Annotated in this window: 106 protein-coding genes (1 of these 106 only partly in view); 60 read left to right on the top strand and 46 right to left on the bottom strand. The window is 73.7% G+C overall.

Features of this window, described 5'->3' with window-relative positions; translation table 11 throughout:
• The 15 genes from RY076_RS17070 to RY076_RS17140 form a co-directional block, all read left to right on the top strand.
• A partial coding sequence (locus RY076_RS17070) for an HNH endonuclease signature motif containing protein (protein ID WP_323100204.1) occupies positions 1-440 on the top strand: 440 nt, incomplete at its 5' end.
• Between the two features lie 122 nt (positions 441-562).
• On the top strand, positions 563-1,624 hold the full coding sequence (locus tag RY076_RS17075) for an ABC transporter ATP-binding protein (RefSeq protein ID WP_323100205.1): 1,062 nt from the start codon (positions 563-565) through the stop codon (positions 1,622-1,624).
• On the top strand, positions 1,621-2,367 hold the full coding sequence (locus RY076_RS17080) for an ABC transporter permease (protein WP_323100206.1): 747 nt from the start codon (positions 1,621-1,623) through the stop codon (positions 2,365-2,367). Before RY076_RS17075 ends, RY076_RS17080 begins: the two co-directional genes overlap by 4 nt.
• On the top strand, positions 2,364-3,509 hold the full coding sequence (locus tag RY076_RS17085) for a sensor histidine kinase (RefSeq protein ID WP_323100208.1): 1,146 nt from the start codon (positions 2,364-2,366) through the stop codon (positions 3,507-3,509). Before RY076_RS17080 ends, RY076_RS17085 begins: the two co-directional genes overlap by 4 nt.
• Positions 3,506-4,120 carry a response regulator transcription factor gene (locus tag RY076_RS17090; protein ID WP_323100209.1) on the top strand — a complete coding sequence of 205 codons (615 nt, stop codon included), beginning with the start codon at positions 3,506-3,508 and terminating at the stop codon, positions 4,118-4,120. The genes RY076_RS17085 and RY076_RS17090 overlap by 4 nt, the downstream gene beginning before the upstream one ends.
• A 211-nt stretch (positions 4,121-4,331) precedes the next feature.
• Positions 4,332-6,059: a phospholipase C gene (locus RY076_RS17095; protein WP_323100211.1), complete on the top strand. Its 1,728-nt coding sequence runs from the start codon at positions 4,332-4,334 to the stop codon at positions 6,057-6,059.
• Positions 6,060-6,233: 174 nt separating this feature from the next.
• On the top strand, positions 6,234-6,614 hold the full coding sequence (locus RY076_RS17100; RefSeq protein ID WP_323100212.1) for a DUF805 domain-containing protein: 381 nt from the start codon (positions 6,234-6,236) through the stop codon (positions 6,612-6,614).
• A 193-nt stretch (positions 6,615-6,807) separates the two neighbouring features.
• Positions 6,808-7,230 carry a YciI family protein gene (locus tag RY076_RS17105; RefSeq protein WP_323100213.1) on the top strand — a complete coding sequence of 141 codons (423 nt, stop codon included), beginning with the start codon at positions 6,808-6,810 and terminating at the stop codon, positions 7,228-7,230.
• A gap of 74 nt (positions 7,231-7,304) precedes the next feature.
• On the top strand, positions 7,305-8,534 hold the full coding sequence (locus tag RY076_RS17110) for an ATP-grasp domain-containing protein (protein WP_323100215.1): 1,230 nt from the start codon (positions 7,305-7,307) through the stop codon (positions 8,532-8,534).
• 6 nt (positions 8,535-8,540) lie between these two features.
• The gene (locus tag RY076_RS17115) at positions 8,541-9,482 is read left to right on the top strand and encodes a type 1 glutamine amidotransferase family protein (protein WP_323100216.1); all 942 of its coding nucleotides are present in this window, start codon (positions 8,541-8,543) and stop codon (positions 9,480-9,482) included.
• On the top strand, positions 9,479-10,630 hold the full coding sequence (locus RY076_RS17120; protein WP_323100218.1) for an alpha/beta hydrolase: 1,152 nt from the start codon (positions 9,479-9,481) through the stop codon (positions 10,628-10,630). Before RY076_RS17115 ends, RY076_RS17120 begins: the two co-directional genes overlap by 4 nt.
• Before the next feature lie 37 nt (positions 10,631-10,667).
• Positions 10,668-11,393: an esterase family protein gene (locus RY076_RS17125; protein ID WP_323100219.1), complete on the top strand. Its 726-nt coding sequence runs from the start codon at positions 10,668-10,670 to the stop codon at positions 11,391-11,393.
• Positions 11,394-11,415: 22 nt separating this feature from the next.
• A complete protein-coding gene (locus tag RY076_RS17130) occupies positions 11,416-12,171 on the top strand; it encodes a glutamine amidotransferase (protein WP_323100221.1) in 756 nt (251 codons plus the stop codon).
• A 138-nt stretch (positions 12,172-12,309) separates the two neighbouring features.
• Positions 12,310-13,017 carry a hypothetical protein gene (locus tag RY076_RS17135; RefSeq protein ID WP_323100222.1) on the top strand — a complete coding sequence of 236 codons (708 nt, stop codon included), beginning with the start codon at positions 12,310-12,312 and terminating at the stop codon, positions 13,015-13,017.
• A gap of 36 nt (positions 13,018-13,053) precedes the next feature.
• Positions 13,054-13,395: a DUF2200 domain-containing protein gene (locus RY076_RS17140; RefSeq protein ID WP_323100223.1), complete on the top strand. Its 342-nt coding sequence runs from the start codon at positions 13,054-13,056 to the stop codon at positions 13,393-13,395.
• 294 nt (positions 13,396-13,689) lie between these two features.
• On the opposite strand, the gene RY076_RS17145 is transcribed toward RY076_RS17140, so the two are convergent.
• The gene (locus RY076_RS17145; RefSeq protein ID WP_323100224.1) at positions 13,690-14,208 is read right to left on the bottom strand and encodes a putative immunity protein; all 519 of its coding nucleotides are present in this window, start codon (positions 14,206-14,208) and stop codon (positions 13,690-13,692) included.
• Positions 14,209-14,511: 303 nt separating this feature from the next.
• On the opposite strand from RY076_RS17145, the gene RY076_RS17150 reads away from it, so the two are divergent.
• From RY076_RS17150 to RY076_RS17195, 10 genes are all read left to right on the top strand, one after another.
• A complete protein-coding gene (locus tag RY076_RS17150) occupies positions 14,512-15,801 on the top strand; it encodes an ABC transporter substrate-binding protein (protein WP_323100225.1) in 1,290 nt (429 codons plus the stop codon).
• A gap of 2 nt (positions 15,802-15,803) precedes the next feature.
• Positions 15,804-16,814 (top strand): carbohydrate ABC transporter permease, encoded by a 1,011-nt coding sequence (locus RY076_RS17155; protein WP_323100226.1) that lies wholly within the window; start codon positions 15,804-15,806, stop codon positions 16,812-16,814.
• On the top strand, positions 16,807-17,673 hold the full coding sequence (locus tag RY076_RS17160) for a carbohydrate ABC transporter permease (RefSeq protein WP_323100228.1): 867 nt from the start codon (positions 16,807-16,809) through the stop codon (positions 17,671-17,673). The genes RY076_RS17155 and RY076_RS17160 overlap by 8 nt, the downstream gene beginning before the upstream one ends.
• Before the next feature lie 34 nt (positions 17,674-17,707).
• Entirely contained in the window at positions 17,708-18,943 is a 1,236-nt protein-coding gene (locus tag RY076_RS17165; RefSeq protein ID WP_323100229.1) for a Gfo/Idh/MocA family protein, read from the top strand.
• Between the two features lie 104 nt (positions 18,944-19,047).
• Positions 19,048-19,461: a hypothetical protein gene (locus RY076_RS17170; RefSeq protein ID WP_323100230.1), complete on the top strand. Its 414-nt coding sequence runs from the start codon at positions 19,048-19,050 to the stop codon at positions 19,459-19,461.
• A 129-nt stretch (positions 19,462-19,590) separates the two neighbouring features.
• Positions 19,591-21,561, top strand: a complete 1,971-nt coding sequence (locus tag RY076_RS17175; protein ID WP_323100232.1) for an ABC transporter substrate-binding protein — start codon at positions 19,591-19,593, stop codon at positions 21,559-21,561.
• A gap of 46 nt (positions 21,562-21,607) precedes the next feature.
• The gene (locus tag RY076_RS17180; RefSeq protein ID WP_323100234.1) at positions 21,608-22,291 is read left to right on the top strand and encodes a nucleotidyltransferase family protein; all 684 of its coding nucleotides are present in this window, start codon (positions 21,608-21,610) and stop codon (positions 22,289-22,291) included.
• A 45-nt stretch (positions 22,292-22,336) separates the two neighbouring features.
• Positions 22,337-23,239 carry an AAA family ATPase gene (locus RY076_RS17185; protein ID WP_323100235.1) on the top strand — a complete coding sequence of 301 codons (903 nt, stop codon included), beginning with the start codon at positions 22,337-22,339 and terminating at the stop codon, positions 23,237-23,239.
• Complete coding sequence (locus RY076_RS17190) at positions 23,236-24,369, top strand: vWA domain-containing protein (protein ID WP_323100237.1); 1,134 nt, start codon at positions 23,236-23,238, stop codon at positions 24,367-24,369. Before RY076_RS17185 ends, RY076_RS17190 begins: the two co-directional genes overlap by 4 nt.
• Complete coding sequence (locus tag RY076_RS17195; RefSeq protein ID WP_323100239.1) at positions 24,362-25,543, top strand: XdhC family protein; 1,182 nt, start codon at positions 24,362-24,364, stop codon at positions 25,541-25,543. Before RY076_RS17190 ends, RY076_RS17195 begins: the two co-directional genes overlap by 8 nt.
• A 4-nt stretch (positions 25,544-25,547) precedes the next feature.
• Here RY076_RS17195 and RY076_RS17200 read toward each other — a convergent pair whose 3' ends face one another.
• Positions 25,548-26,051: a PaaI family thioesterase gene (locus RY076_RS17200; RefSeq protein WP_323100241.1), complete on the bottom strand. Its 504-nt coding sequence runs from the start codon at positions 26,049-26,051 to the stop codon at positions 25,548-25,550.
• A gap of 84 nt (positions 26,052-26,135) precedes the next feature.
• Between RY076_RS17200 and RY076_RS17205 the strand changes: the two genes are divergently transcribed.
• Positions 26,136-26,891: a FadR/GntR family transcriptional regulator gene (locus RY076_RS17205; protein WP_323100243.1), complete on the top strand. Its 756-nt coding sequence runs from the start codon at positions 26,136-26,138 to the stop codon at positions 26,889-26,891.
• Positions 26,891-27,730 (top strand): sterol desaturase family protein, encoded by an 840-nt coding sequence (locus RY076_RS17210; RefSeq protein ID WP_323100244.1) that lies wholly within the window; start codon positions 26,891-26,893, stop codon positions 27,728-27,730. The genes RY076_RS17205 and RY076_RS17210 overlap by 1 nt, the downstream gene beginning before the upstream one ends.
• Before the next feature lie 7 nt (positions 27,731-27,737).
• Here RY076_RS17210 and mgrA read toward each other — a convergent pair whose 3' ends face one another.
• Positions 27,738-28,781 (bottom strand): L-glyceraldehyde 3-phosphate reductase, encoded by a 1,044-nt coding sequence (mgrA, locus tag RY076_RS17215; protein ID WP_323100246.1) that lies wholly within the window; start codon positions 28,779-28,781, stop codon positions 27,738-27,740.
• Positions 28,782-28,964: 183 nt separating this feature from the next.
• Between mgrA and RY076_RS17220 the strand changes: the two genes are divergently transcribed.
• From RY076_RS17220 to RY076_RS17240, 5 genes are all read left to right on the top strand, one after another.
• On the top strand, positions 28,965-29,447 hold the full coding sequence (locus RY076_RS17220) for a (2Fe-2S)-binding protein (RefSeq protein ID WP_323100248.1): 483 nt from the start codon (positions 28,965-28,967) through the stop codon (positions 29,445-29,447).
• On the top strand, positions 29,444-31,930 hold the full coding sequence (locus RY076_RS17225; RefSeq protein WP_323100250.1) for a xanthine dehydrogenase family protein molybdopterin-binding subunit: 2,487 nt from the start codon (positions 29,444-29,446) through the stop codon (positions 31,928-31,930). The genes RY076_RS17220 and RY076_RS17225 overlap by 4 nt, the downstream gene beginning before the upstream one ends.
• Entirely contained in the window at positions 31,927-32,784 is an 858-nt protein-coding gene (locus RY076_RS17230) for an FAD binding domain-containing protein (protein ID WP_323100252.1), read from the top strand. The genes RY076_RS17225 and RY076_RS17230 overlap by 4 nt, the downstream gene beginning before the upstream one ends.
• A 7-nt stretch (positions 32,785-32,791) precedes the next feature.
• The gene (locus RY076_RS17235; RefSeq protein WP_323100253.1) at positions 32,792-33,568 is read left to right on the top strand and encodes an SRPBCC family protein; all 777 of its coding nucleotides are present in this window, start codon (positions 32,792-32,794) and stop codon (positions 33,566-33,568) included.
• 351 nt (positions 33,569-33,919) lie between these two features.
• On the top strand, positions 33,920-34,576 hold the full coding sequence (locus tag RY076_RS17240; RefSeq protein WP_323100255.1) for an SDR family oxidoreductase: 657 nt from the start codon (positions 33,920-33,922) through the stop codon (positions 34,574-34,576).
• 9 nt (positions 34,577-34,585) lie between these two features.
• Here RY076_RS17240 and RY076_RS17245 read toward each other — a convergent pair whose 3' ends face one another.
• The 3 genes from RY076_RS17245 to RY076_RS17255 form a co-directional block, all read right to left on the bottom strand.
• Positions 34,586-35,209, bottom strand: a complete 624-nt coding sequence (locus RY076_RS17245) for a class F sortase (protein WP_323100257.1) — start codon at positions 35,207-35,209, stop codon at positions 34,586-34,588.
• A 74-nt stretch (positions 35,210-35,283) separates the two neighbouring features.
• A complete protein-coding gene (locus tag RY076_RS17250; RefSeq protein ID WP_323100259.1) occupies positions 35,284-36,006 on the bottom strand; it encodes a hypothetical protein in 723 nt (240 codons plus the stop codon).
• A 295-nt stretch (positions 36,007-36,301) separates the two neighbouring features.
• A complete protein-coding gene (locus RY076_RS17255) occupies positions 36,302-37,291 on the bottom strand; it encodes an ornithine cyclodeaminase family protein (RefSeq protein ID WP_323100260.1) in 990 nt (329 codons plus the stop codon).
• Positions 37,292-37,404: 113 nt separating this feature from the next.
• Here RY076_RS17255 and RY076_RS17260 point away from each other — a divergent pair, with 113 nt between their 5' ends.
• Entirely contained in the window at positions 37,405-38,778 is a 1,374-nt protein-coding gene (locus tag RY076_RS17260; RefSeq protein WP_323100262.1) for an L-serine ammonia-lyase, read from the top strand.
• On the opposite strand, the gene RY076_RS17265 is transcribed toward RY076_RS17260, so the two are convergent.
• From RY076_RS17265 to RY076_RS17275, 3 genes are all read right to left on the bottom strand, one after another.
• Positions 38,765-39,232, bottom strand: a complete 468-nt coding sequence (locus RY076_RS17265) for a DUF3237 domain-containing protein (RefSeq protein ID WP_323100263.1) — start codon at positions 39,230-39,232, stop codon at positions 38,765-38,767. The two genes, RY076_RS17260 and RY076_RS17265, sit on opposite strands and share 14 nt — an antisense overlap.
• An 86-nt stretch (positions 39,233-39,318) precedes the next feature.
• The gene (locus tag RY076_RS17270; RefSeq protein ID WP_323100265.1) at positions 39,319-39,699 is read right to left on the bottom strand and encodes a VOC family protein; all 381 of its coding nucleotides are present in this window, start codon (positions 39,697-39,699) and stop codon (positions 39,319-39,321) included.
• 9 nt (positions 39,700-39,708) lie between these two features.
• Positions 39,709-41,052, bottom strand: coding sequence for a glycoside hydrolase family 1 protein (locus tag RY076_RS17275; protein ID WP_323100267.1), 1,344 nt, complete (start codon positions 41,050-41,052; stop codon positions 39,709-39,711).
• Between the two features lie 60 nt (positions 41,053-41,112).
• Here RY076_RS17275 and RY076_RS17280 point away from each other — a divergent pair, with 60 nt between their 5' ends.
• Both RY076_RS17280 and RY076_RS17285 read left to right on the top strand, forming a co-directional pair.
• Positions 41,113-42,327, top strand: a complete 1,215-nt coding sequence (locus RY076_RS17280; protein WP_323100269.1) for a molybdopterin molybdotransferase MoeA — start codon at positions 41,113-41,115, stop codon at positions 42,325-42,327.
• A complete protein-coding gene (locus tag RY076_RS17285; RefSeq protein WP_323100270.1) occupies positions 42,324-43,958 on the top strand; it encodes an ABC-F family ATP-binding cassette domain-containing protein in 1,635 nt (544 codons plus the stop codon). The genes RY076_RS17280 and RY076_RS17285 overlap by 4 nt, the downstream gene beginning before the upstream one ends.
• A 4-nt stretch (positions 43,959-43,962) precedes the next feature.
• Here the strand turns inward: RY076_RS17285 and RY076_RS17290 are convergent, their stop codons facing one another.
• Positions 43,963-44,301, bottom strand: coding sequence for a YciI family protein (locus RY076_RS17290; protein WP_323100272.1), 339 nt, complete (start codon positions 44,299-44,301; stop codon positions 43,963-43,965).
• A gap of 60 nt (positions 44,302-44,361) precedes the next feature.
• Positions 44,362-45,216, bottom strand: a complete 855-nt coding sequence (fdhD, locus tag RY076_RS17295) for a formate dehydrogenase accessory sulfurtransferase FdhD (protein WP_323100274.1) — start codon at positions 45,214-45,216, stop codon at positions 44,362-44,364.
• Between the two features lie 310 nt (positions 45,217-45,526).
• On the opposite strand from fdhD, the gene RY076_RS17300 reads away from it, so the two are divergent.
• Positions 45,527-47,581, top strand: a complete 2,055-nt coding sequence (locus tag RY076_RS17300; RefSeq protein ID WP_323100276.1) for a M4 family metallopeptidase — start codon at positions 45,527-45,529, stop codon at positions 47,579-47,581.
• Between the two features lie 105 nt (positions 47,582-47,686).
• Here RY076_RS17300 and RY076_RS17305 read toward each other — a convergent pair whose 3' ends face one another.
• On the bottom strand, positions 47,687-48,304 hold the full coding sequence (locus tag RY076_RS17305; RefSeq protein WP_323100277.1) for a hypothetical protein: 618 nt from the start codon (positions 48,302-48,304) through the stop codon (positions 47,687-47,689).
• Between the two features lie 189 nt (positions 48,305-48,493).
• On the opposite strand from RY076_RS17305, the gene RY076_RS17310 reads away from it, so the two are divergent.
• Positions 48,494-50,509 (top strand): N-acetylmuramoyl-L-alanine amidase, encoded by a 2,016-nt coding sequence (locus RY076_RS17310; protein ID WP_323100279.1) that lies wholly within the window; start codon positions 48,494-48,496, stop codon positions 50,507-50,509.
• Positions 50,510-50,570: 61 nt separating this feature from the next.
• Here the strand turns inward: RY076_RS17310 and RY076_RS17315 are convergent, their stop codons facing one another.
• The 3 genes from RY076_RS17315 to RY076_RS17325 all read right to left on the bottom strand — a co-directional run bounded on the left by RY076_RS17315 (position 50,571) and on the right by RY076_RS17325 (position 54,372).
• Positions 50,571-52,508, bottom strand: coding sequence for a penicillin-binding transpeptidase domain-containing protein (locus RY076_RS17315; protein ID WP_323100280.1), 1,938 nt, complete (start codon positions 52,506-52,508; stop codon positions 50,571-50,573).
• Between the two features lie 42 nt (positions 52,509-52,550).
• Entirely contained in the window at positions 52,551-53,615 is a 1,065-nt protein-coding gene (locus RY076_RS17320; protein ID WP_323100282.1) for a hypothetical protein, read from the bottom strand.
• 73 nt (positions 53,616-53,688) lie between these two features.
• Positions 53,689-54,372 (bottom strand): N-acetyltransferase, encoded by a 684-nt coding sequence (locus RY076_RS17325; RefSeq protein ID WP_323100283.1) that lies wholly within the window; start codon positions 54,370-54,372, stop codon positions 53,689-53,691.
• A 75-nt stretch (positions 54,373-54,447) separates the two neighbouring features.
• Between RY076_RS17325 and RY076_RS17330 the strand changes: the two genes are divergently transcribed.
• The 3 genes from RY076_RS17330 (at position 54,448) to RY076_RS17340 (ending at position 57,318) form a co-directional block, all read left to right on the top strand.
• Positions 54,448-55,569: an App1 family protein gene (locus tag RY076_RS17330; RefSeq protein WP_323100284.1), complete on the top strand. Its 1,122-nt coding sequence runs from the start codon at positions 54,448-54,450 to the stop codon at positions 55,567-55,569.
• A gap of 4 nt (positions 55,570-55,573) precedes the next feature.
• Complete coding sequence (locus tag RY076_RS17335) at positions 55,574-56,434, top strand: Fpg/Nei family DNA glycosylase (protein WP_323100285.1); 861 nt, start codon at positions 55,574-55,576, stop codon at positions 56,432-56,434.
• Positions 56,435-56,526: 92 nt separating this feature from the next.
• Positions 56,527-57,318, top strand: coding sequence for a hypothetical protein (locus tag RY076_RS17340; protein ID WP_323100287.1), 792 nt, complete (start codon positions 56,527-56,529; stop codon positions 57,316-57,318).
• Between the two features lie 18 nt (positions 57,319-57,336).
• On the opposite strand, the gene RY076_RS17345 is transcribed toward RY076_RS17340, so the two are convergent.
• The 4 genes from RY076_RS17345 to RY076_RS17360 are packed head-to-tail and all read right to left on the bottom strand — an operon-like array spanning position 57,337 to position 59,642.
• Positions 57,337-57,921 (bottom strand): CD225/dispanin family protein, encoded by a 585-nt coding sequence (locus RY076_RS17345; RefSeq protein ID WP_323100289.1) that lies wholly within the window; start codon positions 57,919-57,921, stop codon positions 57,337-57,339.
• An 18-nt stretch (positions 57,922-57,939) separates the two neighbouring features.
• Positions 57,940-58,260, bottom strand: coding sequence for a rhodanese-like domain-containing protein (locus RY076_RS17350; RefSeq protein ID WP_323100291.1), 321 nt, complete (start codon positions 58,258-58,260; stop codon positions 57,940-57,942).
• Positions 58,261-58,309: 49 nt separating this feature from the next.
• The gene (locus RY076_RS17355) at positions 58,310-59,290 is read right to left on the bottom strand and encodes a DUF1648 domain-containing protein (RefSeq protein WP_323100293.1); all 981 of its coding nucleotides are present in this window, start codon (positions 59,288-59,290) and stop codon (positions 58,310-58,312) included.
• Between the two features lies 1 nt (position 59,291).
• Positions 59,292-59,642: a GntR family transcriptional regulator gene (locus tag RY076_RS17360; protein WP_323100294.1), complete on the bottom strand. Its 351-nt coding sequence runs from the start codon at positions 59,640-59,642 to the stop codon at positions 59,292-59,294.
• A 54-nt stretch (positions 59,643-59,696) separates the two neighbouring features.
• On the opposite strand from RY076_RS17360, the gene pdxY reads away from it, so the two are divergent.
• Both pdxY and RY076_RS17370 read left to right on the top strand, forming a co-directional pair.
• Positions 59,697-60,545: a pyridoxal kinase PdxY gene (pdxY, locus tag RY076_RS17365; protein ID WP_323100296.1), complete on the top strand. Its 849-nt coding sequence runs from the start codon at positions 59,697-59,699 to the stop codon at positions 60,543-60,545.
• Positions 60,546-60,761: 216 nt separating this feature from the next.
• Positions 60,762-61,982 carry an ATP-binding protein gene (locus RY076_RS17370; RefSeq protein WP_323100298.1) on the top strand — a complete coding sequence of 407 codons (1,221 nt, stop codon included), beginning with the start codon at positions 60,762-60,764 and terminating at the stop codon, positions 61,980-61,982.
• Here the strand turns inward: RY076_RS17370 and RY076_RS17375 are convergent.
• The 4 genes from RY076_RS17375 to RY076_RS17390 form a co-directional block, all read right to left on the bottom strand.
• On the bottom strand, positions 61,939-63,060 hold the full coding sequence (locus RY076_RS17375) for a hypothetical protein (RefSeq protein WP_323100300.1): 1,122 nt from the start codon (positions 63,058-63,060) through the stop codon (positions 61,939-61,941). The genes RY076_RS17370 and RY076_RS17375 overlap by 44 nt on opposite strands.
• Positions 63,053-63,556 (bottom strand): RNA polymerase sigma factor, encoded by a 504-nt coding sequence (locus RY076_RS17380; RefSeq protein ID WP_323100301.1) that lies wholly within the window; start codon positions 63,554-63,556, stop codon positions 63,053-63,055. Before RY076_RS17380 ends, RY076_RS17375 begins: the two co-directional genes overlap by 8 nt.
• 103 nt (positions 63,557-63,659) lie before the next feature.
• Entirely contained in the window at positions 63,660-64,562 is a 903-nt protein-coding gene (locus RY076_RS17385; RefSeq protein WP_323100302.1) for a hypothetical protein, read from the bottom strand.
• A complete protein-coding gene (locus RY076_RS17390) occupies positions 64,559-66,010 on the bottom strand; it encodes a phenylacetate--CoA ligase family protein (protein WP_323100304.1) in 1,452 nt (483 codons plus the stop codon). Before RY076_RS17390 ends, RY076_RS17385 begins: the two co-directional genes overlap by 4 nt.
• A 459-nt stretch (positions 66,011-66,469) precedes the next feature.
• Between RY076_RS17390 and RY076_RS17395 the strand changes: the two genes are divergently transcribed.
• The 3 genes from RY076_RS17395 to RY076_RS17405 all read left to right on the top strand — a co-directional run bounded on the left by RY076_RS17395 (position 66,470) and on the right by RY076_RS17405 (position 71,133).
• A complete protein-coding gene (locus tag RY076_RS17395; protein ID WP_323100305.1) occupies positions 66,470-69,412 on the top strand; it encodes an AfsR/SARP family transcriptional regulator in 2,943 nt (980 codons plus the stop codon).
• A 130-nt stretch (positions 69,413-69,542) separates the two neighbouring features.
• On the top strand, positions 69,543-70,412 hold the full coding sequence (locus RY076_RS17400) for a peptidase inhibitor family I36 protein (RefSeq protein WP_323100307.1): 870 nt from the start codon (positions 69,543-69,545) through the stop codon (positions 70,410-70,412).
• A gap of 250 nt (positions 70,413-70,662) precedes the next feature.
• Positions 70,663-71,133 (top strand): hypothetical protein, encoded by a 471-nt coding sequence (locus tag RY076_RS17405; protein ID WP_323100309.1) that lies wholly within the window; start codon positions 70,663-70,665, stop codon positions 71,131-71,133.
• A gap of 25 nt (positions 71,134-71,158) precedes the next feature.
• Here the strand turns inward: RY076_RS17405 and RY076_RS17410 are convergent, their stop codons facing one another.
• The 3 genes from RY076_RS17410 to RY076_RS17420 form a co-directional block, all read right to left on the bottom strand.
• Positions 71,159-71,899 (bottom strand): metal-dependent hydrolase, encoded by a 741-nt coding sequence (locus tag RY076_RS17410; protein ID WP_323100311.1) that lies wholly within the window; start codon positions 71,897-71,899, stop codon positions 71,159-71,161.
• A gap of 115 nt (positions 71,900-72,014) precedes the next feature.
• Positions 72,015-73,541, bottom strand: coding sequence for an acyl-CoA synthetase (locus RY076_RS17415; protein WP_323100312.1), 1,527 nt, complete (start codon positions 73,539-73,541; stop codon positions 72,015-72,017).
• On the bottom strand, positions 73,538-74,380 hold the full coding sequence (locus RY076_RS17420) for an enoyl-CoA hydratase/isomerase family protein (RefSeq protein WP_323100313.1): 843 nt from the start codon (positions 74,378-74,380) through the stop codon (positions 73,538-73,540). The genes RY076_RS17415 and RY076_RS17420 overlap by 4 nt, the downstream gene beginning before the upstream one ends.
• A 136-nt stretch (positions 74,381-74,516) precedes the next feature.
• On the opposite strand from RY076_RS17420, the gene RY076_RS17425 reads away from it, so the two are divergent.
• Positions 74,517-75,551 carry a YdcF family protein gene (locus tag RY076_RS17425; protein WP_323100314.1) on the top strand — a complete coding sequence of 345 codons (1,035 nt, stop codon included), beginning with the start codon at positions 74,517-74,519 and terminating at the stop codon, positions 75,549-75,551.
• Between the two features lie 140 nt (positions 75,552-75,691).
• Positions 75,692-76,765, top strand: coding sequence for an alkene reductase (locus tag RY076_RS17430; RefSeq protein WP_323100315.1), 1,074 nt, complete (start codon positions 75,692-75,694; stop codon positions 76,763-76,765).
• A gap of 13 nt (positions 76,766-76,778) precedes the next feature.
• Here RY076_RS17430 and RY076_RS17435 read toward each other — a convergent pair whose 3' ends face one another.
• Both RY076_RS17435 and RY076_RS17440 read right to left on the bottom strand, forming a co-directional pair.
• The gene (locus RY076_RS17435; protein ID WP_323100316.1) at positions 76,779-77,315 is read right to left on the bottom strand and encodes a hypothetical protein; all 537 of its coding nucleotides are present in this window, start codon (positions 77,313-77,315) and stop codon (positions 76,779-76,781) included.
• 60 nt (positions 77,316-77,375) lie between these two features.
• Positions 77,376-82,943: an ATP-binding protein gene (locus RY076_RS17440; protein ID WP_323100317.1), complete on the bottom strand. Its 5,568-nt coding sequence runs from the start codon at positions 82,941-82,943 to the stop codon at positions 77,376-77,378.
• A gap of 155 nt (positions 82,944-83,098) precedes the next feature.
• Between RY076_RS17440 and RY076_RS17445 the strand changes: the two genes are divergently transcribed.
• Entirely contained in the window at positions 83,099-85,561 is a 2,463-nt protein-coding gene (locus tag RY076_RS17445; RefSeq protein WP_323100318.1) for an ATP-binding protein, read from the top strand.
• Here the strand turns inward: RY076_RS17445 and RY076_RS17450 are convergent.
• Both RY076_RS17450 and RY076_RS17455 read right to left on the bottom strand, forming a co-directional pair.
• A complete protein-coding gene (locus RY076_RS17450; RefSeq protein WP_323100319.1) occupies positions 85,539-86,216 on the bottom strand; it encodes a hemerythrin domain-containing protein in 678 nt (225 codons plus the stop codon). The two genes, RY076_RS17445 and RY076_RS17450, sit on opposite strands and share 23 nt — an antisense overlap.
• 152 nt (positions 86,217-86,368) lie before the next feature.
• Entirely contained in the window at positions 86,369-87,265 is an 897-nt protein-coding gene (locus RY076_RS17455; protein ID WP_323100508.1) for an aminoglycoside phosphotransferase family protein, read from the bottom strand.
• Positions 87,266-87,376: 111 nt separating this feature from the next.
• On the opposite strand from RY076_RS17455, the gene RY076_RS17460 reads away from it, so the two are divergent.
• Both RY076_RS17460 and RY076_RS17465 read left to right on the top strand, forming a co-directional pair.
• Entirely contained in the window at positions 87,377-87,790 is a 414-nt protein-coding gene (locus tag RY076_RS17460) for a hypothetical protein (protein ID WP_323100320.1), read from the top strand.
• Between the two features lie 52 nt (positions 87,791-87,842).
• Positions 87,843-88,466: a thymidine kinase gene (locus RY076_RS17465; protein WP_323100321.1), complete on the top strand. Its 624-nt coding sequence runs from the start codon at positions 87,843-87,845 to the stop codon at positions 88,464-88,466.
• A gap of 6 nt (positions 88,467-88,472) precedes the next feature.
• Here the strand turns inward: RY076_RS17465 and RY076_RS17470 are convergent, their stop codons facing one another.
• Entirely contained in the window at positions 88,473-89,060 is a 588-nt protein-coding gene (locus tag RY076_RS17470; protein WP_323100322.1) for a CGNR zinc finger domain-containing protein, read from the bottom strand.
• A gap of 74 nt (positions 89,061-89,134) precedes the next feature.
• On the opposite strand from RY076_RS17470, the gene RY076_RS17475 reads away from it, so the two are divergent.
• Positions 89,135-90,403, top strand: a complete 1,269-nt coding sequence (locus RY076_RS17475) for an MFS transporter (protein WP_323100324.1) — start codon at positions 89,135-89,137, stop codon at positions 90,401-90,403.
• A gap of 67 nt (positions 90,404-90,470) precedes the next feature.
• On the opposite strand, the gene pyrE is transcribed toward RY076_RS17475, so the two are convergent.
• Positions 90,471-91,019 carry an orotate phosphoribosyltransferase gene (pyrE, locus tag RY076_RS17480; protein WP_323100326.1) on the bottom strand — a complete coding sequence of 183 codons (549 nt, stop codon included), beginning with the start codon at positions 91,017-91,019 and terminating at the stop codon, positions 90,471-90,473.
• A gap of 104 nt (positions 91,020-91,123) precedes the next feature.
• Here pyrE and RY076_RS17485 point away from each other — a divergent pair, with 104 nt between their 5' ends.
• From RY076_RS17485 to RY076_RS17515, 7 genes are all read left to right on the top strand, one after another.
• The gene (locus RY076_RS17485) at positions 91,124-92,155 is read left to right on the top strand and encodes an alpha/beta hydrolase (RefSeq protein ID WP_323100328.1); all 1,032 of its coding nucleotides are present in this window, start codon (positions 91,124-91,126) and stop codon (positions 92,153-92,155) included.
• Between the two features lie 54 nt (positions 92,156-92,209).
• Entirely contained in the window at positions 92,210-94,279 is a 2,070-nt protein-coding gene (locus tag RY076_RS17490; RefSeq protein ID WP_323100330.1) for a S8 family serine peptidase, read from the top strand.
• A gap of 85 nt (positions 94,280-94,364) precedes the next feature.
• Positions 94,365-95,456 carry a hypothetical protein gene (locus RY076_RS17495; RefSeq protein ID WP_323100332.1) on the top strand — a complete coding sequence of 364 codons (1,092 nt, stop codon included), beginning with the start codon at positions 94,365-94,367 and terminating at the stop codon, positions 95,454-95,456.
• A gap of 58 nt (positions 95,457-95,514) precedes the next feature.
• Positions 95,515-96,420 (top strand): hypothetical protein, encoded by a 906-nt coding sequence (locus tag RY076_RS17500; protein ID WP_323100333.1) that lies wholly within the window; start codon positions 95,515-95,517, stop codon positions 96,418-96,420.
• A gap of 14 nt (positions 96,421-96,434) precedes the next feature.
• On the top strand, positions 96,435-96,842 hold the full coding sequence (locus tag RY076_RS17505; protein WP_323100334.1) for a hypothetical protein: 408 nt from the start codon (positions 96,435-96,437) through the stop codon (positions 96,840-96,842).
• Between the two features lie 38 nt (positions 96,843-96,880).
• Positions 96,881-97,828: a DUF4332 domain-containing protein gene (locus RY076_RS17510; protein WP_323100335.1), complete on the top strand. Its 948-nt coding sequence runs from the start codon at positions 96,881-96,883 to the stop codon at positions 97,826-97,828.
• 21 nt (positions 97,829-97,849) lie between these two features.
• Positions 97,850-98,269: a RidA family protein gene (locus RY076_RS17515; protein WP_323100336.1), complete on the top strand. Its 420-nt coding sequence runs from the start codon at positions 97,850-97,852 to the stop codon at positions 98,267-98,269.
• Positions 98,270-98,428: 159 nt separating this feature from the next.
• Here RY076_RS17515 and RY076_RS17520 read toward each other — a convergent pair whose 3' ends face one another.
• The 8 genes from RY076_RS17520 to RY076_RS17555 form a co-directional block, all read right to left on the bottom strand.
• Positions 98,429-99,625, bottom strand: a complete 1,197-nt coding sequence (locus RY076_RS17520) for a VWA domain-containing protein (protein ID WP_323100337.1) — start codon at positions 99,623-99,625, stop codon at positions 98,429-98,431.
• Positions 99,622-101,886 carry a DUF5682 family protein gene (locus tag RY076_RS17525; protein WP_323100339.1) on the bottom strand — a complete coding sequence of 755 codons (2,265 nt, stop codon included), beginning with the start codon at positions 101,884-101,886 and terminating at the stop codon, positions 99,622-99,624. Before RY076_RS17525 ends, RY076_RS17520 begins: the two co-directional genes overlap by 4 nt.
• Before the next feature lie 15 nt (positions 101,887-101,901).
• Positions 101,902-103,005 (bottom strand): ATP-binding protein, encoded by a 1,104-nt coding sequence (locus RY076_RS17530; protein WP_323100341.1) that lies wholly within the window; start codon positions 103,003-103,005, stop codon positions 101,902-101,904.
• Entirely contained in the window at positions 103,002-104,519 is a 1,518-nt protein-coding gene (locus RY076_RS17535; RefSeq protein WP_323100343.1) for a DUF5691 domain-containing protein, read from the bottom strand. The genes RY076_RS17530 and RY076_RS17535 overlap by 4 nt, the downstream gene beginning before the upstream one ends.
• The gene (locus RY076_RS17540) at positions 104,516-105,823 is read right to left on the bottom strand and encodes an SWIM zinc finger family protein (protein WP_323100344.1); all 1,308 of its coding nucleotides are present in this window, start codon (positions 105,821-105,823) and stop codon (positions 104,516-104,518) included. The genes RY076_RS17535 and RY076_RS17540 overlap by 4 nt, the downstream gene beginning before the upstream one ends.
• A gap of 62 nt (positions 105,824-105,885) precedes the next feature.
• The gene (locus RY076_RS17545; protein WP_323100345.1) at positions 105,886-106,413 is read right to left on the bottom strand and encodes a glycine cleavage system transcriptional repressor; all 528 of its coding nucleotides are present in this window, start codon (positions 106,411-106,413) and stop codon (positions 105,886-105,888) included.
• Positions 106,414-106,422: 9 nt separating this feature from the next.
• Positions 106,423-107,463, bottom strand: coding sequence for a succinylglutamate desuccinylase/aspartoacylase family protein (locus tag RY076_RS17550; protein ID WP_323100347.1), 1,041 nt, complete (start codon positions 107,461-107,463; stop codon positions 106,423-106,425).
• Positions 107,463-107,939 carry an ATP-dependent zinc protease family protein gene (locus RY076_RS17555; RefSeq protein ID WP_323100349.1) on the bottom strand — a complete coding sequence of 159 codons (477 nt, stop codon included), beginning with the start codon at positions 107,937-107,939 and terminating at the stop codon, positions 107,463-107,465. The genes RY076_RS17550 and RY076_RS17555 overlap by 1 nt, the downstream gene beginning before the upstream one ends.
• Before the next feature lie 25 nt (positions 107,940-107,964).
• Between RY076_RS17555 and RY076_RS17560 the strand changes: the two genes are divergently transcribed.
• Positions 107,965-109,206: a RimK family alpha-L-glutamate ligase gene (locus tag RY076_RS17560; RefSeq protein WP_323100351.1), complete on the top strand. Its 1,242-nt coding sequence runs from the start codon at positions 107,965-107,967 to the stop codon at positions 109,204-109,206.
• Here RY076_RS17560 and RY076_RS17565 read toward each other — a convergent pair.
• Complete coding sequence (locus RY076_RS17565; RefSeq protein WP_323100353.1) at positions 109,148-110,392, bottom strand: MFS transporter; 1,245 nt, start codon at positions 110,390-110,392, stop codon at positions 109,148-109,150. The genes RY076_RS17560 and RY076_RS17565 overlap by 59 nt on opposite strands.
• 71 nt (positions 110,393-110,463) lie before the next feature.
• On the opposite strand from RY076_RS17565, the gene RY076_RS17570 reads away from it, so the two are divergent.
• A complete protein-coding gene (locus RY076_RS17570; RefSeq protein ID WP_323100355.1) occupies positions 110,464-111,381 on the top strand; it encodes a LysR family transcriptional regulator in 918 nt (305 codons plus the stop codon).
• Here the strand turns inward: RY076_RS17570 and RY076_RS17575 are convergent.
• From RY076_RS17575 to RY076_RS17595, 5 genes are all read right to left on the bottom strand, one after another.
• Positions 111,365-111,580 (bottom strand): hypothetical protein, encoded by a 216-nt coding sequence (locus RY076_RS17575; RefSeq protein WP_323100358.1) that lies wholly within the window; start codon positions 111,578-111,580, stop codon positions 111,365-111,367. The genes RY076_RS17570 and RY076_RS17575 overlap by 17 nt on opposite strands.
• Before the next feature lie 41 nt (positions 111,581-111,621).
• Positions 111,622-112,302, bottom strand: coding sequence for a cobalamin B12-binding domain-containing protein (locus tag RY076_RS17580; protein ID WP_323100359.1), 681 nt, complete (start codon positions 112,300-112,302; stop codon positions 111,622-111,624).
• Positions 112,303-112,522: 220 nt separating this feature from the next.
• Positions 112,523-112,843, bottom strand: coding sequence for a DUF2853 family protein (locus RY076_RS17585; protein ID WP_323100360.1), 321 nt, complete (start codon positions 112,841-112,843; stop codon positions 112,523-112,525).
• An 88-nt stretch (positions 112,844-112,931) separates the two neighbouring features.
• Positions 112,932-113,960 carry a peptidoglycan-binding protein gene (locus RY076_RS17590; RefSeq protein WP_323100362.1) on the bottom strand — a complete coding sequence of 343 codons (1,029 nt, stop codon included), beginning with the start codon at positions 113,958-113,960 and terminating at the stop codon, positions 112,932-112,934.
• A gap of 90 nt (positions 113,961-114,050) precedes the next feature.
• A protein-coding gene (locus RY076_RS17595; protein ID WP_323100363.1) for an ArsR/SmtB family transcription factor crosses the window boundary here: on the bottom strand, positions 114,051-114,384 show its end. It continues 656 nt past the right edge of the window; only the last 334 of its 990 coding nucleotides appear in the window; its start codon lies beyond the right edge, outside the window — the gene reads right to left on this strand; the stop codon is at positions 114,051-114,053.

Here is a 114,384-nt window from a genome sequence, read left to right on the forward strand (position 1 = left end):
ACCGCGTCGTCCCGCACCGCACCCGGGTCCTCGTCCTGGACCGGGACCGCGGCTGCCGGTTCCCCGGCTGCCCCACCAGCTCGGCCGACTACCTCGAGGTCCACCACCTGACGCACTGGCGCGACGGCGGCCTCACCGACCTCGACAACCTGGCCTGCCTGTGCACCTTCCACCACGACAGCCACCACCGAGGCGAGTACGCCATCACCGGCGACCCCACCACAGCGGACGGGCTCCGGTTCGACACCCGACAGGGCTGGCCCATCGGCCCACCGACCAGATCACCTAAGCCATCGCCCGACACACCCATCGGGCCGCCGCCACGGCCCCGCCGACCACGACCACGCCTCGGCCGCAGCTACCCCGCCCCGACCGGCGGCACCCTGCACCTGCACCTCGTCGACCTGACTCCGTCACGCGCAGCGCCCCGACGGGAGTGAGCGCTCCGCGCTCGCAGGTCATGCGCAGCAGACGGGGCCCCGACGAGGAGATGACAGGTGTCACGGCGAGGTCATGACCTTCGCCGGTGACGCGTCGGGCCCCGGGGGGCCACGCTGGTGCCATGACCAGGGACACCACCCCCGCCCAGAGCGGGACCGCCGTGCCGAGCGGCACCGGCACCGGCGCGAACGTCGACAGGCCGGCGACCACCGCCCCCGCGATCCTCCTGCGCGACCTCGTCCGCACCTTCCACCCGCTCCGCGGCTCGGCCGACACCGAGGTCCGCGCCGTCGACGGCGTCGACCTGCGGGTCGAGCAGGGCGAGATCGTCGCCTTCCTCGGCCCGAACGGCGCCGGCAAGACCACGGCCCTCGACATGGTCCTCGGCCTCACCGAGCCGACGAGCGGCACCGTCGAGGTCTTCGGCCGCCGCCCGCGCGCGGCTGTCATCGAGGGTCAGGTGTCGGCGGTCCTGCAGACGGGTGGCCTGCTGCGCGACCTCACGGTGCGCGAGACCGTCCGCATGATTGCGTCCACCTACCGCAGTCACGCCCCCGTCGACGACGTCATCGCCCGTGCCGGTCTCGCCAAGCTCGCCGACCGACGCGTCTCCAAGTGCTCAGGCGGGGAGCAGCAGCGCCTGCGCTTCGCCCTCGCGCTGCTGCCCGACCCGCGCCTGCTCATCCTCGACGAGCCGACCGCCGGCATGGACGTCACGGCCCGGCGCGACTTCTGGGACACGATGCACGCCGATGCAGACTCCGGCCGCACCGTCGTCTTCGCGACGCACTACCTCGAGGAGGCCGACGCCTTCGCCGACCGGATCGTCCTCATCGCGCAGGGCCGCATCGTCGCCGACGGCACCACCGCCGAGATCCGCGCCCAGGCCACCGGGCGCACCGTGTCGGCCGAGCTTCCCGCGTCGACGCTGGCGGCTTCGGTCCAGCGCCTCCGGGCCCTCGACGGCGTCCGCTCGGTGGAGGAGCGCGGCTCGCGCGTCGTCGTGTCGGCCGCCGACTCCGACGCCGTGGCCCGCCTGCTGCTCGTCGAGCTCGGCGGCCGCGAGCTCGAGATCCGCAGCGCCGGGCTCGAGGAGGCCTTCATGGCCCTGACCGGCGACACTGGTGCCGACGGCGCCGCCACCCCGACCCAGAACGACCGTCCGCAGGAGCTCGTCCGATGAACGCCACCTTCACCCTGCTCGAGATGCGCCGCATCACGCGGGACTGGTCCGCGATGTTCTTCACCGCCGGCCTGCCCGCGTTCTTCTACCTCATCTTCGGCGCGACGGTCGACGCCAAGGGCCAGGACATCGGCAACGGCAACGTCGCGATGTACGTCATGATCTCGATGGCGGCCTACGGCGCCGTCACCGCGACGACGAGCATCGGCGGCAACGCCGCGGTCGAGCGCGTCCAGGGCTGGGGCCGGCAGCTCGGCCTGACGCCGCTCGCCGACTCGTCGTACATCGCCATGAAGGCGGTCATCGCCATGACCGTCGCCGCCGTGCCCGTCGTCATCACCTACGTGCTCGGTGCCGCCACCGGGGCCCGTGGCTCGGCCAGCGCCTGGATCGTGAGCGCCCTGCTCACGCTCGCCGGCTCGGCCGTGTTCGCCCTCTACGGGCTCGTCATCGGCACGGCGTTCCGGTCCGAGGCGTCGGTCGGAGCCGCCGCCGGCACGCTCGTCATCTTTGCCTTCCTCGGCAACCTCTTCATCCCCCTGTCGGGGGCGCTGCTCACCTTCGCGAAGTTCACGCCGCTCTACGGCTACGCGGCGCTGGCCCGGTACCCGCTGACCGAGGGGTACCTGCCCGACGGCACGCAGGACCCGCTGTGGCTGCCGATCGCCAACGTCCTCGTGTGGGCGCTCGTCTTCGGTGGGCTCGCCACCTGGTTCGTCCGCCGCGGGCGGGAGCGTCAGTGACGCCGTTCCGGGCGTCCCGGCGCCGCGTCCCGGCCACCCGGTCCGACCTCCCGTCGGGCCGGGTGGCCGAGTCGAACCCGTGGGAAAGGTGGGGGTGGATCGTCCAGTCGGTCTGGCTCGTCTTCCTCGTCTTCCCCGTCGTCGCGATCCTCACCGGCCACCTGCCCGCCTGGCAGGTCGTCGTCGGCCTCGTCGTCACCGCCGCGTTCGGCGCCGTCTACGCACGGGGGGCCGCGCACCTCAACGCCCTCGAGAGGGAGTGCACGCCGTCCTACCGCTGGGGCGTGCTCTACGTCGGCGCGCTCGTGGCCTGCATGGCGGTCATGGGGCTGATCATCGGCTTCGAGGCCATCAGCTACCTGCCGTTCGTCGTGTCGTTCGGCATGTTCGCGCTGCCTCGTCCGGTGTCGCTCGCCCTCGCGGTGCTCGCGGTGGTCTCGTCCGCTGTGCTCGCGGCGGTCACGGACGGCGACGAGGGTGCGTGGGTGGTCGTGGCGATCGTGTTCGCCGTCGCTGTCATGACCGGCGGCGTCCGGCTCATGAGCGACCGCGGCCGCGCCTACGACACGATGTCGCGGGAGCTCGCCCTCGTCGCCGAGCGCGAGCGGGTCGCCCGCGACGTCCACGACGTGCTCGGCCACTCGCTCACCGTCGTCACGGTCAAGGCCGAGCTGGCCGAGCGGCTCGTCGACCTCGACCCCGAGCGTGCCAAGCGCGAGCTCGCCGAGATCCAGGTGCTGAGCCGCCAGGCGCTGGCCGAGATCCGTGAGACCGTCGGCGGACTTCGCCAGGCCCGGCTGGACAACGAGCTCGCCTCGGCGAGAACGGCGCTCGCCGGCGCAGGCATCCAGGCACTCGTGCCCGAAGACCCTGCTGCCGTCGACCCCCGGCACCGCACCGTCCTCGCGTGGGTGCTGCGCGAGGCCATGACGAACGTCGTGCGGCACAGCGACGCCGACGCGTGCTGGGTCGAGCTCGACTCGAACCGGCTCACCGTCCGCGACGACGGCCGCGGTCTCGAGGACCGTCCCGAGGGCAACGGCATCCGCGGCATCCGTGAGAGGGTCGAGGCCGCCGGGGGCCGGCTCTCGCTCGCCACCGGACCGGAAGGACACGGGACCGTGCTGGAGGTGACGCTGTGAGCGACCCGATCAAGGTGCTGCTCGCCGACGACCAGGCCCTCGTGCGTGGGGCGCTCGCCGCGCTGCTCGCCCTCGAGAGCGACCTCGAGGTCGTCGCCGAGGTCGGCCGCGGCGACGAGGTCGTCGACGCCGCGCGCACGTCGGGCGCGCAGGTGTGCCTGCTCGACATCGAGATGCCCGGCCAGGACGGCATCGCCGCCGCGGCCGCCGTGCGCGACTCCCTCCCCGGCGTCCGGACGCTCGTCGTCACGACCTTCGGGCGTCCGGGCTATCTGCGTCGCGCCCTCGAGGCGGGCGCGTCGGGCTTCGTCGTCAAGGACACCCCCGCGCGCCAGCTCGCCGAGGCCGTCCGACGCGTCCACGCCGGGCTGCGCGTCGTCGACCCGTCGCTGGCCACCGAGTCGCTCGTCGACGGTGCGAACCCGCTGACCGAGCGCGAGCGCGAGGTGCTCACCGTCGCGCTCCGGGGCGGCACCGTGGCTGTGATCGCCGGGCACGTCCACCTGTCGCCGGGCACCGTGCGCAACCACCTCTCCTCGGCCATCGGCAAGACCGGCACGTCGACGCGCGCCGAGGCCGCCCGGGTCGCCCAGGAGCGCGGCTGGCTCTGACGAGTCTGGGCGCCCGCTCCACGACTCATGGGTCGTGGCTGGGAGAACGGCAAAGGACCGACGCGTCCGTGGGAAACACTTCGCAAACTCCGTGGCGCCGGACCTCGCGAGGCCCTGTGGGGGCAGGGGGCGTGGCTAGCGTGCGTGACGCGTCCGGGCTCGCCGACCGGATCGCCTTCGGCACCACCTCTGTCGTCCAAGGAGATCCACCATGTCCCGACCCTCACGCCTGGCCCTGGCCGGCGGTGCGGTGAGCGCCCTCGCGGTGTCCGCCCTCGCCCTCGGCAGCGTCTCGGCCGCCGGCGCCGCCACCGCGACCGACACGGCGACCGCCCCTGCGTCCCACGGCACCCGCACCTCGACGCCGATCAAGCACGTCGTCGTCATCTTCGGCGAGAACGTCTCGTTCGACCACTACTTCGGCACGTACCCGCAGGCCGCCAACCGCGCCGGCGAGACGCTCCAGGGCACCACGACGCCGGCGCCCGCCTTCCACGCGGCCCCGAACACCCCGCGGAACGTCGCGACCCTCGCCCACGACGGCCTGCTCGCCCCGAACAACCCGAACGCCGAGCAGCCGACGCGCCTCACTCCGGGCCAGGCGGTGACCTGCGACCAGGACCACACGTACACCAACGAGCAGAAGGCGTTCGACGGTGGCGCCATGGACCGGTTCGTCGAGTACGTCAGCAAGGACACGTGCAAGCCAGGCCGCTACGCCACCCCCGGCCTGACGATGGACTACTACGACGGCAACACCGTCACCGCGATGTGGAACTACGCGCAGAAGTACGCGATGAGCGACAACTCCTACAGCACGACCTTCGGGCCGAGCTCGCCCGGCGCGATCAACCTCGTGTCCGGCCAGACCCACGGCGTGCGGGAGTTCACCGCCGCCAGCGACCCGGCCCACCCGACGCCCGTCGTGCCCACCTCGAGCGACTACACGGTCCGCGTCCCCGACGCGAACGGCGTCGGCACCATGACCAACGACCCCGACCCGGTCTACGACGACTGCTCCAACAGCAGCCACACGACGTCGAACACCCTCGCCGGCATGCAGGACTCGAACAAGAACGTCGGCGACCTGCTCAACACCAAGGGCGTCTCGTGGGGCTGGTTCCAGGGCGGCTTCCGCCCGACGACGGCCGCGGACCCGGCCGCGGGCACCCCGGCCGTGTGCCTCGCCACGCACACCAACGTCGCCGGCGTCAGCTCGACCGACTACAACCCGCACCACGAGCCGTTCCAGTACTACGCGTCGACGGCCAACCCGCACCACGTCGCCCCGGCCTCGACGGCCGAGATCGGCCACGCGGGCCCGGCCAACCACCAGTACGACCTCAGCGACTTCGACAAGGTCGTCGGCACCGACCAGCTGCCGGCCGTCACCTTCCTCAAGGCCGCGAACTACCAGGACGGCCACGCCGACTACTCCGACCCGGTCGACGAGCAGCGCTTCGTCGTCAAGGAGATCAATGCGATCCAGCAGTCGCCGAACTGGAAGGACACCGCGATCGTCCTGGCCTACGACGACTCCGACGGTTGGTACGACCACCGCGCCGCCACGCTGACCAACGCCTCGAACAGCCCCGACGACGCCGCCCTCTGCACCGCCGCGGCGGCGTCGGGCGTGCCCGTCGAGGGCGGCTACCAGGACCGCTGCGGCCCCGGCCCGCGCCAGCCGCTGCTCGTCGTCTCGCCGTACGCCCGTACGAACTTCGTCGACCACACCCCGACCGACCAGGCCTCGATCCTGAAGTTCATCGAGGACAACTGGGGCACCGGACTCGTCGGTGACCACTCGGCCGACGCGCGCGCCGGCTCGCTCGAGCACCTCTTCCACTTCGCCACCGCGAAGGCCCCGAAGGTCCTGCTCGACGCGTCGGACGGCACCGTCGCGTCCGTCGAGCCGGTGCACGGCTCGTCCCACCGCTGACGCCGCAGCCGTTCATACACACCGCCCGAATCTCCTGCGCCAACCACCGGACACGCCGTCGTGACCCATTCGTGTCCGGTGGGTTCGGCGCGCAACCTCCCGCGGGGGGTCCCCCGACCGCTACAGTCCGCTCGCGCGATCCCGCGTCCCACCTGAAACCACAGGGAGCCTCACATGGAGTGGTACACGAAGGTCCTGCAGAACTACGTCGGCTTCTCGGGGCGCGCGCGGCGCACCGAGTTCTGGATGTTCGCGCTGTTCAACGCCATCATCGCGGGTGTCCTCAACGTGCTCTGGCGCGTGACGGACGTCGGCGTCTTCTACTGGCTGTACGTGCTCTACGCGGTCGCGGTCTTCCTGCCGAGCCTCGCGGTCGGCGTGCGTCGCCTGCACGACACCAACCGCAGTGGCTGGTGGATCCTCATCGGCCTCATCCCGATCGTCGGGGCGATCGTCCTCATCGTCTTCTACGCGACCGAGGGCAACCGCGGCGCCAACCAGTACGGCGAGGACCCCAAGGCCATCGAGTCCGGCGCCGCTCCGGCGACCGCCTGACGCCTCACCGCGCGAACGCCCGACGCCGTCCACCTCCGGGTGGGCGGCGTCGTCGCTCGTCCGGGGTCCTTCGGGATCCGAACGGCCTGTCGTGTCGAAAGGCGTCGCCACCGGTCGACGTCGTGGTGGAGGCTGGGACCGACTCGGCCCGACCGCACCGACCGCACCGACCGCACCGACCAGAGGAGAACCCATGCGCTACCTACTCATCCACCGCCTCGACGAGAGCCGGCCCGAGGCGTGGAACCCGAGCCCCGAGTTCATCGACGCGATGGGCGCGTTCATGACCGAGTGCGCCGAGTCCGGCATCCTGCTCGCCGCCGAGGGGGTCCACCGCAGCGACGAGGGCGCGATGGTCACCAAGCGGTCCGGCGGGAGCCCGTCGGTCACCGACGGCCCGTTCACCGAGGCGCGCGAGGTCGTCGGCGGGTTCGCCGTCATCGACGTGGCCTCCAAGGACGAGGCCGTCCAGCTCGGCACGCGCTTCGCCGACCTCTTCCCCGAGGTGTCCGTCGAGGTGCGCCGCGTCATGGAGTTCGAGGACCTGCCCGAGGACATCCAGGAGCAGCAGGGCTCGCACGTCATCGACGCCGCGCAGGGCCACCGCGACGCCTGACGCGCCGACCCGCGGCGCCGACCCGTGGCGTCGATCCGTGGCGCCCCTCCGCCCGGCCCGCTAGCGTCGGGCTCGTGAACATCATCTTCGTGGAGCCGTCGTTCCCGGCCAACCAGCGTCGCTTCGTGCAGGCGCTGGCCGCCGTCGGGGCGAACGTCTACGGCATCGGCGAGTCGGAGGAGGGGCACCTGGGCGACGACCTCCTCGGTGCCCTGCGCGGGTACTACCGCGTCGGCTCGGTCACCGACGTCGGGCAGATGGTCGACGCCGTGCGCTTCTTCCAGGACAAGGTCTGGATCGACGCGCTCGAGGCCGTCGTCGAGGCGCACACGATGCCCGCCGCGCAGGTGCGCGAGGCGTGCGGCATCCCCGGCACGAGCGTCCGCACGACGTGGCTGTGCCGCGACAAGCCGTCGATGAAGGATGCGCTGCGCGAGGCCGGCGTGCCGACCGCGGCGAGCGCGGCCGTCGACTCCGCCGCCGAGGCAAGGGATTTCGCCGAGCGGGTCGGGTACCCGCTCATCGTCAAGCCGCGCGCCGGCGCGGGCGCGCAGGGCACGACCCGCGTCGACGACGACCGCGAGCTCGAGGCGGCCCTCGGCGCGTTCGGTGCCGAGGGTGCCGGGTCGATCGCCATCGAGGAGTTCGTCGAGGGGCACGAGGGCTTCTACGACACCATCACCGTCGGCGGGGAGGTCGTGCACGACTGGGCCACGCATTACTACCCCAACGTGCTCGAGGCGATGCGGCACCGCTGGATCTCGCCGGAGTTCGTCACCACCAACCGCATCGACGAGCCCGGCAACGCCTTCTACGCCGAGGTGCGCGAGCTCGGCCGACGCGTCATCAAGGCCCTCGGCATCGAGACCTCCGCCACCCACATGGAGTGGTTCTACGGGCCGAAGGGCCTGCGCTTCAGCGAGATCGGCTGCCGCCCACCCGGCGTCGGCGCCTGGGACCTCTACTCCGCGGCCAACGAGGTCGACGTCTACCGCGAGTGGGCCCACGTCATCACCCACGGCGGGCCCGAGCAGCCGATGCGGCGCACGTACTCGGCCGGCATCGTGGCGCTGCGACCCGACCACGACGGCGTCATCCAGGGCTACTCCGGCATCGACGAGATCCAGGCCCGCTACGGCGAGTGGGTCATCGACGGCCACTTCCCCCCGCAGGGCACCGGCACCCAGCCGGTCGAGGCCGGCTACATGGCCAACGCGTGGGTGCGGGTGCGCCACCCCGACTACGACACCGCCCGCGCCATGCTCGACGACGTCGGGCGCACCATCCGCGTCCACGCGGGCTGAGGGCTCGTGCCGGAGACCATCCTCCTCGGACCCCAGCGCTTCACCACGACGGTGCAGCCGGTCGTGCGCTCCCTCGACGTGCCCGGACGCGTCGCGTTCACCAACGCCGGCTGGGAGGAGCGCGAGTCCGACGACGGCGAGCTGAACGGCCTGCTCGACGAGCGGGGAGTCAACCTGCGCCTGCACCACCGGATGATCGACGTGCTGACCAAGGACGAGCGCGTCGCCGCGGCTGCCCTCGCCTTCCGTGACCGCCAGGACGAGCTGCGCACCTTCTACGGCCTGCGGCTGCAGAGCGCCGTCGACGCGGTGCACGCCGTCGCCCACCGCACCTCGCTGCACGGCGTCGGGCCGATGGCCGTCGACGCCGCGATCGAGGCCGTGCGCGAGGTCGACCGCTGGTACGAGGCCGAGCTCGCCGAGCTCTACGCGTCGACGTTCGCCCGCAGCCCACGCGAGGAGAGCGGGCTCATCGGCTGGCACCGCGGCGAGATCAACGCCGTCCTCGACGAGTGCGGGGCGCTCGTCGTCGCCGGCGGCAACGTGCGGACGCTGCTGCGCACCCTGCGCCTCTTCGACGTGACCCCCCGGCCCGAGCAGCACGTCGTCGCCTGGTCGGCCGGCGCCATGGTCCTCACCGACCTCGTCGTGCTCTTCCACGACCACACGCCGCACGGCGTCACGGCCGCAGAGGTCCACGACACCGGGCTCGGACGCGTCCCGGGCGTCCTCGTGCTCCCGCACGCGCGGCGTCGGCTGCGCCTCGAGGACCACGAGCGGATGGCGGTGCTCGCGCGAAGGTTCCCCGTGCACCGGCTCGTCCTGCTCGACGACGGCGCCGTCGTGCGACTGGAGGCCGGTTCCGCCGTCGATGAGGCCGGCCCGCTGCCACAGGGCACCCGCTACCTCGACGCCACCGGCCACGTCGCCGTCGAGGGGGCCGCATGAGCCCCCCGACGCGCCTCGCCATCAACGGTCTGCGCGACCGGCTGCCGCTCGACGGGCCGGCCATCGACCGGTTCATCGCCCGGTGGGGCTGCCCCATCGTCGAGGGCGAGCGCGCCACCTTCCTCTACCGCGGCGACGTCGACGAGGCGTGGATCCGCCACCGGGTCGTCGGGCTGCCGGACCCCTTGCCGCTCAAGCGGATCGGCGAGTCGGACCTCTGGGCCGTCACCACCGTGCTGCCCGAGGGCTCACGCGTCGAGTACCAGGTGGAGATCCGCAAGGGCGAGCACTACGAGCGCTTCAACGACCCCCTCAACCAGCGCCTCGCCCACAGCCCGATGGGGTCGTCGTCGGTGTGCGCGGCCGTCGGCTACCGGGTGCCCGACTGGGTGGCCTTCGACCCCGAGGCGCGCCCGGGCACCCTCGTCGAGGAGGTCGTGCGCAGCCGGGCCCTGCGCCGCGAGCAGCCCGTGCAGATCTACCTGCCGGCGCGGTTCAACCGGGCCCAGCGCTACCCGCTGCTCATCGTCCACGACGGCACCGACTACCTGCAGTACGCGGCGATGAAGACCGTCCTCGACAACCTCATCCACCGCCTCGACGTCGACCCGCTCGTCGTCGCGTTCGTGCCGCCGCGCGACCGGCTCAAGGAGTACCCGAACCACGCCCCGCACGCCCGGTTCGTAGCCCGCGAGCTGGTGCCGCTGCTCACCGACCGCCTGCCACTGCTCGACGCGCCCGAAGCCCGCTGCCTCATGGGGTCCTCGTTCGGCGGCATCGCGTCGCTGTCGACGGCGGTGCGCTACCCGGGCGTCTTCGGCTCGCTCGTGCTGCAGTCGGCGTCCCTCGTCTTCACCGACATCGGCTTCGACCACGGCGGCGGGCCGGCGTTCGACCCGGTCGTGAAGTTCGTCAACCGCTACCGCGCCAAGCCGACCGCGGTCGTCGACCGCATCCACATGTCGTGCGGCGTCTACGAGCCCCTCATCACGCCCAACCGGTCGATGGTCCCGGTGTTCCGCCACACCGGCATGCGGGTGCGCTACACCGAGGCCCGCGACGGCCACAACTGGGAGAACTGGCGCGACCGCCTCGGCGACGCGCTCACGTGGGTCTTCCCGGGGCCGCAGAAGTACGTGTACGAGTGACCGACCAGTGACCGACGCGAGCTGAGGAGCTTGACCCATGAAGGTGACAGACCGCTGGTACTCCGACCGGCTCGAGCAGGACATCACGGTGGCCCGCTGGGGCACGTGGGGCACCCCGGTGCTGCTCTTCCCGACCGCCGGGGGTGACGCCGAGGAGGTCGAGCGCCACAAGCTCGTCGCCCACCTCATGCCGCTCGTCGACGCCGGTCGCGCCAAGCTCTACTCCTGCGACAGCGTCGCCGGGAAGGCGATGGCCGAGCGTCAGGGCTCGACCGAGTACCGGATGGCCCTGTTCAACGCCTTCCACGACGCCGTCGCCTCCGAGATCATCCCGGCGATCCACTCCGACAGCGGCGGCCCGATGCGCGTCGTCGTCGCCGGGGCGTCGATCGGGGCCTTCAACGCGCTCGCCGTCGCGTGCCGCTACCCGCACCTCGTCGACGCCGCGGTCTGCATGAGCGGCACGTACTCCATCGAGAAGTTCATCGGCGGGCCCTTCACCGAGGACCTCTACTACAGCTCGCCGCTGCACTTCCTGCCCGGCCTCGAGGGCCCGTCCCTCGAGATGCTGCGGCACCGGATGATCGTGCTGGCCTCAGGCAGCGGCCAGTGGGAGGACGTCGGCGAGGCCTGGGCAGTGGCGGACGTCCTCGGCGCCAAGGGGATCCCGAACCGCGTCGACGACTGGGGCCCTGCCTACGACCACGACTGGCCGACGTGGTGGGCCATGCTGCCGGCCTACCTCGACGACCTGCTGCCCTGACGCCGTGGCCACTCAGTCCTCCGTGACCGACACCCCGCCCGACGCGTCCGGCCTGCCGTTCCTGCTGCTCACCTCGCGGCTCGACGACGGGCTCGCGGCGCGGGAGCGCGAGGCCTTCGTCCGCCTCACCGGGCTGCCCGACCGACGCGTCGCCCACGTGCGGATGGAGCAGGGCCCGTTCACCCCGCTCGACGCGTCGGCGTACGCGGGCGTCGTCCTCGGCGGCAGCCCGTACACCGTCACCGACCCCGAGGCGCAGAAGGCGCCGGAGCAGCGACGCGTCGAGGCCGAGCTCACCGTGTTCCTGCGCGGTCTCGTCGACGACGGGGTCCCCTACCTCGGCCTCTGCTACGGCATCGGGGCCACGGGCCTGGCCCTCGGCGGCGTCGTCGACCGCACGTACGGCGAGCCGGTCGGCACGACCACCGTGAAGGTCACCGGCGCCGGACGCGACGACCCGCTCTTCGCCGACCTGCCCGAGGTGTTCACGGCCTTCGTCGGCCACAAGGAGGCGTGCAGCGAGCTGCCGCCCGGCGCCGTGCTGCTCGCGACGAGCGACCCGTGCCCGGTGCAGGCCTACCGCGTCGGCGAGCGGGCGTGGGTCACCCAGTTCCACCCCGAGCTCGAGCTCGACACGCTCGTCGAGCGCATCCACGCCTACGCGAACCACGGCTACTTCCGACCCGAGGAGAAGGACGACCTCATCGCGTCGGTGCAGGCCGCCGACGTCGAGGCCGCCCACGACGTCCTCCGCGCCTTCGTGCGCACCTTCGGCTGACGCGTCGCGCCCGGCGACGCGGCAGCGGGCCGACGACGTCGCCTGGGTCCGACGACCTGTCGCCCGAACGAGGCCGTTGCACGAACCTGCAGCCCGAATCGCCGCCCCGGCGCGGCGGGGTGCCCTAGGTTCGGCCCCATGTCGGCGCCGACGCCCGTGCCCACCCGTGACGCCTACGGCGGGATCGTCGACGGCCTCGGCCGGGCCGCCCTCGTCGTCGCGGCGGTCGTCGTGGCCGTCGCGGTGGGGCTCCTGGGCACCCATCCCACCCCGCTCTCGGAGCTGCGCACGGCCATCGCGTCGGGGCAGGTCCACGACCTCCGCGTCGCCGGCACCCTGCCCGAGGGGGCGTCGGGCTTCGCCACTGCGTACGTGCGCTGGTCAGCCGGCGGGTTCGACCGGCTCACGACGGTGCGCCAGGTGAGCAGCCCCGACCAGGGGGAAGGGGCAAGGTCCGACGTCGTGGTCGGCAGCATCGAGCAGCACCTGCGCGAGGTCCAGGGCGCCGGCGTCCTGCGCATCGTGCACGACGAGTCGGCGCGGCCGACCGGCGGCTCGATGGTCGGGATCGAGCTGCCGTCGTGGGTCGTGGGCGGCGCACTGCTCGTCTGGGTGCTCTCGCTGCTCCTGCTCGTCATGGGCCCGGAGCCCTCGCGGGCCACCCGTTGGGGGTGGTTCTGGCTCCTCGTCAGCACCTTCGCTCCGCTGACCACCGTCCTGTTCCTCGTGCTCGGCGAGCCGGCGCAGCGCCGGTCGGGCGAGCCGGGCCGGCGTCGGCGGTTCGGCGGTGGCAGGGCCTTCGTCCTCATGCTGCTCGTCGGCGGATTCGTCTGGTCCCAGCGGTAGGACCCGCGCCCTGCCGCCCCTCGTTACCCTCGAGGCATGAGCCGGATCTTCACCACGAGCGTCGCGTCGGTGTACCCCCTCTACGTCGCCAAGGCCGAGCGCAAGGGGCGCAGCCAGGCCGAGGTCGACGAGGTCATCGAGTGGCTGACCGGCTTCGACGACGCCCGGCTGCGCGAGCACCTCGACGCCGGCACGACCTTCGAGGACTTCTTCGCCGACGCCCACCTCAACCCCAACGCCTCGCTCATCACGGGCAGTGTCTGCGGCGTCCGCGTCCAGGACGTCGAGGACCCGCTCATGCAGAAGATCCGCTACCTCGACAAGCTCGTGGACGAGCTGGCCAAGGGCAAGGCCATGGAGAAGGTCCTCCGCGCCTGACGTGACCGGGCGGAGCAGGTCGAGCGGGCGGAGGCGCTCGGGTGGGCGGAGGCGCCCCGCCCGACCGAGCCCATGCACCCGCCCGACCCTCCCTCTCCCTCTCATCGAGTGAGCACTGAGTCCCAGGGGTCTCAGGGGTCCCAGGGCTCACGTGACGGGTGGGGCTGGTGTGACGGGGTGCTCACTCGATTGGGAGGGGGAGGGGCCGGGCCGCACGGCGAGGGGACGTCCGGCGCGGCTCGTGGCGGTCCGTCGGGGGCGCCTGACGCGGGCGCCTGAGGTGATCGTCGACGCTCAGTCGTCGAAGGTGTTCCAGCAGATCGGGCTGCGCAGGCGCTGGTCGTCGAGGACGAGCTCGCGGACGGCGCCCGGCAGCTGCGCGCGCTGCCAGTCGCGCTCGCGCAGGCGTGCCGCTTCCGCCTCGCCGGCGGGTGCCGACGACGACGCCGCCCGGATCGCGTAGGCGGCGGCGCCCAGCTCGTGCGCGGCGACGTGCGCGACGGCGACGGCCTGCCCTGCAGACAGGGCCGCGAACCGGGCCGGGTCCGGCAGTCCCCGCCCGGCAGCGTTCGCCGCGAAGGCCGCGTTGTGCGCGACGCGCATCGGCACCTCGCCGCGGATCCACCGGCGGCTGATGTCGAACGCCTCCCGGACGCGCGGGTCGCCGGTGCCGGCGGCGTCGAACAGGGGCAGCACGTGCTCGGCGCACACGAGCGCCCACTCGGCGAGCAGCCGGTGGTCCTCGTCGGTCAGGGTGCCGCCGCGGCGGATCGTGACGAACCGGGGGTCGCGCGGCATCGGCAGGATCGGCACCCGCCCATTCTCGCCCCGTGGGCCGTCCAGATGGCGGGACGGCGTCTCGCGGGTCGGACAAGAGGGGCGGATCGGGCTGCGCCGCAGCCGATTCCGCAGCTGCCGCCGCACGCCCTGATGCGTCGGGGGCATGCCTCAGGAACCCGTGGCACCGGCCCGGCCGGCGGCGCCGGACTCGCCCTCGAGCCGGTCGCCACGGATTGACACGTGATCGAATGTGCTCGATTGTAGTCCCGCCCAAGCACAAACGAGCGAATCGGCTTGGGTTGCCCGACGAAGTGCACCCCGTCCGAGGAGACGCCCATGCGCATCCCGCGCCGAACGTCCACGCTGGCCGCCACGGCCCTGCTCCCCCTGGCCGCCCTGGCCCTGACCGCCTGCGGCAGCACCGGCGGCTCCGGCTCGTCCGGCCCCGAGAACGGGCCGGTCACCCTCTCGTACGGCATCTGGGACAAGAACCAGGCGCCCGCGATGCAGAAGATCGCCGACGAGTTCCACGCCGCCAACCCGAACGTCACCGTCAAGCTCCAGGTGACGCCGTTCAAGCAGTACTTCACGACGCTGCAGACCGCGGCCGCCGGTGGCGGCGCCCCCGACGTCTTCTGGATGAACGGCCCGAACGTCAAGCTCTACGCCTCCAACCAGCAGCTGCTGCCCCTCGACCAGACGATCAGCACGGGCAAGCTCGACCTCGCCAAGTACCCCAAGGCGCTCGTCGACCTCTACTCCTACGGCGGCAAGACGTACGGCATCCCGAAGGACTTCGACACCGTCGGCGTCTGGTACAACAAGGCGCTCTTCGACGCCAAGAAGCTGCCCTACCCCAAGGACGACTGGACCTGGGCCGACTTCCAGTCCGCCGCCCGCGCCCTGACCGACAAGGGCAAGGGCGTCTGGGGCGCCGCCGCCCCCGTCGAGGACCAGTCCGGCTTCTACGACACGATCCCCTCGGCCGGCGGCCAGGTCATCGACGCGGCCGGCACCAAGAGCGGCTTCGGCTCGCCCGAGGCGCTGCAGGGCATCGAGTTCTGGACCTCCCTCGTCAAGGACGGCGCCTCCCCGACCGTCCAGCAGATGACCGACACGAGCCCCGGCGACCTCTTCAAGGCCGGCAAGGTCGCGATGTACTGGAACGGCTCGTGGGCCGCCGTCGAGTACAACGACGTGCCCGAGCTCAAGCAGACCGTCAACGTCGCGCCGGTGCCGAAGGGTCCCAAGGGCCAGATCTCGGTCATCCACGGCCTCGGCAACGTGATCTACGCCAAGACCAAGCACCAGGACGCCGCCCAGAAGTTCGTCGCCTTCCTCGGCGGCGAGCGCGCCGCGCAGATCCAGGCCGAGGCCGGCGCCGTCATCCCCGCCTACGAGGGCACCCAGCAGGCGTGGGTCAAGGCGATGCCGCAGTTCAACCTCAAGGCCTACCTCGACGAGGTGCCGAACGCCGTGCCGTACCCGGCCTCGAAGAACACGAAGGTCTGGACGACGCTGCAGACCGACATCCTCACGACGGTGTGGAACGGGCAGGTCGACGCCGCCACCGGCCTCAAGGACCTCGCCACGCAGATGGACGCGGCGCTCGCCAAGGAGCAGTGACCGTGGCCTCCGGTACGGCCACCGCCACGAGCGGCGCCACCGCCGTCCGGACCGAGTCGGGGAGCCGGGCCACGAGCCCGGCCCCCGGCCCCCGGGCCTCCCGCCACCCGGCGCGGACGCGTCGGCCGGCGTCGGCGAAGCGGCGCAACGACGTCTTCTGGGCGGCGGTCTTCATCACCCCGACGCTGCTCGGCCTGCTCGTCTTCTACCTCTGGCCGGTCGTGCGGACGCCGCTCATCTCCTTCACCGAGACCGGCCCGTTCGGCGGCTCCCAGTGGGTCGGGCTCGACAACTACACGAAGCTCTTCGGCGACGCGCGCCTCTGGGAGACCCTCCTCAACACGCTGAAGTTCACTGTCGTCGCCCTGCTCGGCATCCCGATCGCGCTCGTCGTCGCGGCGCTGCTGTCGACCGAGGGGCTGCGCGGCGTCAAGGTGTACCGCGTCCTCTACTTCCTGCCGGTCGTGACGATGCCGGCGGCGGTCGGTCTCATCTGGCGCACCCTCTACAACGGCGACGTCGGCGTCATCAACGCCATGCTGCACGTCGTCGGCATCCAGGGCACCAACTGGCTGTCCAACCCCGACACCGCGCTGTACGCCATCGCCGGCGTCGGCATCTGGCTCGGCCTCGGCACGCAGATCGTCATCTTCCTCGCCGCGATCCAGGGCGTGCCGAAGGAGCTGTACGAGGCGGCCGCGCTCGACGGCGCCGGACGCATCCGGCAGTTCTGGTCGATCACGCTGCCGACGATCAGCCCGAGCGTCTTCTTCATCTCGGTGCTCGCCGTCATCGGCGCCCTGCAGACCTTCGACCTCATCTTCGTCATGAGCGGCCCGACCAACCCGGCCTACCCGGAGACCGAGACGATCGTCGCGCAGTTCTACCAGCGCGGCTTCGTCGAGAACCAGCAGGGCTACGCCGCGGCGATCGCCCTCGTCATCCTCGTGATCATCGTCGCCGTGACCGCGCTGCAGTTCCGCCTCCAGAAGAAGTGGGTGCACTATGTCTGACGTCGCAACCCGTGTGCCCGCGTCCAGAGCACCGGGAAAGCCGCTGCGGCCCAAGCACATCGGCGTCCACGTCGTGCTCATCCTCGGGGCCGTCGTCATGGTCGGGCCGTTCTTCTGGGAGGTCATGACCTCGCTGAAGACCCTCGGCGAGACGATGACCGTGCCGCCGACGATCCTCCCGAAGCACCCGCAGTGGTCGAACTACGGCAAGGTCTTCGACACCCTGCCGTTCACGCAGATGTTCTGGAACAGCACCCTGCAGACCCTGGGCCGTGTCGCCGGCCAGCTCGTGCTGTGCTCGATGGCCGGCTATGCCTTCGCCCGCTTCGAGTTCCGCGGCCGCGGCCTGCTCTTCGGCCTGTTCCTGTCGGTCCTCATGGTGCCGAGCCAGCTGTTCCTGCTGCCGCAGTACGAGATCATCGCCGGCCTCGGCTGGCTCAACTCGATCCAGGCGCTCGTCGTGCCGGGCCTCTTCAGCGCGTTCGGCACCTTCCTGCTGCGCCAGTTCTTCCTCACCCTGCCCCGCGAGCTCGAGGAGGCCGCGCGCCTCGACGGCGCCAACCACTGGCAGATCTTCACCCGCGTCATGCTGCCGCTGGCGCGCCCGGGCCTCGTGGCCCTCGCCGTGCTCGACGTGCTGTGGAGCTGGAACGACCTCATGTGGCCCCTTGTCGTCAACAACGACCCGACGAAGATGCCGCTGTCGGTCGGGCTCGCCTCTCTCATCGGCCAGTTCACCGTCGACACGACGACGCTCATGGCGGGGTCGGTCCTCGCGACGCTGCCCGTGCTCGTCCTCTTCATCGCCCTGCAGCGCCAGTTCATCCAGGGCATCGCGTTCAGCGGCTCCAAGGGCTGAGACCCTCGTACCAGACCCGTGAAAGGTGACCCCCATGACCACGACGACCCCCTCCCCGGCGCCCACGTCGAGCGACCCGACGCCCACCGCCGACCTTCGCCTGGCCATCATCGGCTTCGGCCTGCGCGCCAGCCTGGCGACGTACGCGCACCGCCCCGGCGAGGGCAGCCGCGTCACCGTCGTGTGCGACGCCGCCGAGCGCGGCCGCCGCGACGCCGCCGAGCGCGTCGAGGGCGTCCGCCTCGTCGACAGCGTCGACGAGCTGCTGAGCCCCGAGGTGCGGGCCGAGATCGACGCCGTGCTCGTCCTGACGCCGGACCATCTCCACGCCGACCACGCCGTGCGCACCCTCGAGGCCGGGCTGCCGACCTTCGTCGAGAAGCCGCTGGCCACGACGGTCGAGGACGCCGACCGCATCCTCGCCGCGGCGGCGCGCACCCGCACCCGGCTCTACGTCGGGCACAACATGCGCCACATGCCGGTCGTCCGGGCCATGCGCGCGGTCATCGAGGCGGGCACCATCGGCGAGGTCAAGGCGGTCTGGTGCCGCCACTTCGTCTCGGCCGGCGGCGACTACTACTTCAAGGACTGGCACGCCGACCGCACTCACACCACGGGCCTGCTCCTGCAGAAGGGCGCCCACGACATCGACGTCATCCACTGGCTCGCCGGCGCCTACACGCGTCGGGTGGCGGCTGTCGGTGACCTCGCGGTCTACGGCGAGATCACCGACCACCGCGACAACTCGGACCGCCGGATGGCCGACTGGTACTCGCTCGACAACTGGCCGCCCACCGAGCAGCGCGAGCTGCACCCGGTCGTCGACGTCGAGGACATCTCGATGGCCAACCTCGTGCTCGACGGCGGCGTCCTCGCCAGCTACCAGCAGTGCCACTTCACGCCGGACTACTGGCGCAACTACACGGTCATCGGCACCAAGGGCCGGCTCGAGAACTTCGGCGACGGCCCGGGCGCCGTCGTCAAGGTGTGGACCCGCCGCACCGACAGCTACCGCGAGGACGCCGACGAGGTGCTCGAGATCCCCCCGGCCGACACCACCGGCCACGGCGGCGCCGACCCGCTCCTCATGGCCGAGTTCGTCCGGTTCGCCCGCGAGGGCGGCCCGACGATGACCTCGCCCGTGGCGGCCCGCGAGGCCGTCGCGGCCGCCGTGTGCGCCACGTCGTCGCTGCGCTCGGGCGGGGGAGCCGTCGACGTGCCACCGCTCGAGCCCGACGTCGCCGCCTGGTTCGCCGCCGGTCAGGCGTGAGCCCCCGGCGTCGGGGAACGGGCCGTATCAGGAGGTCCGGCGCGGGGCTCTGACCCGGGAGGCCCGTTCGAGGGGCGGGCCCGGCCCCCGAGGATGTGCCCACCATGAGCGTCACCGACGTCTTCCCACTCATCAAGGTCCCCGACGCGTGGCCCGTGCCGGTCGTCGCGACGCTCGCGATGGTGTGCCTGGCCGGCCTCGACCTCGCCGGGGCCGTCCTCGCCAAGGAGTGGGCGAGCAACGGGAGCGTCCGCGCCCTCGTCCTCGGCGCCGGCGCGTTCCTCGTCCTCTTCTGGGTGTACGCGTCGTCGCTGCGCTACGCCGAGCTCGCGCTCGTGACGATGGGCTGGGTCGTCATGCTCCAGGTGGGGCTCGTGCTCGTCGACCGCTGGCGCTACGGCGTCGAGCTGCCCGTGGGCAAGTGGGTGGCCATCGTCGTCGTGCTCGTCGCGCAGGCCTACCTGGTGCTCGCGCCGAGTGCTGAGTCAGGAGGCGTCGCTGCGGGCGGGGCCGGATAGACTCGCTCGCACGGCCCCGGAGCGTCGTCAGGCAGGCGCGACCTCCGGCAGGCACACCGACCCGTCCGTGCCGGCGCCCGCGCGCAGGTTCTCGGGCGCGTCGGCCCTCGATCAGCGAAGGAACCCCCCGTGCGTCGACGTGTCGCCCGCCAGGTGGCGATCGCTGCCGTCGGGGCGGCGACCCTCCTCGTGTCCGCCTGCACCGACGCGTCGCCCGGCGGCGGCGCGAGCGCCACGACCGGGGGGACGCCCGTCGCAGCAGCCACGACGCCCGCACCGGCCCCGACGCCGCGGGCGCCGCTCGTGGTCGACACCGTCTTCGACCACGCGACGCTCGACCCATCGCGCCAGTTCGACCGCAGCGGCCTGCTGGTGTCCAAGGCGGTCTACCAGACGCTCACCGACCTCGACGCCACCGACCCGACGAAGGTCGTGCCCGGAATCGCCGAGTACACCCTCTCGCCGGAGGGCAAGTGGCTGACGATGCGCCTGCGCAAGGGCCTCGTGTTCTCCGACGGCACTCCGGTGACCACCGAGGACGTCATCTTCACGCTCCAGCGCGCGCAGGGCCTCGGCGGCACGGCAGCGGCCGTGCTCGGCACCGTCAACATCGTCAAGGTCGACGACCGCACGTTCACCCTCAGCTCGCCCCGCTCGAACTTCGCGCTGCCGTCCGTCCTGGCCAACCCGGCCTTCGGCATCCTCAACTCGGCGGCCGTCAAGGCCAACGGCGGCACGATCGGCCCCGGCGACACCGCGGCCCGGTACCTGTCGACGCACTCGGCGGGCTCGGGCCCCTACATGTTGACCGGCGCGACGTCGACCCACGTCACCCTCGCCGCCAACCCGGCCTGGACCGGAGCGGCGCCCGCGTTCGGCGAGGTCGTGCTGCGCGACGTCGCGCCCAAGGACCAGGTCGGCGACGTGCGCGCCGGCCGCGCCGACGTCGCCCTCGACCTCTCGCCCGCGCAGGCGGCCGCCCTCGCCGCGAGCGCCGCCGCGGAGAGAGCCGCGTCGGGCACGGCGTCGGGCACGGCGTCGGGCACGGCCACGGCGCCGTCGGGCAACGGCAGCACCGCGCCACCCTCCGGAACGTCCGGCACGTCGTCCGGCACGTCGTCCGGCACGTCGACCGGCAGCTCGACCGCGTCGGGCACGCCCACCCCCGGCGGGCCGGGCTCGGTCGCCGTCACGGCGTCGAACTCCTCGACGCTCGCCTTCCTCTCGCTGTCGCGCAACCCGCAGGTCAACCGCTGGACCGCGAACAGCGCCTTCGTCGAGGCGGTCCGCAAGGGCCTCGACGTCGAGGCGCTCGCCCGCGCCGCCGGCGACGCCCGCCCGGCCGCGGGCCTCGTGCCCTCGGGCATCGTCGGCTCGCTCGAGGACGGCGCCGTCCCGACGTCGCCACCGACCCCGACGCGCAGCGGCACCCCGAGCGCGACCGGCACTCCGTCCCCGACGCGCTCGACGACGCCGGGCCGGGCGGGCGCGTCGGGCACCGGCACCCCCGTCCCCGGGGCCACCGGCACGTTCCCGCCGCCGACCGCCGTGCCCACGGCGGCGCCACGTGACCTCGCCGGGGCCCGGGCAGCCCTGAAGCGCTCCGGGTACCGGGGCGAGCCGGTCCGCCTCACCTACGCGGTCGACGTGCCGATCTCCGGCATCCAGCGCAGCACCATCGCGAACGCCGTGCGGGGCCAGCTGGCCGCGGTCGGCATCCGTGTCGCCCTCGACCCGCAGCCGTCGTCGACGGCCCTGGCCGCCTACCGGTCCGGGCGCAGCGCCTTCAGCCTGTGGAGCTGGAGCCCCGACTACCCGGACCCCGAGAACTACCTTGCCTTCGCGCCCGGAGAGCTCGTCGGCCAGCGCGCCGGCTGGCAGCGCGGCCAGGACGCCCTCGTCGACGACCTGACCGAGGCCGCCCGCGCGTCGGTCGGCGACGACCGTTCGGGCGCGTACGCCGCGTGGCAGGTGGCGATGAACGAGCGCGGCCCGTTCGTGCCGCTCCTGCAGCCGATGACGCACGTCGCCACCGGCCCCCGCGTGCACCGCGTCCCTGCCAACCCGGTGTGGACCGTCGACCTCGCGGCCATCTCCTGACGCGTCCGCACCCGCGGGGGCGGCCGCGTCCCGTAGCGTCGGCGCCATGAGCACCGTCCCGCACGTGCGCGGGCTGCTCCTCGCGGCCGGAGCCGGCCGCCGGATGGGCGGCCCCAAGGCGCTCGTGCGCCGCTCGCCCGACGAGCCGACGTTCGTCGAGCGCGGCGTCGAGGTGCTCCACGCCGGAGGCTGCCGCGGCGTCACCGTCGTCGTCGGGGCGGCGGCCGAGGAGGTCGCCGCGATCGTCGACCGGCTCGGGCACGACGTCGACGTCGTGCGCTGCCCGGACTGGCACGAAGGGATGGGTGCCTCGCTCCGCGCCGGGCTGGGCGCCCTCGCCCGCACGGCCCACGAGGGCGACGCCGGCATCGACGCCGTGCTCGTCAGCCTCGTCGACCTGCCCGACCTGACGCCCGAGGTCGTGGCCCGCGTCCTCGCGACGACCGGGGGATCCGACGCCGGGACGGGCGCCGCGACGGGAGCGGCGACGGACGCCGGGGCCGCCGCGGGGGGCCGCCGGTCGGTCCTGCGTCGGGCGTCCTACCGCGGCACGCCGGGCCACCCGGCCCTCATCGGCCGTGACCACTGGGACCGCGTCATCGCGACGGCCACGGGCGACAACGGCGCCCGCGACCACTTCCGCACCCACGCCCACGAGCTCGTCGAGTGCGGCGACCTCGCGACGGGCCGCGACGTCGACACCCCGGCCGAGCTCGACGGTCGACACTGAGGCCTCGCGCTTCCGCGACGGCCCGTCATGCGTGATGCTCGGGGCATGGAGACCGCCTTCACCAGCCCCGCCGACGTCACGTCGGCCCTCGCGCGCACCGGCTACCTCGCCGACGAGGCGCTCTCCACCATCACCTTCCTCGCCAGCCGCCTCTCGCGCCCGGTCCTGCTCGAGGGCGAGCCGGGCACCGGCAAGACGGCCCTGGCCGAGGCGCTCGCCGAGGCTCTCGACCTGCGTCTGATCCGGCTGCAGTGCTACGAGGGGATCGATGCCACGCAGGCCCTCTATGACTGGGACTTCCCGCGGCAGATCCTGCACCTGCGGGCCGTCGAGGCCGTGGCCGGTGAGATCGGTGGGGCCGGCGCCGACCGTGACGCGCGCGCCCTCGAGGAGGAGCTCTTCGACGAGCGGTTCCTCCTCGCGCGGCCCGTCCTCGAGGCCCTACGCGCCGCGCCGTGCGTGCTGCTCGTCGACGAGATCGACCGCGCGGACGACGAGTTCGAGGCGTTCCTGCTCGAGGTGCTGTCGACGTGGCAGGTCACGATCCCCGAGCTCGGCACGATCAGCGCCGCCATCCCGCCGCTCGTCGTGCTCACCTCGAACCGCACCCGCGAGCTGCACGACGCCCTCAAGCGTCGCTGCCTCTACCACTGGATCGACCACCCCGGCCTGGCCCGCGAGCTCGAGATCGTCAGGTCGCGGTTGCCCGAGGTGCCCGAGGCGCTGGCCGAGCAGGTCGTCACGGCGGTCCAGCGGCTGCGCTCCACCGGCGAGCTCATCAAGCCGCCGGGCGTCGCCGAGACCCTCGACTGGGCGCGGGCCCTCGAGGCCGTCGGCGCGACGCGTCTCGACACCGAGGTCGCCGCCGCCACTTTGGGCGCCGCCCTGAAGTACCGCGAGGACTCCGAGCGCGTCCGCGCCGCCCTGGACAAGCTGCTCACGGCATGACCCTGGCGCCCGACCTGCCGACCGGGGTGCCCACCGAGGCGCCGCCGGAGGCGTGGCTGCTCGGCTTCGCCCGCGCCCTGCGCGCTGCCGGCCTGTCGGTCACGGCCGACCGCGAGCGCACCTTCCTCGTCGCGGCCGCCACGGTCGGCGTCGGGGAGCGGTCGGGCGTCTACTGGGCCGGCCGTGCCACCCTCACCTCGGTCCCGGCCGACTTCCCGGTCTACGACGAGGTGTTCGAGCGCTGGTTCGGCACCGAGGAGGTCCGCCGCGGCTCACGCGTCGACCTCGTACGGCCGCCGGTGCGCCAGGCCCCGCTCGGTGGCGAGGCCGAGGGGGAGGACGCGTCGGCCGGCGACACCATCGAGGCCCGCGCCAGCGCCACCGAGGTGCTCCGGCACCGCGACCTCGCCGCGCTGAGCGCCGCCGAGCGCGCCGCCGCCGCCCGCCTCTTCGCCTCCCTCGACCCGCGGTCGCCTCGGCGACGGGCCCGACGGCACGTGCGGTCCCGCTCCGGCGCGGTCGACGGCCCCGCGACGCTGCGCGAGCAGCTGCGCCGGATGGGTGAACCGGGGCGAATTCGATACCGGCGCAAGGGAGTCCGCGCACGACGCGTCGTCTTCCTCGTCGACGTCTCCGGCTCGATGAGCCCGTACGCGGACAGCCTGCTGCGTCTAGCGCACGCCTACGTCCGGCACTGTGACCACGTCGAGGTCTTCACCATGGGCACGCGCCTGACCCACGTGACGCGGGCGCTGCACGAGCGCGACCCCGACCGGGCGCTCGCCGCCGCCGGGCGCGTCGTGCCCGACTGGTCCGGCGGCACCCGGCTCGGCGACTCCATCGGCGCCTTCCTCGACCGCTGGGGCCGCCGCGGGATGGCGCGCGGCGCCGTCGTCGTGGTGTTCAGCGACGGCTGGGAGCGCGACGGGCCCGAGGTGCTCGGCGAGCAGATGCGTCGCCTCGCCGGGCTCGCCCACCGGGTCGTGTGGGCCAACCCGCACCGCGGCAAGGTGGGCTACGAGCCGGTGCAGCAGGGAATCGTGGCCGCGCTGCCGTACGTTGACGACTTCGTGGCGGGTCACTCGCTCGCCGCGTTCGAGGAGCTGATCGAGGTGGTGGCCCGTGCGTGAGGTGCTCTCGGACCTGATGCGTTGGTGGTCGGCCGGCGAGACCGTCGGGGTCGGCACCGTCGTCGGCACGTGGCGCTCCGCCCCCCGCCAGGCGGGCGCGTCGATGCTCGTGGGCCCCGGTGGCGAGGCCGTCGGCTCGGTGTCGGGCGGCTGCGTCGAGGGCGCGGTGTACGAGCTCGGCCAGGAGGTCGTCGCCTCCGGCGCGCCCGTGCTCCAGCGCTACGGCGTCAGCGACGACGACGCGTTCGCCGTCGGCCTGACGTGCGGCGGCATCCTCGACGTCTTCGTCGAGAAGGTCTCGCGCGACACCTTCCCCGAGCTCGGCGAGGTCGCCGCGGACATCGACGCCGGCCGCCCCGTCGCCGTCGCCACCGTCATCGCCCACCCCGACCCGTCGTGGGTCGGGCGCCGCCTCGTCGTGCGTCCTGAGGAGGGCGACGAGGAGGACGTGGCCGCGTCCACGCTCGGCAGCGCGCGCGCCGACGACGCCGTCCGCGACGACGCGCGCGGCATGCTCGCCCAGGGCACGACGGGCACGCTGACCTACGGCCCCGACGGGGAGCGTCGGGGCGAGGGCCTGCGGGTCTTCGTCGCCGCGCACGCGCCGAAGCCGCGGATGCTCGTCTTCGGCGCCATCGACTTCGCCGCCGCCGTGGCCCGGGTCGGCGGGTTCCTCGGCTACCGCGTCACCGTCTGCGACGCGCGTCCCGTGTTCGCGACCGCCTCGCGCTTTCCCGGCGCCGACGAGGTCGTCGTCACGTGGCCGCACGACTACCTCACGGCGGAGGTCGAAGCCGGACGCGTCGACTCCCGCACCGTCATCGCCGTGCTGACCCACGACCCGAAGTTCGACGTGCCTTTGCTCGAGGTGGCCCTGCGCCTGCCCGAGGTCGCCTACATCGGGGCGATGGGCTCGCGGCGCACCCACGAGGACCGGCTGGCGCGGCTGCGCGAGGCCGGCCTCACCGAGGATGAGCTGGCCCGGATGAGCTCACCGATCGGCCTCGACCTCGGGGCGCGCACGCCCGAGGAGACGGCGGTGTCGATCGCCGCCGAGATCATCGCCCTGCGCTGGGGCGGCGGTGGTGAACGCCTCGGCGGCCTCGCCGGCCCGATCCACCACCACCATCCGGCACACGACACCGAGCCCGACGCCCTGACGCCGACGCCCTGACGCGTCAGGAGGGGCGGGGGCGCCAGCGCTTCCACAGGGCGGTCGCCTGCGCGCGCACCTTGCCGTCGAACCGGAGCTGCACCTCGACGGTCATCTGCGGCTCGGACGCATCGACGACGGTGGCGAACAGCTCGACCTCGTCGTGCAGAGGGGCCGGGCGCAGGTAGCGCACGTCGAGCCCGGCCGTCACATAGGACAGGTCCGCGCCGGGCAGCGGCGGCCAGCCGCCGCGCTCGGCCTCGAGCATGACAGCGGCGGCGCTGTGGCAGTCGAGGACCGTGCCGATGATGCCGCCGTTGAGGTAGCCGAGCCCGTTGTCGTGCTCGGGCCACGGCGTGAACGACGCGGTGACCCCGTCCGGGGCGGTGTCGCCGAGCGGGTAGCTGCGCAGGCGCAGGCCGCGCTCGTTGGCCTGGCCGCACCCGAAGCACGGGAGGTCGGGGTAGAGCCGCTCCTGGATGCTCAGGGCGCTGGGAGCGCTGGGGTCGCTGACGTCGGTGTCGGGCACGGCGCCAACCTATCGGGCGGCCTTGGTCACATAATTGGTCCAACCTCTTGATGAGTGGACCAATGGTCGGGCAGGCTGGCCCGCATGATTCAGCGTGGATTCACACCGGTCGCCCGGCGCTCGGTCTCCGACGAGGTCTTCGCCGAGCTGCGCGACGCCGTCCTGACGCGTCGCTTCGTCCCCGGCGACTCCCTCCCGCCCGAGCGCGAGCTCGCCGCCTCGTTCGCCGTCAACCGGCACGCCGTGCGCGAGGCCCTCCAGCGCCTCCAGGCCGCCGGCTTCGTCCGCGTCGTCCACGGCGGCGGCACCCGCGTGCTCGACGTGCGCAGCAGCGCCGGCCTCGACCTGCTCGCCCACCTGGCCAGGTCGGCCGACGCGCTCGACCCGGTGGTCCTGCGCGACGGCCTCGAGATGCGTCGGTGCATCGGTGTCGACGCCGCCCGGCTCGCCGCCGAGCGGGCCACCCCGGAGGCGCGCGAGCGCGTCGTCGCCGCGGCAGCCGCCTACGACGACACGACCGACCCCGACGCCGACCGCGCCTTCTGGCTCGAGGTCGTCGAGGCGTCGGGCAACCTGGCGTTCCGCCTCGCGCTCAACTCCCTGCTCCACGCCATCGACGCCCGTCCCGAGGCGATGGACGCACTGCTCGCCGCCGACCGCGCCGACCTGCTCCCGCACGGCCCGCTCGCCGCAGCCGTCGCGGCGGGCGAGGCCGAGGAGGCCGCCCGGCTGGCCGACGCCATCCTGTGCCAGGCGCTCGACGTGTGGGCCGTGCTCGACGCGAGCGGCGGCCTCACCGGAACCGGGCCCGGGACCGACACCGGCGCCAAGGGGGCGTGATGGTCGACCTCATCCTCGCAGCGGTCCCGTTCTTCGTCCTCTTCATCGTCGTCGAGGTCGCCTCACTGTGGTTCGCGCCGGACGACGACGAGGTCGGCTACGAGGTGCGCGACACCTTCACGAGCCTCGCGATGGGGCTGGGCAGCGTCGGCGTCGGCGTGCTCTACAAGGCGGTCCAGCTCGTCGTCTACGCCGCCCTCTACGAGCTGAGCCCGCTGCGCCTCGACACCGCGCTGTGGTGGACGTGGATCGTCATCTTCCTCGCCGAGGACCTCGCCTACTACTGGTACCACCGCGCCCACCACGAGGTGCGGATCCTCTGGGCCAGCCACGTCGTGCACCACTCGAGCCAGCGCTACAACCTCTCGACCGCGCTGCGCCAGACGTGGACGCCGTTCGGCGGGGTGCCGTTCTGGGCGCCGTTGGCCCTGCTCGGCGTGCCGCCGTGGGCGATCTTCCTCCAGCAGTCGATCTCGCTGCTCTACCAGTTCTTCCTGCACACCGAGCGCGTCGGAACCCTCTGGCGCCCGGTGGAGCTGGTCATGAACACGCCCTCGCACCACCGCGTCCACCACGGCACGAACAACGCCTACCTCGACCGCAACTACGGCGGCATCCTCATCGTCTGGGACCGGCTGTTCCGCTCCTTCGAGCCCGAGGGCGACCGCGTCGTCTACGGCCTGACGACCCAGCTGCGCACGTACAACCCGCTCGTCGTCGCGACGCACGAGTACGCGTCGATCTGGGGCGACGTGCGCGCCGCGGCGTCGTGGCGCGACCGCGTCGGGTACCTGCTGCGCGGCCCCGGCTGGCACCCCGGAGGTGCCAGCCTGGGCTGACCGGGGGTCAGTGGGCGCTGGAGCGCTTCCAGAGGTTGATGCCGCCCTCGACGGCGTGCTTGTCGATCTTGGCCAGCTCCTCGTCGGAGAAGGCGAGGTTGTCGAGGCAGCCGAGGCTGTTCTCCAGCTGGCCGACCGACGACGCGCCGATGAGCACCGACGTGACGCGCTCGTCGCGCAGGATCCACGCGAGCGCCATCTGAGCGAGGGACTGGCCGCGCGCCTTGGCCATACGGTTCAGGGCCCGGATGTGCTTGAGGTTCTGCTCGCTCAGCAGCTTCGGCGAGAGCGACTTGCCCTGGGAGGCGCGCGAACCCGCGGGCACGCCCTTGAGGTACTTGTCGGTGAGCATGCCCTGGGCGAGCGGGCTGAACGCGATGCAGCCGACACCCTCCTCGCCGAGGACGTCGAGCAGGTCCTCCTCGACCCAGCGGTTGAGCATCGAGTAGCTCGGCTGGTGGATGAGCAGCGGCGTGCCCATCGAGCGGAGGATCTCGACGGCCTCCTTGGTCCGCGGGCCCGAGTAGCTCGAGATGCCGACGTAGAGCGCCTTGCCCGAGCGGACCGCGGTGTCGAGCGCGCCCATCGTCTCCTCGAGCGGCGTCGTGTCGTCGAAGCGGTGGCTGTAGAAGACGTCGACGTAGTCGAGGCCCATCCGCTGCAGCGACTGGTCGAGCGAGGCGAGGACGTACTTGCGGCTGCCGCCGCCCTGGCCGTACGGGCCCGGCCACATGTCGTAGCCGGCCTTGCTGCTGATGATCAGCTCGTCGCGGTAGCGCGTGAAGTCCTGGGCGAAGATCGTGCCGAAGTTGCGTTCGGCGCTGCCGTAGGGCGGGCCGTAGTTGTTCGCGAGGTCGAAGTGCGTGACGCCGAGGTCGAAGGCCCGACGCAGCGTCGCGCGCTGGTTGTCGAGCGGCACGTCGTCACCGAAGTTGTGCCACAGGCCGAGGGACACGGCCGGCAGGTCGAGGCCGGAGCGACCGGTCCGGCGGTAGGTCATCGAGTCGTAGCGCGAGCGGAGCGCCTGGTAGTCGTCGGCGTGGAGCGTCATGCCCGACAGTCTGCCGGGAGCGGGCGCCGCCGACGAGTGCGGGTCGCGCAGGTCGGAGAGCAGAACGGGTCGAGGAGCTCGGGTCGCGGCCGCCTCATCCGCAGAAACTCTTGTGCGCAGGCCACTTCTGACAAAGACTCACCGTGGGGAAGTCAACTGCAGCGCGGCAGGAGGACACATCGAATGACCCGAATCACCGTGAACGTCGACGGGGTCAGCTACTCCGACGACGTCGAGCCCAGGACCTTGCTGGTCCAGTACCTGCGCGAGACGCTCGGCAAGACCGGGACCGTCGTCGGGTGCGACACGAGCAACTGCGGTGCGTGCACCGTCCACCTCGACGGCACGAGCGTCAAGTCGTGCAACGTCCTCGCCGTCCAGGCGGACGGACACGAGGTCACCACGATCGAGGGCCTCGCCACCGACGGCGAGCTCCACCCCGTCCAGAAGGCCTTCCACGAGTGCCACGCACTCCAGTGCGGCTACTGCACGCCGGGCATGATCATGCAGGCCTGCGACGTGCTGAAGGAGAACCCGGACCCGAGCGAGGAACAGATCCGCGAGGGCCTCGAGGGCAACCTCTGCCGGTGCACCGGCTACCACAACATCGTCAAGGCCGTGCAGCAGGCGGCCAAGGACCTCAGCTCGCAGGCGGTGACGTCATGACCGTCACCGAGGACCGGCCCGCCGAGGCCGGCGGCGAGATCGGCAGGGCCCGACGCCGCAAGGAGGACCAGCGCCTCATCACCGGCCGCACCCGCTGGACCGACAACATCCAGCTGCCGGGCATGCTGCACCTCGCGATGGTGCGCAGCCCGTTCGCGCACGCCCGGATCACCTCCATCGACACGGCCGCGGCCAAGGCCGCTCCGGGCGTCATCGCCGTCGTCACCGGCGCCGACGTCGCGGGCAAGCAGGGCCTCGTCGCGACGGCGTGGCCGCTCAACGCCGAGCAGAAGACGCCCGAGCACCTGCCGATCGTCGTCGAGCACGTCGCGTGCGCCGGCGAGATCGTCGCCGTCGTCGTCGCGCGCACCGCGGCCGCCGCCCGTGACGCCGTCGAGCTCGTGGACGTCGACTACGACGAGCTGCCCGCGGTCCTCGACCTCAAGGAGGCCGCCACCGACGCCGTGCTGGCCCACCCCGACCTCGGCACGAACACGAGCGCCGTCTGGACGCTCGACTCGGCGGCCCAGGGCTCGGGGACCGACGTCGAGGACGAGATCGCCAAGGCCCGCGAGGGTGGCATCGTCCTGGAGCGCGAGTACCGCCAGCAGCGGCTCATCCCCGCCTTCATGGAGCCCCGCTCGACGGTGTGCGACCCGACCGGCGAGCAGATGACGGTGTGGACCAGCTCGCAGGTGCCGCACGTGCTGCGGTTCCTCGTCGCGGCCACCACCGGCATCCCCGAGTCGAAGGTGCGCATCATCGCGCCCGACGTCGGCGGCGGGTTCGGGGGCAAGCTGCAGACGACGCCCGAGGAGTTCGCCACCATCGCCGTGGCGCGGCTCGTCGGCAAGCCGTGCAAGTACACCGAGACCCGCTCCGAGTCGCTCCTGTCGGGCCACCACGGCCGCGACCAGTGGCAGAAGCTGACCCTCGCCGCCGAGAAGGACGGCACGGTCACCGGGCTCAAGGTCGAGCTGCTCGCCGACCTCGGCGCGTACGTCGGCGTCGTCGGCGGCGGCGTGCCGGTGCTCGGCGCCTGGATGTTCAACTCGATCTACAAGTTCGCCGCCTACCACTTCTCCGTCCGCACCCTGCTGACGAACAAGACGTGGGTCGACGCGTACCGCGGGGCCGGGCGCCCCGAGGCGACGTTCGCGATCGAGCGGCTCATGGACGAGCTCGCCGTCGAGGTCGGGGTGGACCCGCTCGCGATCCGTGAGAAGAACTGGATCACGCACGACGAGTTCCCGTTCACGACCGTGGCGGGCATGACCTACGACTCCGGCAACTACGAGGCCGCAACGGCCAAGGCCAAGGAGCTGTTCGACTACGACGGTCTGCGTGCCGAGCAGCAGCGCCGCCGCGAGTCGAACGACCCGCTGCAGCTCGGCATCGGCATCTCGACGTTCACCGAGATGTGCGGCCTGGCACCCTCGCGCATCCTCGGCGCCCTCAACTACGGCGCCGGCGGCTGGGAGTCGGCGAGCATCCGGATGCTCGCCACCGGCAAGGTCGAGGTCGTCACCGGCACGTCGCCGCACGGCCAGGGCCACGAGACGGCGTGGAGCCAGATCGTCGCCGACCGGCTCGGCGTCCCGTTCGAGGACGTCGAAGTGCTCCACGGCGACACCCAGAGCGCCCCCAAGGGCATGGACACCTACGGCTCGCGCTCGCTCGTCGTCGGGGCCGAGGCCGTCGTCCGGGCCGCCGACAAGGTCATCGAGAAGGCCAAGCCCATCGCGGCGCACCTGCTCGAGGCGAGCGTCGACGACATCGAGTTCACCGGCGGACGGTTCGGGGTCAAGGGCACCGACAAGGGCGTCGGGATGGCCGACGTCGCGCTCGCGTCGTGGACCGGGCACAACCTGCCCGACGGCGTCGAGCCGAGCATCGACGCCGACGCGACCTTCGACCCCGAGAACTTCTCGTTCCCGCACGGCACCCACCTGTGCGCGATGGAGGTCGACACCGAGACCGGGGCCACGACGATGCGCAAGTACGTCTGCGTCGACGACATCGGCACCATCATCAACCCGCTCATCGTCGAGGGGCAGGTGCACGGCGGCCTCGTCCAGGGCATCGCGCAGGCCCTCTGGGAGGGCGCCGAGTACGACGACCAGGGCACCCTCGTCACGGGCTCCTTCGTCGACTACACGCTGCCCACGTCGGCCGACACGATCAGCTTCGTCACCGACCACACGACGTCGCCGTCGACCTACACCAAGCTCGGCACCAAGGGCGTCGGCGAGGCCGGCGCGATCGCCTCGACGCCGGCCGTCGTCAACGCGATCATCGACGCGGTGCGCCACCTCGGCGTCGACGACATCGTCATGCCGTGCACCCCCGAGCGCGTCTGGAAGGCCATCCAGGCGGGGGCGCCCGTCACGACCGAGGGCGAGCGCGGCGCGCAGCCACACTTCGACGAGGGAGCGCCGAACGCCGACCCGGCAGCCGGCCTCGGTGAAGGGAGCGGACAGTGATCCCCGCCGAGTTCGACTATGTGGCGCCGGAATCCGTCGCCGATGCCATCGCGGCACTCGCCGAGCACGGCGATGAGGCGAAGGTCCTCGCCGGTGGCCAGTCGCTGCTGCCGATCCTGCGGATGCGGCTCAACGCCCCCGGCGTCATCGTCGACCTCGGCCGCATCGCCGAGCTGCGCGGCGTCTCCGAGGACGGCGACCACGTCGTCATCGGTGCCATGACGCCGTACGCCGAGGTGCTCGCGTCCGACCTGGTGTCGACGCACGCGTCCCTGCTGTCCAAGGCCATCGCCACGGTGGCCGACCCGCAGGTCCGCCACCGCGGCACGGTCGGCGGCGCCCTCGTGCACGCCGACCCGGCGGGCGACGTCGGGGCGCCGGCGCTCGCGCTCGGGGCCCAGCTCGTCATCGCCGGGGCCGGCGGGGCCACCCGCACCGTCGCGGCCGACGACTTCTTCGAGGACCTCTTCACGACCGCGGTCGGCGAGGGCGAGCTGCTGACGCAGATCCGCATCCCGAAGCACACCGGGTGGGGCGCGCACTACGAGAAGTTCGTGCGGGTCAGCCACCAGTGGTCGATCGTCGGGGTCGCGGCGGCGGTGCGCACCGACGGCGGATCGATCGCTGAGGCCCGCGTCGGCCTGACGAACATGGGCTCGACGCCCTTGCGCGCCAAGGCAGTCGAGGAGGCGCTGGTCGGCAAGCAGGCCACTGACGAGGCGGTCCGCGCGGCCGTCGCCTCCGTGGCCGAAGGCACCAACCCGCCCTCCGACCTCAACGGCGACGCCGACTACCGCCGACACCTCGCCACGGTGCTGACGCGGCGCGCGGTCCTCGCCGCGGCGGGAGCGTGATCGCCGGATGGAGCTGACGCACTCCTTCACCGTGCCGACCTCGGTCGACGATGCGTGGGCCCTGTTCATGGACCTCGAGCGCGTCGGCGGCTGCTTCCCGGGGGCGACCGTGACGGAGGTGACCGCAGACGGCTTCTCCGGCACGGTCAAGGTCAAGCTCGGCCCGATCGCGCTCGTCTACGCCGGGTCGGGCTCGTTCGTCGAGCGTGACGACGCCGCGCACCGGGCCGTCATCGCCGCCAAGGGCAAGGACAAGCGGGGCAACGGCACCGCCGGCGCGACCGTCACGATCGGGCTCGCGCCCGACGGCGACGGCACCCGGGCCGACGTGACGACCGACCTCGCCGTCACGGGGAAGCCGGCGCAGTTCGGCCGCGGCGTCATGCAGGACGTCTCGGACAAGCTGCTCCAGGCCTTCGTCGCGTGCATCGAGAAGCAGCTCGGCGAATCCGTCGCGGGCGCAGGGGAACCCGCTCCCGAGCCTGCCGGTTCCGAGCCCGCAGCCACCGAGCCGGGCGGTGCCGGCGCACCCACCGCGGAGGCCGGCGCAGCGGCAGGGGCGACGCCCGTCGCCGCGCCCGGCGCGCCGACCAAGGACGCGACGGCGCCGGCAGCGGCACCCCGCCCGACGCGTCCGGCGTCGGTGGCTCCGCCCGAGGACGACGCGCTCGACCTTGGCACGGCGGTCCTTCCGGTGCTCGTGCAGCGCTACGCGCCCTACGCCGGGGCGGCCCTCGTCGGGCTCGTCCTGGGCTGGTTGCTCGGTCGTCGCCGCGGAGGCTGACGCGACGACCACGGCCGACCGCCCCGAACCGTGGGCGGGCCGGCGAGAGGGCCCATCCGCATCCGGTGGATGGGCCCTCTGCCGTCTCCCGGGAAGTTTCGACCGGGGCCGGCTGCCGTCCAGCGCAGGCCCCTCAACGTGCGCAGCGGACGACCACGTCCTGCCATCGTCGACCGATCGCCGGCGCCGTGGGGCCGGGTTGCGAGAAGTCGTCGTCGGCGCAACAGCCGGGCGACACCGGGGAAGAGAGACGGGCGTGCCGGACGTTGCCGACGAGGACAGCCCGAACGGAAACGAACCGGACCGACCGGGTCCACGAGACCGGGCCGGACCGGACGAAGGAGAGCACACATGGCACGCGTCGTCGTCATCGGAGCCCACGGGAAGGTCGCCCTGCTCGCGGCGCCCCTGCTGCGTGAGGCCGGCCACGAGGTCACCGGAGTCATCCGCAACCCGGCCCACGCCGCCGACGTCGAGGCCTCCGGTGCGACGCCGCTCGTCGCCGACGTCGAGACGCTCGACACCGACGGCCTGCGCGACGTCCTCGCCGGGCAGGACGTGGTCGTCTGGTCGGCGGGCGCCGGCGGCGGCAACCCGGCGCGCACCTACGCTGTCGACCGCGACGCCGCGGCCCGGGCCGTCGACGCGTCCGTCCCGGCGGGCGTCCGGCGGTTCGTCATGGTGTCCTACTTCGGCGCCGGTCCCGGGCACGGGGTGCCCGAGGGTGACCCGTTCTTCGCCTATGCCGACGCCAAGACGGCGGCCGACGCGCACCTGGCCGCGTCCGACCTCGACTGGACGATCCTGCGTCCGAGCCGTCTCACCGACGACCCGGCCACCGGACGCGTCGAGGCCGGCCCCGACGCCCGCCCCGGCTCCGTACCGCGCGCCGACGTCGGCCGTGTCATCGCCTCCGTCGTCGACCACCCGGACACCACGGCGCGGCGGGTCATCGCCTTCAACGGCGGCCCGACGCCGGTCGACGAGGTCGTCGCCGCCCAGGGGTGAGGGCGCGACTCAGCGCCCGACCGGCACCGCGACGAGGACGCTGATGTCCTCGTAGTTGCGCGTCGCGGCGTTCCAGCTGCCGCCGCACGTGGCGAGGAAGAGACGCTCGGGGCCGTGCCGGTCGTAGAGGTGCTCGGAGCCGATGATCCGCGGGTAGTCCCGCGCGGAGTCGACGGCAGCCCACACCCGTGCGACGCGGTAGGCGCACACCGACCCGTCGGGCTGGACGGTCTGCACGACCTGCCCGGCGCGGGCGCGCGTCGCGAAGTCCTCGCCGAACACGGCCGAGCCGTCGCGGTAGGTGTGGCCGTCGAGCAGCACCGTGCCCTCGCCGTCGCCCGGGCGCGGTCCGTCGGCGAACCAGCCGACCCGGCTCGTGTCCGCGGGGTTGCCGAGGCGGCGGCGCCCCTGCGCGTCCGGCGGGTGCTCGGTGTCGAGACCGATCCGCTCGACGGCCGCGTCGACGCCGAGGGCGGGGTACACGACGCGCCGGGGCGGCCCGGCCGTGCACGCGGCCCCGTGGGCGCTCGGCACCGGCGGCCGCGGCCGCGCCTGCGCCTCGTGGGCGGCCGCGCCGGCCTGCGCGAGGGGCCGGTCCACGAGCACCCAACCGCCTGCGCAGACGAGGGCCACCGCGAGCAGCGGAAGGACTGCCCGCGAGGCCCGCGCGCCGGAGCGCGCGGGCCTCGGGCGGTGCCTGCCGGCGATCAGTCGACCTCGGCGGTGCGACGGCGACGGCGACGCGCGACCTCGGCCCCGGCGAGCGCCCCGGCGGCGGCGATGAGGCCCACGCCGACGAGCACGTCAGCGGTGCGCGACTCCTCGGTGACCTCGCCCATGCCACCGGTGTGCGGCGCAGCGTCACCGAGCGCCGGGACCGCCTCGAGCGCGACGGTCGCCTGGGGGTCGGCGACCGCCGCTCCGTCGAGCGCGACCGGCGCCTCCGGGGAGCCCGCGACGGTGCCTGCAGCGTCGACCGTCGGGGTGGGCGTCGCGGGCGCGGCGGAGGTCGCCGGGGCCGAGGGCGTCGCCGTCGCGGTCGCGGCTGACCCGGCCGGTTGCCCGGCGGCCGCGCGACCGCTGGTGGCGCCGGCCTCGGCCGGGCACGCCGTGGTGGGTGCCTCGTCGTCGAGCGAGACGACGACCGAGCGGAACTGCCCGTCGGAGAAGGAGTCTCCGAGCTGCGGCTCGACGCCGCGGTCGTTCGTCAGGGCCGCCTCGTCGACGTGGATCGGGTTCTTGCCGCCCTTGAGGACCTCGTCCTCGCCGGGCTGGTGGACGTACTTGCAGACCCACACCTTGTGCGGGTCTCCGGGTGTTGCGGCGGCGGAACCCGCAGCGAGGACGCAGGCGCCCGTCGCGGCGAACGAGGCGGCGACGAGCAGGGCGGCGACGCGCGATGGCGTGGCGGCATGGATGGTTCGGGTCATCAGACAGTGCGCTCCCGTGGAGGGGCGGCGCATGGCCGGGTCAGGTCACGAGCCGCGAGTGGTGGAGGGTCATGTAACGCAGAGGAACTCGGTGACCGTGAGGGGAGTCGGTGAACCGTGCGCGAGGCGCCAGCGCCTCGGCCGTGGGAGAACATACCGGACGGGAGGGGATTGCGCCGTTCGAGCGACCTCGCGTGACGGACGCCATGACCACGCGCGAATTGCGGTGTGGGGGAACGGGCCTCAGTGACGGGCCCCAGCGACGGGCCCCAGTGGCGGGCCCCAGTCACGGGCCTCAGTGACGGGCAGCGTGCTCGGCGACGACGAGGTCCTGCCACGCCATCCCGACGCTCTTGAAGACGTTGGGCCGGTCGGTGGCCCGCTCGACGCGCCCGAGGACGAGGTCGGCGAGGGTGTGCACGGCGTCCCAGGGCAGGTGCCCCTGCGCGGCGGCCAGGACGACGTCGCCGGCCTCGCGCCGTGCCGTCGCGATGTCCTCGACGACCACGAGCGAGCGTCCGAGCAGGGCCCCGGGCAGCTCGCGGCGATGCGGCTCGTGCGACCCGATCGCGACGACGCACGCGCCCGCGGACACCCACCCGTCCTCGAGCACCGGCGTCGGGGCGCTGGTGGCGGTGACGACGAGCTGCGAGCCACGGACCGCGTCGGCCACGGCCTCGACGTCGGCGACGCCGTCGGTCGGCTCGCCCGCCGCCCAGCCGCCGGTGTGCAGACCCAGCGTCCGTACGCCGGGTGCGATCCCGGAGATGCGGGCGGCCGTGGCCCGGGCCGCCTCGGCCCGCCGGCCGACGACGGTGATCGTGTCCGGCTCGCGGATGGCGAGGATCGCCTCTGCGTGGCCGACGGCCTGGGGGCCGCTGCCGACGATGACGACCGAGTGCACGTCGTCGGGGGCGAGCGCGTCGGCCGCCACGGCCGAGACCGCGGGGGTGCGCAGCGCCGTGATCGCCGTGCCGTCGAGCAGCACCGACGGGCTCAGGGTGGCGGCGTCCATGAGCACGTAGACGGCCTGGATGCGTTCGAGCCCGCGCTCGGGGTTGCCCGGCGCCACCGACAGCACCTTGACGCCGGCGGCCCCGGCGGAGGTGGCCGGCATGACGAGGAGCTGGCCGTCGCCCGCCGTGGGCGCCAGGCGGGGCAGGTCGCTCGCGGGGTCGAAGCCGTCGGCGAGGCGCTGGCGCACGAGGCGCCGCGCGCGGTCGGCCGACACGGTGCGGCGGACGTGCTCGGCGTCGAGCCAGCGGGGCGGCGGCACAGGGGGCACGAGCAGACTGTATGCCGGGTGCACGCGTCGGGCGCGCGGGGACGTAGGCTCGATCGGATCCGTCCACACCCCTCGGGCGGTCGCCGTCAACGACGACACGAAGTCAGGACACCATGGCGCTCAGCGTTTTCGACCTCTTCTCGATCGGCATCGGGCCGTCGAGCTCGCACACCGTCGGGCCGATGCGTGCGGCGGAGATGTTCGCGCAGGGCCTGCGCGAATCGGGCCGCCTCGGCGACGTGGCGCGCGTGCGCTCGCAGCTCTTCGGGTCGCTCGGTGCCACCGGTCACGGGCACGGCAGTGACAAGGCCGTGCTCCTCGGCCTCACCGGCGAGCGCCCCGAGCTGTGCGACCCGCGCGCCGTCGAAGGACGCCTGGCCGAGATCCGCGCGAGCAGGCGCGTCGCGCTCCTCGGCGAGCACGAGATCGACTTCGTCGAGGACGAGGACCTCGTGCTGCACCGTCGCAAGACCCTCCCGGTCCACCCCAACGGCATGACGTTCACCGCGCTCGACGCGTCCGGCGCGACGGTCGACGAGCGCACCTACTACTCGGTCGGCGGCGGCTTCGTCGTCGGCGGCGACGCGGACGGCTCCACGAAGATCGTCGAGGACTCGACGCCGGTCGCGCACCCGTTCCGCACCGGCGACGAGCTGCTCGCCCACTGCAAGGAGACCGGCAAGTCGATCGCCCGCATCATGCTCGAGAACGAGCTGTCGTGGCGCACCGAGCAGGAGGTCCGCGACGGCCTGCTCGACATCTGGAAGGTCATGAAGGAGTGCGTCCGCAACGGCATCGACACCGAGGGCGTGCTGCCCGGTGGTCTGCGCGTGCGGCGTCGTGCCCCCGAGCTGGCCCGGCGGCTGCGCCTCGAGGGTGCGAGCGACGACCCGCTGCGCGGGATGGACTGGATCACCCTCTACGCCCTCGCCGTCAACGAGGAGAACGCGTCCGGCGGGCGCGTCGTGACCGCCCCCACCAACGGCGCGGCCGGCATCATCCCCGCCGTCCTGCACTACTACGCGAACTTCGTGCGTGGCGCCGACCGCGACGGCATCGTCCGCTTCCTGCTCACCGCGGGCGCCATCGGCGTCATCTACAAGGAGACCGCGTCGATCTCCGGCGCCGAGGTCGGCTGCCAGGGCGAGGTCGGCTCGGCGTGCTCGATGGCGGCCGGGGCGATGGCCGCGGTCATGGGCGGCACGCCCGAGCAGGTCGAGAACGCCGCCGAGATCGGCATGGAGCACAACCTCGGCCTGACCTGCGACCCCGTCGGCGGCCTCGTGCAGATCCCGTGCATCGAGCGCAACGCCATCGCGTCGGTCAAGGCCATCACGGCGGCCCGCACCGCCCTGCGCGGCGACGGCTCGCACGTCGTCAGCCTCGACAAGGTCATCAAGACGATGCGCGAGACCGGTCGCGACATGAAGGTCAAGTACAAGGAGACGGCGCGCGGCGGCCTCGCCGTCAACGTCATCGAGTGCTGAGGCCACCCCCGACGCCGCGCACGGCCTCGACCGGCAGCTCCCACCCCTCGAGGGGCAGCTCGACCGAGCACTCGTAGTAGCGCATGGCCAGGGTGGCCCTGGCCACGTCGATGTCTCCCTCGCCGACGGCCAGGACGGTGTTGAGCCACAGGTGGTCCGGCGCCGCCGTCTGGAACATCAGCACGTGCAGTCCGCGGCCGTCGTCGAGCGACGACAGCCCGGTGAGCGTGAAGAGCACCTCGCCGTCGGCGACCTCGATGACGCCGCGCGCGTCGGGCAGCGCGTAGCCGTCGCGGATGCGCGGGAAGTTCGACCACCGGGCGGTGCCGGAGAGCCGTCCGGTGAGCGTCCCCGTCCCCTGTCCGTACACCCGGCCGTCACGGTGCTCCGCCGGCGGCGCCTCCTTGAGCAGGTCGTAGGTCCAGCTGGCGTCGCACAGGTGCTCGAGGTGCATGGCATCCTCCCGGAGTCTCCGACCTGTCGACGCTACTCCGCGCCCGCGCCGACGTCACCGGGTTCCGACGCGTCGGGCGGGGGCGGTCAGTCGGCGAGGTCGGCGCGCTGGCAGACCATGAGCGGGTTGCCGTCCGGGTCCTCGAACTGGACGAAGAAGACGCTGCCGATGTCCTCGACGTCGGAGGTGATCGTCACCTCGAGCCGGCGCAGGTGCTCGATCGTCGCGGCCAGGTCGTCGGTCCAGAGGAAGAACCGCGGCGGCCCGTCGGCCGTGAAGTCGGGGCGGTTGGCGTCGAGGGCGATCCGCGGGCCGTCCTGCACCGGGATGTCGAGGATCGTGCCCTCGTGCGACGCGGCGTCAGGCTCGAAGCCGAGCACGTCGCCGTACCAGCGTGCCGACCGCGCCAGGTCGCGGACGGGGACGAAGATCTGGCCGACGTGGCGCCGGATGGGGGAGCTGGGCATCCGGAGACCCTAGCCGCGCGGCGGGGTGCCGTCCGAGACGGGGTACTCCTGCCCTGCGACGTACCGCTCGCGCATCGCCGCGGTGATGCCCCCGGCGGCCGCGACCTCGGCGAAGAACCGGCCCGAGTCGCGGACCGTGCGCTCCTGCGTCGGGTAGTCGAGCGCGACGAGGCCGAAGCGCGGGCCCTCGCCCTGCGCCCACTCCCAGTTGTCGACGAGGCACCAGTGGTAGTACCGCTCGACCGGGACGCCCCGGGCCCGCAGCCCCGCCACGACCTCGAGGTGCTCGGAGAGGTAGCGGGCACGGAAGGCGTCACGCGCGTCGGCGGTGCCGTTCTCGGTCACCCACACCGGCAGGCCGTAGCGCTCCCACGCCCACGTCGCGGTCTCGGCGAGCCCCTCGGGATGCACCTCCCAGCCGAGGTCGTTGACGGGGACACCGGGCGGGGTGCCGTCCTCGAACCGGGTCACCGTGGTGCGCGAGTAGTAGTTGAGGCCGAAGAAGTCGGCGTACCGCCCCCGCCGGATGCCGCGGGGCCGGCGCAGCGGCGGCGCGAACTCTCCGGTCGTCATGGCCCGCACGATCGCGTCCTGGAACAGGTACCGCATGGCCGGCGTGAGGGCGCGGTGCCACAGGTTGCGGGGGTTGCCGGGCCGGAACGGGCGCAGGTGGTGCGCGACGCTGACCTTCGTCGCGAGCCCGGGCCGGAGCTCGTGGACCAGGCCGTACGCCCGGATGTGCGCCTCGGCGATCCGGCTGTACGCGCGTATCGCCTCGCGCAGGCTGCGGTGCCCGGGCGGGAACTCGCCGAAGACGTACGCGCCCGTGACGAAGACGTTCGGCTCGTTGACCGTGACGTACTCCTCGACGAGGTCGCCGATGCGCTCGACGACGGCACGCACGAAGCGCAGGTAGTGCTCCACCGCGTCGGGGCCGAGCCATCCGCCCTGCTCCTCGAACCAGCGCGGGCTGTTGAAGTGGTGCAGGGTCAGCAGCGGGCGGATGCCGTGGTCGCGCAGCAGCTCCAGCTCGCCGCGGTAGTGGGCGAACGCGTCGTCGTCCCAGCGCCCGGGGGCCGGCTCGAGGCGCGCCCACTCGACGCCGAGGCGGTACACCTGCACCCCGAGCGACGCCATGAGCGCGGTGTCCTCGCGCCAGCGGTTCCAGTGGTCGGTGGCCCGCACCGGGCTCGACCCGTCGGCGATGGTCCCCGGGCGGGCGGCCCAGTCGACCCAGTTGCTCGCGACGTCGCCGCCCTCGATCTGGGTGGCGGCCGTCGCGACGCCGAGGAGCAGCCCGCTCAGGTCGACCTCGAGGTCGACGGGAGACTCGGCACGGTCGGCAGCGGCCACGGACCGATCCTGCCGCAGACCCGGCTTCGGCGGGCGCCGCTGGTGCGGCAGACTTGCGGCGTGCCGAGCGACCACCCCGACCACGTCTCCGTGGACGCGCACCGTGCTGCGGTGGCGGGCCTGCTCGGCGCCGCGCCCGTCGTCCGGGTGGCTCTCGACCACCGCGCCCGCGGCCGGTATCTCGCCGCCGACCTGGTGGCCGGCGACGACCTGCCCCGCTTCGACAACAGCGCCATGGACGGGTACGCCGTCCACCCGGACGCCGGGACACCCGATGCCTGCACCTACCCCGTCGTCGGCGACGTCGCCGCCGGTGACGCCCCCGCGTTCGCGCTCAGCCCCGGCGAGGCCGCGCGCGTCATGACCGGCGCCCGCGTCCCCGAGGGCACCCACGCCGTCGTGCCCGTCGAGCGCACGGACGCCGCCCGCACCGGCCCGGCACCGGCGTCGGTCACGGTCGGCGGTCCCGTCGAGCCCGGCCAGCACGTGCGCCGACGCGGCGAGGACCTGCGCGTCGGCGGCACCGTCGCGCGCGCGGGCGACGCCCTGACGCCCGGGGTGCTGGCGCTCGCCCGCTCCGCCGGCTGCGTCGACGCGCAGGTGCACGGGCTGACCCGGGTCGCCGTCGTCGCCACGGGCGCCGAGCTGACCGACCCCGGCCTCGACCCCGGCCCCGGCGGCATCCACGAGTCGAACTCCGACATGGTCGCCGCGCTCGTCGAGGCCGCGGGCGCCACGCTGGCCCGCGTCGACACGTGTCCCGACGACCCCGCGACGCTCCGCGCGCTGCTCGACGAGCTCGACGCGTCGCCGACCGTCGACCTCGTCGTCACGACGGGCGGCGTCAGCGCCGGCGCCCACGAGGTGGTGCGCCAGGTGTGCGAGCCCGTCGACGGCTTCCGCTTCGTCCACCTCGCGCTGCAGCCGGGCGGCCCGCAGGGGCTGGGCCGGTGGGGCTCGACGCCGGTCGTCTGCCTCCCGGGCACGCCGACCGGCGCATTCGTCGCCTTCCACGTGCTCGTGCGCCCTGCGCTCGATGCCCGGCACGGTGCCCCGACGCGTCCCGTCCTCAGCGCGACCTACCGCGGGCCGCGCCGGCGCACCCGCGCCGGCCGGCTCCAGCTGCTGACGAGCGTCCTCTCGCCCGACGGCACGGTGCGCGCCCCGGACGCGCGCCACCTCACGGCGCTCGCCGCCGCCAACTGCCTCGTCGAGGTGCCCGAGCCGGCCGACGAGATCGTCGACGGCGACGTCGTCACGGTGCACCCGCTGTGAGCGCCACCCTGGTGGCGAAGGACCTCGCCGGCGGCCACGCCCACCGCACGCTCTTCGAGCACCTCGACCTCACCGTCGCGCCCGGCGACGTCGTCGGCGTCGTCGGGCCCAACGGCGCCGGCAAGTCGACGCTGCTGCGCCTGCTCGCGGGCGTCGACACCCCGCTCGGAGGCACGGTCACCACCGCCCCGTCCGACGCGTTCGTCGGTTGGCTGCCGCAGGAGCACGAGCGGGTGCCCGGCGAGACCGTCGCCGGCCACGTCGCGCGCCGCACGGGTGCGGCGGCCGCCACCGCCGAGATGGAGGAGGCCGCGTCGCTGCTCGGCACCGACGCGGCGGCCGACGACCGGTACGCGGTCGCCCTCGACCACTGGCTCGCGAGCGGCTCCCCCGACCTCGAGGACCGGCTGCCCGCCGTGCTCGGCGAGCTCGGCCTCGATGTCGGGCCCGACGCGCTCATGACCTCCCTCTCCGGCGGCCAGGCCGCCCGGGTGGCGCTGGCGGCGCTCCTGCTGAGCCGGTTCGACGTCGTGCTCCTCGACGAACCGACCAACGACCTCGACCTCGCCGGGCTCGACCGGCTCGAGGCGTTCGTCGCGGGCCAGCGGCGCGGCGTCGTCGTCGTGTCGCACGACCGCGAGTTCCTCGCCCGCTGCGTCACCCGCATCGTCGAGCTCGACCTGCACCAGAACGCCGTCCACGTCTACGACGGCGGTTACGAGTCCTACCTCGACGAGCGTGATCGGGCCCGCCGGCACGCACGCGAGGCGTACGACGAGTACGCCGGCACCAAGGCCGACCTCGAGGGCCGTGCCCGCACCGTGCGGGAGTGGTCGTCCAAGGGTGTGCGCAACGCCATGAAGAAGAGCCCGGACAACGACAAGATCCGCCGCGCTGCCCAGCAGGACTCCGCCGAGAAGCAGGCCCGCAAGGTGCGCCAGATGGAGTCGCGCATCGCCCGGCTCGACGAGGTCGTCGAGCCGCGCAAGGAGTGGGTGCTGAAGTTCGCCATCGCCGCCGCCCCGCGCTCGAGCAGCGTCGTGTCGACGCTCGACAACGCGGTCGTGCGGCGCGGCGACTGGTCGCTCGGGCCGACGTCGCTGCAGGTCGAGGCCCGGCGCCGTATCGGCATCACCGGCCCGAACGGCGCCGGCAAGACCACGCTGCTCTCGCTGCTCCTGGGCCGGCTCGCGCCCGACGAGGGACGCGCCTCGCTCGGCGCCAGCGTCGCGATCGGCGAGATCGACCAGGGCCGCACCGGCCTGCGCGAGGACCTTCCGCTCGGCGACGCGTTCGCCGACGCACTTCCCGACCTCGCTCCCGCCGACCTGCGGACGCTGCTGGCGAAGTTCGGTCTCAAGGCCGACCACGTCAGCAGCGCGGTCGGGCGCCTCTCACCGGGCGAGCGCACCCGGGCCGCGATGGCGCTGCTGCAGGCCCGCGGCGTCAACCTCCTCGTGCTCGACGAGCCGACCAACCACCTCGACCTGCCGGCGATCGAGCAGCTCGAGGAGGCGCTCGAGTCCTACGACGGCGCGCTGCTGCTCGTCAGCCACGACCGCCGCCTGCTCGAGAACGTCCGCCTCGACGAGCGCTGGCACGTCGAGCACGGCACCGTCACCCGCGCCTGACGCGTCAGGCGGGGGACTGGGTGGCGTCGGCGACCCAGGGGCCGAGCGGCGGGTCCCAGGCGCGGACGACGCGGCGCAGCACGTAGCCGCCCTGCCAGTACGGGTCCTGGTCGAAGCTCGCCGTGACCGACTCGAGCGAGTCGCCCGAGACGACGATGAGTGCCGCATTCGCCGGCTCCTGGTCGGTGGTCTCGCCCTCGCTGACCTCGTCGATGCCGGTCTGGTACATGCCGGCGACGAGCAGGCCCGGCTGGCTCGTGAGCCACTCGCGGTGCGCGGGCCGCACCGTCAGCATCTCGGTGGGGTCGTCGGGGTAGGTGTAGTGGATCGCGAAGACGGGCACGGCTGCTCCTTTGGTCGGCACGGGTCGGCACTGGTCGGCTCGGGTGGGCTGCTGGGCGGTTCAGGTGGTGACGCGGTGGGCGCCGGTGTAGATGTTGAAGCGCGTGCCGCGGACGAACCCGACGAGGGTCGCCCCGGCGTCCTCGGCGAGGTCGACGGCCAGTGACGATGGCGCGGACACCGCTGCCAGGCAAGGGATCCCGGCGACGATCGCCTTCTGCACCAGCTCGAAGGAGGCCCGTCCCGACACCATGAGGACGCACCCGGCGGCCGGCAGCCGGCCCTCGAGCATCGCCCACCCGACGACCTTGTCGACGGCGTTGTGGCGCCCCACGTCCTCGCGCACGACGAGCAGCTCGCCGTCGGCGGTGAAGAGCCCTGCCGCGTGCAGCCCGCCGGTGCGGTCGAAGGAGCGCTGCCTGGCCCGGAGCGCGTCCGGCAGGGCGAGCAGCGTCGAGGCCGTGACGCCCATCGGGTCGGACGCGACGTCGAAGGCGGTGCGGGTGCGCAGCTGCTCGATGCTCGCCGTGCCGCAGACGCCGCACGAGGACGACGTGAGGAAGGCCCGGGCGGCGGACGCGTCGGGAGGGGTGACGCCGGGGGCGAGGGTCACGTCGATGACGTTGTAGGTGTTCTCGTCGAAGCCGGTCTCGCCGGAGGTGACGGCCCCGGCGCAGTACCGCGCGAGGGACACGTCGTCGGCCGAGCCGATGATCCCCTCGGACAGCAGGAACCCGTGGACGAGCTCGATGTCGTGCCCGGGCGTGCGCATCGTGACCGTCAGGGGGACGTCGCCGATGCGGATCTCGAGCGGCTCCTCGACCGTCAGGGTGTCGGGGCGCAGCGTCGTCGTGCGGTCCGCGGGAGCCGCGACGTCGACCGTCGTGACCTTGCGCCGCACCGTGACCCTGCCCATGCTCCCCAGCCTAGGAGACGGCGCGCCCGATGCGGCGGCCCAGGTCCCGACGCCCTCAGCGGGCGGGGGCCCGGGGCGTCGGCGGGCGCCAGTCTGGGAGAACCGCCAAGCCACCGCCAGTCGCGAATCTCCTTGTCGCCAGCCGTCACTCCGCGTTTGGACCGAGTTTGGCAAAGACTTGGTAAGCCCCGTTGACCCTGATTCGCGGCGGCTGGGAGCGTCGCGCTCGTTCCGCCGCATCCCACTCAGCGAGATGCCAGGAACACCCCTCCGAGGCGGCTCTCTGCCGCGTCCTGACAAGGAGTTCCCAGTGAATCGACTGAAGTCCGGCCTTGCGACCGGGGGCCTTCTCGCCCTCGCGCTGGCCATCTCGCCGGCAATCCCGGCGGGTGCAGCGGCAGGTGGCGGCCACGACAAGGCACCCGCTCCCGAGTCGCAGTCCCTCAAGGCGAGCGAGCAGTCCCACGCGGCGGCCACGGCCAGCGCGCTCGGCCTCAAGGGCGAGGCCCTCACCGTCAAGTCGGTCATCGCCGACCCGAACGGTGCGACGCACGTCCGCTACGAGCGCACCATCAACGGCCTGCGCGTCGTCGGCGGCGACTTCGTCAGCCACAAGGACGCGTCCGGCTCCGTCAAGAGCGTGACGTGGAACATCCGCAAGGACGCCACCCCGGCCTCCTTCTCGCCGAAGATCGCGAAGAGCACGGCCCAGGCCGCCGGCCTCGCCGCGTCGAAGGCCAACAACGAGAAGGCAGCCGGCGGCGAGCTCGTCGTCTTCCAGTCGCCCACCGGCCCGAAGCTGGCGTACGAGGTCATCACCGAGGGCATCAAGGCCGACCAGACGCCGACTCGCCTGCACACGATCGTCGACGCCAACACGGGCAAGACGCTGACCAGCTGGGACGACATCAAGGAGGGCACGGGCAACGGCATCTTCGTCGGCACCGTGACCCTCGCGACGTCGGGCAGCGCCGGCAGCTACACGATGCAGGACACGCACGGCAACTACACGACCGACCTCAACCAGGCCACGAGCGGCAACGGCACGACGTTCACCGACGCCGACGACGTGTGGGGCACGGGCGCGCAGAGCAACCGCCAGTCGGCCGCCGTCGACGCCCACTACGGCGCCGGCAAGACGTACGACTACTACAACACCCAGCTCGGCCGCGCCGGCATCTGGAACAACGGCACCGGTGCCCGCAGCCGCGTCCACTACGGCCAGAACTACGTCAACGCCTTCTGGGACGGCACGCAGATGACGTACGGCGACGGCGCCGGCAACGCGGCCCCGCTCGTCGAGCTCGACGTCGCCGGCCACGAGATGAGCCACGGCGTCACCGAGAACACCGCTGGCCTGGCCTACACCGGCGACGCCGGGGGCCTCAACGAGGCGACGTCCGACATCTTCGGCACCGGCGTCGAGTGGTACACGAACAACCCGAGCGACGTGCCCGACTACCTCATCGGCGAAGAGATCAACATCAACGGCAACGGCACGCCGCTCCGCTACATGGACAAGCCGTCCAAGGACGGCGCGTCGAAGGACTGCTGGAGCAGCACGCTCGGCGGCCTCGACCCGCACTACTCCTCGGGCCCGCTCAACCACTGGTACTACCTGGCCTCCGAGGGCTCGGGCGCCAAGACGATCAACGGCGTCAGCTACAACAGCCCGACGTGTGACGCCTCGACGGTGACCGGCATCGGCCACACCAAGGTCGAGAAGATCTGGTACCGCACGCTGTCGACGTACCTCACCTCGAGCAGCAACTACGCGGCGGCCCGCACCGGCGTCATCAAGGCGGCCAAGGACCTCTACGGCGCCGGCTCGGCCGAGTGCACCGCGGTCGACAAGGCCATGGGCGCCATCTCGGCCCCGGCCAGCACGGAGACCTGTGGCACCGGCGGCGGTGGCGGCGGCGCTGCGCTGACCAACGGCGGCTTCGAGTCCGGCCAGACCGGCTGGACCGGCACGGCGGGCCCGATCACGAACAACACGGGTCGCCCGGCCCGCACGGGTTCGTGGAAGATGTGGCTCGGCGGCAACGGCACCTCCGGCTCCGAGAACGAGTCGCAGACCTTCTCGGTCCCGGCCACGGCCACGAGCCCGACGCTGACGTACTACATCCGCATCGACACGTCCGAGACCTCGACCACGACGGCGTACGACACCGCCACGGTCCAGATCAACGGTGTGACGAAGCAGAGCTACTCGAACCTGTCGACGCCGAAGGCCTCCTACGTCGCCAAGACGATCGACCTCACCGCGTACAAGGGCACGAACGTCACGCTGAAGTTCGCCGACACCGAGGACTCCTCGCTGCAGACGAGCTTCGTCATCGACGACGTGTCGACGAACTTCTGACGGTTCGTCCAACCACCCCTCCACGCTCGACGCGAGGCCGGTGTGTCGCCCAGGCGGCACACCGGCCTCGCCGTGTCAGAAGGTCGAGGTGTCAGGGCGCGGTGGTCACGACGCCGCGGCGTCGGTGCAGCGCGTCGTGGCAGGGGCGCTCAGCGTCACGTCGGCCACGAGCGTTGCCACGAGACCGGCCACCTCGCCGACCGATGGGTCGGTGAGATCGACTGCGCGGGAACGGTCGTCGGTGACCGAGATGATGATGGGGTCGCTGGCCGGGATGCTCGCGGGGTCGGTCGCCCCGTCGCCCGCCCCGTCGGTCGGCGTCGTGCCGATGCTCCACGGCCCGAGGCGCAGGGTGCTCAGGGCGCCGACGATCTGGTGCAGCTGGGCGCCACCGAGGGTGCAGACGCGTCCGTGCACCGACCGGGTGTCGACGAGCAGCTTGCCGTCGGCGCGCAGCACGATGCGGTCGTCGAAACCCGCGACGCCGCCGGTGCGGCGCAGCGTCAACGGGAACTGCGGCCCGTACTCGGGCCCGGCGCCGGCATCGGCGGTGGCGTCGCCGGTGGTCGGGGTGCCGGTGCCCGCCGCACCGGGGGAGGCGCTGGTGGCGTCGTGACCGGGTGGCGTCGTGAATTCGCCGTCGGTCGAGGGGACGTCGACGCCGCACCCTGTCAACAGCAGTACGGCGGCCGCCAGTCCCACGCACCGGCCTGCGCGCCCCATGACATCCATGGTGGCCCTCGGCCGGGGCCCGTGTACGGCGGACGCGTCGACTCGAGGCAACGCTTCGGTGAACTTTTTCAAGTGGCGGGTGCCCCAGACCGGGGGAATGCTCGGCGACAGAGGTGTCTGCCGGGCTCGGGGCCGGTGGCGCCCACCAGACCCACCCAGGGGACACGAAAGGGACTTCGAGTGATTCCGAGCTCACCACCACGCCCAGCACCGCGCGCCGCCCGGCGCACGCGCCGGCTCCGCCAGGGAGCAGCGGCCGTCGGGGCCGCCGCCGTCGTCGTCGCAGGGCTGGCCCTGCAGGGCCCGAGCGCCCAGGCCGACACCACGACGGGCACGGCCTCCACGGCGGCGACGTCGGTCGGCACCGACTCCGGCAGCCGGGCGCGTGCGTTCGCGGCGGCCGCGCAGGAGTACGGCGTGCCGCTCACGGTCCTCGAGGCCGTGTCGTACGCGCAGACCCGCTGGGACTTCCGCCCCGGCCACAGCACGTCCGGCGGCTTCGGCCCCATGCACCTCGTCGACGCGTCCCTCGGCTCGCCCCAGGAGGGGCGCGGCCTCGGCGACGCCCCCGACGCGTCGGACGCGTCGGGCGCCCCCGACGCGACGCCGGTGGCCGACACGCTGGGACGCGCGGCCGAGCTGACCGGGCTGACCGAGGACGCCCTGCGCAGCGACGAGCTGGCCAACATCCGCGGCGGGGCGGCACTGCTCGCCGACACCCAGCGGCGCCTCGGGCTGCCGACGGGCACCGCGAGCGAGGCGGGCGACTGGTACGCCACGGTCGCCGACGCGTCCGGCGCCGGAGAGCAGGAGACCGCATCGGCGTTCGCCGACGACGCGTACTCCGCTGTCGCAGAGGGTGCCTCGCGCACGACGAACGACGGCAAGGTCGTCTCGCTGGCTGCGACGACGGTGTCGCCGCAGCGCGGCCAGGTGGGCCGGCTCTCCCTGCCGAAGGCCAACGCGAACGGGCCGGTCGACTGCCCGCCCGGGCTCGACTGCGAGTGGGTGCCGGCGCCGTACGCCAAGACCGGCCCGGGCGCCGGCAGCTACGGCAACCACGACCTCGCGAACCGCCCGACCTCCCCGGCGATCACGAACATCGTCATCCACAACACCGAGGCGTCCTGGGACACGACGCTCAAGCTCGTCAGCGACCCCACGTACCTCGCGTGGAACTACTCGCTGCGCTCGAGCGACGGGCACATCGCCCAGCACCTCGAGCCCAAGGACGTCGGTTGGCACGCCGGCAACTGGTACGTCAACAGCCACTCGATCGGCCTCGAGCACGAGGGCTTCGCGGCCACCGGCGCCCAGTGGTTCAGCGAGCCGATGTACCGCTCGTCGGCCCGGCTCGTGCGCTACCTCGCCGCGAAGTACGACATCCCGCTCGACATGCAGCACATCGTCGGCCACGACCAGGTCCCGGGCGTGACGCCGGGGAACGTGGCCGGCATGCACTGGGACCCGGGCCCCTACTGGGACTGGCAGCACTACTTCCAGCTGCTCGGGGCGCCGCTGCAGAGCCACGGCGTCGACGGCGCCCATGACCTCGTCCGCATCCTGCCCGGCTTCGACCACAACGTGCAGCCGGTCACCTCGTGCACGACCGCCGGACAGCCGTGCGAGCCGCAGGGCACGAACTTCGTCTACCTGCACACGGCCCCGTCCGAGGCCGCGCCGCTCGTCAACGACATCGGCCGCAAGCCGAACGGTGCCGCGTCGACGACGTCGGTCTCCGACATCGGGGCTCGCGCCCAGACCGGCCTGACCTTCGCCGTCGCCGAGCGCCAGGGCGACTGGACCGCGATCTGGTTCAACGGCGTCAAGGGCTGGTTCCACAACCCGGTGAGCGACCCGACAGCGATCCCCGTCGGCGGCCAGTACGTCGTGCCGAAGGCCGGCCGCACGTCGGTGCCGGTGTACGGGCGCGCCTACCCCGAGGCGTCGGCCTACCCGGCGGGCATCCCGGTGCAGGCGCTCGCGCCGCTGCAGTACCAGTTCACGCCCGGGCAGCGGTACGCCGTCGGTGACCTCACCGTGCCGACGAACTACTACCGCGCGACGACGTTCGGGGCGGACACCCCGAACGACCACGTCGACGTCGTCGGCAAGGACGTCTACTACCAGATCTCGCTCGGCCACCGGTTCGCGTTCGTGCGCGCGGCCGACGTCGACGTCGTGAAGGCCCAGTAGCCGGAGTCGACCGCCTCGAAGGAGCAGCTCGTCCACCCGGACGGGCTGCTCCTTCGGTGTCTCAGCGGAGGTTGGTCTTCTTGAGGAAGTCGACGATGAACGGGGCCGACCCGGTGACGCCGTTGTCGCCGAGCTCGTTGTAGGCGGCGATGGCGATGTCGCCGCGGCCGGCGACCATCCACGTGTGGGTGTCGGGCGGGTTCTTCGTGCCGAACTCGGCCGTGCCGGTCTTGGCGTACTCGACGCCGAGGGGCTTCAGCACCGTGCCCGAGCCCTCCTGCACGACGGCGCGCATCTCCTGGCGCAGCACCTGCGCCTCCTCCGGCTTGAGCGGCGTCGCCGGTGCCGGCAGGGCGGGGCTGCCCTTGACGAGCAGCGGGCGCACCGTCTGGCCCTTGACGACCGAGGCGACGACGAGCGCCATCGTCAGCGGCGAGGCCTCCACGCGTCCCTGCCCGATGAACGACGCGGCGTGCTCGACGGTGTTGTCGGTGCCGGGGACCGAGCCGAGGAAGCCGGTGAAGGGCAGGTCGAGCTTCTCGCCCATGCCGAGCGACTGGGCCGCGCTGATGAGGTCGTCCTGGCTGACCTTGTCGTGCTGGCTGATGAAGGCCGTGTTGCACGAGAAGGCGAGGGCGGTCTGCATCGGGATGTCGCCGAGGTGGTTCTTCGGGTAGGTCGTGTAGTTGCCGAACCTGCGGCCGTCGACGGTGAGCGAGTCGGTGCACGGCAGCTTCGTGTCGGCGGTGTCGCCCTTGCGGACGAGGGCGAGCGAGCTGATGATCTTGAACGTCGAGCCGGGCGGGTTCTTGCCCGCGAGGGCCAGGGTGGCGCCGTTCGCGCCCGGGCCCACGGCGGCGGCGAGCACCTCACCGGTCGAGATGCGCACGGCCACGAGCGCGGTCGGGCGCTTGGTCTGCGAGGCGAGCGCCGCCTCGGCGGCGCTCTGGAGCCTCTGGTCGAGGGTCAGCGTGACGGGGGTGCCGTCCTTGGACTGCTCGGCGAACACCTCGCGCTTGTCGAGGACGCTGCCGTCGGCGCCGCGTCGGACGGCCTGCACGGCGAGGCCCGGCGTGCCGCGCAGCTGGGCGTCGTAGCGGTACTCGAGGCCGTTCTTGCCGATGGTGTCGCCGGCCTCGAGGGTGCCCTTGGAGTCCTTGACGTCCTCGGCCGACACCTCGCCGACCGTGCCGAGGATCGGGGAGGCGAAGGTGCGGCTCGGGCCGAGCACGGTCAGAGCCGGCACGGTGACGGCGCCGGTGACCTTGTCGATGGCCGGGCCGGTCTTCGTCAGCTGCGGGTCGTCGGCACGGAAGGTGATGGCCTCGACGAACGCCTTCGTGCCTGCCTGCGACACCTTCTTGGCGTACCGGTCGGGGTCGACGCCGACGAGGGCGGCCAGCCTGCGAGCCGACGCGGTGGCGGCCGCTCCGGTGGCCTTCGTCTTGTCGATGCCGACGACGGCCACCTCGCGCTCGGTCATGAGCTTGGCGCCGTTGCGGTCGAGGATGTCGGCGCGCCGAGGCCAGGTGCGCGCGAGGGTGAGGCTCTCGTCGGAGCGCAGGTCGGGGGCGACGACGCGGGGGCTCCACGTGGCCTGCCAGGCGTCGTCGACGAGGTTGAGGTCGACCTGCGTCGTGTACGACCACTTCGCGGGGGACGCCGCGGCGGACGAGGAGACGTCCCACGTCGTGGCGAGGGTGGCGGTGGCCTTGTCCGACCCCTCCGCGTGGGTCACCTTCTGCAGCGACACCGTGGGCCGCTTGCCGTCCATCCCCTTGAAGGCCGTGGCGAGGAAGGCGTTGGCCTTCTGCGCCGTGGTGCCCTTGAGGGCGACGCCGGTGACGTCGGCCTTGGCGAGCCCGGCGGCGAGCGCGCGGGCGGTGTCGTCGGGGGCGGGCGGCTGCTGGAACATCGAGCAGCCCGCGCCGAGGCCGCCGACGACCGTCGCGGCGAGGGCGGCGGCAGCGGCTCTTCTCATCGGGGTCCTGCGGAGCATGGCCCCCACCGTACGTGGCGACAGCCGAAACGGGCGTGTCGGTCAGCGCGTCGTGCGCTCGGCCGGCACCGGGTCACCCGTCGCCGCAGTCGACGCCGTGGCGGGCGTCGGCGCGGGCGCGGGAACCGTCGCGCGCGGGGTGCTGGCGGCGCCGACGCGTCGGACGCGTCGGGCGCGTCGGGTGAGCGGCGCACCGGCGAGGGCGACGCCGACGGCCACGACGAGCCACCACCACGACTGGTGGGCGGGTGCGAGCGCGTCGACGAAGATGCCGCGGGACTCGCCGGCGAGGCCGCGGAGGGCGCTGGGCAGCCCGGTGCCGGTGTGCAGGCTGCCGGCGAGGTGCTCGAAGGCCGAGAAGGCGGCCTGCGCAACGGCGACGACGACCGTGACGGCCACCCACGCCCAGAGGCGTCGTGCCGGCGCTGCACCGACGCGGGCGAGCCCGATGCCGACGACGAGGCCCACGGTGGCCGCGGAGGTCCACTGCACGACCGAGCCGGCATCGTCCGGGCCCAGGCCCACGACGACCAGACGCGTCGTCCACGCCCCGGCGGCCACGGCGACCGGGGCGCTCGCGAGGGCTGCCGCGCCCGGGCGCGCGTACGCCAGGCACCACCCGAGCACGAGACCGAGGAGGCCGCCCGCGACCGCGACGGCGACCACCCCGATGAGCACGCGGTCGTCGCGGTCGAAGTCGCTGCCGAGCTGTCGGGTGGCGCCGGCCGACTGGGCGACGGTGTAGGCCATCGCCGCGAGCGCGCCCACAGCAGAGGCGAACCCGGCGAGGACCGGGCGTCGGGCGTCGCGGCTCGTCCACCGCACGGTGATCCCGGCAGCAGCACCGCCGACGAGCGTCAGCGCCACCAGCAGCGGCAGGAAGACGGCACGGAAGGGCAGCAGCGTGATGTACCCCCCGCTCGCCTCGCCCGTGACGGCGTCGGCGACCCAGTACCGGGGCGAGGAGGAACCCAGGCCGTCGACGATCCACGGCAAGGCGCCCACCACCCACCAGGCGGCCGCCGCGAGGGGCAGGACCGGCCAGACGAGCGTGCGGGCGTACCGGAGTCGTGCCTCTGGGCTGAAGCGGCGGTCGGCGGTGTCCACCGGGAGATCCGATCACGGCGACCGCGGTCGCGCCAATCGGTCGTCGAGGGTTGCGGGGACGTCAGCGGGCCGGTCAGCCCCTCTCCGGCCGCCACAGCTGGACCGAGGCCACCGGCTCGAAACCCGCTGACAGGAAAGCCCGGAGGGCCCGGGCGTTGCCCGGCGCGCACGTCGCGACGACGACCTCGTCCTGCGCCACGAGCGTCAGGCTGTCGCGCACGACGTCGGTGCCTGAGCGCGACTGCTCGGGGTCGGTCTCGACGCCGACCTCGTGGAGGCCACCGAGACCGCGGGAAAGCGTCACGAGGGTCTTGTCGCGGGCCTCCGGGTAGCCGAAGGTGCGGACGCTGCTGCGCACGATCGTCGCGTGCTCGGCCCGCGGGTGGTTGCGCAGGTCGCTGCGGGGTACGAGCGCGGGGTCGCCGCCACGGCCGCGCGCGACGAGGACCACGTCGAGAGAGTCGATCCAGCCGCCGGAGGCGAGCGCCGAGACGACGCGCGGGTTGCTCGCGCCGCCGAAGCCGTCGGCCCCCAGCGCGGCGACGTCGTCGTCGTGGACGTCCGCGCCGATGGCGAGCACGGCATGACCGGTGAACGCGATGACACCCTCGATGCCGTCGCGCCACGGCTCGACGCGGCGCCAGGCGCCGTCGACGTCGGGGAAGTCGCCCGTGGCGGCGCTGGACAGGGCGGTGGCGATCGGGTGCACGAGCCCCATGAAACCCCCGGACGCCGCGCGGCGCGCGTCGTCGTCCACGACGTGGCCATCCGCGCCCACGACGCCACGGCACGGGCGCACCGAAGCCGCGACCGCGCCGGGTAGGGTCGGGTCATGTCCCGACCGCACGCGGCCGCCATCCTCGAGGACACCGTCCACGAGCAGATCGAGCGCGTGCTGCGCGGCCGTGGCTGGGGCAACCGCGTGATCACGCACGTCGGCTACGGATCATCGTCGTTCGTGCGTGTGTACGCCCGAATCCTGCTGGGGCGCAAGGGCCGTGAGCAGACCGAGGGTCCCGAGGCGCGTCAGGACGCGACCGGCGCGCTCAGCCCGGCCCACTACGACCGCGGGTGGCGGGCCTTCATCACGTCGCCGGCCACCGGCGTCCCGGTCAAGGTCACGGCCGGCGACCGAGAGGTGTACGGCCGCTCCGACCGCGGCGGCCACGTCGACATCGTCGCCCGCGACCACGGCCTCGCACCGGGCTGGCAGCAGGTGATCGTCGAGGTCCAGGGCACCGACCCGGTCGCGGCCGACGTCTTCATCGTCGCCGACGGCGTCACCCACGGGATCGTCAGCGACATCGACGACACCGTCATCACGACGATGCTGCCGCGCCCGATGATCGCGGCCTTCAACACGTTCGTGCGCCGGGGCAAGGCCCGCCACGCGGTGTCGGGCATGGCGCCGATGTACCGGCGCATCCTGGCGGCGCACCCCGGAGCGCCCATCGTCTACGTGTCGACGGGTGCGTGGAACGTCTCCGCGACGCTCAACCGCTTCCTCGTCGACAACGGGTTCCCGCTCGGGCCGCTCATGCTCACCGACTGGGGCCCCACCAACACCGGCTGGTTCCGCAGCGGCCAGGACCACAAGCGCACCTGCCTGCACCGGCTCGCCCGCGACTTCCCCGACATCACGTGGCTGCTCGTCGGTGACGACGGCCAGCACGACCCCGCGCTCTACACGGAGTTCGCCGAGGCGCGCCCGGACCGGGTCGACGCCATCTGCATCCGGCAGCTGACGCCGGCCGAGCAGGTGCTGTCCAACCCGATCAAGCTCGACCCGCCGCTGCGGCCGTGGGCGGCCCGCACCGTGCAGACGTTCTCGGCGCCCGACGGGCACGGCCTGCTGCGCCTGCTCGAGGAGCACGGACGCGTCGGCGAGCCGGTGGCGCCCGACGAGCAGCCGTCGCGTCCCGGGCCGCGGCGTCCCCACCGGGTGACAGACTGACGCCATGCCCGAGCTGCCCGAGGTGCAGGCGCTCGTCGACTTCCTCGCCGAGCGCACGGACGGCCTTGCCGTCACGAAGCTCGAGCTCGCCTCGTTCAGCGTCCTCAAGACGTTCGACCCGCCGCCGCAGGCGCTCGAGGGCGCGCCGGTCGACGGCGTCCACCGGCACGGCAAGTTCCTCGACCTCGACGTCGACGGCACGCACCTCGTGTTCCACCTCGCGCGGGCGGGCTGGCTGCGGTGGTCCGACCACCTGCCCGACACCGTCCTGCGCCCCGGCAAGTCGCCGATCGCGCTGCGGGTGCGCCTCTCCGACGGTTCGGGCTTCGACCTGACCGAGGCCGGCACGAAGAAGTCCCTCGCCGCCTACATCGTCCGCGACCCCTCGGAGGTGCCGGGCGTCGCGCGCCTCGGCCCCGACCCGCTCGCCGACGACTTCACCCGCGAGCGGTTCGGGCAGATCCTCGACGGCCGCCGCACCCAGATCAAGGGCCTGCTGCGCGACCAGGAGGTCATCGCCGGCGTCGGCAACGCCTACTCCGACGAGGTCCTGCACGTCGCGAAGATCAGCCCGTTCGCCATCGCCGGGTCGCTGTCCCCCGAGGTCGTCGACCGGCTCTACGCCGCGCTCCGCGACACGCTGACCGCGGCGGTCACCACGGCGTCGGGCAAGCCGGCCAAGGAGCTCAAGGACGCCAAGCGCGCCGGCATGCGCGTGCACGCCCGCACCGGCGAGGCGTGCCCCGAGTGCGGCGACGTCGTGCGCGAGGTCTCCTTCGCCGACACCTCGCTGCAGTACTGCGCCACGTGCCAGACGGGCGGCAAGCCGCTCGCCGACCGGCGGATGTCCCGGCTGCTCAAGTGACCCGCTGACCCGGTGACACCGAGCCCGTCCTCGACCGGGTCGAGGCAGGATTCGAAGGCCGGGTTCGTCCGGAGTGCAACGTTTCGGCCGACGTGGTTGTCTCCACCGTCATGAAGCCGATCCGTCGCGCCCCCTCCACCACCCTCGTGCCCGTCGCTGCCGCCACCCTCGCCACCCTCGCCGCCCTCGCCCTCGGCGCCTGCGGCAGCGCGGCCTCCCCGGGCGCCGGCTCCTCCGGCGGCTCGACCGTCGTCGGCGGGACGATGCCCGCCGCCTCCGGCAGCGGCTCCGGCGGGTCGGGCGGCGTGAGCGAGGCGACCGGCACGTCGGGCGACGTGCGCCTCGTCGCGACCGTGGCTCCCGGCTCGCCGGCCACGGGTGGCGGCATCAAGGCCGAGCCGGGCGTCGTCGTCGAGTACACGCTGTCGAACACCGGCTCGGCGCCCCTCGCCGCCGTCGACGTCGTCCCCACCGCCCTCGGCTCGGCGAGCCTGCCGGCCGACGCCGACCGCCAGCACGCGTGGGTGTACGCCCACGAGGGCACGGTCCGGGTCAGCAAGCAGGGCTTCGCCACGGCGCCGAACGTGCGCTTCGCCGCGGCACCGACGATCGGGGCCCGCACCCTGCCCGCGGGCGGCACCCTCACCGGACGCGCCTTCGTGCCGACGCCGCTCGCACGGGCCGTCCCCGGCGCCGACTTCACCGCCCCGAGCGACCCCCTGCCGGCCGCGGCCGGTTCCTTCTCCTTCTGCGTGCAGGTCGGCCCGGCCGGCAGCCCGATGCGGCGGTCCGCGGCGGTGCAGGGCGTCCTCGAGACCCCGGTCGCGGCGCCTGCGGGGGACACGCTCGTGTGCACCGACGCCCTGGCACTGCCGGAGTCCTGACGCGTCAGGGCGCCGCGGTCAGCGCCCCGCGAGCATCGCGAGACCGTTGACGGTGCCGAAGAGCAGGAACGCGAACGGGATCGCGACGATCGCGGCGACCGACCAGCGCCGGGCCGACCGCGACGCCTTGCGCGCTTGTTCGAACCGTCCGGCGGCCCAGTGCGGCGACACCTGCAGCGACCGGGCCAGCGCCACGAGCCCGAACGGCACCGCGAAGAACACCAGGGCCAGCAGGGCCAGGCCGAGGTACGTCGGCGGCTGGCCGGGCGCGAGGTGCGGGGCGGGTCGACCGGCCCCGTAGGTCCAGCCGGTGCTGTGGCTGCGTCCGCCCAGCGGCGTGACGGTGATGCTGAAGGAGGCCTGGGGAGGGCTCGGCGGCGGCAGGTGGGGCAGGGCGGGCGGAGGCGGGAGCGGCGGTGGCGTGGTCGCCGTAGGTGGTGTCTCCGGAGCGTCCGGGGTCCTTGGGGTGTCAGGGGTCTCCGGCCCGGAGGTGTCCGGCGGGTCGAGGTGGGGCAGCCAGGCCGACCACTCGTCGGACGTCGGATCGGGGTTCGGGTCGCGCGACGCGTCGTGCCTCGGGTCCGGTGCTGACGCGTCGACCATGGTGCTGCTCCCGAAAGGTCAGATGATCCTGGCGTCGCCGTCGGCGATGACCGTCTTGCCGGCGCGCTCCCACTCGAGCATGCCGCCCTCGACGTTGGCGACGTCGTAGCCCTGCATGACGAGCCACTGCACGGCGCGGGCCGACCGCCCGCCCATGCGGCACACGATGCCCACGGTGCCGTCGGACTCGGGCAGCTCGCCGAGGCGTGCGGGCAGCTCACCGAGCGGGATGTGGACGGCGTTCGGGGCGTGGCCGGCCTCCCACTCGGCGGGCTCGCGCACGTCGACCATGAGGGCGTCGTCGGGCAGCTCGGAGACGGTCGTCGTCGGGATGCTCATGCCTTCATCGTGACACGGCGGAGCGGCCGGACGGCCACGTGGCAGCAGGTCAGGGGACGCGGGCCGCGAGAGTGTTGAGGACGGCGGCCGCCTCCGCCGCGTCGTCGACCGTGACGACGACGGGTGGTTCGCCGACGCGCTCGACGACGAGCGCCTCGCCGCCACGGGTGACGAACCCGCGCCGGCCGTCGCGGCCGATGCGCCAGCCCCACCCGCCGAACTCGCGCAGCGGGGAGACGGTGGTGACGTCCGCCCGGGCCACGCGCCGCAGCGGCACGCGGCCCCACGTGACGAAGAGGCTCGTGATGCGCAGCCCGTCGGCGTCCACGACGACCCGGGCCGAGCACGTGACGACGAGGAGGACGACGAGGGCGGCGAGGAGCAGGAGCACCCACGGCTGACCGACGACCGCGATGACGAGCAGCGGCAGCAGGGCGACGACGACGACGAGCACGACTCCACGGCCGGGCAGGGCGGCGTGGCCGGTCCAGGCCAGGCGCGTCGAGTCGGGCACGTCGAGCCGCGGGGCGTCGGCGGGCACCGGCCGCCGGGCGGCGTCGAGCGGTGGGGGCACGACGCGTCCCCACCACCACAGCGCGAGCCCGACCGCGACGGCGCCCACGAGCGTCGGCACCACCCACGGCGTCGGGAAGGCCTGGGGCGGCACGCCGGGGCGCTGGGACGTGAGCCCGCCGAAGCCGAGGCCGAAGAGGAGGACCGCGAGGGCGCCCGCGAGCCCGGCGAGGGGGCCGCGGCCGCTGCGGTGCACGGCAGCGCCGAGCCCGACGAGCAGCAGCGGCAGCAGGGCCGTCATCGCGGCGGCGGTGACGGCGGCGCCCGCGACCGACGCGTACCGGTCCGGGTGGCCGTCGAGGCCCCAGTGCACGGCGATGCTCGCGGGCAGCTCGTCGCGCACCGACAGCGTCAGCGCGACGCCGACGAGCGCGAGGACCGGGCCGACGAGGGCGCTCGCGACGAGCGCGGCGGTGGGGCGCCGGTCCCGGTGGCCGGGCTCAGGGGCGGTGGTCATGTCAGTACTCGCTCTCGATGAGTCGGGCCAGGTCGGTGGGGGTCGCCCCGACGCGTCGCGCCTCGGCGACGAGCTCGGTGACGAGGGTGCGGAGGCGGGCCTCGGGGGCGGGGTCGGTGGCGCTGACGACGGCGCCGCGGCCGCGTCGGAGGTCGATGAGCCCCTCGTCCCGCAGGGACTGGTACGCACGCAGCACGGTGTGGAGGTTGACGTCGAGCAGGCCGGCGACCTCCTTGGCCGACGGCAGCCGGTCGCCGCGGTCGAGCCGGCCGGCCGCCATCTCGCGACGGACGCACGCGGCCACCTGGACGTGGAGCGGCGTGCTCGAGGTCGGGTCCACCTGCCACAACATAGTTCTATTATGACTAGAACTAGCCGCGATGTGCAACGCACTAGGGTGAGGCGGGTGAAGATCCTGTCGATCCAGTCCCACGTCGCGTACGGCCACGCCGGCAACTCGGCCGCGGTCTTCCCGCTCCAGCGCCTCGGCCACGACGTCTACCCCGTGCTCACGGTGACCTTCTCCAACCACACCGGCTACGGCGCGACGCGTGGCCCGCTCATCCCCCCCGCCGACGTCGCCGAGGTCATCACCGGCGTCGAGGAGCGGGGCGCCTTCCCGTCGATCGACGCGGTGCTGTCGGGCTACCAGGGCGCCGAGTCGGTCGGCGAGGTGGTCCTCGACGCCGTCGCCCGCGTCAAGGCCGCCAACCCCGCGGCGATCTACTGCTGCGACCCCGTCATGGGTGACGTCGGTCGCGGCTTCTTCGTCCGCGAGGGCATCCCCGAGTACATGCGCGACCACGTCGTGCCGCAGGCCGACATCGTGACGCCCAACCAGTTCGAGCTCGAGTTCCTGTCCGGTCGCACGGTGCAGACGCAGGACGACCTCCTCGCCGCGGCGGACCGGCTGCGCGACTCGGGCCCGGACGTCGTCCTCGTCACGAGCGCGCTCACCTCCGACACCCCCGAGGGCTCGATCCAGATGGCCTGCGTCACCGGCGAGGGCGCCTGGACCGTCACGACGCCGATGCTGCCGATGACGGTCCGCGGGGGCGGCGACGTCACGGCCGCCGTGTTCCTCGCCCACCACCTCACCGACGGCCCCGAGGTCGCGCTGCGACGCACCGCGGCCACGATGTACGCCGTCCTCGAGCGCACCCATGCCGAGGGCTCGGAGGAGATGCTCCTCGTTGCCGAGCAGGACGCCATCGCCCATCCCGACGAGAAATTCGAGATCACCCGGGTTCGGTGACCCATTCCGGCGCCGGAGGCCGTATAGTCACAGGCGCGCCGTTCCGCATGACCACCCCTGACCGTGCGGAACGGCGCCTTTTTGTCCCTGTTTTCAATGGAATTCGCCTCTAACGACGGGTGATTGCCCGCAGGCCGTGCATCGGTCGGCCGACACGCTCTCGCCCCGTATGCGGATGTCTCCGGTCTTCCGTAGAGACGCGTATAGCCTCCGATCGTGGACCCGATCACGAACCCGTACGCACCGGGCGCGGGCCAGCGTCCGCCCGAGCTCGCCGGACGCGACGAGCAGCTGCGCACCTTCGACGTCGTCCTCGAGCGCATCGCCCGCGGACGCTCCGAGCGGTCGATCGTGCTGACCGGGCTGCGCGGCGTCGGCAAGACCGTGCTGCTCAACGCCCTCCGCTCCTCGGCGGTGCGTGCCGACTGGGGCACCGGCAAGTTCGAGGCGCGCCCCGACCAGCGGCTGCGCCGGCCCCTCGCGGCCGCGGCCCACCAGGCGGTGCGCGAGCTGGCGCACCCGCGCGGCGAGGACGTCGACCAGGTGCTCGGCACCGTCAAGGCCTTCGCCCTGCGCGACAACCCGACCGGCGCGAAGCTGCGCGACCGGTGGCAGCCGGGCATCGATGTGCCCACCGTGTCGGGGCGGGCCGACAGCGGGGACATCGAGATCGACCTTGTCGAGCTGTTCACCGACATCGGCGGGCTCGCCGCCGACGTCGGCAAGGGCATCGCCTTCTTCATCGACGAGATGCAGGACCTCGACCCCGACGACGTCTCGGCGCTGTGCGCGGCGTGCCACGAGATCTCGCAGTCGGGCCTGCCGGTCATCGTCGTGGGCGCCGGCCTGCCGCACCTGCCGGCCGTGCTGTCGGCGTCGAAGTCGTACTCGGAGCGGCTGTTCCGCTACTCGCGGATCGACCGCCTGCCCCGTGAGGCCGCCGACCACGCGCTCGTCGGGCCGGCAGCCGAGGAGGGCTGCGCCTTCACGCCCGAGGCCCTCGACGAGATGTACGCCGTGACCGCCGGCTACCCGTACTTCATCCAGGCCTACGGCAAGGTCGTGTGGGACGTCTCGCCCACCTCGCCCGTCACGGCCCAGGACATCCGGGTCGCCGTGCCGGAGGCCGAGAGCGAGCTGGCCGTCGGGTTCTTCGGCTCGCGCTTCGAGCGTGCGACCCCCGCTGAGCGCGAGTACCTGCGGGCGATGGCCGACGCCGCGCTGACGGATCCCGCTGCGCCGCAGGAGGACCCGCACCCGGAGGAGCGCGATGCGGTGCCGACCTCCGCTGTGGCCGAGGTGCTCGGCCGCAAGCCGCAGTCCCTGTCGCCGGCGCGGGACTCGCTCATCAAGAAGGGACTCATCTACTCGGGCGAGCGGGGCCTCATCGCCTTCACCGTCCCGCACTTCGGCCGGTACCTGCGCACCCAGGCCTGAGCCCGCATCCGAGGGGCTGGAGCGACCCGGGAGGATCGAGCGGGTCGCGCACGCTGGGCAGCGCCTGCCACTGTGGCGGGATCAGGGTCCGGGGTCGGGGCTCCTTCTCGACGAGGCCGGCCACCTCCAGCACGGGCGCCCGGTGGATCGACCAGGTCCTGCCCTGGTCGAGGCTGACGACGAGCTGGAACCGGTCCCCGGCGACGGCCTGGTAGTACGCGACCTCGCAGTCGGGCCCGCCCTCGGCCATCATCGCCGCGACGTCGTCGTCCGGGATGTCGGCGGTGGCGAAGGACCCGTCGCGCTGCTGGATGACGAGTCGCAGGTTGCCGCCGGTCCCGGCCAGGGCCCAGAGGCCGCATCCCGCAGGTGTCGGGGTCGACCAGCGGCTGTCCGGGACGTCGGGGCGGGCGAGGCGGTCGATCGTCCTCGCGGCCGTGTCCAGCGTGCACACCCCCACCCGGTCGGGGCACTCGATGCCGGGGACGCCGAAGGCGTGCGTGACGGCGCGGTCCCGGAACGTCAGCTCCGCCGGCCGGTCCATCGTCGCCGAGAAGAGAGCGGGCCCGGGGCTGCGGTGCGCCCAGTACCAGACCCCGTCCTCCACCTCCCGGAACAGCCCGTCGTCACCGAGGTCCGGCTGCTCGCTGGAGCCGGTCGCCGCCCCGAGCGCGGTGAGGCGGTGACCGTCGTCGTCGGTGACGGCGATGGCCTCGCGTCCGAGGCAGTCATGGTCCGCGGTCGGGGACGCGCACCGCTTCCACACCCTCAGGACGCGGGGCGGGTACGAGTGGGAGGACAGCTGCCTGACGACGAACGCGTCGGGGTGCCCGACGATCTCGTCGGCGGTCCACTCCGGCAGCAGCCCCGGCAGCGCCTGCGCCGACCGGTGCTCTCCACCGAGCCACCCCAGGCCCGCGACCAGGAGCGACACGGCGAGCAGCGCCGCGACCGCGGCCCCGGATGCACGCAGGACGCCGCGGCGCCGACCGCGACGCCGAGCCGCGATCATGAGCTCGAACGGCGGCGGGTCGAGGAACCGCTCGGTGTCGCGGGCCAGGGCGGCCAGGTCAGACACGGGCCGCCTCCTCGAAGGCGCTGAGGTGGGGGGCCATCTCGGTGTGCGCCCTGGCCAGCCGCGCCATGACCGTGCCCTCGGGAATGCCGAGCTCGCGGGCGATCTCGGCGACGTCCCGGCCGTCGAGGTGCCGCAGGACGACGGCGACGCGCACCGGCAGGCTGAGCCGGCTCAAGGCATAGACGACGGCGGCGTGCTCCTCGGGGACGCCAGGCCCCAGGTCGATGCTCGGCTCGGACCGGAACCGCGGCCGGCCACGCCCGACGAGACGGGCCCGGAACCAGCGGTGGCGCAGCTGGGTCAGCGCGACCGCGCGGAGCCAGGCCTCCTTGTCGGTGGCCTCGGCGAGGTCGTCCCGGTGGGTGACTGCGACGAGGAAGGCCTGCTGCACGACGTCCTCGGCCTCGGAGCGACTGCCCGACAGCGCCGTGCAGTGCGCGACGAGACGCCGGTAGGACCGTTCGTACACCGTGCGGACCAGGTCATCGTCAGCCATGTCGCCCCCTGTGGATCCAGCGACGTCCTTCGACGCTACGACCCCCCGCCTCGAGGCCACATCCGTGGATCCACCGGGATTCCCTGCCGTGCCGGAGACCCCGTCAGCCCGGGGTCCGCACGCCCGGCCCGGCCGGTGCGAGCGGCTGCTGGCCGATGAGGCCGAGCCGGTGCGAGCGGAGACCGGCGTACTCGGCGAACGTCCGTTCGCGCGGGTGCCGGCGGCGCAGGTAGAGGTAGTGGGCCACGATGATCGGCCCGAGCATGACCATGATGGCGGCCGACCGCGGCACGAGGCCGAGGAGCAGCAGCGGGTCGTAGACGAGGGGAACGAGGGCCCACGTGAGGCCGAAGGCGACGTGGGCGTGCCTGCGGCCGTAGGCCTTGTCGACCACGGCGACCCACAGGGCCGCTACGAGCATGTCGCCGAGCCCTGCCCCGGCGAGGCCGTCGCCGACACCCCACGTGAGGATCGGTGCGAACGGCAGGTCCTTGACCCGCAGGAAGAACTCGTACGTGACGGGCGAGAGCCACGTCGCGCAGAGGTCGTAGACCGCGATGAAGGCCGCCATGGCTGCCACCGCCCGCGCCCGGATGCCGCCCTGGACCCAGGTGTTCGACGCGCCGACGACCATGAGGCCGATGGCGATCCCGTTGACGACGTTGAACGCCACGGACGGTGCGTGTCCCGACACGACGAGCCCCACGTCGGTGGCCGCGACGGCAAGGCTTGTCCAGCGCCCCGCTGCACCGAGCCAGGGCGACAGCGTCATCCACATCAGGCCCGTGCCGAAGACGACGAACAGGGCGCCGACCACCCAGGCCGGCAGCCACTGGTAGACGACGGGCATGACGATGACGACCCCGGCGAGGAACACGAGATCGCTGGTGTTGAACACCCCGACCGGCGGCCGGTCCATGCGCACCCGGCGCAGGTAGGCGAGCGCCGCCGCGATGACGACGCCCGACAGCAGGACGACGATCGTGATGTTGACCAGGTCGATCACTTGAGCCTCCACCCTCCGGTGGCCGCGTCGTGCGCGACGGTGGTGTCCTTGAGCAGGGCGCGGACGAACTGTCGGTTCGGCACGGAGGACGCGGACTCGTGCAGCACCACCCCGGCGACCGGCAGCGATCGTGCGGCCGCCACCCGTTCGAGGTCGAGCGCGAGACCGTCCGAGACCGGGCCCACCACGTGCACCTCGACGCCGTCGCCGGTCGGGACGAGCCCGTACTGCGTGGGCAGCGGCAGGCGGGTGTCGGCGTGCAGCAGGTCGAGCAGGTCGCGCTGGAGCAGTCGGCGCCCCGCAGCCTCGGCGTCCCGGCCGGCCAGCCTGCTCGTGGCGGGGATGCCGGCCATCTCGCACGTCAGCTGCGACCCGTCGAGACGCCGGGCGATGTCCCCGGTGACGTAGCGCAGCACGAGGGTCGTCTCGCGGAACGGCGGGAAGGGGGTCATGACGAGGCTGCCCCACTGACCCGGCGCGACCGGCGCACCGGTCGCCGGGTCGACGACCTCGACGAGCCCGGCGTCGGCGGAGAAGTGCAGGTGCTCCTGGCTGCACGTCGTGCCGCTCATCGGAAAGGTCTCGGTGAGCGAGTAGACGTCGCTGACCGGGGCCCCGAAGACCGCGACGGCCCGGGCGCGCAGGTGGTCGGTGAGGACCTCGCCCCCCGACAGGACGAGCTCGAGGCCGAAGTCCTCTGGCCCGTGGCCCGCGCGCTCCGCAGCGTCCACGAGCGCCCCCAGCTGGCTCGCGGTCGTCGTCAGGACGCTGGCCCGGGGCTTCTGTCGGCCCACGCCGGTCCGCGCCATGAGGCCGACGAGGGTGTCGTGCGGGTCCATCACGCCGACGTAGCGCGCACCGGCGCCGATGAGGTGGAACGTGTCGATGGTGAGGTGGACGGCGAGCGTCGACCGCGCCGGCACCGCGACGTGCACGACGTCCTCCTCGGAGATGCCGTACGCCGTCATCATGCTGATCGCGGCGAACGCGGCGGCGAGGCGCATCTCGTAGACGGAGAACCAGCACGACGTGGGACGCCCCGTCGTGCCGGTCGTCGTGGACAGCAGCTGCGGCCGGCTGCGCTCGGAGACGAACGGCGTGCAGTCCGCCCGGAGCAGGTCCTTGCTCGTCAGGGGGATCGCCGCGAGGTCGTCGAGCCGGACCGTGGCCGGGTCGAGGTCGAGGCGCGCGAAGAGGTCGCGGTAGTACGGAGTCCGGGCCGCGGCGCGCACCGCTCGGCGCCAGCCGCGCTCGTCGAAGGCTCTGCGGGCATCGGGGTCGACCGGTCGACCGAGCGCCTCCTGCAGTCCCCGCTGGTCGATGGCGCCGAACTCGCGGACGCTCGCGCCCAGGTGGCGCACGATGGCCTCGGCGTCCGAGACCCTGATGCGGCTGCCCGTCGCCACGCACCAGGCGAGGCGCAGCTGCCGAAGTCCGGCATCCAGCACGGCCGTCTCCTTCACTCGTCCGTCAGGTGGTCGGAGGCAGGCCCGGGGGGGGGGGCCCCCCCCCCCGGGGCCCCCCCNCGGCCGTCTCCTTCACTCGTCCGTCAGGTGGTCGGAGGCAGGCCCGGCGGACGGCGCCCCCTGCCGGGGCGCCGTCCGCCGGGCCGATCAGCTCACGTGCTGATGCACTGGAACATCGTGGCGGCGAACGAGCTGAAGACGTGCTTCAGCTGCTTGGCGGTGGTGATCATCTCTGGCCTCCTTCCGGGGGGAGTGCGGATCGGGCACAGCGGACGCTAGGGCGGGTCGATACACGCGACCGCACAGAGAGCGCACATCCCGCCGACCGCGCCGTGCTCGACCCTCGGTCCAGCGCAGGCCCCTCCGGGGTGCGCCGGGGCCCCGGCTGTGGGAGGGTCCGAGCGCGACGGGTCCGGCCGGTGGGACCCGGAGAGGACGGCCATGACAGGGGTGCGCTTTCGGTTGCTCGGCACGGTCGAGCTGGAGGTCGACGGCGTCGCCGTCCGCCCGGGCGGACCGAAGCAGCGAGGGCTGCTCGCCACGCTCCTGCTCAACGCGAACCACCGCGTACCGATCCAGCGCGTCATCGAGGCGCTGTGGACCGACCCGCCCGCGTCGGCCCGGGCCAACGTGCGGACGTACGCAGCGGCGCTGCGTCGTCACGTCGGCGAGCGCCTCGTGGCCCGCGACGGCGGCTACACCCTGGCGGTCGGTCCGGGTGAGCTCGACCTCGACGCCTTCCGGGCGCTCGTGCGCTCCGCCGAGGCGAACGCCGACCGTCTCGACTCGGCCGCGGCGCGCGACGACCTCGACGCGGCGCTCGCGCTCTGGCACGAGGAGGCGCTCACCGACCACGCGTCCGACCTGCCCGTCGACCGACAGCTGCGCGCGATCGGCGACGAGCGGCTGCCGGCCGTGGAGGCCCACCTCGAGGCCCGCTTCGCGCTCGGCGAGCTGACGACCCTGCTGCCGGACCTGCGCGCCTTCGTCGCGGAGCACCCGACCCGTGAGCGCATGTCGGCGTTGCTCATGCGCGTGCTCTACCGGGCGGGCGACGTCGCAGCGGCGCTCGCGGCCTACCGCGGTGCCGTCCAGGCGCAGGCCGACGAGCTGGGCCTCGAGCCCAGCCCGGAGCTGCGCGAGCTGCACCGACAGATGCTGACGCGTGACCCGGGGTTGCGCCCTGACCAGCCGGCCGTCTCCGTGTCCCCGGCGCCGGCCGTGTCGCTGTCGCCGGTGCCGGCTCAGCTGCCCCGGCGCGACCGCCACTTCACCGGCCGGGTCGCGGAGCTCGCGCTGCTCGACGGCATGCTCGACGGGCGCGAGCCCAGCCCTGTCGCCCTCGTCGTCGGCCCGCCCGGCGCAGGGAAGACGGCGCTCGCCGTCGAGTGGGCCCACAGCGTGCGCGATCTCTTCCCCGACGGTCAGGTGCACCTCGACCTGCACGGCTACGCGGAGGGCGGCCCGATGGCTCCGCTCGCCGCCGTGACCGAGGTGCTCGTCGCCTTCGGCACGGGACCCGGCGCGGTCCCCAAGGACCTCGACCGGGCCGCCGCCAGCCTGCGGTCGCTGCTCGACGGCAAGCGCTGCCTCATCGTGCTCGACGACGCGCGCGACGCCCGACAGGTGCTCCCCGTGCTGCCCGCGTCGCGGGGGACCGTGGTCGTGGTCACCGGTCGCGGCCGGCTCACCGGGGTGGTCGCCGATGCTGCCACGCAGGTGGTCGACCTGGGGCCACTGGCCGACACCGACTCGATGGAGCTGCTCACCCGGCTCGTCGGTCCCCGCATCGCGGATGACAGCACGGCGGCGGACAGCATCCGCCGCAGCTGCTCGGGCCTGCCGCTCGCGCTGCGCCTCGTCGCGGCGAACCTCATGGTCAACGCCACCGACAGCCTGGCCGAGCACGCCGAGCGGCTGCGACGCCAACCGTGGCTGGAGCTGTCCACCGACGACGGGGACCAGCCGGTCGCGACGGCGTTCACCCAGTCCTACGACGGGCTGGACGAGGCGTGCCGCACCCTCTTCGCCCATCTCGGCGCCCTGCCGTGCCGCACGTTCACCCACGCGTCGGCCGCGGCGCTCGTCCTGGACCATCCGGCCGTGACCGACGTCGAGCGGGCGCTCGTCGACCTCACCAACGCGCACCTCGTCGTGACGCTCGGCCGCGGCCGCTTCACCCTCCACGACCTGCTGCGCGTCTTCGCCGAGGACCTCGGTCGTCGTCTGGGAGCCGACGCAGCCGTGGCCGCGGCGCACCGCGTCGCCGACTGGTACGTCGCCACCACCCGCCTCGCCATGGGAGCGCACACCCCGGGCGAGCGTGACGTGCTGCTGCCGGTCGGGCCGCGTGCCCTCGACGTCGTCGAGCGGGTGGGGGCGCCGGAGTTCCCGTCGCGCTCGGAGGCCCTCGGGTGGCTCGAGGCGGAACGCGGCAACCTCCTCTCCCTCGTGCACCGGCCCGTGACGGGCGGTGACGAAGCCGTCTCGGTGCTGCTCTCCGACCACCTCTACCGCTACCTCGACCAGGCGGGGCACTGGCACGACGCGGCAGCGGTGCACGCCGCCGCTGCGTCCGCCGCCGTGGCGGACCCCCAGCGGCTCTCCGCGCTCGGCCGCCTCGGCATCGCGCAGCTGCGGCTCGGCGAGACCGACGCGGCCGTGCGGACGGCGACCGAGGTCGCCGAGCTGTCCGAACGGTCGGGCGACCGTGTGCGGCTCGGCCGCGCGCTCGCGAACCTCGGGACGAGCCGGTACTACGCGCGTGACCTCGAGGGGGCGCTGGAGGCGGCGCAGCGCGGGCTGCGGGTGCAGGAGGAGTGTGGGGACGCCTACGGCCTGGCGGCGACGAACAACACGCTCGCGCAGATCCTGCTCCAGCTGGACCGACATGCGGAGTCGGTCGAGCGGGCCGAGGCGGCCCTCGGGCACGCGCGCGCCCACGGCAACCGCGCGAGCGAGTGCGCAGCCCTCGGCAACCTGGGGGTGGCCCTGCTGCGCTCCGGTGCGACCGACCGCGCCCGCCCCGCCCTGGAGGACACCCTCGCTCTCGCCCACGACCTCGAGTCCTCGGTCCACGTCGTCGAAGCGCTGCTCGACCTGTCCGAGCTCGAGACGGTGACCGGTGCACCCGCCGAGGGGTTGCGCCATGCCGACGCCGCGGCCGCGCTGGCCCGCGAGATCGCCGACGTCCGCGCGGCGACGCGGGCCGACCTGCGTGCCGGCCAGGCGCTGGTCGCCCTGGACGACCTCGACCGCGCGGTCGAGCGGCTCGAAGACGCGTGCCTGCGCGCCGAGACGGTCGAGGACCAGGACGCCGACCGGGCGCGGCGGCTGCTCGACGCGGTCCGCGCGCGACCGGTGGCACCCAGTCTCACCGGGTGAACGGGGAGTGCTCCCCGGTTCTCCCCGCGCCGACCGGCCCGGTGCTGCCCTAGCGTGATCGCGCTACGACCGCGGGCGTGACCGCGCACGCGGAGCCAGGGGCCACGGCCCCGAGACCACAGGGGATCACATGAAGAAGACCATCGCGGCGACCGCGCTCGCGGCCGCCCTCGCCGCAGCGCTCGTCACGCCGGCTCCGGCCGCGCAGGCGGCCACCGCCCGCAACGGCGTCTGCGAGAGCGGCGAGTTCTGCCTGTACTACAACTCCGGCAACGGCGGCTCCCTCGTCGACCTCGCAAACAGCCAGTCCGACTACGGCACCGGCGCCGGCTGCATCACGTTCGTGTCGGCCGGCAACGGCCAGGGCCAGTGCGTCAAGAACAACGCCGCGTCGGTCTGGAACCGCGAGGCCTCCGTCGCGACGGTGTTCTACCGCAGCGGCTTCTCCGGCGCCATCGACTCCATCGACCCCGGCGTCAAGGCCGACCTGCGCTCGGAGCTGAAGAACGAGGATGCCGGTCACCTCGTCGGTGACACCGCCAACGACTCGTTCGAGTACGGCGTCTACCACTCGTCGTCGGCCCGGGTCACGGCCTGGTTCGACGGCTACCTCAACACCGCCGGGCGCCACGAGGGCATCGACGTGGCCGACGCGGCGGGCGCGGACGTCTTCGCCGTGCTCGGCGGGACGGTGACCCGCGTGACCGAGGGCAGCGACGCGACCGACGCCTTGTCGACGCTCGCCGTGTACAACGCGACGTACGACAAGACGGTCATCTACCTGCACCTGAACCCGCTGGGCTTCACTGTGGGACAGTCGATCTCCAAGGGCCAGAAGATCGGCGACGAGGCCGCCCGCGGTGCGACCGGCTCGCACACCCACGTCGAGATGCGACCGGGTCGCCAGACCGCGGCGACGTTCAGCAGCGACACGACGCTGGTCAACCCGGTGCCGACCCAGTTCTGGATGGACCGCGGCTACAACGCGTGCTGCCAGTGACCCACTGACGCGCTGAACCGCGTGTCGGGGCGTCCGGGCGCATGTCGCCCGGGCGCCTCAGGCGCGTGCGTGCACCGACAGCTGGACGCCGCCCGGCAGCGGGGTCGTCGACACGTGCCGGAAGCCGCGTGGTGCGCTGTCGGCGAGGCGCGTCGGCGCGGTGCCCCACGGCAGCCCGGTGACGCCCGGATGGCCCGAACGGGTACGTACCGAGTCGTCAGCAGACCAACCGTCCGCCCCGGGAGGCGCAGTGCCGGCCTATCGCCTCGAGTCCGTCGCGCCCGCGCTGACCGCGCGCATCGGTGCCGCGACCGCCGGAGGCGCCCGTCGGTTCGCCTTCGCGGTGGCGCGGCTCGCGTGCGGCGTGGCCGGCGTCCACGACCGCAGCGCCCTCGACGTCGCACGGGGAGGGCTGGCCGCCGGGCCCGGCATGGACGAGCTCGTCCGGCTCTGGGAGCTCGAACGCCGACTCGACGCCGCCTGCGACCAGGGCCTGGACCCCGACGCCGCCTACCCCGACCCGGCGACGCTGCGGCTGCACGGCGAGTGCGCCGAGGCCAAGGCGGTGGCGTCGGTCATCGCCGCGCTCAAGCCCGACGCGTACGACGCGGCCCGCGAGTCCGCATACGAGGCGTGGGCCGCCGGGTGTGAGCCGACCGCGCTCGACGCCCTCGCCGATCACCTCGGGGCCGCCGACGCCGACGCCGACGCAAGCCACTGAGACCGCCCGCGGTCCGTCGGCGCGCTCAGTGGCCGGCCGAACCGACCCCGACGAGCTCGAGCGTCGCGTCGATGGAGGGGAGCAGCACCTCGACGCCGCCGGCGAGCGAGAACGTCAGCCACGCCGCGGCGAGGAAGAGTGCCGGCCCGACGACGAACCGCTCGGTGGCGTGGTCGGTGCTGAGCGAGGCGAAGTTGTAGCGGTGCCGGTGGAACGGCCAGAACAGGGGGCACCCCTGCACCGTGGCCATGTCGCCGACGAGGTGCGTCAGGGCGCCGACCGCGACCGCCCATGGCACGACATCGACGGGGAAGGAGTCCATGAGGGTGCCCCGGGCCAGGAGGGCGCCGACGGCGAGGCACACGAGCGTGTGGCCGACCGTCGCGCGGATCATGCTGAGCCGCAGGGCGGCCGACGCGATGGCGAAGAGGAACGCGAGGAAGATGCCGAGCGCGAGGCCACCGACGTGGGTCAGGAACGTGGCGAGCCCGGTGAAGAACGCCACCCCGAGGAGCGAGTGCGTGCCGTTGCGGTGACCGCCCGAGATGGCCCCGACGCCACGCGCGAGCAGGGCCGTGACCGGCCCGACCGAGCGGGCGATCGTCGCGTGGTGGTGGTCGAAGTCGGGCAGCATCGCGCCGCCGGCCCCGACGACGGCGGCGACGGGAACGGCCCAGCCGTCGACCGTGACACCGTGGTCGCGCAGCACCGGCACGAGGGCGAGAACCGCCACGGCGCCCGACGTGGCATGGGTTCTACCGAGCACGGCTGGCCGCCAGCCAGATTCGCGTAGGGCGATGGCAGCAGCCAACGGGGACAACGGTTCTCGCGGGCAGCATCACGCGCCAGAGCGTAGCCGCGTCCGCCGACAGCCCCTCCGGCTACCCCTCGGCGAGGTCGTCGCGCAGCACCCGCTTGAGCAGCTTGCCGCTCTGGTTGCGCGGCAGCTCGTCGACGAAGTGGACGCGCTTGGGCAGCTTGAAGCCGGCGAGCGAGGCGCGGGCGTGCTCGACGAGCTGCTCGGCCGTGACCGCGTGCCCGTCGCGGACGACGACGACCGCGGTGATCGCCTCGATCCAGCGCTCGTCCGGGGTCGCGATGACGGCCACCTCGGCCACGGCCGGGTGCGTGTAGAGCGCGTCCTCGACCTCGCGCGAGGCGACCATGACGCCGCCGGTGTTGATGACGTCCTTGATCCGGTCGACGACGGTCAGGTAGCCCGACGCGTCGCGACGCACGAGGTCGCCGGAGTGGAACCACCCGTCGCGGAACGCCTCCTCGGTGGCCTCGGGCTTGTCCCAGTAGCCGGTGCACAGCTGCGGGGAGCGGTAGAGCAGCTCGCCCGGCTCGTCGGCCTCGACGTCACGGCCCTCGGGGTCGACGACCCGCGCCTCGACGAACAGCACGGTGCGGCCCGCCGCGTCCGGGCGCTCGTCGTGCTCCTCCGGGCGCAGCACCGTGGCGAGCGGCCCGATCTCCGACTGGCCGAAGCAGTTCCAGAACCCGAGAGCGGGCAGCCGCTCCCGGAGCCGGTCGCGCACCGGTCCGGGCATGATCGACGCGCCGTAGTAGGCCTTGCGCAGCGACGACAGGTCGGCGGTCGCGAGGTCCGGGTGGTTCGACAGCGGCACCCAGACCGTCGGGGCGAGGAAGAGCGAGCCGGCGCCGTGGGCCGCCACCTGGCGCAGGACCTCGGCGACGTCCGGCCGCGGCAGCAGGTGGTTGGTCGCGCCGACCGCGAGGTAGGGCAGCAGGAAGACGTGCATCTGCGCCGAGTGGTAGAGCGGCATCGAGTGCAACGGGGCGTCGTCCTCGCGCAGGTCGAGCCCGACGATGCTCGACACGTACTCGTGGACGAGCGCGCGGTGGGTCATCATCGCGCCCTTGGGCAGCGAGGTCGTGCCCGAGGTGTAGAGGAGCTGGACGAGGTCGGTGTCGGCGCGCTCGACGTCGAGGACGGGCACGTCGCCGGCCCGCCAGGCCTCGAGGACGGCGTCGTCGGTGCCGTGCAGGACGAGCACCTGCTCGAGGGCCGTGTCGCCGCGGACGGCCTCGACGCCGTCGCGCAGGGCGGTGTCGACGAGCGCGACCCGCGCACCGGAGTCCTGCAGGAGGTAGCGCAGCTCGGACCCGGTGAGCGCGTAGTTGACGGGCACATGGACGAGGCCGGCGCGGGCACAGCCGAGGAAGGCGAGCAGGTAGGCGTCGGAGTTGACCCCGACGGTCGCGACCCGGTCACCCCGGGCGAGCCCGAGCGTCAGCAGGTGCGCCGCGGCCCGCGTGACCGCGGCGTCGAGCTCGGCGTACGTCCACGTGCGGTCGGCGAAGACGAGGGCGGTTCGGTCGGGGTGACGCGTCGCGCTGCGGCGCACGACGTCGTCGACGGTGCTCGAGGTGGTGACGCTCACGGGCGCTCCTTCGGCGAGGCGTTCTCGGTGGGCTCGGTGGGGTGGTCGCGGTGGCCGGACGCGTCGGCGCCGAAGGCGCGCAGCAGGCGGTCGGCGTCGGGTGTCGTCGACAGGCGGGCGATCGTCGCGGCCTCGTCGGCGAGGTGGTCGGCGTAGGCACGCTCGGGGGCGGCGCGGAGCAGCCGGGCCGCCTCGCCGACGGCGAGGGCCGGCTGGGCGACGATCCCGGCCACGACGGCGTCGACCGAGGCGTCGAGATCGTCTGCGGCACAGACCTGCCCGACCAGCCCCCACTCGAGTGCCGTCGGCGCGTCGATGCGCAGGCCGGTGAGCAGCAGTAGTGCGGCCCGACGTGGGCCGACGACGAGCGGCAGCAGCGCCGACACCCCGCAGTCGGGGGAGAGGCCGACGGCGGCGTAGGCGGCCAGGAACGTGGCCTGCTCCGAGGCCACGACGACGTCGGCGGCGAGCACGAGGCCGAGTCCCGCTCCCGCCGCCGGGCCGTGCACCGCCGCCACGACGGGCACGGGCAGCGACCGCAGGCCGGTCAGCGCCTCGTGCAGCAGCCCGGCGAGCTCGGCGACGAACGCCGACCGGTCGGGTGCGGCCGTCATCGCCCGCACGTCACCGCCGGCGCAGAAGAGGCGGCCGTTCGAGCGGAGCACGACGCACCGCAGCGCTCCGGGCCCGGCGGCGTGCGCGAGCTCGTCGAGGCGCGCCACCGCATCGCGCAGGGCGAGCGCGGTCGGCAGGTCGAGGGCGTTGCCGGCGTCGGGGCGCACGAGGCGCACCGTCGCCACACCGTCGACCACGTCCACCACCGGCAACGACGTCGTCACGTCGCCATCCTGCCTGCCGCGCCGCGGCCGGTGCGGCGATCGGCCGCTGCGTCTCGCCCACCGGTCGCCCGTAGGGTGGGCGCATGACGGGCCGGGCACGACGCTGCAGCGACCGGGCGCCGTGGGGTCCCGCCGCGTGAGACCTGCCCTCGACCTCGCCGTCGCACTCCTCGCCCTCGCCATGGCCGGCGCGTGGTGGCGCCGCGACCCGCGCCGCTGGCGCATCGGCGTCGCGCTCACGGTCGTCGTGTGGCTCGCCGCCGCGGCCGTCCTCGACGGCCTCGACGCCCTCCTCGACGGGACGCGGTGGGGCGATGCCGTCGTGCTCACCCTGCCGTGGGCGCTGGCCCTCGTCGCCGGCGTCGTCCTCGTCGTCAACGGCGTGCGGATGGTCCGCCGCGAGGGCCGCACGCTGGGCAACCTCCTCTCCTTCGTCCTCGGGGCGGTGATGACCGCGGCGACGGTGCTCGGCGTCGCGCTCTTCTGGTTCGGCTCGGGCTTCGGCGTCGGGTCCACCCCGCTCGCCGTGCTCGGCGTCGTCGTCCTGCTCCTGCCCGGCTACCCGGCGCTCGTCATGCTCAGCTATCTCCTCTACTGCGTCGCCTACCTGCGCCGCCGGCCCCGCGCCGCGCCGGCGGCCGTCGTCGTGCTCGGCTCCGGGCTCGTGGACGGGCAGATCCCCCGCCTGCTCGCAAACCGGCTCGACGCGGCGCTGTCCGTGCTGCACGCCGAGCAGGCCCGGGGCCGCTGCCCCGTGCTCGTCCCCTCCGGAGGCCAGGGCGAGGACGAGCCGATGTCCGAGGGCGCCGCGATGACGACCTACCTCGCAGACCGGGGCGTCGACCCGGCCGACATCCTCATCGAGGACCAGGCCACGACGACCGAGGAGAACCTCGTCCTGTCTCTGCGCCTGCTGGCCGAGCGCGGCGTCCACGGCCCGGTGCGCGTCGTGACCTCGAACTACCACGCCGGCCGCGCCGCGCTGCTGACGCGTCGGCTCTGCATCGACGCCGACCTGACCCCGGCGCGCACCGCCTGGTACTTCCTGCCGAGCGCCTTCCTGCGCGAGGTCGTCGCCGGCGTGACCTACCACCCGTGGGTCAACGCGGCTGGCCTCGCGCTGTGGGCGGCGTTCACGGGCGTCGTCGCCCTGGCCGTCGTCCTGGGCTGACCCGGAGCGTCGCGGCCCCGTCGTGACCCCGCGTGGCCCTCGCCACGGCGTCCGGCGTGCCGGGAATGTTCCGGAGGCGCCGCGTCGTTGGCCACGACCGTACCGATCGTCGAAATGTCAACGAACGAGGAGCTGTCCACATGTCGCGTGCCTTCGAGAGCATCCGGGTCGGAGCCTTCGACCTGCCCCAGCGGTTCGTCATGGCGCCGCTGACGCGCAACCGCGCGGGTGCCGGCGGCGTGCCCACCGACCTCAACGTCGAGTACTACCGCCAGCGCGCGTCCGCCGGACTCATCGTCACCGAGGGCACCCAGCCCTCCGCCGTCGGCCAGGGCTACCTCGACACCCCCGGCATCCACAGTGACGAGCAGGTGAGCGGCTGGCGCCGCGTCGCCGACGCCGTCCACGAGGAGGGCGGACGTGTCGTCGTCCAGCTCATGCACGCCGGCCGGATCGCCCACCCGGACAACAAGGCCGGCCTCGAGTCCGTCGCCCCGAGCGCCATCGCCGCGCCCGGGCAGATGGTGACGGCGAACGGCCAGGAGCCGCACCCGGTGCCCCGCGCCCTCGGGACCGACGAGGTGCCCGGCATCGTCGCCGACTTCGTGCACGCCGCCCGCCAGGCCCGCGCGGCCGGCCTCGACGGCGTCGAGATCCACGCCGCCAACGGCTACCTGCTGCACCAGTTCCTCGCACCGTCGAGCAACACCCGCACCGACGCGTACGGCGGCTCCCCCGAGAACCGCGCCCGTCTCGTCGTCGAGGTGACCCGCGCGGTCGCCGAGGCCATCGGCGCCGACCGCGTCGGCATCCGCATCTCGCCGGCGCACAACATCCAGGGCGTCCTCGAGGAGGACCCGGCCGACGTCGCCGCCACCTACGGGTACCTCGTCGACGCCATCGCGCCCCTCGGCCTGGCCTACCTCAGCGTGCTGGCCGACCCGGCCTCCGACCTCGTCCGCGACCTGCGTCAGCGCTTCGGCGGCCCGGTCGTCGTCAACACCGGCTTCAGCGCCGTCACCGACCTCGAGGAGGTCGAGGACGTGCTCGCGCGCGACGACGCCGACCTCGTCGCCGTCGGCCGCCCCTTCCTGGCCAACCCCGACCTCGCCCGACGCTGGCGCGAGGGCCTGCCGCTCAACGAGCCGAACCCGCAGACGTTCTACGGCGGCGGCGCCGAGGGCTACACCGACTACCCGTACGCCGCGGCCTGAGGTTTCGGGGGCGTCAGGTCAGCAGGGCGTGGATGCCGATGGCGCCGAACACGACGACGAGCAGCACGACGGTGACCCCGCCGAACCACAACGCCCCGAGCTGTTCGCCGTTCATCTGCTCCTTCCACCCCAGGTCGGTCGCGGCGCGCCGGATCAAGGAACGGCCCTCGCCGGCGCGGAAGGTGTAGTCGACGACCTTGCCGACCTTGCCGGTGCGCGCGTCGACGCCGAGCTCGACGCGGCGCTGGTAGCTGAGGACGCGACCGCGGGAGACCTTCTTCGCGGCCGACAGGTGCACGCCACCGGGACCGGCGCCCCCGCCGTAGGACACCTCGTTGTCGACATCGGTGATGCCGTAGCGCCCGGGCTTCTTGACGTGGACCTCGTGGGTGAAGACCCGCTCGAGGCCGTGCGCCGCGGTCAGCGTGAGCCAGCGCGCGTCCGCGACGTCGACCGTGAGGTCGAAGCCGTACGGCTTCTCGACGACCGTGTACGGCGTGCCCTCGGCGTCCGCGCGGACACGCTCCATCAGCTCGTGTGCAGAATCCATCGATATCCCCTGTGAAGTGGTCGCCCGGGTGTCCGAGAGCTCGGACACCCGGGTGCGTGGTCAGGCCTCCGGCTGAAGGCCCGCCTCGACCGCGGCGATGATCCGCGGCCGGATGTCGTGCGGTGCGACGACCTCGTCGACCGACCCGACGGTGACGGCGCGCTGGATGCTGTGCACGCCGTCGAACTCCGAGGCCACCTGGCCGAGCTTCTCGGCCCGGACCGAGCCGCGCACCTCGGCGAGCTCGGTGGCCAGGCGCGCCCGCTCGACGCCCGACGCCGCGGCGACCTGCTCCTGCAGCTGCGCGACGCGCGGGTCGGCGGACGTGCGCGCGTCGACGTCGCGCGAGAACACGACGGCGGCGGCCGGCGCCCCACCGAGCACCGAGGCGAACGAGCCCTCGACGGCGAGCACCGTCATGCGCGGGTTGAGCGTCTTGGAGAAGACGACGAACGCGCCGCCGTGGTAGCGGGACACGACGGTGAAGACGATCGGGCCGTCGAAGTTGACGATGGCCCGGCCGATCTCGGCGCCGTACTCGAGCTGGAGGCTGCGCATCGACTCCGGTGAGCCGTCGAAGCCGGACAGGTTGGCCAGCACGACGACCGGCCGGTTGCCGCTGGCGGCGTTGATGGCGCGAGCCACCTTCTTGCTCGACCGGGGGAACAGCGTGCCGGCCGTGTACGTGTCGGGGCCGTCGGTGGGCGGGAACCCGCGCCGCGGCACCGGCTTGGACTCGATGCCGATGAGCGTCACCGGGATGCCGCCGAGGTGGGCGTCCTGCACCACCGCGGTCTCGGCGTCGGCCATGCCGGCCCAGCGCTCGAGCGGCTCGTGGTCCTGGTCGCTGACGGCGCGCATCAGGGTGCGGATGTCGAACGGCTTCTTGCGGTCCGGGTTGGTGACGGCGGAGAAGATGTCGCCGACGGTCTTGAACCCCGACTCGGGCAGCTCGTGCGGGTACAGCGTGACGTCGCGGTGCGACGGGTCGCTCGTCGGGACGCGTCGGGGCCCGGACTCGCCCGGGGCCACGTACGCGTGGTCGTAGTGCGCCATGAGGATGGCGCGCGCGCCGACGAGGTCCTTGGCCCAGTACTGCGCCTGGCCGTTGGGGCCCATGACGCGGTCGTAGCCGCCGATGCCGAAGTTGTCCTCGGCGCTGACGCCGCCGGAGAAGTCGAGCGACTGCTTGCCGGTGAGCACCATGGCGCTGTCGGGCGTCATGACGAGGATGCCCTTGGTGTGCATGAGCATCGTCGCCTCGGCGTTCCAGTACGGCTGGGCGCCGACGTTGATGCCGGCGACGACGATGTTGATCTCGCCGCCCGCCTGGGTGAACTCGATGATCCGCTTGAGCGCGCGGGCCACCCAGTCCATGTTCTCGGTGCCGGAGTCCATCGAGATGCGGGCGCCGGCCGACAGCGAGTACCACTCGAGCGGCACGTGCATCCGCTCGGCGAGGTCGATGGCGGCGATGACGCGCGCGCACTCGGCCTCGGCGACCGAGCCGAGCGAGCGGAGCGGGTCACCGGAGAGCACGACGCGCGTCACGCCCTGCGGGTGCCGCTGCGTCGGCGTCGTGACGACGGCGACGATGATGCCGGCCTTGTTGAGCCCGACCGGGCGGTCGACCGGCACGAGCGCGCCGGTGTCGTCGAGGTCGTGCTCGACGACGGTGCCGCCCTGGCCCGCGATCATCGACTGCAGCTCGTACGGGTACACGAGGCCGCGGCGCCGGGCCCGCACCACCTTCGACGCGTAGTCGTCGAGCGGTGCGAGCGGCTCGGTGGGCGGGGCGCCGACGGACGCCTCGACGCCGGAGCCCGGCTGGTAGAAGAAGCGCCCGGCGATGGGGGCGGGCTTCTGGTCGGGGGCCGTCGCGACGTCGGCCTCGACGAGGACCTCCTCGATGCCGGCTCCGGCGGTCAGCGGGGCGATCTTGCCGCGCAGCGCCGTCAGCTGGCCGAGGTCGGCCTCGATCGTCGGCCAGATCTGCACCCACACGTGGTTCATGTCGAGGCGCGAGCCGCCCGGGCCGCGCGCGGCGCGGACCCGGCGGATGGCCTCGAGGCAGTTGGCGATGGCGCGCTCGACGTGCGGCAGGCCGGACACCTGGCCGTGCTCGTCGCGCACGACGACGATCTGGCGCACCTGCGCGAGGGCGACGAGACGCCGGTCGTCGGGGTTGTCCTTGGCGACGCACTCGTAGAGCAGGACGTCGTCGGGGGCCTCGAGACGCGTCACGTCGAAGGCGGTGAGGCGCCACAGGTTGAGCCGACGGCCGACCATCGGGTGGACGCCGCGCACGAGCCGGTCCTCGACGAGGCGGCCCTCGACGGGTCGGAAGGTGAAGTAGTCGACGTGCCGCTCGACGCCGGCGCTGACGGCCACGGCGACGCGTCGGGTGTCGTGGGCGAACGGCAGCTCCTGGAGCAGCGCCGCGAGCCGGTCGCTCGCCTCGTCGGGCGAGTCCGGCTCGTCGGGCCAGCGCAGGTAGAGGTCGACGACCGAGTGGCTGCCCTCGGTGCGGGCCCAGACGTCGGCCGACACCGCGGTGTCGAGGGCGCTGCCCGGCACGAGCTCGTCGACGGCGCCGATGCTCGAGGTCAGGTGCGTGTGGCGGTCGTCGAGGGTGTAGTCGGCTGTCGCGAACGGGCGGCCGCCCTCGGTGAAGGTGCGCAGGGCGTGCAGCTCGTGCCCGCGGTAGTGGCGCTTGATGAGCACCTCGAGCATCGGCTCGTGCTGCTGGATGCCCTCGGGCGTGTCGGCCGACGCGTACAGCCGCTCGGCGAGGAAGCGCACGATCTGCTCGGGGATCGCCGCGAGCTCGTCGACGCGCAGCGCGTGGTCGGCGGCGTCGGCGTCGGCTGCGAGCGCCGCCACCTTGTCGCGGACGCCGGCGAGCACGCTGGCGCGGCCCTCGTCGACGAGCGGCTGGTCGAACCAGCGGAACCGGACGCTGCGGGCGAGGTCGCCGATGACCGGGAAGCGCAGCTGCGTGGCGACGACGAGGCGGTCCAGCGCGTCGCGGGCCGACGCGTCGAGCGGGGCCGCCGGGACCGGCTCGGCGAGCCAGCGCTGCAGCACCGACGTGGCGAAGGCGACCTCGGGGGCCGAGCGCTGCTGCGACAGGAAGATGCGGAACACCGCCTCCTCGAGCTCGGGCGTGCGCTCGAAGTCGGCGACGCCGTAGTGGCGCAGGACCCGGGCGAGCTTGTCGCGGAAGTCGGTCGGCAGGCCGGCCCGGTCGGGGTCGAGGCTCTGCAGGTAGGTGTGGAAGAACTCCTTCGGGCTGTGCACGAGCAGCTCGGTGTGGCGCTCCTCGAGGGCCGGCCGGTTGCGGCTCAGCTCGGCGAAGTCGCTGATGAGGTCGAGGATCGCGATCTCCTCGGTGAGCGGCTCGTCGCCCCGCGTGCCCTCGGCGGCGAGCTCGTCGCGCGCGGCGAGGTAGGCCGCGAGGGTGCCGCGGTCGCCGCCGTCGGCGCCGCCGTCGAAGCCGAGGACGGTGGCCGACAGGTCGGCCAGGCCACGGGTCGCGCGCTGCTGCGCCGTGGCGGTGCCGGTGGTCGGCTCGGGCAGGTCGAGGTCGACCGACTCCTCGGCGGCGGGGGCGGCGTCGGCCGCCTCGTCGGCGTCCTCGAGGGGCTCGAGGCGCACGAGCGGGGCGCCGGTCTCGACCTGGCTGCCCACACTCGCGAGGATCTCGCGGACCCGCGCGGCCATGGGGGAGACGAGGACGGTCTCCATCTTCATCGACTCGAGCACGAGGACCGGGGCGCCCGCGGCGACCTCGGCGCCGACCTCGACCGGCGTCGCGACGACGAGCGCCGGCGCGGGGGAGCGGACGACGCCGCCCTCGTCGCGGCTGACGCGGTGGGTGACGCCGTCGACCTCGACGAGCTGGACGGTCCCGTGCGTCGCCGTGACGAGGCGGTGGCCGCGGCCCTCGACGCTGATGCGTCCGGCGTACTCGTCGATGAGGTCGAGCTCGGCGTCGACGACGTGCTCGGCGCCGCCGCCCGCGACCGTGACCCGGTAGCGGTGCGAGGCGGTGCGCAGGACGGTGACCTTGTAGGCGGTGCCGCGCAGCTTGAGGTCGATGGCCCGGCCCACGGTGTGCTGCACCTGCGGGCGGCCGCCGCGCGCGGACTCGAACAGGCGCGCCCGCTCGATGGCCTCGGCGTCCTCGTAGGCCTCGATGCCGGCGGCGACGAGCGCGACGCCGGAGTGGCGGTGCGACACGAGGCGGCCCTCGGCGCGGACCCGGTCGATCCAGCCGGTGTCGGCCGAGCCGTCGATGATCTCGGGCTGGTCGAGCAGGTCGAGGATGAACGACTTGTTCGTCGAGCCGCCCTCGATGACGACGGTGGTCTCGGACATGGCGCGGCGCAGTCGGGCCAGCGCCTCGTCGCGGTCGCGGCCGTAGGCGATGATCTTGGCGATCATCGAGTCGAAGTCGGCGGGGATCGAGTCGCCTTCTCCCACACCGGTGTCGACGCGGATGCCGGGGCCGGCGGGGAACTGGAGCAGGCTGATGCGGCCGGGGCTCGGCGCGAAGTCGCGGTCGGGGTCCTCGGCGTTGAGGCGGGCCTCGACGGCGTGGCCGCGCTCGGTGGGCCGGCCCTGCGGGAGGTCGTCGAGGCGTCCACCGTTCGCGACGTGGATCTGCAGCTTGACGAGGTCGGTGTCGGTGACCGACTCGGTGATCGGGTGCTCGACCTGCAGGCGGGTGTTGACCTCGAGGAAGGCGAAGAAGCGCTCGCCCGGGTGGTAGAGGAACTCGACGGTGCCGGCACCGGCGTAGCCGACGGCGATCGCGAGCCGCTCGGCGCTGTCCTTGACCTCCTGCGCCTGCTCGGGGCTGAGGACCGGTGAGGCCGACTCCTCGATGACCTTCTGGTTGCGCCGCTGCACGGAGCAGTCGCGGACGCCGACGGCCCAGGCGGTGCCCTGCCCGTCGGCGATGACCTGCACCTCGATGTGCCGGGCGCCCGTGACGAGCTTCTCGAGGAAGACGACGCCCGAGCCGAACGCGCGCTCGGCCTCGTCGCGGGTGCGCTCGTAGGCGTCGGTGAGGTCGGCGTCGGAGTCGACGCGGCGGATGCCGCGGCCGCCGCCGCCGGCCGTCGCCTTGAGCATGAGCGGGTAGCCGATGCGCGCGGCAGCGGCCGTGGCGTCCTCGAGCGTGTCGACGCCGCCGCGGCTCCACGGCGCGACGGGCACGCCGACCTCCTCGGCGATGAGCTTGCTGCCGATCTTGTCGCCGAGCTTGGTCATCGCCTCGGCGCTCGGACCGATGAAGGTGACGCCGATGCGGTCGCACAGCTCGGCGAACGCCGGGTGCTCGGCGACGAAGCCCCAGCCGACCCACGCGGCGTCGGCGCCGGTCTCGCGCAGGGCGCGCTCGAGGACGGCGTAGTCGAGGTAGGGACGCGCGGAGGCCGGGCCGAGGTCGTAGGCGCGGTCGGCCTCGCGGACGAACATCGCGCGGCGCTCGCCCTCGGTGTGCAGGGCGACGGTCTCGATGCGGTGGCCGTCCGGCCCTGCTGCTGCGTTGAGGTCCCGCACCGCGTGGATGAGCCGCATGGCGGCCTCGCCGCGGTTCACGATGGCGATGCGCGAGATCATCGAGTGCTCCTTCGACCGGGGTCAGACGGGTGCTGCAGGGGTGCCGACAAGGGTGGTGTCGCACCCTGCAGCCTTCCACGCCACCTCGGTGACCGGCGAGTAGACGGGCCTGCCGTTCGCCCGTGCGTGGCTGGTCGGCACGCTACCGTCGGCTCGTGGTGGGGACCCCGGCCGTCGGCGCCTTCGGTGCGCGGCTCCGCGCCCTGCGCGAGGCGAGGTCGCTGACGCAGGAGGAGCTGTCGGAGCGAGCCGGCCTCAGCGTCAAGGCGATCAGCGCCCTCGAGCGTGGCGAGCGGCTGCGGCCGCACCCGCACACCGTCCGTTCCCTGGCCGACGCGCTGCACCTCGACGATGCGGAACGCGCGGGACTCGTGGCCTCGGTGCCGCGCCGTGCCGAGCCGTCCGAGCATGGGGACCGGCTGGCAACGGGAGGCGCCTTCGCGGCGTCGGGGCTCGCGCCACTCTTCGGCCGCGACGCGGACCTGACGCGTCTCGCCGACCTCCTGACCACGCACGGCGCCCGGTTCGTCACACTCACCGGGCCGGGCGGCGTCGGGAAGACGCGTCTCGCGACGGAAGTCGCCGCGCGCGTCGGCGACGCCTTTCCCGGCGGCGTCCGGCTGCTCGACCTAGCGGCCGTGCGCGAGCCGGAGGACGTGATGCCCCAGGTCGCCGCGGCGCTCGGGGTGGTCGAGGAGCCGACCGGCACCGTGCACCTCGTGGAGCGGGTCGCAGGCCACCTCGCGGACCGTCGGGTGCTGCTCGTCCTCGACAACCTCGAGCAGGTGGTCTCCTGCGGTCCTCGTCTGGCCGAGCTCCTCGGTCGCGCGCCGGGGCTGACGCTGCTCGCCACGAGCCGTGCTCCGCTGCGGGTCCGCGCCGAGCAGGAGGTACCGGTGGCGCCGCTGGCCCTCCCCGTCCTCGACGACGGGCCCGACGCCGAGGCCGACGTGACCGCCTCGCCGGCCGTCGCGATGTTCCTCGACCGGGCCGCGGCGGTCGGCGCCCAGGTGCGCGCCGGCGCCGTCGGGTCCAGCAGCGCCGCGACGCTCGCCGCCATCGCGCGCCGCCTCGACGGGCTCCCGCTCGCCATCGAGCTGGCCGCCGCTGCGGCCCGCGTGCTGCCGCCCGACGCGCTGCTCGCTCGGCTCGAGGCGGGCACCACCGACGTGGGCGTCGCCGGCCCGCGCGACCTGCCCGAGCGGCAGCGCAGCATGGCGACCGTGCTCGACGGGAGCGTCGGCCTGCTGGAGCCCCGGCAGCGCGACCTGTTCCTGCGCGCAGCCGTGTTCTCCGGCGGCTTCTCTCTCGACTGGCTCGCCGCCGTCGAACCGGCCGCCGAGCCGGCGGCGGAGCCGCTCCTGACCGGGTGCGCCGACGACGTGCTGCCCCGGGTCGCCGCCCTCGTCGAGCAGGCGCTCGTGCTGCCGGCGCCCTCGCCGGACGGCGTTCCGCGCTTCCGCCTCCTCGAGCCGGTGCGGCAGTACGCGGTCACGCGGGCGCACGTCGCCGGTCTGGCGCTGCCGACGGCCGACGCGCACGCTTCGTACGCCCGGCAGGTGGCCCTGGATGCGCACCGACGCCTGTGGTCGGCCGGCATCGGACCGGTGCTCGACCGCGTCGAGGCCGAGCGCGGCAACCTGAGGTCGGGACTGCTGCGGCTCCTCGAGCTCGACCGGGTGACAGAGGCTGCCGACCTTGCCGGCGGCCTGTGGCCGTACTTCGCCATGCGCGGACGCGTGCGCGAGGCGCATGAGTGGCTCGAGCGGGTCGACGGCACCGGCACCCCGAGCGCCGTGGCGTGGGCAGCGGTCGGCCGCATGGGGCTGATGCTCGTCGTCGGCGAGGTCGGCGGGATGCGCCTGCTCAGCGACCTGGCGATCCGGCTGTCCGAACGGGCCGGCGACACCCTTCTCGTCGTGGAGGCCACCCTGCTCGGCGGGCTGGGGGCGCTGTTCGCCGGCGACCTGGCCGCGGGGGAGCGGCTCCTGGCCTCGGCCGAGGCGCGGGCGGAGGACCTGGGCGTCGAGGAGGTCGGCGAGGGAGACCCGCGCCGGTGGGCGCGGCTGCACGTGCAGGTGGGGCGCGGACAGTCGCTCCTGCTCGAGGGCGACGCCGAGGGTGCCACGCGACTGCTCGAGGAGGCGGTCACGTCGGCGAGGGCGCTGGGCAACGAGTTCGGCCTCGCCGCCTCGCTCAACACCCTCGCGACGGCGCGCCAGGTCGCGGGCGACGACGTCGGGGCCGCGGCCCTGCTCGGTGAGTCCCTCGCGGTGTCGTTCCCGCTCCGCCTCGGCTGGACGCTCGGCTACGCGGTGCCCGAGCTCGCCGGCGTGGCGGCGCGATCAGGGCGAACCAAGGCCGCGGCATACCTCTTCGGCGCTGCCGCGACGCTCGGCGACACGACCTCGGTGGACCCGCACTACCCGCCCTCACGCGCCAGCGCGCAGGCCGGGCTCGTCGTCGCCCGGACGCAGCTGGAGCCCGACGAGTTCGGCGGGGCCTGGGAGGCCGGCCGGACCGCGACGCAGGAGGAGGTGGCCCGCTTCGCGGCCGCGGTCGTCGCCGACATCGCCGCCCCGGGCGACGCGGACCTCAGCCTTCGCGGACGCGGCTGACGAAGCGTCGGTACTGCCGGGCGCCCAGGGTGCGCAGGAGGACGCGGGCCGGCAGGGGGAGCTTCGCGAGCATCGCCCGACGCTCCTCCGGCGAGCAGTCCTCGAGGATCGCCCCGAAGAGGATCGGCAGCTGCGAGCGGGTCATCGACTCCATCCCGTGCTGCCCGAGGCTGTCCCACTCGGCGACCGTGACGTACCGCAGGCATAGCGGCAGGATCTCGCGCTCCTCGAGGTCGAGGTGCTCGGCGAGGTCGGCGGCGAACCGGTCGAGGACGTCGGCCAGCTCGATGCTGCGCGCGCGGGTCGGCCCGGCCTCCCACGCGGGCAGCAGGTGCGCGACGCGCTCGAGGTGGTCCTCGATCCCGTGGTGCTGGGCCTGCATCGTCTCGACGAGGCCGGTGGACGGCGCGGCCCGCTCGAGCAGCGCCGGCCACAGGACGGCGTCCTCCCCGGTGTGGTGCATCTCGAGGCCGGCGAGCACGAGGCGAAGCACCTCGGCGAGGGTCCGGGCCCGCTCCACGTCGCCGTCGGCGACCTCGCGGACGAGTCCCGGCAGCAGTCGCGTCTCGCGGCGGAAGGCGCGGTGGACGATGACCATCTCGTGGACCCACGGGCGGTCGGTGGTCGGCGTGGTGCTGAAGGTCGTGGTGCTCACGGTCAGGGCCTTTCGCTGGTGTGGTGCTGACCTCTCCAGCGTCGGCGGTGGCCGCGGCACGCCCCAGCCACGGAGCACCCACAGCGCCCCCACACCACCGCCACGACGGCGCATCAGGCCAGCGGGTCAGGCCAGCGGGTCAGGCCAGCGGGTCAAGCCAGCTCGGCGATGACGGCGCGCACCATCCGGCGGCCGTGCTCGGCCATCCGCGGGAACGTGTGGCGGTAGTAGCCGATGCCGTAGAGCGAGGGCGCGAGGGCCCAGCCGCAGGCCCGCACCCACGTCGCGTCGTCGGGCGCCACGGCGTCACGGTAGGTGTCGCGGGCGGCGCCCGTGAAGGTCCACAGCGCGGCGGCGACGTCGGGTGCCGGGTCGCCGACCCCGAGTGCGCCCCAGTCGATGACGGCGGCGAGCCGGCCCGCGTCGACGACGAGGTTGCCGGGCTGGAGGTCGCCGTGGATCCACACCGGGTCGCGGTCCCAGTCGGGTGCGGCGAGGCACGCGGCCCAGGCCCGCTCGGCAGCGCCGAGGTCGAAGCCGTCGTCGTGGCCGCGCAGCTGGTCGAGCCCGGCTCGGGCCATCCGGTCGGCATGCCGCAGCGGCGTGCCGCGCGAACCGGGCGGCTTCGTCGGGCCACCGGTGGCGTCGACCGCGTGCAGCGCGCGGGTGAACGTCGCGAGGTCGCGGGCGAGCAGGACGTCGTCCGAGCCGAGGCGCGGCGGCGTCGTGCCCTCGACCCACGGCACGACCGACCACGCCCAGGGGCAGCCCTCGCCCGGACGGCCGAGGTGCGTCGGCACCGGGACCTCGGCGGGCAGGTGCGGCGCGAGCCCCGGGAGCCAGCGGGCGTCCGACGCGGCCTGCCCCGACGCGTACTCCACCTTCGGCATCCGGACCACGAGGTCAGCACCGAGGCGGAAGAGCACGTTGTCGGTGCCTTCCACGTCGTCGGGCAGCGACGTCACCGGCCGGTCGGCCCACTGCGGGCACTGGTCGTCGACGAGCCGGCGCACCAGCTCGGGCGTGGCCCTGACCTCGTCCTCATGCATCGGCACGCCGCCACGCTAGGTGTCGAGGCATTCCGCGGGCGAACGCTTTTGCAGCGCAGTAGCGTCGGCGCACGGCGTGCACAGGGGCCCGCCACGTCGACAGGGGATGTCATGGACGCGACCTCGCAGGACGCGGGCGGCTCGCCGCGCGTCGACCACCTGGCGCCGGCGCCGCCGCAGTACTCCGAGCAGGGCCCGGAGCCGCCGATGGGCGGGGTGGAGCGCAGCCTGCGCCGGCCACTCAGCGTCGGCCTGGCCCTGCTGCTCGTCGTCGGCAACGTCCTGGGCTGGATCTGGTTCGTCGACAGCCAGGACCAGCGGTTCGACCAGCTGGAGTCGCAGGTGTCCTCCGTCGACATGGGCCCGCCTCCGCCCGCCGCGGACCCTGCGCTGTGCTGGCTGATCGGCGCCTCCGTGCGCTCGAGCGGGCGCGGCAGCGAGCTGGCGGGCCAGATCTCGCAGTCCGGGGTCCTCGACGACTGCAGCGAGTCCGCGATCCGGGGCGCGAACGGGTACGGGCCGTGACACGCGCGGGCCTGGCCCTGACCGTCGGCGCGGGGGGATACCGTTGCCGCCCGTGACCACGATCGACGACGTCAGGCAGGCCGTCCGCACCGCGAGCGAGGTGTCGCTCGACGTCGTCCTCGGGCCGATGAAGTCGGGCAAGAGCCTCGAGCTGATCCGCCTGCTCTCGCCGCTGCAGTACACGCGCGTCAAGCACCGCGTGTACCAGTCGGCGCGGCACGTCCGCGACACCGGCGTCACCTCCCGCAGCGGCGGCGTCCTCACGACGACCAAGACGCTGGCCCTGGCCGAGGCGCTCGAGGTCGAGCTCGACCTCGTCGCGGTCGACGAGGTGCACATGTTCGACATCGGCGACATCGAGGTCGTCGACCAGCTGCTGCGCCGGGGCACGCGCGTCGTCGTCGCCGGCATCGACCTCGACCACCGCGGCGAGCTCTTCGCGCCGGTGCGGGCCCTGCTCGAGCTCGGCCCCGACGCCGTCACCTACCGCCGCGCCGTGTGCGACGTGTGCCGCGACTTCAGCGCCACGCACACCCAGGTGCTCCGCGCCGGCGTGCCGTTCCTCGAGCGGCTCGGTGCCCCTGGCGAGGAGAGCGGGTCGGAGGCGCTGCCCGACGACGGCACGTTCTCCTACGAGGCCCGCTGCCGCACGTGCTTCGTGCGCCCGCGCGACTGACGCCGGTCACTCGCCGCGTCGGCGGGCGCGGTGCGCCGCGGCCTTGACGCGGCTCTGGCAGCGGGCCGAGCAGAACCGGCGCCCGCCGTTGCGCGAGGTGTCGACGTAGACGCGGTCGCACGCCGGCGCCGCGCACACCCCGAGCCGCCCGGCGAGGTCGGAGCCGACGGCGATGGCCAGGCCGGCGGCGATGCCGGCTGCCCAGCCGCGGTCGAACGAGTCGTCGGGGCCGTGGAAGTGGAGGCGGTAGGCGCCGGCGGCGTCGCGGTCGAGCTGGGGCCGGGGTGCCGTGGCGTCGATGAGGGCGTTGACGCGGGCCGCCGCCGTGTCGAGGTCGTCGGCGTCGGTCGCGGCGAACACCTCGCGCACCTCCGGCGCGAGGGCCGCGAGGCGGTCGGTGGCGGCGCGGGAGGGGTGGGGGCGGCGTCCGTCGGCGTCGAGGAGCACGCCCGTCACGGCCTCGTGGCGCGCATCCCCTGTCGGTGCGGTGACCGGGTGCCCGCCGTCCTCGCCCGGCGTCAGGGCGTTGACGAGCCCGGCCGCGGCGTCGAGAAGGCGCCCGAGATGACTGTCGAAGTCCACTTGACCAGTCACGCCTCTCATGGTTGGGTGCGTCGGGTGGTGACCGCTCAACTCTAGGTCACCGGTCATCGACCGAGGGAGAAGCCGTGCCGCGCCCGTTCGCCGTCCTCGTCCTGGCGCGCTGCGTCAACCGCCTCGGCGGGTTCAGCATGGCCTTCCTCGGGGTGCACCTCGCCACCGACCTCGGCGCCTCGCTCGCCCTCGTCGGCGTCGTCCTCGCGGCCTTCGGTGTCGCGACGATCCCCTCGCGGCTGCTGGGCGGGTACCTCGCCGGACGCGTCGGGGCCGTCCCGACGATGGTGGCCGGTCTCGTCGGGTGCGCCGTGGCCCAGCTCGTCCTCGCCGCGGCGCCGACGCTCGGCTGGGCCCTGGTCGGCGCGGTGCTGCTCGGGCTCGCCTTCGAGGTTGTCGAGCCGCCGAGCCAGGCCCTCGTCGCCGACCTCGTCGACCCGGCCGGCCTGCCCTCGGCCTACGCGCTGCTGTGGTCGGCGATCGCCGTCGCGGGGGTCGCCGCCGGTGGCATCGCCGCACTCGTCGTGCGCGCCGGGGTCGCCTGGCTCTTCGTCGTCGACGCGGCCACGTGCCTCGCGTGCGCGCTCCTCGTCGCGGTCCTGCTCCGCGTCCCGGACTCCACGCCCGGCGGCGACGCGGGCCGCACGCACGGGGCGACGCCGACGGGGCCGACGCGCTTCCGGCCCCTCACCGTCGCCGCCGGCGACCGTCGCCTGCTGCGCCACACGGTCGTCGGCACGGTCTTCGCGACCGCCTTCATGGTCGTCGTGTTCGCGCTGCCCCTGACCGTCGGCCGCCTGGGACTGAGCGCGTCCACGACCGGGGTGCTCCTCGCGGTCGAGGCCGCCGCCGGCCTCGCGGCGCAGCCACTCGTGCGGCGGGTCCGCGACCAGGTCCGTGCCGACGCGTCGGCGCTGCGCCTCGGCTACGGCGTCGTCGCCCTCGGGCTAGCGGTCGTGGCGCTCGCGACCGGTGCGCTCGAGGGGTCGGGCCTCGGGTTCTCGGTGGTCGGGGCGATCGTCGTGCTCGGGGCGGGCCTGTCCGTCGTGGCCGTCGGGTCGACGCTGACGCTGGGCCCGCTGCAGGCCGGGGCCGCGCGCCTGGCTCCGGCGTGGGGCCGTGCTGCGTACCTCGCCGTGTTCGGGCTCTCGTGGGGCATCGCCTCGACGCTCGCGCCGTTCGTCGTCTCGACCCTCCTGCCGCTGGGGGCGGCGTGGCCGTGGGTCGCGGCCGCGACGCTCGTCGTGGCGCTCCTCGCCGTGCCCGGTCGCGACGAGACGGCGCCGGCCGCCCCTGCACCGTCACGGATGACGACCACGACTCCCGCTCGCGCCACACGCTGAGCACGCCCGACGCGTCCACCGGGCGATGGTGGTCGTCATCCGGAACGGCCGTCGGGCCGCGTTCGCCTCAGCGGGCGGTGGCTGCCGCACGCGCGGCGTCGAGGTCGGCGCGCGTCAGCACCGACCGCGTCTGGACGTCGACCTCGTGGAGGCGGTTGGCCCCGGGCTCGCTCCGGTCGATGGCGCACACGACGACCCCGACCGACGCGTCCCGCTCCCGCAGCGCCACGGCCGCGTTGCGCACGGCGCCGCCGGTGGTCACGACGTCCTCGACGAGGGTGACGCGTCGCCCGGCCACGTCCGGGCCCTCGGCGAGCTTGCGGGTGCCGTACGCCTTGGGCTCCTTGCGCACGAAGAGCGCCGGCAGCCCGGTCAGGCCGCTCAGCACCGTGACGATCGGGACGCCGCCGAGCTCGAGCCCGCCGAGCAGCTCGGTGTCCTCGGGCAGGAGCGGCACCATCGCCTCGGCGACGCGCCGCAGCAGGGCCGGGTCGCTCTCGAAGAGGTACTTGTCGAAGTACTCGTCGACGACGAGCCCCGACCGGAGGGTGAACTCGCCGTGGAGGCGGCACGTGGCGTCGATGTCGGAGGCGAGAGCGTGCACGTCGGTCGTCATGCCCGTCATCGTGCCAGCGTGGCGTCGGGCGCGGCCGCTGCAGGAACCTGCAGAAATGTGGCAAATCGCTGCGCCCCTGCACCTCGCCGGTGACACTCCTCTCCGTGAACCGCACCCTCCGCACCCAGCGCACCCGCATCGCCCTCGTCGTGGGCGGCGTCCTCGCACTCGTCGTGTCGGGACTGGCGAACGGCGGCGACGGGGCAGCCGAGGCGGCAGGGACCATGGGATCCTCCACCCCGATCCGCACCGTCAAGTCGCTGGCCAACGGCCAGACCGTCAAGACGTTCCGCTACCACACCCAGTCGCCCGACGAGATCGGCGACGTCTACTACAACCGCACGTGGGTCGGCACGAGCACCAAGCGGGCTGCGGTCATCGTCGTGCACGGCGGGTGGTGGCACAACGCCGACCGCGCCGCCGGGACCCGCGCCGCGCAGAAGTGGCTCGACTCCGGGTTCGTCGTCTTCAACATCGACTACCGCGTCGCGGCGGACCACGCCGCCTTCGCCGGTTCCGGTCGTGAGGGCACGGCCGTCCCCGGCGCGCGGTGGCCGGCGCAGCGCACCGACGTCGCGCTCGCCTACGACTGGTTCAAGGCCAACGCCGCCCAGTTCAACGTCGACCCCAGGCGCGTCGCCCTCTACGGCTTCAGCGCCGGCGGCCACCTCGTCAACTCGGCCTCCGGGTACTACGGCACGGCGCGGTTCCGCGCCTCGGCGTCGGTGTCGGGCATCCAGCAGCCGAAGCGCACCGCCGAGATCGTCATGAACCCTGCCGGTGGCGCCTCCTCGCCGATGCTCGTCAAGTCGTTCGGCTACATGACCTCGGCCATCGGGTGCTCGTACGAGCCGACGTGGAGCACCTGCGGCGCCAAGTGGAGGGACTTCCAGCCCGAGAGCTACTTCGGCGCGACGAAGCCGGCGATCTACGCCGCCAAGGGCACGGTCGACCCGGTCGAGCCGATCGCCGCCCTGCAGGCGACCGACACCCTGCTGACCAGGGCCGGTCAGCGACACCTGGTCGTCTCCGTGACGGGTCGGGGCCACGACGAGAACATCGTCCTGGGCACCGGCGCCGACGACGTGACGCGGTGGAAGCAGCTGCTCGCCTGGATGCGCTCGGTCACCGCCTGACGCGCCGGCCGGGCAGCGGCGTATCACCGGCGGCCGCCCGGCTCACTGTCTGGGATGAGCGATGATGTCGTGTTCGTCCACGGCACCCCGGTGCGGGTGCCGGACGGGGAGTGGCGCCGCGGCGACGGCCCGAGGGTCGTGGTGCGGTTCGGTGCGCCGGTCGACGCGCGGCTGCGGGCGGCCCTCGCCCGCGCCGGCGTGACGGTCCGGTTCTGGTGCCCGCCGTCGGGGGCGTGCGTCGACCTGCCCGACGCGTCGGGTGGCCTCGAGGACGCCGTGCCCGGTGCGGTGGGAGCGGTGCCCTACGACGCCGCCGCCTGCGCCCGCGAGGTCGTGCCGCCGTCGGTCGTCGGGCGCGACGTCGTCGACGTCGTCGTCTTCGCGCGGGCCGAGCGTGACGCCGTGGCCCGCCGCCTGAGGCGGGCCGGGCACACCGTCCTGGCGCAGGAGCGCAGCAAGCTGCGGGTGCGTCTCGCGCCCGGCTCCTCGCCCGCCGACATCGCGGGCGTCGTCGGGGTCAAGCTCGTCACGACGCCGCGGCTGCCGCACGTGCTCGACGACCCCCTCGATGCCGCGGTCGGGGCCACGGTGCCGCGCCACGACGGCCTCGACGGCAGCGGCGTCGTCGTCGGCGTCGTCGACACCGGCCTCGACTCCGGGCGGCTCGACGACCTCCACCCCGACCTGCGCGGCCGCGTCGCAAGCCTCGTCAGCCGCCCGATCGACGCCAGCTGGGACGCCGTCGCCGTGCACCCCGGCGCCGACGACGGCGCCGCCGACACCAACCGCGGCCACGGCACCTTCGTCACCGGGACGGTCGTCGGCACGGGCGCGGCGAGCCAGAGCGGCAAGCACGGCGTCGCACCCGGGGCCCGCGTCGTCATGCAGGCCATCGAGCAGTATGTCGACGCCAAACCGTTGCAGGAGAAGGCCTTTCCCGACGGCTACTACCTCGCAGGGCGGCCGCTCGACCTGCGCGACCTCTTCGAGTCCGCCGCCGGCCTCGGCGCGCGGATCCACGTCAACGCGTGGGGCGACGCCGTCGCCGGCGCCTACACCGACGACGCCCACGAGGTCGACCTCTTCCTGGCCGAGCACCCCGAGCACCTCGTCCTCTACGCGTCCGGCAACCTCGGCTCCGACCCCGACGCCGACCGCGCCCCCGAGGGCACGACGGTCTACTCGCCGGCCTGCGCCAAGAACGTCCTCGCCGTCGGCGCGACCGAGGGGCCGACGGTCGGGGTCGGAGAGCGTCGGGGCTGGGCCGCGTTCGAGAACGCGTCGCGCCGCTACCCCAACCCGGCCGACCGCGTCGACCCGGTGAGCGGCGAGCCCGACCGCATCGCCCTGCTCACCTCCACCGGCCCGACGCCGGACGGGCGTCGCAAGCCCGACCTCTGCGCGCCGGGCACCAACCTCGTCGGGCTGCGCAGCCTCGTCTCGTCCGACGTCGGCAACGGCATCGCGTCGCCGCAGCCGTACTACTGCTACCGGTCCGGCACGTCGATCGCCGTGGGTGTCCTCGGCGGCGGCGCCGCGCTGGTGCTGCAGGGGTGGCGCCTCGCCCGGCGTCGCCCGACCGGCCTGGGGCTCAAGGCGATCCTCATGATGGGCGCGGCGCCGGTGCTGCGTCGCGGCGGGGCGAGCGGGCAGCGCGAGGACCCGCAGGTGTGCGGGTGGGGGCGCCTCGACGTCGCCGGGTCGCTGTCCTCGGGGCCCGACCACGTCGCCTGGCTCGTCGACGCGGCGGCCGATGCCGTCGACACCGGCGGCCGACGGGGCTGGACGCTGCGCGTGCCTCCGGGCGGTGGCCCGGTCCGCGTCGCGCTCGCGTGGTACGACGCGCCCGACCCGCGTCTCGTCGACGACCTCGACCTCGTCGTCGCCACGCCCGACGGCACCGCGTGGTGGGGCAACCACCCCGACGGCGCCCCGGGCCGGCCCGACACCGTCCACACGGTCGAGGTCGTCGACCTCCCGACCGCGACCGACGGGCTGCACCGCATCGAGGTGGCCGGCAGCCGCGTCATGACCGGCCCGCGCCGCTTCGCCCTCGCGGTGCGCGCGCCGCGGGGCAGCCGGCTACGGCGCACATCGGGACGTATCACTCACACGCCGTCGTGACTCTGACCCCCATCGGGGGCACGGGTCCGCCCCCGTGACGGTCTGCCGAGGCAGACCGGCCACGCACAGAGTCAGGAGCCACATCATGGCTGACACGAAGACTGCGTCCCGCGCCCGCCGGTCCTCGGCACGTCGTCCCGCGACGGCGTCCAGGACGGCGAGCGCGGCGGCGCCCACCAACGGCGCGAACGGCTCGAACGGGTCGAGCAGCGCGCGGGCCGTCACCCGACGGGCGACGCGTCCCGTGGGCGGGGTCGTCCTCGACGACACCGTGCCCGCCGGGGCCGCGACGACGCCCGCCGAGCTCGGCGCCGACGTCACCGACGAGCTCGGTCGCGTCGCACCGACGTTCGGCAACGTCCTCTCCTCGATCGGCCTCGGCGTCGCGACGTCGCAGACCGCACTCGACAAGGGGCTCGTCGACAGCGTCCAGGCCTTGTCGGACAAGAAGATCAAGGTCGTCACCGACGTCATCCAGACGCTCGACGACGACGGCCTGCCCGACCTCGACGCCACCGAGCTCTTCACCTCCGAGGTGTCGGTGCTCAACTTCATCACCCCGACGGTGCACGAGTGGAAGTACGTGCGCCTCGCGATGGACCTCGAGGTCGGCGAGATCGACAACACGCAGGCCATGACGTTCAAGCGCGAGCAGGTCTCGATCGGCTACAACGCCGTCGGCATGTTCTGGGGCTTCCTCGGGTGGTTCGACACCCACGACACGTCGAAGACGACGAACGTCACGTCGAGCTCGGAGCAGGAGGTCGACTGGTCGCAGGGGCAGGTCCGCGTCGACGCGCTCCTCGCGCCGCGCGAGGCCGACGGGTTCACGCCGCCGGCCAACGTCGACATCGGCCCGCGCGTGTACTTCTCGCAGGGGTCGGTCACCGACGCGACGACCGCCGGCGTGCGGACGCGTTCGGTCAAGGTCCGCATCAAGGTGCTCAAGGCCTCCGGGGCCGTCAACCCGGCCAAGAACCTCGTCGTCGAGGCGACCGGCCTCGGCATCAGCTTCACGACCGGTGGCGGGTTCGACGGCAGCACCACCAACACCGACGGCGAGGTCGAGGTCACCCTCTCGCGCGTCGTCCCGGTCGGCGCCACCGTGACGCCTCGCCAGTTCCCGGTCACCGCCTCGCTGGGGCAGGTGCGCCAGAGCAGCCAGGTCACGCTCTGACGCGTCGCGCCGGAGCCCACCCACCACCGCGCGACTTCCGCGACTTCAAGGAGCAACCATGACCATCACACCGGTCGGGGCCGGAACGGCCCCGCTCGACATCCCCAACTCCGACGTGAGTGACGAGCTCGCCCGCGCCGGAACGTCCTTCGGCGACCTCATCGCCGGCGTCGGCCAGGCCGTCGCCACGACGCAGCGCAAGCTCAACGACACCGCCGTCACCACGACGACGGCGCTCGCCGAGACCACCGTCGACATCCTCGCGGTCCAGGAGACCGTGTACGACGACGACGGCAACATCGACGAGTCGGTGTCGCACGAGCAGCGCCTGCCGCTCATCACCTTCATCGACCCGGTGCTCTACCAGTGGAGCCAGGTGCGCCTGCAGGGCAGCTTCGTCGCGAGCGAGCTGTCGGCCGGCTCGTCGAGCACGACGACGACGTCGACGACGAGCGAGGGCTCCAGCCAGGGCGGCCTGTTCGTCTTCCTCGGCGGCGGTCGCACGTACCTCGACTACGACCGGACGACGACCTCGGGCACCAGCCAGGTGACCTCCGACGTCTCCCGCGGCCGCATCCGGATGTACTCGGAGCTGACGCCACGCCACGACATCGGCGTGCCGAAGCCGCGCCAGGCCGTGCAGGGTCCGCGCCTGGCCGTCAGCGCCGGCGAGATCATCGACATCCCGGCCGCCGGCGGCACGCCCGCGCAGCGGACCATGCAGGTGACGATCGAGTACTTCCGTCGCGACAGCACGCCCATCGCGGGCAAGACGATCTCGATCGAGACCTCCGGCGTGCCGTTCGAGTACGTCGGCGGGGTCGACCAGACCGATGCAGACGGCACGGTGGAGGTCCTGCTGCGGCGGACCTTCCTCGACGAGACGGCGGACCGCTCCCCGGTCGAGTCGATCGTGTCGGCCCGCATCGGCATCGTCTCCAACGACACGACCGTCGTCTTCTGACGGCCGCGACCGCCATGGGCAGCACCAGCCCGGCCGCGGAGCTCGGCGACCTCGTCGCCGGGCTCCTCGGCGCGGTCGTGTCGGCGCAGTCGACGATCGACGCCGACGCGCAGGCCCGCACGGACGCCTGGCTCAACGACCCGCCCGGCGACGTGCCGATCCCGCCGCCGCTGTGGTTCACCGTCGGCTCGACGGCCCTCGAGGTCCAGCTCGCCGCGCGGGTCTCGGCCACCCTTCCCGGACGCCCGAGCCTGCTCGTGCGCACGGCCAACCCGGTCGACGCGGCGCTGCTCGGCTACGAGGCGTCGACGCAGGTGCGCCTGCGGGTCGTCATGGACGCCCGCCCTCGCAGCGCCCTCCCGACCGCCCCACCTGCCGACCCTCCGGCCGACCCTCCGGCCGACGCCGACCCCACCCCCTGAAGGCCCCTGAACACCCTGACCCGTGGAGGACGATCCCCGTGAACGGCAAGACCGACCACATCACGCTGCCGCCCGGCGCGGCGACCCACCTCGGCACCGCGACCGCCGGCCCGCTGTCAGGAGCGGTGCTCGCCGGGGCGGTGCTGCGCCCCAGCACGGCGGTCATCCGCAACGACGGCGTGCTCGGCATCTTCCGCCCCGTCGACTCGGTCGAGGACGACAGCGACCGCAAGCTCGTCGAGGACCTCGCGGCCGAGGTGGCGCGGCTCCAGAAGGAGAACGACGCGCTGCGCTCGCAGGTCGCGGCGCTGCAGGGCCCGGGCCGGCACTACGACGAGCTCGGCACGGCGATCGCCAACGCCACCGACCAGCTGCAGCGTCAGCTGTCGGAGTCGGCCAACGGGGTCACCCGCTTCGCGCTGCGCGAGGTGCAGCTCGACACCAGGGTGAGCCTCGACCTCGACGAGCTGGGCAACCTGCGGTACCGCTTCCCGACGCCGGGTGCCCCCGAGGACGCGTCGGTGGGCCGGCTTGCGATGACGATCGTGCCGATCCCCGTCGAGAACGCCGAGGCGGCGTCGCTGCTGCGCCCGTCGGTGCCGCTCGAGACCCTGCCGTCCGTCGACGCCGCCGGACGCAAGGCGCTCGCCGCCGCCGGGCTGTTCCGCGCCGGTGATCTCGTCAGCGTCGGGTCGCGGGCCCGTGTCGCCACCGAGCTGCAGCGCCTGCTCGGCGTCGACCGCGCGACGCTGCGCACGTGGGTCAGCGAGGCCGAGCTCGTGACGCTGCCCGAGGCCACCGGCAAGCACGTGACGGTGCTGCGCGCGGCCGGCTTCGACTCCCTCGCCGCCGTCGGCACGGCGTCGGTCGAGGACCTCGTGGCGCGCTTCGACAAGGCCGCCGGCTCCGTGCCGGGTGCCAAGCCGCTCGACGCGGCGCTGGCCGAGCGTTGGGTCGCCGCGGCCGCCGCCTCCCGCCGCGCCTGAGGCGCCGCTACCGTCGGGGCCATGACCGCACCCGACAGCGTCGTCCGGCTCGTCCGGTCGACCGCGCTCACCGACACGGCGCCGTACGCGTACGCGGCGACGACGGACGGGCCGGCCCGCCTCGTCTTCGCCGCCGGCGCGTGCCCGCTCGACGCCGACGGGGCCACGGTGGCGCCCGGCGACATCGCGGCCCAGGCACGGCAGTGCCTCGAGAACCTCGTCACCGCACTCGCCGAGGCCGGTGCCCGTCTGACGGACGTCGTCTACACGCGGGTCCTCGTCGCGACGACCGTGCGCGAGGACCTCGTCACCGCCTGGGCGGTCGTCCACGACGCGTTCGGCGAGCACGAGGTGCCGAGCACCCTGCACGGCGTCACGGTGCTCGGCTACCCCGACCAGCTCGTCGAGATCGAGGCCGTGGCAGCCCTCCCTGCCGACTGAGCTCGGCCACTGAACCCCGGCCGCCGAGGTCAGAGGCACGAGGGCCTGAGCGGGAGGACGACCTGGCTGCTCTGCATTGCTCCGCCATGCGAGCCAGGTCGCTCTGAGTCCGCGGTGGCTCACTGGGTGGAGCAATGCAGAGCGCACGGACGGTCGGGCTCAGGCGGGCGGGTCGGGCTCGTGGGTCGTGACGATGTCGTGGGCCGCCGCCCACGCCGTGATGTCGCGCTTCTCGATCGCCGTGGCCATGAGGTCGGGGAACTTGTCGGGGGTGCAGGCGAATGCCGGCACGCCGACCGCCGCCAGCGCCGCGGCGTGCTCGGCGTCGAAGCTCGGGCTGCCCGAGTCGCTGAGGGCGAGCAGGGCCACCATCGTGGCGCCCGAGGCGACGATCGAGGACGCGCGGCGCACCATCTCCTCGGCGATGCCGCCCTCGTAGAGGTCGCTGATGAGGACCAGGACGGTGTCGGCCGGCTGCTCGATGAGCGACTCGCAGTAGGCGAGGGCCCGGTTGATGTCGGTGCCGCCGCCGAGCTGCACGCCGAAGAGCACGTCGACCGGGTCGTCGAGCTCGTCGGTGAGGTCGACGACCTGGGTGTCGAAGACGACGAGCCGTGTCTCGACCGACCGGAGCGAGGCGAGCACCGCGCCGAACACGCTCGAGTACACGACCGACTCGGCCATCGACCCGGACTGGTCGATGCAGAGGATGATCTGCCGCTCGACGCGGTGCGCCCGCCGCGCGTAGCCGACGAGCCGCTCGGGCACGACGGTGCGCAGGTCGGGCTGGTAGTGGCGCAGGTTCGCGGCGATGGTGCGGTTCCAGTCGATGTCGGAGTGGCGCGGGCGGCGGGTGCGGGCGGCCCGGTTGAGCGCCCCGGTGACCGCCTCGACGGTGCGCTGCCGCAGCCGCTCCTCGAGCTCGTCGGTGACGGTGCGCACGACGGCGCGGGCGGTGGCGCGCGACCGCTCCGGGATGACGCGGCCGAGCCCGACGAGTGTCGACACGAGGTTGATGTCGGGCTGCACGGCCTCCATGAGCTCGGGCTCGAGGAGCAGCTGGGTGAGGCCGAGGCGGTCCATGGCGTCGGCCTGCATCACCTGCACGACCGACGACGGGAAGTAGCCGCGGATGTCGCCGAGCCACCGCGCGACCCGCGGCGCCGACGCCCCGAGCCCACCCTTGCGCTGCCCGTCGTACAGCTCGCGCAGGGCCTCGTCGCGCTTGACGTCGTCGGCGTCGAGCGAGGCGGCCTCGCCGATGCCGTCGGCGTCCTCGCCGCCGAGGACGAGACGCCACCGTGTCAGCCGGTCCCGCCGCGTCGAGGGTCCTTGCGGCTCAGGATGTTCCGTCATCGGACGCCTCCGGTCTCGAGCCCGAGCAGGCGGGCGACGGTGGCGACCGCGGGCGCCGCGCGCTCGAGGTCGACCGACGCCGACGCGTCGTCCCTGTGAACGCGGGCGCCGGTGCCGAGCGCGCGCAGGTGCTGGCCGATGAGCCGACGCTCGGCGTTCTCGTACCGCGAGAAGGTGCGCCGCACGAGCGGCAGGAGGTCCTCGAAGACGGCGTCGGGCGCGCCCGTCAGCCACTCGTCGATGATCGCGAGGAGCGCGTCGTCCGTGACGAGGATCAGCGCCTCGCCGGTCAGGAACCCGTCGACCCAGGCCGCGGCCGCCGTGGCGTTCGCGCCGGTCGAGAGTCGCCGGCTCAGGCGGCCGGCGGCCTCGTCCCGTTCGAGGAGCCCGGCGTCGAGGAGCAGGCGGTTGGCCCGCCCGGCCACGGCGCCGTGGAGGTTCTCGTCGGCAGCGACCGAGGCGAGGGCGCGCTGCCACGGCTCGCGCAGGTCGGGCAGGTCGAGCAGGGCGACGCCGCGGTCGGCCGACTCGACGGCGGCGCGCATCGCGGCGGCCGCGTCGTCGTCGAGCGACGCGCAGGCCGCGCGCAGCCCGACCGATGCCCGGACGACGACGGTCCGCAGGACGTGCTCCACCTCGCCGACGTCGACGCCGCGCACGTCGCCGTAGCGGCACGTGCGGGCCAGCGGTTCGACGGTGTCGAGGAGGGCCCGGGTGTCGTGCTGGCGGGCCGTGCGGTCGGCCAGGGCCGCGACGACCGCGCGCAGCGCGTCGGGCAGCTCGGCCAGGAGGCACTGCTCGATGAGGGTGCCGAGGCGGCCGAGGTCGTCGGCGCTGCCGGCCTCGTCGGCGACCTTGGCCTCGGCAGCGCTCTGCACCGTGTTGCCCCAGAGGCTCGCCTCGACGACCGACACCGCCAGCTCGGGGTCCCACTCGAGCTGCCACGCCTCCTTGAAGGTGCCGGTCGACCGGCCGGCGTCGACCTGCTCGCCCCACGGCACGCCGAGCAGGCGCAGCCGGTGCAGGAGCACGGAGCGGGCCAGCTGGGCCTCGCGCCGCAGGTCGAGCTGCACGGTGGTGACCGACGCGGACGGCTTGAGCCGCAACGACTTCTGCTGCCGCGACAGGTCGGAGGCCAGCGGCACCATCGGCGTCGAGTCGGGCACCCGGCCCAGCTGCTCGCCGACGACGATGCGCCGGTCGACGAGCCGCAGCGGCAGGTCGGAGCCGTCGGTGAGCACGGCCTGCGCCGCGTCGGTCAGCTCGGCGAGCCCGACCGACGGACGGCCGCGGACCGCAGCGAGCGCGTCGGCCAGGCGGGTGGCCTCGACGACGGCTGCGGTGGAGGTGTCGAGGTCCTCCTCGCGCAGGGCCCGGGCGACGCGGACGAACCACGACGGCACGACGTCGTCGTCAGGCGTGACGAAGAGGTGCTGGTACCAGCCGGGGGAGCGGACCCCGGCGCCGTACCCGCTCGCGTACGCGAGGCGCGCGGCGGTCCACGGCGCCCACGTGGCCGCTACCTTGACCTTGGGCAGCTTGGCGAGCAGGGCGTTGTCGCGGGTGGCCGGCGGGAAGGTGTCCGGGTCGAGCACCGGCGCATGGAAGGCCCCGCACACGACGGCGACGCGCTCGCGGCCCGACTTGACCTCGCCGCGGATCACCTTGCGCATGAATGCCTCCCGACGCGCGTCGTCGCCGATCGTCGTGTCGCCCCGGACGCCGCGCATCGCCTCGCGCAGGAACCGGAAGTGCTCGAGCGAGGAGGTGCGGCGGTGCTCGACAGCGTCCTCCCACCAGCGCTCGGGATCGTCGTAGCCGGCGGCGCGGGCCAGGGTCGAGATCGGGTCGACGCGTTCGCGGACCACGCCCTGCGCCGGCCCGGGGGTGTCTTCGACGTCGGGCTCTTCGGCGTCAGTCGCGGGGGCGTCGGGGGCCGGTGCGTCGGCGAGGAAGTGCGCGGCGGGCAGGTCGGCGAACCGCACCGCGACGCCACGCGCCACGGCCCACTGCAGCGCCACCCACTCCGGCGAGAACACCGCGAACGGGTAGAACGCCGCGCGCCGCGGGTTGTCGACCGCGTAGACGAGGCCCGCCACGGGCGGCACGAGGTCGGGGTCGGCGACGAGCGGCACGAGCGCGTCGAGCTCGGGCGGCCCCTCGATGACGACCGAGTCGGGCTCGAGCTCGTCGAGGGCGCGCGCCACCGACCGGGCCGACCCGGGCCCGTGGTGGCGGATGCCGAGCACCTCGACGGTCATGCGCGCGAGGCCCGCTCAGCCGAGCTCGCGGCAGGCGCGGTAGAGGTCGGTCCACTCGCGACGGTCCTTGACGACGGTCTCGAGGTACTCCTGCCAGACGATGCGGTCCTGGACCGGGTCCTTGACGACGGCACCCACGAGGCCGGCCGCGACGTCCTCGGCCCGCACGACGCCGTCGCCGAAGTGTGCGGCGAGCGACAGGCCGTTCGTCATGACCGAGATCGCCTCGGCGGTCGAGAGCGTCGCCGACGGCGACTTGACCGTCGTGCGCTGGTCGGCCGTGACGCCGGAGCGCAGCTCGCGGAACACCTGCACGACCCGCTCGATCTCGGCGAGCGACTCGAGCTCGGCGGGCAGCTGGAGGCTGCGGCCGAGCGACGCGACGCGGGTGCGGACGATCTCGACCTCCTGGTCGATGGTGTCCGGCAGCGGCAGCACGACGGTGTTGAAGCGTCGCTTGAGCGCCGAGGACAGGTCGTTGACGCCCTTGTCGCGGTTGTTCGCCGTGGCGATGACGTTGAAGCCGGGCCGGGCCTGCACCTCGGAGTCGAGCTCGGGCACCGGCAGCGTCTTCTCCGACAGGATCGTGATGAGGGAGTCCTGCACGTCGGCCGGGATGCGCGTCAGCTCCTCGATGCGCACGAGGGCGCCGGTCTCCATGGCGCGCATGACCGGGCTCGGCACGAGGGCGCCGCGGGTCGGGCCCTCGGCGAGCAGCCGGGCGTAGTTCCAGCCGTAGCGCAGCGACTCCTCGGGCGTGCCCGCGGTGCCCTGCACGACGAGCGTCGACGCGCCGCTGATCGCCGCGGCGAGGTGCTCGCCGACCCACGTCTTGGCCGTGCCCGGCACGCCGAGCAGCAGCAGCGCGCGGTCGGTGGCGAGCGAGGCGACCGCGACCTCCATGAGCCGGCGCGACCCCAGGTACTTCGGCGCGATCTCGGTGCCGTCGGGCAGCGTGCCCCCGAGCAGGTACGTCGTGACGGCCCAGGGGGAGAGCCGCCAGCTCGGCGGCCGCGGACGGTCGTCGGCCGCGGCGAGCGCCGCCAGCTCGGACGCGTAGGCGTCCTCGGCGTGCGCGCGCAGGACGTCGGGGGTCGTCGCTTCGGTGGTGTCGGTCATCGGAACGCCTCGCTGATCGATCGCTTGACGGAGTGGAGCTGGAGCAGGTTGCGCAGGTGGGTCGCCAGGGCCCGGTCGCCGTCGCCGAGCGCGCGCTGCCAGCGCTCGAGGGCGTCGAGCGCGGCGGGGTGCAGACCCGCGACGAGGTGGGGCATCGCGTACGACACGAGGGTCGGCGCGGTGCGCGCCTGCCGCAGGCGGCCGACGAGGGCCACGCTGGTGTCGGGCGACCACGGCGCGTCGAGGGTCGCGATGGCCCCGACGACCTCGCCGACCTTGTCGCCGGACGCCCGGACCCGGTCGAGCACGACGGCCTCGCGCTCGGCGCGGGGGAGGGCCGGGACGAGTGCGGCGTCCCAGCCCCGGCGCAGCAGGGCTGCGGCCCAGACCGCGTCACGCCGGGCGACGACGGCGCGGCGCAGGCCGAGCAGGGCGTCGTCGTCGGTGATGCGGGAGAGGGTCGTGGCGACGTCGGCACCGGTGGTGTCGGTCCACACCTCGAGGGGCGCACCGGCGACGATCCGCTCGAGCCACCAGCCGCGCGCGGACCGGCGCGGCGGCTGCTTGCCGAGCCCGTCGCGGCGCCCGGCCACGTCGGGCTCGTCGGGCAGCGTCACCTCGAGCCCGCGACGCAGCATGCCGGTGGTGTGGACGAGGGGGCGGAGCCGCTCGCGCATCCGCGCCGCCCGCGCCGAACCCGGCAGCCCGTCGAGCAGCTCGGTGGCGACCTCCCGGACGCCGGCGGACCGGTCGTCGAGGGCGCGCTCGAGCAGCGGCTCGTCCGCCGGTCCGAGGCCGACGCGGAACGTCTCGAGGTGGGCGCGGCGGTCGCGGGCCGCGTCGGTGGCCCACGTCGACCCGACCAGGGCCCGGGCGGCGTCCGGGTCGCGGGCCCGCAGCGACGCGACGACCGGGACCCGCTCGGCCGACGGCAGGCGCGCCCAGTCGTCGGGGTCGACGTCGGGCTCGGCAGACACGTCGGCGCCGGCTGCGGCGTCGAGCACCCACGACCACTCGGGGCGCAGGGCGGCGAGCCAGAGCCCGCGCTCGTCGACGACCCGGGCCGCGACGCGTCGCAGCGACCGCTGCGCGGTGGCGAGGTCGAGGAGCGTCGGCAGCAGGGCGTGCGGCACGCGCTGGCCGCCGGCGTCGCACGCGCGCAGCCAGTGGGTCAGCAGGGCCGGGCGCTGCTGGGCGCCCGCCGGCGGCTGGGTCATGACGAGCTCGAGCAACTGCACGGCGAGCCGCGACGCCTCGGGGCGCACGTCGGGCGGCGCGGTCGGTGGGGTGTCGGCCGGGTGCGAAACCCGACCCGACTGGAGCGCTGCCGCGCCGAGCGCCGCCGCGTCGAGGAGGGCGCCCTCGCGCGGGCCGTCGGCGGCAGCGTCCGGTCGCCGCACGCCGAGCACGTCGAGCGGTGGTGCGCCGCGACGGGCCGTGCCGATGAGCGCGACGTTGCCGACCTCGCGCCACCAGGCGTCGAAGTCCCTTGTCACCGTGGGCTGCTCGTTCACAGCGCGACCACCTCGCCGCGCTGCACGATGGTGAGGGGGCGGAAGCGTCCGTGGTCGAGCTCGCCGAACACATCGGTGGGGTGGCCGCCGGTGCGCGCGAGCAGCGCCCAGACGTCGGCGTCGGGCGTGAGCCGGATGGCGGAGCCGCCGGGGTCCACCACCTGCTCGACGCCGACCCGGACGGCGGCCAGGCCCACCGGGACGCGCCGGGTCCACGGGTTGGCGGCCCACACCTGCGCCGCCCACTCGTGGGCGCCCTCGACGTCGACGCCACCGGGCAGGCTGCCCTCGGCGGGCACGGGGGCGGGCTCGTCGACGAAGAGGGCCCGCCGGACGCCACGCCCCGGGTACCGCGCGACGGTGGCCTCGAGGACCGACCCGGCGAGCCGCGCGACGGGGAGCGCCTGCATGCCGGCGGCGAAGTCGAGCACGACGACGGTCTCGCCGGACTCGGCGCCGCGTAGCCAGGTGCGCTGCTGCTGGAGGCGTCCGTCGTCGGTGCGGTGCGCGCCGAGGACCGTCCACCGGTCGCGGAGGGCGTCGCCGGCGCGGACGGTGTCGGTGGGGGTGGACCAGCCGAGGTAGGAGCGGAGGTCGCCGAGCTCGGCGGCGTCGAGGGCGTCGCGGCCGGCCCAGGCGCGGGTGGCGGTCCACCAGCGCCCGAGCGCGAGGAGGAGCCGCTCGGACCAGTCGGCGCGCCAGGCCACCTCGCTGCCGACGGTGCGGACGTCGTCGGCGATGCCGGGCAGCTGGGCGTCGACGAGCCGGGCCGCGGTGGTCTCCCACCACGCCTGCGGCTGGCGCCGGGCGGTCGCAGTGCCGCCGCGCACGAGGTCGCCGAGCCAGCGGGCGAAGTCGTCCATCCCGGCGCTCATGAGGGCCAGCCGCTCATCGAGCCGCCTGGCCTGCGCGTCGGGGTCGGGGGCCTTGTCGGCGCGCGCCTCGGCCCGGGCGTCGGCCGCGGCTCCCCGGGCGGCCCGCTCCGCCGCCCACTCCTCCGCGAACCCGGCCACCTCCTCGGCGTCGGCGACCGACCCCGACCCGTCGACCCACAGCAGGAGCAGGGCGAGCCCGTGCTTGCACGGGAACTTGCGGCTCGGGCACGAGCACCGGAACGCCGGCCCGGCGAGGTCGACGCTCACCTGGTACGGCGTCTTGCCCGAGCCCTGGCACTTGCCCCACACGAGCGTCTCGGTCGAGCCGGTGTCGCTCCACGGCCCCGGGCGCGCGAGCCTGCGGGCCGCCGCCAGCGACGCGTCGTCGGGGGCCAGCCCGGCCACCTGCGCCGGAGTCCATCGGGTCATGACGGGCACATCATGACCGAGAAGGCGGACAGTCGGGGGCGGTCCGCGCTCGACGCGTCGTGTCAGTCCTCGTGCAGGTCGAGGTCGACGAGCAGCTCGGTGGCGAGCCGCTCGAGGTCGGCGCGCAGGTCGGCGAGGTCCGTGGAGGCCGGCACCTCGACGACGACGTGGGCCTCGAAGAGCAGCCCGCCGGCCATCGGTGCCTCGCGGGTGCCGGTGGTGATCGTCTCGATGGAGAGGTCGTGGCGGCTCAGCACCGAGGACACCTCGCGGACGATGCCGGGGCGGTCGTTGCCGAGCAGGTGCAGCGTCAGGCGCCGCGCGGGCTCGGTGGACGTGGCGTCGGCGGACGCGTCGGCGCCCGGGTGGGCGGCCACCTCGAGCAGGCCGTCGAGCCCCCGGAGGGAGGTGGTCAGCTCCTCCCGGCGCGCGTCGGGCACGGTGACGACGACGATCCCGGCGAACTTGCCGGCGAGCTCGGCCATCTGGCCCTGCTCCCAGTTGCCGTCGTGCGCGGAGACGACGTCGGCCAGGGCCGACACGAGTCCGGCGCGGTCGTCGCCGATGACGGTGAGCACGAGACGGGCCATGACCGCAGCCTAGTCAGCGGCGGCGCCGTCGGGGAGGAGTGGCGTCTCGGTGGGGTCGGGCGGCAGCTCGACGGACATGTCGGGCGTCGGGTGGTCCTCCTCGACCTCACCGATGTGGATGATGGCGTCGCCGCGGTTGAGCAGCGGCGCGTGGGTGCGGCCGATGACGATGCCGGGCCGGTCGGCGCGCACGAGGCGGACGCGTCGACCGAAGGAGTCGGACAGTCCGCCGAGGCGGTCGCCGGGCTGCACGCGCTGCCCGAGCGTCGCCTCGAGCTGGAGGATGCCGCTGCCGGCGGCGCGCACCCAGCCGCTCGACCGGCACACGAGGCTCGGCGCGGGCGGCGGCTCGTCGATCGGGTCGATCATCCCGAGCCGGGCCAGCACCCGTCGCACACCGACGACGCCGGCCTCGATGGCCCACTCGTCGAACCGCCAGGACTCGCCGCCCTCGTAGAGCAGCACCGTCGACCCGCGCTCGCGGGCGGCCGCCCGCAGCGAGCCGTCGCGCAGCTTCGCGTGGTAGACGACGGGCGCGCCGAAGGCGGAGGAGAGCTCGAGGGTGCGGGGGTCGTCGAGGTCGGCGCGGATCTGCGGCAGGTTGCTGCGCCGGTCGGCGCCGGTGTGCAGGTCGATGCCGACGTCGCCCTTGGCGACGACCTCGGTCATGAGCAGGTGGGCGATGCGCCCGGCCAGCGACCCGCGCGCCGATCCGGGGAAGGCCCGGTTGAGGTCGCGGCGGTCGGGCAGGTACCGCTCACCGGTCTGGAAGCCGAGGACGTTGACGATCGGCACCGCGATGACGGTGCCGACCAGGGTGCGCGGGCGCAGCGAGGCGAGGACGCGGCGCACCACCTCGACGCCGACCACCTCGTCGCCGTGGATCGCCGCGGTCATCCACACGGTCGGGCCGTCGGTGCGGCCGTGGACGACGCGGACCGGCAGGCTGACCTCGGCCCCGGTGACGAGGCGCGTGATCGGCAGCCCGACCTCCCGCGTCGAGCCGGGCCGCACGCGGACGGCACCGATGGCGAACGACGGACGTGGCATCAGCGGCCCCGGTTCCTGCGTCGGACGGCGAGCGGGGGTCGCCCGCCGAGGTAGGAGCGTCCCGAGTCGACGAGGAAGCCCTGGCGCAGCGCCTCGCGGCCCACGAGCATCCGGAAGCCCATCTCGTCGCGGTCGGTCAGCGACACCTCGGCCGTCACGGTGCGGTCCACGAGGCCGATGTCGAGCAGGACGATGAACCGCTCCTCGGAGTGCCCCGACGACGAGCGGACCGAGCGCCGGTCGTGGACCGGACGCTCGACGACGGCCGCGTCGGCGTCGGAGCGCTGCCACGGGTGGATGGAGAACCGCACCCAGTCGCGGCCGTCGCGCTCGAAGAGGGCGACGTCGAACGCATGGATCGACGAGGACCGGGCGCCGGTGTCGAGCTTGGCCTTGACCCACTCGACATCGCACCCGGGCAGAGTCACCCATTCCCGCCAACCGGCGAGAGTGCTTGAATGTGGCGGCCCGGACATCCGACCATCCTTGCAGGCATCCCCCATGAAACTTGCGCTCCTCTCCCGCGCCCCGCGCGCCTACTCCACCCAGCGGCTCAAGACCGCTGCCCTGTCACGCGGCCACGAGGTCAAGGTGCTCAACACCTTGAGGTTCGCCATCGACCTGTCCGGCCCCGAGCCCGACCTGGTCTTCCGGGGCCGGCCGCTGTCCGACTACGACGCGATCCTCCCGCGCATCGGCAACTCGATCACGTACTTCGGCACCGCTGTCGTGCGCCAGTTCGAGCAGATGGACGTCTACACGCCCAACACGGCCAACGGCATCAGCAACGCGCGCGACAAGCTCCGGGCCACGCAGATCCTCTCGCGCCACGGAATCGGCATGCCGGCAACGACATTCGTGCGCAACCGCGCCGACGTGCGCCCCGCCATCGAGCGCGTCGGCGGCGCCCCGGTCGTCATCAAGCTGCTCGAGGGCACGCAGGGCATCGGCGTCATCCTCGCGCCGGAGATCAAGATCGCCGAGGCGATCATCGAGACCCTGCACAGCACGAAGCAGAACGTCCTCATCCAGAGCTTCGTCAAGGAGTCCAAGGGCCGCGACATCCGCGCCCTCGTCGTCGGCGACCGCGTCGTCGCCGCGATGCGGCGCAGCGCCGAGGGTGACGAGTTCCGCTCCAACGTCCACCGCGGCGGACGCGTCGAACCCGTCGAGCTGACAAAGGAGTTCGAGGAGACCGCGGTCCGCTCGGCGCAGATCATGGGCCTGCGCGTCGCCGGTGTCGACATGCTCGAGGGCAACGAGGGGCCGCTCGTCATGGAGGTCAACTCCTCGCCCGGGCTCGAGGGCATCGAGCGCGCGACGAAGCTCGACGTCGCAGGCGCGATCATCGACCACATCGCCAACCAGGTGGCCTTCCCCGAGATCGACGTGCGCCAGCGGCTCACGGTGTCGACGGGCTACGGCGTCGCCGAGCTGGTCGTGCACACCGGCGCCGACCTCGTCGGCAAGACGATCAGCGAGTCGGGTCTCGACGATCGCGACATCCAGGTGCTGACGCTGCACCGCGGCACCTCGGTGATCCCCAACCCGCGCCGTCGCACCGAGCTGCAGGCCGAGGACCGCCTGCTCTGCTTCGGCCGCCTCGAGGAGATGCGCTCGATGATCCCCGAGCGGCGACGCCGCCGCAGCAAGGTGCGTCGCCTGCCGAAGGAGCCCATGCTGGTCAGCCTGAGCGAAGCCCCGGCGCCTGTCGCACCTCCCGCGGCACCCGCAGCGCGCTGAGCGCCACGCCGAGCGCGACGAGCGCCAGCGTGACGACCGACGCCACGACGCCGGCCCAGCCGCGTCCGGACCACGCGTACCCGAGCAGCCAGCCGACGACGGCCGACCCGCTGTAGTAGGCGACGTTGTACAGCGCCGTGGCCTGGGCGCGTCCGGTCGTGGCTCGGGCGCCGACCCACGCCGACGCGGTGGCGTGGGCGGCGAAGAAGCCGGCCGTGAACACGAGCAGGCCGACCACGACGAGCACGAGCACGCCGGACAGCGTCACGACCGCGCCGGCGACCATCGTCACGGTGCCGCCGACGAGGACGGTGCGGCGACCGAAGCGGGGCACGAGGCGTCCGGTGAGCCGTGAGCTGACGGTGCCGGCCGCGTACGCGGCGAAGATGAGCGAGCCGAGCGTCGCCGGCAGCGCGAACTCGGGCCCCTCGAGCCGGAAGGCGAGGTAGTTGTAGACCGCGACGAAGCCGCCCATGAGCAGCGCGCCCTGGGCGTAGAGGGCGAGCAGCCACGGGTCGCGAAGGCTGGTGTGGACGCCGGCGAGCACGTCGCCCAGCGTGGCCCGGCCGGTGGGGGCCCAGCCCCGGGCGCGGGGCATCAGGCGCAGGAAGACCGCCGACGCCACGGCGCACAGGGCGGCGACGGCGAGCAGGGCGCCGCGCCAGCCGATGACGCCGGCGAGCGGCCCGGCGACGAGGCGCCCGGTCATGCCGCCGATCGTCGTGCCGGAGATGTAGGCGGCCGCGGCGGCCGCCGTGTGGGACGCGTGGACCTCGTCGTGCAGGTAGGTGACGGCCAGTGCGGGCAGGCCGCCGAGTGCCATCCCCTCCACGAGCCGCAGGCCGAGCAGCGTCGGCAGGTTCGGGGCGAGGGCGACGGCGACTCCGAGCACCGTGGAAGCGATGATCGCCACCTGCATGGCGCGCAGCCGTCCGACCCGGTCGGCGACCCACGACCACGGCAGCACCGCGAGGGCGACGCCGAGCGTCGCGACCGACACCGACAGCGCGGCCTCCGCGGGGTCGACCCCGAGCCCGCGGGCGAGCGTGGGGAGCAGGCCCTGCGGCGAGTACAGCTGGGCGAAGGTCGCGATGCCCGCGGCGCCGAGCCCGACGAGGATGCGCCGGTACTCGCGGCTCTCCGGCAGGTGGCCGTCCCAGAGGGTCTGGGGGCGGGTCGTCGTCATGACCTCGACGCTAGGAGTCCGCCGCTCAGAGCACCAATGCATGTCATGGACACAACCCATACGCTGACGGCATGAGTGTGGATCGGCGGGCCGTCGCGGCCCTGCTCCCCGTCCTCGTCACCGTCGCCGAGGTCGGCCAGGTGACGACCGCGGCGGCCGTCCTCGGCCTCCCGCAGCCGACGGTCAGCCGCGCGCTCGCGCGCCTCGGCACGCTGCTCGGCGCGCCCGTCGTCGAGCGGCGGGGGCGCGGCATCGCCCTGACCGCCGCCGGGAGGGCCCTGCTGCCGCACGCTCGCGACGCCGTCGCCGCGCTCGACCGCGGGGTCGACGTCGTCACCCGGTCGACGCTCGTGGGGCACGGCACCGTCGCCCTGACCTTCCAGACGCTTCTGGGCGAGACGGTCGTGCCGGCCCTGATTCGGCGGTTCCGCGACCAGTGGCCCGGCGTCGGCTTCGACCTCTCGCAGGGCGCCCGCGCCAAGTGCCTCGACGAGCTCGCGGCCGGACGCGCCACGGTCGCGCTCGTCGCGTCACCGCCGGAGCAGCCGGGCGTGTCGACGACGGTCCTCTACGACGAGCCGCTCGTCGTGGCCGTGCACCGCTCGCACCCTGCGGCGTCGGTCGCGTCGGTCACCGTCGACGCCCTGGCCCACGACGACGTCATCGTCCTCAAGACCGGGTTCGGCCTCCGTGGCCGCGTCGAGGAGATCTGGGCCGATGCCGGGGCCGACCTGCGCGTCGGGTTCGAGGCCGAGGACGTCCACACGGCGCGCGGGCTGGTCGCCGCGGGCCTCGGCGTCGCCGTGCTGCCCGCCTTCGCGCCCGAGGGCGACGTCGTGCCGGTCGCCCTCGACCACCCGCGCGCCGACCGCACGATCGGGGCCATGGTGCGCAACCCGGCGCACGACCCGACGATCACCGCGTTCGAGGAGTTCGTCGCCCGGTCCGGGCGTGCGGTCGCTCTCGCGGCGCTCAACCGGAGAAGCTGATCACCAGGGCCACGAGGCCCCCGACGAGGGCCGCCGCCAGGGCGATGCCGGCGACCGCGAGCGCCACCCGCGGGTCGCGTCGGTCGATGACGGGGGCGAGTGGCGCGCCGGCCTCACCGGTCGCGTCGGTGAGGGGCTCGGGGGCCGCGTCGGCCATCTCGCCGCTCAGGGCGTCTGCGAGCGTCTCTTCCGGACTCATGAGGCGCGAGCCTAGCCCGGCCCGGCGTGAGGACGAAAGACCTACACCGCAGTGGATTCCGCGCCGCCGAGCCCCGGAGCGACCGGCCGGTGCCCGTCGTCGACGACGCGCGCCGCCCACACCGGGTCGCCGTCGAGCCACGTCGCGTCGCACAGCTCGGCAACCTCGGCGGAGGCCCCGGCCGCGCCGACATAGAGGGTCGCGGTCCCGGCGAGCCGGCGCAGCGCCGGGGCGTGCGCCGCGAACGCGGTGGGTCGCAGTGCCGCCACGACGACCGCGTCGGGCAGCACGGTGCGGCACGCGAGCGAGAGCTCGGCCGTCGGCGTGTTGGCCCCGAGGTAGCAGACCTGCCAGCCGAGGCGCGAGAGCGTCAGCGCGGCGGCCATGAGCCCGAACTCGTGGTGCTCGCCGGGCAGGCAGGCCAGCACCACGAGCGGGCGCTGGGCCGTGACCTCGTGCGCGGCGTCCTGCATGAGCAGCGACAGGCGCGACCGCAGGACGTTGCTCGCGAAGTGCTCCTGGGCGACGCCGATCCGCCCGTTCTCCCACCGGTCGCCGACGGCCCTCAGGTAGGGCAGTACCACCTCGCTCAGTGCGTGCTCGACGTCGAGCTCGGCGAAGACGTCACCGAGGACGCGGTGGCCGCCGGCCTCGTCGAAGGCCTCGAGGGTCTGTTCCAGCTGCTCCACCCGGGTCGCGGGGAGCGTGCGGTCTGCCGACATGTGGGGGGTGCCCCTTCCGGGGTGGTGGTGCGGGCGTCCGGTCAACGTACCCACCTGGAGGGGCGCCAAACGACCTGCGCACGACCGGTCGGCGACCGTGACCGAAACGTGTCGTGCGCCCGCGGGGGTCGGTCGCACACGACCGGCCGCGACCGCAGGGAGAACCCGCGGCGCGCGGCCGGATCATGTTGTGCCACAAGGGCGGTCGTACAGATGTGGTTCAGCGGAAGAGGTCGAGCTTCCCGTACTTCTCGGCGAGGAGGTAGTAGACGGTGACGCGGTTCTTCGTGCGATCGGCGTGCATCGTCTTGCCCACGTCGGCGAGTGCGGCGTCGAGGTCGGCGTCGGAGTCGGTGAGCGCCAGCTTCTTCTTCATGAAGCCGTCGCGGACCCGGTCGGTCTCGGACTTGTCACTGAACGACACGAGCGAGGAGTCGCGCTTCTGCAGTGCGATGCCACAGTGGCGGACGATGCCCTTGATCGCGGCGTCGTCGGCGTTCGGCGAGTACTTCCTGACGTCTGCTGCCCAGTCTTCTGCCATGTGCCCTGCCCTTCTCCATCGATGGACGGCGACACGCGTGACGCTAGTCCTGCGGCGGGCGCGGTGGTGGTGAACGGACGGCGAACTCTCAGGCGGTCAGCTTGGCCCAGGTGCGTGCACCGACGATGCCGTCGGCCGTGAGGCCGTGCGCCCGCTGGTAGGCCTGCGTCTTGCTCGTCGTCGTCGTGCCGAAGACACCGTCGGCCGTCAGGCTGTAGCCGCGGTGCGTCAGCAGCTTCTGCGCCGCGACGACGGCCTGGCCCTTCGAGCCCTTCTGGACCGTGACGACGAGGGCCGTCCACGTCTTCGGGCCGACGACGCCGTCGGCGACGAGCTTGCGGGAGGACTGGAAGGCCTTGACCTTGCTCTCGGTGCCGGCGCCGAAGACGCCGTCGACGGTGAGCGAGTAGCCGCGCTGCCGCAGCAGGTGCTGGATCGCCGTGGTGCGGAAGCCGTTGGCGCCGCGCTTGACCGTCGTCCAGGTGATCGGCGCGGGTGTCGGGGTGCTGCCGCCGCCGATCTTCTTGACCAGCTGGGCGATCCGCGGGTCGCCGGGGCGCACGTTGATCTCGAAGTGCATCTCGTCCTTGCGGCCCGAGTAGTCGCCGCCCCAGCGCACGACGCCGTTGCACGAGGCGACGATGGCGTGGATCTTCGAGCGCTGCGCCGCCGAGAAGGTGCCCGACTTGCCGAGGGGGTGGCGCGGGGCGTTGCAGTCGATGGCGGTGCCGCTCGAGTGGTTGGACAGGGTCGTGCTGCCGGAGATCGGGCGGTAGCTGTGGCCCCAGCACCAGCCCTTGACGAGGGCCTCGACCTCGCGGTCGAACCGGCCGGCGACGTAGGCGAGGATCGTGTGCACCTGGCCGCTGCGGACTCCGGCGGGGAAGGTGACGCCACCGGCGGTGAGGCCGACGATCGGGATCTGCGAGGTCGAGCCGGCCGGCCAGCCGTTCTGGGAGGTGGCGGCGCTGGCCGCGGTCGCCGTGGCGGCGATGAGACCGCCGCCGAGGAGGAGGCCGCCGGCCCCGCGGATCAGCGTGCGGCGACCGACGCCGTCGGTGACGGTCGAGGCCGGCGCGACGCCGGTGCTGCCGAGGTCTTCGTGGAGCTCACACATGACTACCCCTGTGTTCCGTGTGGTGGGTGGGCAAGTGCTCCTGCCCGAGCCGACCGTAGGGGCGGTCCCGCCACGCGTACATGGGGAGAACTACCCGGAGGCGGCCGCGCCTCCGGCCCCCGACGCGACCAAGGCGTCGCCGAGCGCGGTCCGCCAGTAGAGGACCTCACGGCCGGAGCGGCGTCGGAGCACGACGCCGGCGGCGAGGAGCACCTGGAGGTGGTCGCCGACCGTGCCGAGCGCCATCCCCGTGGTGGCGGCGAGTCCCGTGGTGCTGCTGGGCGACTCGAGAGCCACGAGCAGGGTGGACCGTGAGCGCCCGACGAGGCGTTCCAGCCCGTCGGGAGCGCCGGCGTCGACGCGGGCGAGCGCCCCGGTGACGGGGTAGTACACGGCGTACCGACGCGGCAGCAGCCACCCGACC

Source organism: Intrasporangium zincisolvens (assembly GCF_034724055.1).
Taxonomy (GTDB): Bacteria; Actinomycetota; Actinomycetes; order Actinomycetales; family Dermatophilaceae; genus Monashia; species Monashia zincisolvens.

What these genes read in the sequence shown, in the direction of transcription:
- RY076_RS17075 (WP_323100205.1), top strand. Translation starts at nt 563, where the DNA reads ATGACCAGGGACACCACCCCCGCCCAGAGCGGGACCGCCGTGCCGAGC.
- RY076_RS17080 (WP_323100206.1), top strand. Translation starts at nt 1,621, where the DNA reads ATGAACGCCACCTTCACCCTGCTCGAGATGCGCCGCATCACGCGGGAC.
- RY076_RS17095 (WP_323100211.1), top strand. Translation starts at nt 4,332, where the DNA reads ATGTCCCGACCCTCACGCCTGGCCCTGGCCGGCGGTGCGGTGAGCGCC.
- RY076_RS17100 (WP_323100212.1), top strand. Translation starts at nt 6,234, where the DNA reads ATGGAGTGGTACACGAAGGTCCTGCAGAACTACGTCGGCTTCTCGGGG.
- RY076_RS17105 (WP_323100213.1), top strand. Translation starts at nt 6,808, where the DNA reads ATGCGCTACCTACTCATCCACCGCCTCGACGAGAGCCGGCCCGAGGCG.
- RY076_RS17120 (WP_323100218.1), top strand. Translation starts at nt 9,479, where the DNA reads ATGAGCCCCCCGACGCGCCTCGCCATCAACGGTCTGCGCGACCGGCTG.
- RY076_RS17125 (WP_323100219.1), top strand. Translation starts at nt 10,668, where the DNA reads ATGAAGGTGACAGACCGCTGGTACTCCGACCGGCTCGAGCAGGACATC.
- RY076_RS17135 (WP_323100222.1), top strand. Translation starts at nt 12,310, where the DNA reads ATGTCGGCGCCGACGCCCGTGCCCACCCGTGACGCCTACGGCGGGATC.
- RY076_RS17140 (WP_323100223.1), top strand. Translation starts at nt 13,054, where the DNA reads ATGAGCCGGATCTTCACCACGAGCGTCGCGTCGGTGTACCCCCTCTAC.
- RY076_RS17150 (WP_323100225.1), top strand. Translation starts at nt 14,512, where the DNA reads ATGCGCATCCCGCGCCGAACGTCCACGCTGGCCGCCACGGCCCTGCTC.
- RY076_RS17160 (WP_323100228.1), top strand. Translation starts at nt 16,807, where the DNA reads ATGTCTGACGTCGCAACCCGTGTGCCCGCGTCCAGAGCACCGGGAAAG.
- RY076_RS17165 (WP_323100229.1), top strand. Translation starts at nt 17,708, where the DNA reads ATGACCACGACGACCCCCTCCCCGGCGCCCACGTCGAGCGACCCGACG.
- RY076_RS17170 (WP_323100230.1), top strand. Translation starts at nt 19,048, where the DNA reads ATGAGCGTCACCGACGTCTTCCCACTCATCAAGGTCCCCGACGCGTGG.
- RY076_RS17180 (WP_323100234.1), top strand. Translation starts at nt 21,608, where the DNA reads ATGAGCACCGTCCCGCACGTGCGCGGGCTGCTCCTCGCGGCCGGAGCC.
- RY076_RS17185 (WP_323100235.1), top strand. Translation starts at nt 22,337, where the DNA reads ATGGAGACCGCCTTCACCAGCCCCGCCGACGTCACGTCGGCCCTCGCG.
- RY076_RS17190 (WP_323100237.1), top strand. Translation starts at nt 23,236, where the DNA reads ATGACCCTGGCGCCCGACCTGCCGACCGGGGTGCCCACCGAGGCGCCG.
- RY076_RS17205 (WP_323100243.1), top strand. Translation starts at nt 26,136, where the DNA reads ATGATTCAGCGTGGATTCACACCGGTCGCCCGGCGCTCGGTCTCCGAC.
- RY076_RS17210 (WP_323100244.1), top strand. Translation starts at nt 26,891, where the DNA reads ATGGTCGACCTCATCCTCGCAGCGGTCCCGTTCTTCGTCCTCTTCATC.
- mgrA (WP_323100246.1), bottom strand. Translation starts at nt 28,781, where the DNA reads ATGACGCTCCACGCCGACGACTACCAGGCGCTCCGCTCGCGCTACGAC.
- RY076_RS17220 (WP_323100248.1), top strand. Translation starts at nt 28,965, where the DNA reads ATGACCCGAATCACCGTGAACGTCGACGGGGTCAGCTACTCCGACGAC.
- RY076_RS17225 (WP_323100250.1), top strand. Translation starts at nt 29,444, where the DNA reads ATGACCGTCACCGAGGACCGGCCCGCCGAGGCCGGCGGCGAGATCGGC.
- RY076_RS17235 (WP_323100253.1), top strand. Translation starts at nt 32,792, where the DNA reads ATGGAGCTGACGCACTCCTTCACCGTGCCGACCTCGGTCGACGATGCG.
- RY076_RS17240 (WP_323100255.1), top strand. Translation starts at nt 33,920, where the DNA reads ATGGCACGCGTCGTCGTCATCGGAGCCCACGGGAAGGTCGCCCTGCTC.
- RY076_RS17250 (WP_323100259.1), bottom strand. Translation starts at nt 36,006, where the DNA reads ATGACCCGAACCATCCATGCCGCCACGCCATCGCGCGTCGCCGCCCTG.
- RY076_RS17260 (WP_323100262.1), top strand. Translation starts at nt 37,405, where the DNA reads ATGGCGCTCAGCGTTTTCGACCTCTTCTCGATCGGCATCGGGCCGTCG.
- RY076_RS17265 (WP_323100263.1), bottom strand. Translation starts at nt 39,232, where the DNA reads ATGCACCTCGAGCACCTGTGCGACGCCAGCTGGACCTACGACCTGCTC.
- RY076_RS17270 (WP_323100265.1), bottom strand. Translation starts at nt 39,699, where the DNA reads ATGCCCAGCTCCCCCATCCGGCGCCACGTCGGCCAGATCTTCGTCCCC.
- fdhD (WP_323100274.1), bottom strand. Translation starts at nt 45,216, where the DNA reads ATGGGCAGGGTCACGGTGCGGCGCAAGGTCACGACGGTCGACGTCGCG.
- RY076_RS17305 (WP_323100277.1), bottom strand. Translation starts at nt 48,304, where the DNA reads ATGGGGCGCGCAGGCCGGTGCGTGGGACTGGCGGCCGCCGTACTGCTG.
- RY076_RS17315 (WP_323100280.1), bottom strand. Translation starts at nt 52,508, where the DNA reads ATGCTCCGCAGGACCCCGATGAGAAGAGCCGCTGCCGCCGCCCTCGCC.
- RY076_RS17330 (WP_323100284.1), top strand. Translation starts at nt 54,448, where the DNA reads ATGTCCCGACCGCACGCGGCCGCCATCCTCGAGGACACCGTCCACGAG.
- RY076_RS17335 (WP_323100285.1), top strand. Translation starts at nt 55,574, where the DNA reads ATGCCCGAGCTGCCCGAGGTGCAGGCGCTCGTCGACTTCCTCGCCGAG.
- RY076_RS17345 (WP_323100289.1), bottom strand. Translation starts at nt 57,921, where the DNA reads ATGGTCGACGCGTCAGCACCGGACCCGAGGCACGACGCGTCGCGCGAC.
- RY076_RS17350 (WP_323100291.1), bottom strand. Translation starts at nt 58,260, where the DNA reads ATGAGCATCCCGACGACGACCGTCTCCGAGCTGCCCGACGACGCCCTC.
- RY076_RS17355 (WP_323100293.1), bottom strand. Translation starts at nt 59,290, where the DNA reads ATGACCACCGCCCCTGAGCCCGGCCACCGGGACCGGCGCCCCACCGCC.
- RY076_RS17360 (WP_323100294.1), bottom strand. Translation starts at nt 59,642, where the DNA reads ATGTTGTGGCAGGTGGACCCGACCTCGAGCACGCCGCTCCACGTCCAG.
- RY076_RS17380 (WP_323100301.1), bottom strand. Translation starts at nt 63,556, where the DNA reads ATGGCTGACGATGACCTGGTCCGCACGGTGTACGAACGGTCCTACCGG.
- RY076_RS17395 (WP_323100305.1), top strand. Translation starts at nt 66,470, where the DNA reads ATGACAGGGGTGCGCTTTCGGTTGCTCGGCACGGTCGAGCTGGAGGTC.
- RY076_RS17400 (WP_323100307.1), top strand. Translation starts at nt 69,543, where the DNA reads ATGAAGAAGACCATCGCGGCGACCGCGCTCGCGGCCGCCCTCGCCGCA.
- RY076_RS17430 (WP_323100315.1), top strand. Translation starts at nt 75,692, where the DNA reads ATGTCGCGTGCCTTCGAGAGCATCCGGGTCGGAGCCTTCGACCTGCCC.
- RY076_RS17435 (WP_323100316.1), bottom strand. Translation starts at nt 77,315, where the DNA reads ATGGATTCTGCACACGAGCTGATGGAGCGTGTCCGCGCGGACGCCGAG.
- RY076_RS17440 (WP_323100317.1), bottom strand. Translation starts at nt 82,943, where the DNA reads ATGATCTCGCGCATCGCCATCGTGAACCGCGGCGAGGCCGCCATGCGG.
- RY076_RS17455 (WP_323100508.1), bottom strand. Translation starts at nt 87,265, where the DNA reads ATGCATGAGGACGAGGTCAGGGCCACGCCCGAGCTGGTGCGCCGGCTC.
- RY076_RS17460 (WP_323100320.1), top strand. Translation starts at nt 87,377, where the DNA reads ATGGACGCGACCTCGCAGGACGCGGGCGGCTCGCCGCGCGTCGACCAC.
- pyrE (WP_323100326.1), bottom strand. Translation starts at nt 91,019, where the DNA reads ATGACGACCGACGTGCACGCTCTCGCCTCCGACATCGACGCCACGTGC.
- RY076_RS17490 (WP_323100330.1), top strand. Translation starts at nt 92,210, where the DNA reads ATGAGCGATGATGTCGTGTTCGTCCACGGCACCCCGGTGCGGGTGCCG.
- RY076_RS17495 (WP_323100332.1), top strand. Translation starts at nt 94,365, where the DNA reads ATGGCTGACACGAAGACTGCGTCCCGCGCCCGCCGGTCCTCGGCACGT.
- RY076_RS17500 (WP_323100333.1), top strand. Translation starts at nt 95,515, where the DNA reads ATGACCATCACACCGGTCGGGGCCGGAACGGCCCCGCTCGACATCCCC.
- RY076_RS17505 (WP_323100334.1), top strand. Translation starts at nt 96,435, where the DNA reads ATGGGCAGCACCAGCCCGGCCGCGGAGCTCGGCGACCTCGTCGCCGGG.
- RY076_RS17515 (WP_323100336.1), top strand. Translation starts at nt 97,850, where the DNA reads ATGACCGCACCCGACAGCGTCGTCCGGCTCGTCCGGTCGACCGCGCTC.
- RY076_RS17520 (WP_323100337.1), bottom strand. Translation starts at nt 99,625, where the DNA reads ATGACGGAACATCCTGAGCCGCAAGGACCCTCGACGCGGCGGGACCGG.
- RY076_RS17525 (WP_323100339.1), bottom strand. Translation starts at nt 101,886, where the DNA reads ATGACCGTCGAGGTGCTCGGCATCCGCCACCACGGGCCCGGGTCGGCC.
- RY076_RS17530 (WP_323100341.1), bottom strand. Translation starts at nt 103,005, where the DNA reads ATGACCGACACCACCGAAGCGACGACCCCCGACGTCCTGCGCGCGCAC.
- RY076_RS17540 (WP_323100344.1), bottom strand. Translation starts at nt 105,823, where the DNA reads ATGACCCGATGGACTCCGGCGCAGGTGGCCGGGCTGGCCCCCGACGAC.
- RY076_RS17545 (WP_323100345.1), bottom strand. Translation starts at nt 106,413, where the DNA reads ATGGCCCGTCTCGTGCTCACCGTCATCGGCGACGACCGCGCCGGACTC.
- RY076_RS17550 (WP_323100347.1), bottom strand. Translation starts at nt 107,463, where the DNA reads ATGCCACGTCCGTCGTTCGCCATCGGTGCCGTCCGCGTGCGGCCCGGC.
- RY076_RS17555 (WP_323100349.1), bottom strand. Translation starts at nt 107,939, where the DNA reads ATGTCCGGGCCGCCACATTCAAGCACTCTCGCCGGTTGGCGGGAATGG.
- RY076_RS17560 (WP_323100351.1), top strand. Translation starts at nt 107,965, where the DNA reads ATGAAACTTGCGCTCCTCTCCCGCGCCCCGCGCGCCTACTCCACCCAG.
- RY076_RS17565 (WP_323100353.1), bottom strand. Translation starts at nt 110,392, where the DNA reads ATGACGACGACCCGCCCCCAGACCCTCTGGGACGGCCACCTGCCGGAG.
- RY076_RS17570 (WP_323100355.1), top strand. Translation starts at nt 110,464, where the DNA reads ATGAGTGTGGATCGGCGGGCCGTCGCGGCCCTGCTCCCCGTCCTCGTC.
- RY076_RS17575 (WP_323100358.1), bottom strand. Translation starts at nt 111,580, where the DNA reads ATGAGTCCGGAAGAGACGCTCGCAGACGCCCTGAGCGGCGAGATGGCC.
- RY076_RS17580 (WP_323100359.1), bottom strand. Translation starts at nt 112,302, where the DNA reads ATGTCGGCAGACCGCACGCTCCCCGCGACCCGGGTGGAGCAGCTGGAA.
- RY076_RS17585 (WP_323100360.1), bottom strand. Translation starts at nt 112,843, where the DNA reads ATGGCAGAAGACTGGGCAGCAGACGTCAGGAAGTACTCGCCGAACGCC.
- RY076_RS17590 (WP_323100362.1), bottom strand. Translation starts at nt 113,960, where the DNA reads ATGTGTGAGCTCCACGAAGACCTCGGCAGCACCGGCGTCGCGCCGGCC.